This is a genomic window from Streptomyces sp. NPDC031445 (assembly GCF_055581365.1).
In genome coordinates, this window is sequence record NZ_JBVIJO010000001.1 from 57,059 (window position 1) to 172,401 (window position 115,343).

Annotated in this window: 91 protein-coding genes and 1 riboswitch (2 of these 92 running past the window's edge); of the genes, 65 read left to right on the plus strand and 26 right to left on the minus strand. The window is 72.2% G+C overall.

Annotation, left to right across the window (positions count from 1 at the left end; all coding sequences use genetic code 11):
* The 4 genes from dapF to hflX form a co-directional block, all read left to right on the plus strand.
* Positions 1-561, plus strand: partial view of a diaminopimelate epimerase gene (gene dapF / locus ACZ5DC_RS00260; RefSeq protein WP_468647824.1) — the 3' portion only. The gene continues 309 nt to the left of window position 1, outside the view; 561 of the gene's 870 nt are visible here — the last part of the coding sequence; its start codon lies off the left edge, out of view; the stop codon is at positions 559-561.
* A gap of 186 nt (positions 562-747) precedes the next feature.
* Positions 748-3,174: a RelA/SpoT family protein gene (locus tag ACZ5DC_RS00265; protein ID WP_468647826.1), complete on the plus strand. Its 2,427-nt coding sequence runs from the start codon at positions 748-750 to the stop codon at positions 3,172-3,174.
* A gap of 82 nt (positions 3,175-3,256) precedes the next feature.
* Complete coding sequence (locus ACZ5DC_RS00270; RefSeq protein WP_468647829.1) at positions 3,257-4,780, plus strand: M1 family metallopeptidase; 1,524 nt, start codon at positions 3,257-3,259, stop codon at positions 4,778-4,780.
* Between the two features lie 209 nt (positions 4,781-4,989).
* Entirely contained in the window at positions 4,990-6,480 is a 1,491-nt protein-coding gene (gene hflX / locus ACZ5DC_RS00275; RefSeq protein WP_366748379.1) for a GTPase HflX, read from the plus strand.
* A 64-nt stretch (positions 6,481-6,544) separates the two neighbouring features.
* Here hflX and ACZ5DC_RS00280 read toward each other — a convergent pair whose 3' ends face one another.
* Positions 6,545-7,756 carry a trypsin-like serine peptidase gene (locus tag ACZ5DC_RS00280; protein ID WP_468647831.1) on the minus strand — a complete coding sequence of 404 codons (1,212 nt, stop codon included), beginning with the start codon at positions 7,754-7,756 and terminating at the stop codon, positions 6,545-6,547.
* Positions 7,757-8,215: 459 nt separating this feature from the next.
* Here ACZ5DC_RS00280 and ACZ5DC_RS00285 point away from each other — a divergent pair, with 459 nt between their 5' ends.
* The 4 genes from ACZ5DC_RS00285 (at position 8,216) to ACZ5DC_RS00300 (ending at position 15,297) form a co-directional block, all read left to right on the plus strand.
* Positions 8,216-9,721, plus strand: a complete 1,506-nt coding sequence (locus ACZ5DC_RS00285; RefSeq protein WP_468647833.1) for a diaminobutyrate--2-oxoglutarate transaminase family protein — start codon at positions 8,216-8,218, stop codon at positions 9,719-9,721.
* Between the two features lie 217 nt (positions 9,722-9,938).
* Positions 9,939-12,059, plus strand: a complete 2,121-nt coding sequence (locus tag ACZ5DC_RS00290; protein ID WP_468647835.1) for an IucA/IucC family protein — start codon at positions 9,939-9,941, stop codon at positions 12,057-12,059.
* 106 nt (positions 12,060-12,165) lie between these two features.
* Positions 12,166-12,930, plus strand: a complete 765-nt coding sequence (locus tag ACZ5DC_RS00295; protein ID WP_468647837.1) for a GNAT family N-acetyltransferase — start codon at positions 12,166-12,168, stop codon at positions 12,928-12,930.
* Between the two features lie 375 nt (positions 12,931-13,305).
* The gene (locus ACZ5DC_RS00300) at positions 13,306-15,297 is read left to right on the plus strand and encodes an ATP-dependent DNA helicase (RefSeq protein WP_366748374.1); all 1,992 of its coding nucleotides are present in this window, start codon (positions 13,306-13,308) and stop codon (positions 15,295-15,297) included.
* Positions 15,298-15,538: 241 nt separating this feature from the next.
* On the opposite strand, the gene lexA is transcribed toward ACZ5DC_RS00300, so the two are convergent.
* Entirely contained in the window at positions 15,539-16,318 is a 780-nt protein-coding gene (gene lexA / locus ACZ5DC_RS00305) for a transcriptional repressor LexA (RefSeq protein WP_468647839.1), read from the minus strand.
* 563 nt (positions 16,319-16,881) lie between these two features.
* Between lexA and nrdR the strand changes: the two genes are divergently transcribed.
* The gene (gene nrdR, locus ACZ5DC_RS00310; RefSeq protein ID WP_468647841.1) at positions 16,882-17,433 is read left to right on the plus strand and encodes a transcriptional regulator NrdR; all 552 of its coding nucleotides are present in this window, start codon (positions 16,882-16,884) and stop codon (positions 17,431-17,433) included.
* A gap of 165 nt (positions 17,434-17,598) precedes the next feature.
* Positions 17,599-20,493 carry a vitamin B12-dependent ribonucleotide reductase gene (locus ACZ5DC_RS00315; RefSeq protein WP_468647843.1) on the plus strand — a complete coding sequence of 965 codons (2,895 nt, stop codon included), beginning with the start codon at positions 17,599-17,601 and terminating at the stop codon, positions 20,491-20,493.
* Between the two features lie 68 nt (positions 20,494-20,561).
* On the opposite strand, the gene ACZ5DC_RS00320 is transcribed toward ACZ5DC_RS00315, so the two are convergent.
* A complete protein-coding gene (locus ACZ5DC_RS00320) occupies positions 20,562-21,095 on the minus strand; it encodes a TerD family protein (protein ID WP_468647845.1) in 534 nt (177 codons plus the stop codon).
* 155 nt (positions 21,096-21,250) lie between these two features.
* Between ACZ5DC_RS00320 and ACZ5DC_RS00325 the strand changes: the two genes are divergently transcribed.
* The 3 genes from ACZ5DC_RS00325 to ACZ5DC_RS00335 all read left to right on the plus strand — a co-directional run bounded on the left by ACZ5DC_RS00325 (position 21,251) and on the right by ACZ5DC_RS00335 (position 23,571).
* Complete coding sequence (locus ACZ5DC_RS00325) at positions 21,251-21,856, plus strand: YdbC family protein (RefSeq protein ID WP_468647847.1); 606 nt, start codon at positions 21,251-21,253, stop codon at positions 21,854-21,856.
* A gap of 137 nt (positions 21,857-21,993) precedes the next feature.
* A complete protein-coding gene (locus ACZ5DC_RS00330) occupies positions 21,994-22,653 on the plus strand; it encodes a histidine phosphatase family protein (RefSeq protein WP_366748370.1) in 660 nt (219 codons plus the stop codon).
* Positions 22,654-22,665: 12 nt separating this feature from the next.
* On the plus strand, positions 22,666-23,571 hold the full coding sequence (locus ACZ5DC_RS00335) for an ADP-ribosylglycohydrolase family protein (RefSeq protein WP_468647850.1): 906 nt from the start codon (positions 22,666-22,668) through the stop codon (positions 23,569-23,571).
* Positions 23,572-23,937: 366 nt separating this feature from the next.
* On the opposite strand, the gene ACZ5DC_RS00340 is transcribed toward ACZ5DC_RS00335, so the two are convergent.
* Entirely contained in the window at positions 23,938-25,488 is a 1,551-nt protein-coding gene (locus ACZ5DC_RS00340; RefSeq protein WP_468649875.1) for an MFS transporter, read from the minus strand.
* A gap of 185 nt (positions 25,489-25,673) precedes the next feature.
* On the opposite strand from ACZ5DC_RS00340, the gene ACZ5DC_RS00345 reads away from it, so the two are divergent.
* The 3 genes from ACZ5DC_RS00345 to ACZ5DC_RS00355 all read left to right on the plus strand — a co-directional run bounded on the left by ACZ5DC_RS00345 (position 25,674) and on the right by ACZ5DC_RS00355 (position 27,781).
* Positions 25,674-26,288, plus strand: a complete 615-nt coding sequence (locus tag ACZ5DC_RS00345) for a TetR/AcrR family transcriptional regulator (RefSeq protein ID WP_468647852.1) — start codon at positions 25,674-25,676, stop codon at positions 26,286-26,288.
* A 90-nt stretch (positions 26,289-26,378) separates the two neighbouring features.
* On the plus strand, positions 26,379-27,080 hold the full coding sequence (locus tag ACZ5DC_RS00350) for a ribonuclease HII (protein WP_468647854.1): 702 nt from the start codon (positions 26,379-26,381) through the stop codon (positions 27,078-27,080).
* A gap of 68 nt (positions 27,081-27,148) precedes the next feature.
* Positions 27,149-27,781 (plus strand): hypothetical protein, encoded by a 633-nt coding sequence (locus ACZ5DC_RS00355; protein ID WP_468647856.1) that lies wholly within the window; start codon positions 27,149-27,151, stop codon positions 27,779-27,781.
* A 532-nt stretch (positions 27,782-28,313) separates the two neighbouring features.
* On the opposite strand, the gene ACZ5DC_RS00360 is transcribed toward ACZ5DC_RS00355, so the two are convergent.
* Positions 28,314-28,934, minus strand: coding sequence for a hypothetical protein (locus ACZ5DC_RS00360; protein ID WP_366748364.1), 621 nt, complete (start codon positions 28,932-28,934; stop codon positions 28,314-28,316).
* Between the two features lie 393 nt (positions 28,935-29,327).
* Positions 29,328-31,493 (minus strand): RecQ family ATP-dependent DNA helicase, encoded by a 2,166-nt coding sequence (locus ACZ5DC_RS00365; RefSeq protein WP_468647858.1) that lies wholly within the window; start codon positions 31,491-31,493, stop codon positions 29,328-29,330.
* 143 nt (positions 31,494-31,636) lie between these two features.
* Between ACZ5DC_RS00365 and ACZ5DC_RS00370 the strand changes: the two genes are divergently transcribed.
* The 7 genes from ACZ5DC_RS00370 to ACZ5DC_RS00400 all read left to right on the plus strand — a co-directional run bounded on the left by ACZ5DC_RS00370 (position 31,637) and on the right by ACZ5DC_RS00400 (position 43,795).
* Positions 31,637-33,199, plus strand: coding sequence for a DUF4192 domain-containing protein (locus tag ACZ5DC_RS00370; protein WP_468647860.1), 1,563 nt, complete (start codon positions 31,637-31,639; stop codon positions 33,197-33,199).
* Between the two features lie 860 nt (positions 33,200-34,059).
* On the plus strand, positions 34,060-35,973 hold the full coding sequence (locus ACZ5DC_RS00375; RefSeq protein ID WP_468649877.1) for a glycogen debranching N-terminal domain-containing protein: 1,914 nt from the start codon (positions 34,060-34,062) through the stop codon (positions 35,971-35,973).
* A 151-nt stretch (positions 35,974-36,124) separates the two neighbouring features.
* Positions 36,125-36,883, plus strand: a complete 759-nt coding sequence (locus tag ACZ5DC_RS00380) for an NUDIX hydrolase (RefSeq protein WP_014675471.1) — start codon at positions 36,125-36,127, stop codon at positions 36,881-36,883.
* Between the two features lie 162 nt (positions 36,884-37,045).
* Positions 37,046-39,793 carry an ABC transporter ATP-binding protein gene (locus ACZ5DC_RS00385; RefSeq protein ID WP_468647863.1) on the plus strand — a complete coding sequence of 916 codons (2,748 nt, stop codon included), beginning with the start codon at positions 37,046-37,048 and terminating at the stop codon, positions 39,791-39,793.
* Between the two features lie 162 nt (positions 39,794-39,955).
* Positions 39,956-40,843 (plus strand): FadR/GntR family transcriptional regulator, encoded by an 888-nt coding sequence (locus ACZ5DC_RS00390; RefSeq protein WP_366748359.1) that lies wholly within the window; start codon positions 39,956-39,958, stop codon positions 40,841-40,843.
* Positions 40,844-41,277: 434 nt separating this feature from the next.
* Positions 41,278-42,819 (plus strand): RNA polymerase sigma factor, encoded by a 1,542-nt coding sequence (locus tag ACZ5DC_RS00395; RefSeq protein ID WP_468647865.1) that lies wholly within the window; start codon positions 41,278-41,280, stop codon positions 42,817-42,819.
* A 121-nt stretch (positions 42,820-42,940) separates the two neighbouring features.
* The gene (locus ACZ5DC_RS00400; protein WP_468647867.1) at positions 42,941-43,795 is read left to right on the plus strand and encodes a serine protease; all 855 of its coding nucleotides are present in this window, start codon (positions 42,941-42,943) and stop codon (positions 43,793-43,795) included.
* Between the two features lie 99 nt (positions 43,796-43,894).
* Here ACZ5DC_RS00400 and ACZ5DC_RS00405 read toward each other — a convergent pair whose 3' ends face one another.
* Positions 43,895-44,125 (minus strand): DUF7455 domain-containing protein, encoded by a 231-nt coding sequence (locus ACZ5DC_RS00405; RefSeq protein ID WP_366748356.1) that lies wholly within the window; start codon positions 44,123-44,125, stop codon positions 43,895-43,897.
* 442 nt (positions 44,126-44,567) lie between these two features.
* On the opposite strand from ACZ5DC_RS00405, the gene ACZ5DC_RS00410 reads away from it, so the two are divergent.
* From ACZ5DC_RS00410 to ACZ5DC_RS00435, 6 genes are all read left to right on the plus strand, one after another.
* Entirely contained in the window at positions 44,568-46,691 is a 2,124-nt protein-coding gene (locus tag ACZ5DC_RS00410) for a DNA gyrase/topoisomerase IV subunit B (RefSeq protein ID WP_366748355.1), read from the plus strand.
* A 315-nt stretch (positions 46,692-47,006) separates the two neighbouring features.
* Positions 47,007-47,588, plus strand: a complete 582-nt coding sequence (locus ACZ5DC_RS00415; protein ID WP_468647870.1) for a DUF1453 domain-containing protein — start codon at positions 47,007-47,009, stop codon at positions 47,586-47,588.
* Positions 47,585-48,736, plus strand: a complete 1,152-nt coding sequence (locus ACZ5DC_RS00420) for a sensor histidine kinase (RefSeq protein ID WP_468647871.1) — start codon at positions 47,585-47,587, stop codon at positions 48,734-48,736. Before ACZ5DC_RS00415 ends, ACZ5DC_RS00420 begins: the two co-directional genes overlap by 4 nt.
* Entirely contained in the window at positions 48,733-49,422 is a 690-nt protein-coding gene (locus tag ACZ5DC_RS00425; RefSeq protein WP_468647873.1) for a response regulator transcription factor, read from the plus strand. Before ACZ5DC_RS00420 ends, ACZ5DC_RS00425 begins: the two co-directional genes overlap by 4 nt.
* Positions 49,423-49,584: 162 nt before the next feature.
* Positions 49,585-50,037, plus strand: coding sequence for a DUF485 domain-containing protein (locus ACZ5DC_RS00430; RefSeq protein WP_468649879.1), 453 nt, complete (start codon positions 49,585-49,587; stop codon positions 50,035-50,037).
* A complete protein-coding gene (locus ACZ5DC_RS00435; protein WP_468647875.1) occupies positions 50,034-51,626 on the plus strand; it encodes a solute symporter family protein in 1,593 nt (530 codons plus the stop codon). The genes ACZ5DC_RS00430 and ACZ5DC_RS00435 overlap by 4 nt, the downstream gene beginning before the upstream one ends.
* A 16-nt stretch (positions 51,627-51,642) precedes the next feature.
* Here ACZ5DC_RS00435 and ACZ5DC_RS00440 read toward each other — a convergent pair whose 3' ends face one another.
* Positions 51,643-52,335 carry a response regulator gene (locus ACZ5DC_RS00440; protein WP_468647877.1) on the minus strand — a complete coding sequence of 231 codons (693 nt, stop codon included), beginning with the start codon at positions 52,333-52,335 and terminating at the stop codon, positions 51,643-51,645.
* Positions 52,336-52,494: 159 nt separating this feature from the next.
* Between ACZ5DC_RS00440 and ACZ5DC_RS00445 the strand changes: the two genes are divergently transcribed.
* From ACZ5DC_RS00445 to ACZ5DC_RS00455, 3 genes are all read left to right on the plus strand, one after another.
* On the plus strand, positions 52,495-53,310 hold the full coding sequence (locus ACZ5DC_RS00445) for an ABC transporter ATP-binding protein (RefSeq protein ID WP_468647879.1): 816 nt from the start codon (positions 52,495-52,497) through the stop codon (positions 53,308-53,310).
* Positions 53,300-54,163 carry an ABC transporter permease gene (locus ACZ5DC_RS00450; protein WP_468647881.1) on the plus strand — a complete coding sequence of 288 codons (864 nt, stop codon included), beginning with the start codon at positions 53,300-53,302 and terminating at the stop codon, positions 54,161-54,163. Before ACZ5DC_RS00445 ends, ACZ5DC_RS00450 begins: the two co-directional genes overlap by 11 nt.
* Before the next feature lie 61 nt (positions 54,164-54,224).
* Positions 54,225-55,283 carry an ABC transporter substrate-binding protein gene (locus ACZ5DC_RS00455; protein WP_468647883.1) on the plus strand — a complete coding sequence of 353 codons (1,059 nt, stop codon included), beginning with the start codon at positions 54,225-54,227 and terminating at the stop codon, positions 55,281-55,283.
* Between the two features lie 26 nt (positions 55,284-55,309).
* Here ACZ5DC_RS00455 and ACZ5DC_RS00460 read toward each other — a convergent pair whose 3' ends face one another.
* The 4 genes from ACZ5DC_RS00460 to ACZ5DC_RS00475 form a co-directional block, all read right to left on the minus strand.
* Positions 55,310-55,990, minus strand: coding sequence for a response regulator (locus ACZ5DC_RS00460; RefSeq protein WP_468647885.1), 681 nt, complete (start codon positions 55,988-55,990; stop codon positions 55,310-55,312).
* Positions 55,987-57,666 carry an ATP-binding protein gene (locus ACZ5DC_RS00465; protein WP_468647887.1) on the minus strand — a complete coding sequence of 560 codons (1,680 nt, stop codon included), beginning with the start codon at positions 57,664-57,666 and terminating at the stop codon, positions 55,987-55,989. The genes ACZ5DC_RS00460 and ACZ5DC_RS00465 overlap by 4 nt, the downstream gene beginning before the upstream one ends.
* Positions 57,667-57,764: 98 nt before the next feature.
* A complete protein-coding gene (locus ACZ5DC_RS00470; RefSeq protein WP_468647889.1) occupies positions 57,765-58,706 on the minus strand; it encodes a sucrase ferredoxin in 942 nt (313 codons plus the stop codon).
* A 53-nt stretch (positions 58,707-58,759) separates the two neighbouring features.
* Entirely contained in the window at positions 58,760-60,016 is a 1,257-nt protein-coding gene (locus tag ACZ5DC_RS00475) for a citrate/2-methylcitrate synthase (protein ID WP_468647891.1), read from the minus strand.
* A 121-nt stretch (positions 60,017-60,137) separates the two neighbouring features.
* Between ACZ5DC_RS00475 and ACZ5DC_RS00480 the strand changes: the two genes are divergently transcribed.
* Positions 60,138-61,334 carry a citrate synthase gene (locus ACZ5DC_RS00480; RefSeq protein ID WP_468647893.1) on the plus strand — a complete coding sequence of 399 codons (1,197 nt, stop codon included), beginning with the start codon at positions 60,138-60,140 and terminating at the stop codon, positions 61,332-61,334.
* A 169-nt stretch (positions 61,335-61,503) separates the two neighbouring features.
* Positions 61,504-62,613: a CobW family GTP-binding protein gene (locus ACZ5DC_RS00485; RefSeq protein ID WP_468647895.1), complete on the plus strand. Its 1,110-nt coding sequence runs from the start codon at positions 61,504-61,506 to the stop codon at positions 62,611-62,613.
* 51 nt (positions 62,614-62,664) lie between these two features.
* On the opposite strand, the gene ACZ5DC_RS00490 is transcribed toward ACZ5DC_RS00485, so the two are convergent.
* The gene (locus ACZ5DC_RS00490; RefSeq protein ID WP_468647897.1) at positions 62,665-65,124 is read right to left on the minus strand and encodes a DNA gyrase/topoisomerase IV subunit A; all 2,460 of its coding nucleotides are present in this window, start codon (positions 65,122-65,124) and stop codon (positions 62,665-62,667) included.
* A gap of 259 nt (positions 65,125-65,383) precedes the next feature.
* Here ACZ5DC_RS00490 and ACZ5DC_RS00495 point away from each other — a divergent pair, with 259 nt between their 5' ends.
* The 4 genes from ACZ5DC_RS00495 to ACZ5DC_RS00510 all read left to right on the plus strand — a co-directional run bounded on the left by ACZ5DC_RS00495 (position 65,384) and on the right by ACZ5DC_RS00510 (position 70,219).
* Positions 65,384-66,787 (plus strand): M16 family metallopeptidase, encoded by a 1,404-nt coding sequence (locus tag ACZ5DC_RS00495; protein ID WP_468647899.1) that lies wholly within the window; start codon positions 65,384-65,386, stop codon positions 66,785-66,787.
* Positions 66,784-68,172 (plus strand): M16 family metallopeptidase, encoded by a 1,389-nt coding sequence (locus tag ACZ5DC_RS00500; protein ID WP_468647901.1) that lies wholly within the window; start codon positions 66,784-66,786, stop codon positions 68,170-68,172. Before ACZ5DC_RS00495 ends, ACZ5DC_RS00500 begins: the two co-directional genes overlap by 4 nt.
* A 234-nt stretch (positions 68,173-68,406) precedes the next feature.
* Positions 68,407-68,567, plus strand: a riboswitch (cyclic di-AMP (ydaO/yuaA leader).
* A 12-nt stretch (positions 68,568-68,579) separates the two neighbouring features.
* Positions 68,580-69,335 carry a M23 family metallopeptidase gene (locus ACZ5DC_RS00505; RefSeq protein ID WP_468647903.1) on the plus strand — a complete coding sequence of 252 codons (756 nt, stop codon included), beginning with the start codon at positions 68,580-68,582 and terminating at the stop codon, positions 69,333-69,335.
* A 197-nt stretch (positions 69,336-69,532) separates the two neighbouring features.
* Positions 69,533-70,219, plus strand: coding sequence for a GntR family transcriptional regulator (locus ACZ5DC_RS00510; RefSeq protein WP_468647905.1), 687 nt, complete (start codon positions 69,533-69,535; stop codon positions 70,217-70,219).
* Between the two features lie 207 nt (positions 70,220-70,426).
* Here the strand turns inward: ACZ5DC_RS00510 and ACZ5DC_RS00515 are convergent, their stop codons facing one another.
* Complete coding sequence (locus ACZ5DC_RS00515; RefSeq protein WP_030342958.1) at positions 70,427-70,708, minus strand: HPr family phosphocarrier protein; 282 nt, start codon at positions 70,706-70,708, stop codon at positions 70,427-70,429.
* Between the two features lie 176 nt (positions 70,709-70,884).
* Here ACZ5DC_RS00515 and ACZ5DC_RS00520 point away from each other — a divergent pair, with 176 nt between their 5' ends.
* From ACZ5DC_RS00520 to ACZ5DC_RS00535, 4 genes are all read left to right on the plus strand, one after another.
* Positions 70,885-73,695, plus strand: a complete 2,811-nt coding sequence (locus tag ACZ5DC_RS00520; protein ID WP_468647907.1) for a bifunctional acetate--CoA ligase family protein/GNAT family N-acetyltransferase — start codon at positions 70,885-70,887, stop codon at positions 73,693-73,695.
* A gap of 258 nt (positions 73,696-73,953) precedes the next feature.
* A complete protein-coding gene (locus ACZ5DC_RS00525) occupies positions 73,954-74,550 on the plus strand; it encodes a DUF5998 family protein (RefSeq protein ID WP_014675503.1) in 597 nt (198 codons plus the stop codon).
* Positions 74,550-75,746: an alkaline phosphatase family protein gene (locus ACZ5DC_RS00530; protein WP_468647910.1), complete on the plus strand. Its 1,197-nt coding sequence runs from the start codon at positions 74,550-74,552 to the stop codon at positions 75,744-75,746. The genes ACZ5DC_RS00525 and ACZ5DC_RS00530 overlap by 1 nt, the downstream gene beginning before the upstream one ends.
* A 52-nt stretch (positions 75,747-75,798) precedes the next feature.
* Positions 75,799-76,458, plus strand: coding sequence for a thymidine kinase (locus tag ACZ5DC_RS00535; RefSeq protein ID WP_468647912.1), 660 nt, complete (start codon positions 75,799-75,801; stop codon positions 76,456-76,458).
* Between the two features lie 4 nt (positions 76,459-76,462).
* Here the strand turns inward: ACZ5DC_RS00535 and ACZ5DC_RS00540 are convergent, their stop codons facing one another.
* Positions 76,463-77,254 (minus strand): VOC family protein, encoded by a 792-nt coding sequence (locus tag ACZ5DC_RS00540; RefSeq protein WP_468647914.1) that lies wholly within the window; start codon positions 77,252-77,254, stop codon positions 76,463-76,465.
* 318 nt (positions 77,255-77,572) lie between these two features.
* On the opposite strand from ACZ5DC_RS00540, the gene ACZ5DC_RS00545 reads away from it, so the two are divergent.
* The gene (locus tag ACZ5DC_RS00545; RefSeq protein ID WP_468647916.1) at positions 77,573-78,421 is read left to right on the plus strand and encodes a sulfurtransferase; all 849 of its coding nucleotides are present in this window, start codon (positions 77,573-77,575) and stop codon (positions 78,419-78,421) included.
* Positions 78,422-78,480: 59 nt separating this feature from the next.
* Here the strand turns inward: ACZ5DC_RS00545 and sepH are convergent, their stop codons facing one another.
* From sepH to ACZ5DC_RS00565, 4 genes are all read right to left on the minus strand, one after another.
* Positions 78,481-79,521 carry a septation protein SepH gene (sepH, locus tag ACZ5DC_RS00550; RefSeq protein ID WP_468647918.1) on the minus strand — a complete coding sequence of 347 codons (1,041 nt, stop codon included), beginning with the start codon at positions 79,519-79,521 and terminating at the stop codon, positions 78,481-78,483.
* A gap of 814 nt (positions 79,522-80,335) precedes the next feature.
* A complete protein-coding gene (locus tag ACZ5DC_RS00555; protein ID WP_468647920.1) occupies positions 80,336-80,719 on the minus strand; it encodes a hypothetical protein in 384 nt (127 codons plus the stop codon).
* A gap of 5 nt (positions 80,720-80,724) precedes the next feature.
* Entirely contained in the window at positions 80,725-82,044 is a 1,320-nt protein-coding gene (locus ACZ5DC_RS00560; RefSeq protein ID WP_468647922.1) for a D-arabinono-1,4-lactone oxidase, read from the minus strand.
* The gene (locus ACZ5DC_RS00565) at positions 82,004-83,242 is read right to left on the minus strand and encodes an MFS transporter (RefSeq protein ID WP_468647924.1); all 1,239 of its coding nucleotides are present in this window, start codon (positions 83,240-83,242) and stop codon (positions 82,004-82,006) included. The genes ACZ5DC_RS00560 and ACZ5DC_RS00565 overlap by 41 nt, the downstream gene beginning before the upstream one ends.
* A gap of 172 nt (positions 83,243-83,414) precedes the next feature.
* Here ACZ5DC_RS00565 and ACZ5DC_RS00570 point away from each other — a divergent pair, with 172 nt between their 5' ends.
* Together ACZ5DC_RS00570 and ACZ5DC_RS00575 are read left to right on the plus strand one after the other, a co-directional pair.
* Positions 83,415-84,542: a ferrochelatase gene (locus tag ACZ5DC_RS00570; protein ID WP_468647926.1), complete on the plus strand. Its 1,128-nt coding sequence runs from the start codon at positions 83,415-83,417 to the stop codon at positions 84,540-84,542.
* A gap of 8 nt (positions 84,543-84,550) precedes the next feature.
* The gene (locus tag ACZ5DC_RS00575; protein ID WP_468647928.1) at positions 84,551-85,366 is read left to right on the plus strand and encodes an inositol monophosphatase family protein; all 816 of its coding nucleotides are present in this window, start codon (positions 84,551-84,553) and stop codon (positions 85,364-85,366) included.
* Positions 85,367-85,459: 93 nt separating this feature from the next.
* Here ACZ5DC_RS00575 and ACZ5DC_RS00580 read toward each other — a convergent pair whose 3' ends face one another.
* Positions 85,460-85,633, minus strand: coding sequence for a hypothetical protein (locus ACZ5DC_RS00580; protein WP_171152145.1), 174 nt, complete (start codon positions 85,631-85,633; stop codon positions 85,460-85,462).
* 425 nt (positions 85,634-86,058) lie between these two features.
* Between ACZ5DC_RS00580 and ACZ5DC_RS00585 the strand changes: the two genes are divergently transcribed.
* The 4 genes from ACZ5DC_RS00585 to ACZ5DC_RS00600 all read left to right on the plus strand — a co-directional run bounded on the left by ACZ5DC_RS00585 (position 86,059) and on the right by ACZ5DC_RS00600 (position 89,592).
* Positions 86,059-86,712, plus strand: coding sequence for a response regulator transcription factor (locus tag ACZ5DC_RS00585; RefSeq protein ID WP_130438183.1), 654 nt, complete (start codon positions 86,059-86,061; stop codon positions 86,710-86,712).
* A gap of 5 nt (positions 86,713-86,717) precedes the next feature.
* On the plus strand, positions 86,718-87,974 hold the full coding sequence (locus ACZ5DC_RS00590; protein ID WP_468647931.1) for a sensor histidine kinase: 1,257 nt from the start codon (positions 86,718-86,720) through the stop codon (positions 87,972-87,974).
* A 393-nt stretch (positions 87,975-88,367) separates the two neighbouring features.
* Positions 88,368-88,664, plus strand: a complete 297-nt coding sequence (locus ACZ5DC_RS00595) for a DUF4193 domain-containing protein (RefSeq protein ID WP_171152140.1) — start codon at positions 88,368-88,370, stop codon at positions 88,662-88,664.
* A 13-nt stretch (positions 88,665-88,677) separates the two neighbouring features.
* A complete protein-coding gene (locus ACZ5DC_RS00600; RefSeq protein ID WP_468647933.1) occupies positions 88,678-89,592 on the plus strand; it encodes a hypothetical protein in 915 nt (304 codons plus the stop codon).
* 66 nt (positions 89,593-89,658) lie between these two features.
* On the opposite strand, the gene ACZ5DC_RS00605 is transcribed toward ACZ5DC_RS00600, so the two are convergent.
* On the minus strand, positions 89,659-90,123 hold the full coding sequence (locus ACZ5DC_RS00605; RefSeq protein ID WP_468647935.1) for a DUF3093 domain-containing protein: 465 nt from the start codon (positions 90,121-90,123) through the stop codon (positions 89,659-89,661).
* Positions 90,124-90,235: 112 nt separating this feature from the next.
* Here ACZ5DC_RS00605 and ACZ5DC_RS00610 point away from each other — a divergent pair, with 112 nt between their 5' ends.
* The 8 genes from ACZ5DC_RS00610 (at position 90,236) to ACZ5DC_RS00645 (ending at position 97,651) form a co-directional block, all read left to right on the plus strand.
* A complete protein-coding gene (locus ACZ5DC_RS00610) occupies positions 90,236-90,820 on the plus strand; it encodes a PaaI family thioesterase (protein ID WP_468647937.1) in 585 nt (194 codons plus the stop codon).
* A complete protein-coding gene (gene dut / locus ACZ5DC_RS00615; RefSeq protein ID WP_189814050.1) occupies positions 90,817-91,368 on the plus strand; it encodes a dUTP diphosphatase in 552 nt (183 codons plus the stop codon). Before ACZ5DC_RS00610 ends, dut begins: the two co-directional genes overlap by 4 nt.
* Before the next feature lies 1 nt (position 91,369).
* On the plus strand, positions 91,370-92,131 hold the full coding sequence (locus ACZ5DC_RS00620) for a DUF3710 domain-containing protein (protein WP_366763642.1): 762 nt from the start codon (positions 91,370-91,372) through the stop codon (positions 92,129-92,131).
* Positions 92,132-92,318: 187 nt separating this feature from the next.
* Positions 92,319-93,014 carry an ABC transporter ATP-binding protein gene (locus ACZ5DC_RS00625; protein WP_468647940.1) on the plus strand — a complete coding sequence of 232 codons (696 nt, stop codon included), beginning with the start codon at positions 92,319-92,321 and terminating at the stop codon, positions 93,012-93,014.
* Positions 93,015-93,148: 134 nt separating this feature from the next.
* Positions 93,149-95,707, plus strand: coding sequence for an ATP-binding protein (locus tag ACZ5DC_RS00630; RefSeq protein WP_468647942.1), 2,559 nt, complete (start codon positions 93,149-93,151; stop codon positions 95,705-95,707).
* Positions 95,701-96,420 carry a response regulator gene (locus ACZ5DC_RS00635; RefSeq protein ID WP_468647944.1) on the plus strand — a complete coding sequence of 240 codons (720 nt, stop codon included), beginning with the start codon at positions 95,701-95,703 and terminating at the stop codon, positions 96,418-96,420. The genes ACZ5DC_RS00630 and ACZ5DC_RS00635 overlap by 7 nt, the downstream gene beginning before the upstream one ends.
* A gap of 79 nt (positions 96,421-96,499) precedes the next feature.
* Positions 96,500-96,898 carry an OB-fold nucleic acid binding domain-containing protein gene (locus ACZ5DC_RS00640; RefSeq protein ID WP_468647946.1) on the plus strand — a complete coding sequence of 133 codons (399 nt, stop codon included), beginning with the start codon at positions 96,500-96,502 and terminating at the stop codon, positions 96,896-96,898.
* 3 nt (positions 96,899-96,901) lie between these two features.
* Positions 96,902-97,651, plus strand: a complete 750-nt coding sequence (locus tag ACZ5DC_RS00645; RefSeq protein WP_468647948.1) for a DUF3159 domain-containing protein — start codon at positions 96,902-96,904, stop codon at positions 97,649-97,651.
* Between the two features lie 102 nt (positions 97,652-97,753).
* Here the strand turns inward: ACZ5DC_RS00645 and ACZ5DC_RS00650 are convergent, their stop codons facing one another.
* On the minus strand, positions 97,754-98,422 hold the full coding sequence (locus ACZ5DC_RS00650) for a potassium channel family protein (protein ID WP_014675525.1): 669 nt from the start codon (positions 98,420-98,422) through the stop codon (positions 97,754-97,756).
* Entirely contained in the window at positions 98,422-99,093 is a 672-nt protein-coding gene (locus tag ACZ5DC_RS00655; protein WP_196943819.1) for a potassium channel family protein, read from the minus strand. The genes ACZ5DC_RS00650 and ACZ5DC_RS00655 overlap by 1 nt, the downstream gene beginning before the upstream one ends.
* Positions 99,094-99,467: 374 nt before the next feature.
* Between ACZ5DC_RS00655 and ACZ5DC_RS00660 the strand changes: the two genes are divergently transcribed.
* Positions 99,468-101,516 carry an APC family permease gene (locus ACZ5DC_RS00660; RefSeq protein ID WP_468647951.1) on the plus strand — a complete coding sequence of 683 codons (2,049 nt, stop codon included), beginning with the start codon at positions 99,468-99,470 and terminating at the stop codon, positions 101,514-101,516.
* A gap of 273 nt (positions 101,517-101,789) precedes the next feature.
* Positions 101,790-103,118, plus strand: a complete 1,329-nt coding sequence (locus ACZ5DC_RS00665; protein ID WP_468647953.1) for a class I SAM-dependent RNA methyltransferase — start codon at positions 101,790-101,792, stop codon at positions 103,116-103,118.
* Between the two features lie 137 nt (positions 103,119-103,255).
* On the opposite strand, the gene ACZ5DC_RS00670 is transcribed toward ACZ5DC_RS00665, so the two are convergent.
* Entirely contained in the window at positions 103,256-104,206 is a 951-nt protein-coding gene (locus ACZ5DC_RS00670) for a hypothetical protein (protein ID WP_468647955.1), read from the minus strand.
* 102 nt (positions 104,207-104,308) lie between these two features.
* Positions 104,309-104,695 (minus strand): hypothetical protein, encoded by a 387-nt coding sequence (locus ACZ5DC_RS00675; RefSeq protein WP_468647957.1) that lies wholly within the window; start codon positions 104,693-104,695, stop codon positions 104,309-104,311.
* Between the two features lie 323 nt (positions 104,696-105,018).
* Between ACZ5DC_RS00675 and ACZ5DC_RS00680 the strand changes: the two genes are divergently transcribed.
* The 5 genes from ACZ5DC_RS00680 to ACZ5DC_RS00700 all read left to right on the plus strand — a co-directional run bounded on the left by ACZ5DC_RS00680 (position 105,019) and on the right by ACZ5DC_RS00700 (position 113,572).
* Positions 105,019-109,254: an FtsK/SpoIIIE domain-containing protein gene (locus ACZ5DC_RS00680; RefSeq protein ID WP_468647959.1), complete on the plus strand. Its 4,236-nt coding sequence runs from the start codon at positions 105,019-105,021 to the stop codon at positions 109,252-109,254.
* A gap of 279 nt (positions 109,255-109,533) precedes the next feature.
* A complete protein-coding gene (locus ACZ5DC_RS00685; RefSeq protein ID WP_468647960.1) occupies positions 109,534-109,809 on the plus strand; it encodes a hypothetical protein in 276 nt (91 codons plus the stop codon).
* An 18-nt stretch (positions 109,810-109,827) separates the two neighbouring features.
* The gene (locus ACZ5DC_RS00690) at positions 109,828-111,384 is read left to right on the plus strand and encodes a hypothetical protein (protein ID WP_468647961.1); all 1,557 of its coding nucleotides are present in this window, start codon (positions 109,828-109,830) and stop codon (positions 111,382-111,384) included.
* A gap of 162 nt (positions 111,385-111,546) precedes the next feature.
* Positions 111,547-111,825 (plus strand): pyrophosphorylase, encoded by a 279-nt coding sequence (locus ACZ5DC_RS00695; RefSeq protein ID WP_097251953.1) that lies wholly within the window; start codon positions 111,547-111,549, stop codon positions 111,823-111,825.
* Between the two features lie 28 nt (positions 111,826-111,853).
* Complete coding sequence (locus ACZ5DC_RS00700; protein WP_468647962.1) at positions 111,854-113,572, plus strand: protein kinase domain-containing protein; 1,719 nt, start codon at positions 111,854-111,856, stop codon at positions 113,570-113,572.
* Between the two features lie 39 nt (positions 113,573-113,611).
* Here ACZ5DC_RS00700 and ACZ5DC_RS00705 read toward each other — a convergent pair whose 3' ends face one another.
* Positions 113,612-114,727: an AraC family transcriptional regulator gene (locus ACZ5DC_RS00705; protein ID WP_468647964.1), complete on the minus strand. Its 1,116-nt coding sequence runs from the start codon at positions 114,725-114,727 to the stop codon at positions 113,612-113,614.
* Between the two features lie 325 nt (positions 114,728-115,052).
* Between ACZ5DC_RS00705 and ACZ5DC_RS00710 the strand changes: the two genes are divergently transcribed.
* Positions 115,053-115,343, plus strand: the start of a protein-coding gene (locus ACZ5DC_RS00710) for a helix-turn-helix domain-containing protein (RefSeq protein ID WP_468647966.1). The gene runs 648 nt beyond the window's last position; 291 of the gene's 939 nt are visible here — the first part of the coding sequence; its start codon is at positions 115,053-115,055; its stop codon lies off the right edge, out of view.

The following is a 115,343-nucleotide window of genomic DNA, read 5'->3' on the forward strand; positions in this document are numbered from 1 at the left end:
GAAGGGGACCTCGCCATCGCCACGCGCGCGGGCGTGAAGACCGTCCACATCGCGAAGGACGGCGACATCACCGTGGGCATGGGCCGCGCCCGCCTCCCCGAGGGAGACGTCACGGTCAGCGTCGGTGAGCGCAGCTGGCCCGCGCGCAACGTGAACATGGGCAACCCGCACGCGGTGGCCTTCGTGGCCGACCTGGCGCACGCCGGCGACCTGTACACCGCACCACCGGTCAGCCCTGCGGCCGCCTACCCGGACGGCGTGAACGTCGAGTTCGTCGTCGACCGCGGCCCCCGCCACGTCGCCATGCGCGTGCACGAGCGCGGCTCCGGCGAGACCCGCTCGTGCGGCACGGGCGCGTGCGCCGTCGCCGTGGCCGCCGCCCGGCGGGACGGCACCGACCCGGCCGTCACCGGCACCCCGGCGACGTACACCGTCGACGTGCCCGGGGGCCGCCTCGTCATCACCGAGCGGCCGGACGGCGAGATCGAGATGACCGGCCCCGCCGTGATCGTCGCCGAAGGCGAGATCGACGCCGAGTGGCTGGCTCACGCGTTCGGCTGACCCGCGACCCTAAACCTCGATTGCATCGCTCGAAGGGGTGATCCGTTTCACGCTCGGCGAGAGGCGGTCTGTCGCACGTGGTGGGCTCGGTAGCATCAAGCACCGGCACGGACGGGGGAACGTCGCCATCCCTGAGCCGCGTACGCCCTGGGGCCCCGTCCGCCGGTCCACGAGCCGGAGGTGCCCATGAGTGCGGAGGCCACGAATCCTGCGACCGCTGGCCCGGTAGCGCCCACAGCGCCACAAGCGCTCACAGCGTCCGTGGCGCCCGCGGCGGCGCGCAGGAAGTCCCGGCCCCGGATCGATCTGCGCCGACTGGGCCGGGCCGCGCTGCTCGGCCCCGCGGCCCGCGGCAAACTGCCCGACGCGATCAGCCATGTCGTGGAGGCGCACCGCGCCCACCATCCCGACGCCGATCTCGAACCCCTGCGCCGCGCCTACGTCCTGGCGGAGTCCTCGCACCGCGGCCAGATGCGCAAGAGCGGTGAGCCGTACATCACGCACCCGCTCGCCGTGACCCTGATCCTGGCCGAACTCGGCGCCGAGACCACCACGTTGACCGCGTCCCTGCTCCACGACACGGTCGAGGACACCGAGGTGACACTGGATCAGGTGCGGGAGCAGTTCGGGGAGGAGGTGCGTTACCTGGTCGACGGCGTCACGAAACTGGAGAAGGTCGACTACGGAGCCGCCGCCGAGCCGGAGACCTTCCGCAAGATGCTCGTCGCCACCGGCAACGACGTGCGCGTGATGTCGATCAAACTCGCCGACCGCCTGCACAACATGCGCACCCTCGGCGTGATGCGTCCCGAGAAGCAGGAGCGGATCGCCAAGGTCACCCGTGACGTCCTCATCCCGCTCGCCGAACGCCTCGGCGTACAGGCCCTGAAGACCGAGCTGGAGGACCTGGTCTTCGCCATCCTCCACCCCGGGGAGTACGAGCACACCAGGGAACTCATCGCGGAGAACGCCGCCCGCCCCGGCGACCCCCTCGCCGAGGTCGCCGACGAGGTGCGCGGGGTGCTGCGCGAGTCCGGCATCCCGGCCGAAGTCCTCATCCGCCCCCGGCACTTCGTCTCCGTCCACCGCGTGGCCCGCAAACGCGGACAGCTGCGCGGCGCCGACTTCGGCCGCCTGCTGGTGCTGGTGAACGAGGACGCGGACTGTTACGGCGTCCTCGGCGAACTCCACACGTGCATGACGCCGGTGGTGTCGGAGTTCAAGGACTTCATCGCCGTACCGAAGTTCAACCTCTACCAGTCCCTGCACACCGCCGTCGCCCGCCCCGACGGCCAGATGGTCGAAGTCCTCATCCGCACCCACCAGATGCACAAGGTGGCGGAGGCCGGTGTGGTGGCCCTCGGCAACCCGTACGCACCCGCCGCCGACCCTTCCGCGTCCGGCACCGCCCCGGCCGGCGTCCCGTCCTTCGGTGCCTCGGCCGACGGTGAGCGCGCCGATCCCACCCGCCCCGGCTGGCTCTCCCGCCTCCTCGACTGGCAGCAGGCCGCCCCCGACCCCGACACCTTCTGGTCCACCCTGCGCGAGGACCTCGCCCAGGACCGCGAGATCACCGTCTTCCGCCCCGACGGCGGCGCGCTCGGCCTGCCCGAGGGCGCCACCTGCGTGGACGCCGCCTACGCGCAGTACGGCGAGGACGCGCACGCCTGCATCGGCGCCCGCGTCAACGGCCGGCTGGCCACCCTCAGCACGGTCCTGCGCGACGGCGACACGGTCCAGCTCCTGATGGGCCAGGACCCGGCCTCCGAACCCTCCCGCGAGTGGCTGGAGCACGCGCACACCCCGGCCGCCCGCATCGCCATCCAGCGCTGGCTGGCGACCCACCCCGCCGCCGGCACCGACCCGGCGGAGCCGGCCGGTCCGAACGAGCCGGGGGGCACCCGCGCCGAGACCACCCCCGCACCCGGCACGGCGCCGCCCCGGGCGGGGGAGACCTCTTCGACCGGCCCCGCAGCCGCCACGGGCCGCCCGGCTGCCACCGCAGGCCCCTCCTCGGCCCGCCCTGCAGACCCCTCCGCGGCCCACCGCGCCGAGCCGTCCGGCACCCGCGCCGCGGAACCCTCCGCCCGCCGCCCCGCAGCGGCTCCGGGGACCACGCCGGCGCGCCCCGGCGACGGTGCCCCCGCCCCGCGCTTGCGGCGCGCCGACGTCCTCGCGGACCGGCCCGGTGCCGCGGCACGGCTCGCCGGGTGCTGCACACCCGTACCGCCCGACGAGATCACCGGGTTCACGGTGCGCGGGGGAGTGGTGACCGTGCACCGCGTGGAGTGCGCGGCGGTGGCGCACATGAAGAGCCGAGGGCGCGCGGAGATCGGCGTGCGCTGGGGGGACACCGCCGAGTGCCGGGTCACCCTGGTCGCTGAATCGTTCGGCCGCCCCCATCTCCTCGCCGACCTCACCGAGGCGATCGCCTCGCAGGACGTCGAGATCGTCTCCGCCACCGTCGAACCGCCCACCCAGCAGCAGGTGCGCCACACCTACACCCTCCAGTTGCCCGACGCGGCCCACCTGCCGGCCCTGATGCGCGCCATGCGGGACGTACCGGGGGTGTACGACGTGCGCAGGGCCCAGCACCAGCCGCGGGCGTCCTGACGACGGCGTCGGGCCCACCCGTTCGGGTGGGCCGGTCGCGCGTCGTCACCGTCGGGCGGGCGGCCACTGGTAGCGGTGGTCCATGCCGCTCACCCCCCGCTCCCGGCCCCGGACCGCCCTCACCCGGACCACACCCAAGGCCTCCCGGCACCGGAAGACGGCCCTGCTCGCCTCCGCCGTCTCCGTCTGCCTCCTGGCCGCCGCGGCGCCGCCCGAGCCGCTCGGCGTCGGCGACCGGCTCTTCCCCTACCTCGGCAACCCGGGCTACGACGTCGCCTCGTACGACCTGTCCCTCACCTACCCCGGCACCAACGACAAGCCGCTCCAGGCCGTCACCACCATCGACGCCTGGACCACCGCCGACCTGGAGCGCCTCAATCTGGACTTCGCGCACGGCACCGTGCGGTCGGTCGAGGTCGACGGCCGTCCCGCGGACTTCACCAGCGCGGGCGAGGACCTGGTCGTCACCCCGGAGCACCCCCTGGCCGAGGGCGGCCGGACCCGGATCACCGTGCGCCACACCAGCGACCCCGTCTACGGCAAGGACCAGCAGGGCGGCTGGGTGCGCACCTCCGACGGCCTCGCCATGGCGAACCAGGCCGACGCCGCCCACCTGGTGTTCCCGTGCAACGACCACCCGTCCGACAAGGCGATGTTCACCTTCCGGATCACCGCTCCGAACGGCTACACCGCCGTCGCCAACGGCCTGCCCGCCGGCGCCGACCGGGTCGGCAACACCACCACCTGGACCTACCGCACCCAGCACCCCATGGCCACCGAGCTCGCCCAGGTCTCGATCGGCCGCTCGGCCGTGCCGCGCCGCGAAGGCCCCCACGGCCTGCCCGTGCGTGACGTCGTACCCGCGAGCGACCGCAAGGCACTCGAACCGTGGCTCGCGAAGACGCCCGACCAGATCGCCTGGATGGAGAGCAAGGTCGGCCGCTACCCCTTCGAGACCTACGGCCTGCTCATGGCCCGGGCCTCCACGGGCTTCGAACTGGAGACACAGACCCTCTCGCTCTTCGAGAAGGACCTGTTCACCGAGCCCGCCTACCCCAAGTGGTACATCGAGTCGATCATGGTGCACGAGCTGTCCCACCAGTGGTTCGGGGACAGCGTCACCCCCCGCACCTGGTCCGACGTCTGGCTGAACGAGGGCCACGCCACCTGGTACGAGGCGCTGTACGCCGAGGAGACGGCGAACCGGCCGATGGAGGAGCGGATGAAGGCCGCCTACGGCGCCTCCGACCGCTGGCGCGAGGCCGGCGGCCCGCCCGCCCGGCCCAAGCCGCCCGCCCCGGGCCAGAAGATCAGCATTTTCCGGCCCAGCATCTACGACGGCGCAGCCCTCGCCCTCTACGCCCTGCGCCAGGAGATCGGCCGGCCGGCCTTCGAGCGGCTGGAGCGGATCTGGGTCCGTGAGCACCAGGACGCCACCGCCACCACCGCCGACTTCGTCCGGCTGGCCTCGGCCATCGCCGGCCGCGACCTGAGCGGCTTCTTCGAGGCCTGGCTCTACGGCGAGAAGACTCCGCCGATGCCCGGCCACCCGGACTGGAAGCAGACGGCGTCGGCCGAGCCCACCCCGCCGCGTGCCCGGCGGTGACCCGGTCACGCCCGGCGATAACCCGATGACGAGACGTGCCGTACCGTGCGACCATCTAGAGGTTGGCGCGCACGGGAGACGGGAATCCTCCGGGGTACCCGTGCGTTGTACACACCGAGCGGCACGGGTGACCGTCCGCCGTACGGAGGCCGTCACGCCGACGCCGAGACGGCACTCCCACCGACGTATCTCATCGACGTAAGGATCCAATGACCTCCTCTTCTTCCCCTTCCCAGGACACCAAGCGCCTCGCGCACGCCTACCCCGAGGGTCTTCGGGCCGATGCCCTGATGGAAGAGGACGTCGCCTGGAGCCACGAGATCGACGGCGATCGGGACGGCGACCAGTTCGACCGCTCCGAGCGCGCGGCCCTGCGCCGCGTGGTGGGCCTGTCCACCGAGCTGGAGGACGTCACCGAGGTCGAGTACCGCCAGCTCCGCCTGGAGCGGGTCGTACTCGTCGGCGTGTGGACCACCGGCACGGCGCAGGACGCCGACAACTCCCTCGCGGAGCTGGCCGCCCTCGCGGAGACCGCGGGCGCGCTCGTGCTCGACGGCGTGATCCAGCGCCGCGACAAGCCCGACGCGGCCACCTACATCGGCTCCGGCAAGGCCGCCGAGCTGCGTGACGTCGTCATCGAAACGGGCGCGGACACCGTCATCTGCGACGGTGAGCTGAGCCCCGGCCAGCTGATCCAGCTGGAGGACGTCGTCAAGGTCAAGGTCATCGACCGTACGGCCCTGATCCTGGACATCTTCGCCCAGCACGCCAAGTCCCGCGAGGGCAAGGCGCAGGTCGCGCTCGCGCAGATGCAGTACATGCTGCCGCGGCTGCGCGGCTGGGGTCAGTCGCTGTCCCGGCAGATGGGTGGCGGTCGCGGCGGTCTCGCCACGCGCGGCCCCGGTGAGACCAAGATCGAGACGGACCGGCGCCGGATCCGCGAGAAGATGGCCAAGATGCGCCGGGAGATCGCGGACATGAAGACCGGCCGCGAGATCAAGCGCCAGGAGCGCCGGCGGAACAAGGTGCCGTCGGTCGCCATCGCGGGCTACACCAACGCCGGCAAGTCCTCCCTGCTCAACCGCCTCACGGGCGCCGGCGTCCTGGTCGAGAACGCCCTGTTCGCGACCCTGGACCCGACCGTCCGCCGGGCGGAGACCCCGAGCGGCCGGCTCTACACCCTGGCGGACACCGTCGGCTTCGTCCGGCACCTGCCGCACCACCTGGTCGAGGCGTTCCGCTCCACCATGGAGGAGGTCGGCGACTCCGACCTGATCCTGCACGTGGTGGACGGCTCGCACCCGAACCCGGAGGAGCAGCTCGCCGCCGTACGCGAGGTGATCCGGGACGTCGGCGCCACCGACGTGCCCGAGATCGTCGTGGTCAACAAGGCGGACGCGGCCGACCCGCTGGTCCTCCAGCGGCTGCTGCGGGTCGAGAAGCGCTCGATCGCCGTCTCGGCGCGCACCGGCCAGGGCATCGAGGAACTGCTCGGCCTCATCGACGACGAGCTGCCCCGCCCCTCGGTCGAGATCGAGGCGCTCGTGCCGTACACCCACGGCAAGCTGGTCGCCCGCGCCCACACCGAGGGCGAGGTGATCTCCGAGGAGCACACCGCGGAGGGCACCCTGCTCAAGGTCCGGGTGCACGAGGAGCTGGCGGCGGACCTCGCGCCGTACGTCCCGGTCTCCGCGGCCTGACCCAGCCCGTCACGAGGGCCCGCCACCCCCAGGGTGACGGGCCCTCGTCATGCCCGGCGCCAGATCACCGCCCGGCGAACTGCTTGCTCACCGACTCGTACACGCTCTTGGCCACCTCACCCAGCCGGGGACCGGCCAGCCAGCCGGAACGCACCGGGCCGATGGACGTGTTGGACACCAGCTCGGGCTTGCCGTCCGCGCCCGTCTCCACCCAGCCGCCACCGGAGGCGCCACCGGTCATCGTGCAGCCGATCCGGTACATCGTCGGGTCGGACTGCTCGATGGAGAGCCGGCCCGGCTTGTCCTGGCACTGGTACAGCAGCTGACCGTCGTACGGCGCCGCCGCCGGGTAGCCGGACGCCGTGATGCTCCGCACCTGGGACACGGCCGGCGCGTCGAAGTCCACCGGCAGAGCCCCGCCGACGGTCTCCTCCAGCGACTTGCCGCCGCTGCCCTGCTCGGGCGTCACATGGATGACGGCGAAGTCGTACGACGCGCCGTCACCACCCGTCTCGCCCCCCTTGCTGATCCACTGCTGCGAGGTCTTCGCCGCGTCGGCCCACCACACGCCGTACGGCGCGATCTCGGAGCGGCTGGCGCCCTCCAGCTGGGCCGCCGACCTGCCCTGGTCGTTGTACGACGGCACGAAGGCGAGGTTGCGGTACCAGCCGCCCTTCTTGCCTGCGTGCACACAGTGACCCGCCGTCCAGACGAGGTTGGACTTGCCCGGGTGCGCCGGGTCCGTCACCACCGTCGCGGAACAGACCATGGTGCCCCCGGGGGCGTCGAACAGCAGCTTGCCCGAGGTGGCCGCACTGGTGTGGTACGGCGGTGTGACCGTACGTGCCCGCACCGGCTGCGGCGTCGGGTCCGTCACGCCCTGGTCACCGGAGATGTCGTTGTCGTCGACGCCCCGGTCCGGGTCGTCGGCGCCGCGCATCCGGTCCGGGTTCCACAGGCCCTTGATGATCGGGTTGACGAAGTCGTTGGCCTCGCGCAGCCAGTCGTCCCGGTTCCAGTTCTTCCAGGCGCCGTGCTTCCACTTGTCGATGTCGATCCCGTGTTCCTTGAGCCTCTGCTTCAGGTCGTCCGGAATCGTGATCTTGCCGTCGCGGCTGCTCGCCGCGGACGGCTTGCCGTCGGCGTTGTCCTCGCCGCCGCAGGCGGTGGCGGTCAGCGCCAGCACCGACGCGAGCGCGACCGCCGTCAGCGAGGTGGGGGTCCGGCGACCCCCCCTGCCTCGCCGAGCGGTGAACGACGGCCGTATGGATCGCATGTTCTTGACTCCCCTTGCTGTGAAAGGAATTCGGCGCTTCGGCCCCGACACCGGCGGCGAACTCACGGAAGGTTCATGCCGGTCTCACGACCTTCTGGGAACGGCATCACACACTATGCCGTCGCCGTGGGGGAGTTCCGACGGGAGGGCAACGGTTCCGTCACAGGCCGCCTGAACAGGGCACGCGCGTCGGCCGGTCCGAGGGCCGCCTCGTCGGCCCGGTGATCGGCGCCGCTCGTCCATGGTGATCCGCGCCGGCTCATCGGCTGTCACCGACTCCCGGAGTGCCGGATGGGCCCGGTCCCGTGCCGTCCCGCCAAGGATCTCCCGGCGAGCCCGTAACCGCCCGATCGGTGCGCTGTTGTAGCCGGTGGGGCCTGCTGCCAGTGTCCGGTCCCCGAGGATCAACTCGTCATCGAGCAGCGGGGAGGACAACGCGCCGTGGCCGTTACGGAGTCGATGGCTGGAGGCACGTCCGGGGAAGCGCGGGCCGCGCACGAGGGAATCCTCAGACGCCAGTCGGCGCGTGAGTCCTCGGCGCGCACCTATGCCCGGGCCCTGCCCATCGTGCCCGTCCGGGCCCGAGGACTCACCATCGAGGGCGCCGACGGCCGCCGCTACCTGGACTGTCTCTCCGGCGCCGGCACCCTCGCCCTCGGCCACAACCACCCGGTCGTGCTGGAAGCCATCCGCCGGGTCCTCGACTCCGGCGCACCCCTCTCCGTCCTCGATCTCGCGACCCCCGTCAAGGACGCCTTCGTCACCGAGCTGTTCCGCACACTCCCGCCCGGCCTCGCCGGCCGCTCGCGGGTCCAGTTCTGCGGGCCGGCCGGCACCGACGCCGTCGAGGCCGCCCTCAAACTGGTCAGGACCGCGACCGGCCGCACCGGCATCCTCGCCTTCACCGGCGCCTACCACGGCATGACCGCCGGCGCCCTGGCCGTCTCCGGGGGAGCCCCCGACGTCCGGGTGACCCGCCTGCCCTACCCGCAGGACTACCGCTGCCCCTTCGGCACCGGCGGCCCGCACGGCGCCGAACTCGCCGCCCGCTGGACCGAGTCCCTCCTCGACGACCCCAAGTCCGGCGTCCCGCTGCCGGCCGGGATGATCCTCGAACCGGTCCAGGGCGAAGGCGGAGTGATCCCCGCGCCGGACGACTGGCTGCGCCGCATGCGCCGGCTCACCGAGGACCGGTCCATCCCGCTGATCGCCGACGAGATCCAGACCGGAGTCGGCCGCACGGGCGCCTTCTGGGCCGTCGACCACAGCGGCGTCACCCCCGACGTCATGGTCCTGTCGAAGGCCATCGGCGGCAGCCTCCCACTGGCCGTGATCGTCTACCGCGACGACCTCGACGTCTGGCGACCCGGTGCCCACGCCGGCACCTTCCGCGGTAACCAGCTCGCCATGGCCGCGGGCACCGCCACCCTCGCCCACGTCCGCGAGAACGCCCTCGCCGAACGCGCGGCCGCCCTCGGCTCCCGCATGCTGCGCCAACTCGCCGAACTGACCCACACGTTCCCCTGCGTGGGAGACGTCCGAGGGCGAGGACTCATGATCGGGGTCGAACTGGTCAATCCGGAGGCCGACCACATCGCTTCTCGTCCGGTGCCGCTCGCCGGTGACACCGGTGACGTCGCCGGCCTCGATGGTGGAGGCATGGGCGGCATGGACGGTCTCAGCGGCGCGGCCGTCCGGCCGGAGCCCACCCGCACGCCGCCCCCGGCCGCCCCCGAGCTCGCCGCCGCCGTGCAGCGGGAGTGCCTCCAGCGCGGACTGATCGTCGAACTCGGCGGCCGGCACGCGTCCGTGGTCCGGCTGCTTCCGCCGCTCACGATCAGCGACGAACAGGCGACGGCCGTACTCGACCGGCTGACCGACGCGGTGGCCGCGGTCGCCCGTCACCACGAAACCCATGGCCCACACCAGCAACGCCAAGCCCGCCCGGCCCAGCACACGGGCTGACCACCAGCCGTGCCGGAGGCCCCAGGCTCCAGCCTGCGGGCACACACCGCTTCCCATCCCCGTTCAGCCCCCTTTCCGGGCATCGAGGCCGACGTCCACCGCCGACCGCAACCACTCGGCCATCCCGCCCCACCGACCACCGGCCCCGGACGAATGGCGCCCCGAGCGGTCGGCGGAACGAGCCCGCACCCCCTCACTCCAGCCCCAGAGGAGCGTCATGAACGCCACCCCCACCCCCGACGACCAGGGAGGCACCGGCGCCCCGTCCTCCGCCGCACCGCTCACCGAGTCGGTCCCGCAGCAGAAGAAGCGGGAGACCGATCCCGTCGGGAGGACAGCTCCGGAGGCCGGTGCGCCTGAGGGCCCCCACCCCCTGGAGGCTCCCGATCCGCCGGAGGCTCCCGATCCGCCGGAGTCTCCCGACCCGCCGGAGGCTCCCGACCCGCTGGAGGCTCCCGACCCGCTGGAGGACCCTGATCCGCTGGAGGACCCCGATCCCCACGCCGCGGCCCAGGCCGCCGCCGTCGAGAACCTCCTGCGGTGCTGGGCCCGCGAGACCGGCCTGACCGCTCCCACGGCGGGCAGCCTCCGCATCCCGCTGCCGGCCAGCGGCGCCACCCTGATCGCACCGGTCCACCACTGGTCCCCGACGGGCTGGCACCGCTTCGGCCTCCCGCGCCTGGCCGGTGCGTCCGACGCGGCGCCACCCGTCGACGCCGTCACTCTCGCGGCCCTCCTCGCGAGGGAACCCGCCCCCGAGCCGGCCGACACCACCACCTCCTCGCCGCGCACCTCCTCCGACTCCGCTGACGGCCCCGGCTCCGACGGCCCCGGCCCGCGCCCCGACACCGGCGCCGGTGATCGAGCCGACGGCCCGGACCTCGTGGCCAGAGTCGCCGACTCCGTCCGCCGTACCGCGACCTTCATCCGGCACCGCCGGGAACACCCCGCCGACACCCCCGACCGCTTCCTCGCCGCCGAGCAGGCCCTCCTGCTCGGGCACCCACTGCATCCGACCCCGAAGAGCCGGGAGGGCCTCACCGAAGCGGAAGCCGAGCGGTACTCACCGGAGCTGCGTGGTTCCTTCCCCCTGCACTGGCTGGCCGTCGCCCCCTCCCTCCTCGCGGCCGACTCCGCCTGGACCGAGCGCGGCCGTCCCGTGGCCGCCGGCCACCTACTCCGCCGCCTCGCCGGCACCGCACTGCCGCTGCCCGACGGTCACACCGCCCTGCCACTGCACCCCTGGCAGGCCCGCGAGGTCCGGCACCGCGCGCCCGTCGCCGCGCTGCTCGACTCCGGGCTCCTCCGTGACCTCGGCCCCCTGGGCGCCCCCTGGGCTCCCACCTCCTCCGTACGCACCGTGCACCGATCCGGTGCCCCCGCGATGCTCAAGCTCTCGCTCGCCCTGCGCATCACCAACTCCCGCCGGGAGAACCTGCGCAAGGAACTCCACCGCGGAGTCGAGGTGCACCGGCTCCTGCGCACCGGTCTCGCCCGCGAGTGGCACACCGCCCACCCCGGCTTCGACATCGTCCGCGACCCGGCCTGGCTCGCCGTGGACGGCCCAGACGGCCTGCCCCTGCCCGGACTCGACGTGGTGATCCGGCACAACCCGTTCACCCCGGCCGACGACGTCGGCTGTGTCGCCGGGCTCGTCGCCCCCCGCCCGTTCCCCGAGCCGCCCGCCGGCACCGCGCCGCACCACCCCGCTCGGCCGATGCGGTCCCGGCTGGCCCGAGTCGTCGCAGGTCTCGCCGCGCGCACCGGCCGACCGGTCGGCGCCGTCGCCGCCGAGTGGTTCCTGCGCTACCTGGAGGAGGTCGTCCGGCCCGTCCTCTGGCTGGACGGCGAGGCCGGCATCGCGCTCGAAGCGCACCAGCAGAACACGCTGGTCCTGCTGGACGGCGACGGCTGGCCCACCGGCGGCCGTTACCGCGACAACCAGGGGTACTACTTCCGCGAGTCCCGGCGAGCCGAACTGACCGCCCGGCTGCCCGGCATCGGCGTACACAGCGACACCTTCGTTCCGGACGAGGTCGCCGACGAGCGCTTCGCCTACTACCTCACCGTCAACAACGTCCTCGGTCTGATCGGTGCCTTCGGCTCCCAGCACCTCGCCGACGAACGGCTGCTGCTCGCGGCCTTCCGCCGCTTCCTCACCGGCCTTTCCTCAGGGCCCGCCCCGCTGCGCACCACCCTGCCCGGCCGCCTCCTCGACTCACCCGTCCTGCGCTGCAAGGCCAACCTGCTGACCCGGCTGCACGGTCTCGACGAACTCGTCGGCCCGGTCGACACCCAGTCCGTCTACGTCACCATCGCCAACCCCCTTCACGCATGAGCGAAGTACCTCTGCGCACCACCTGAGCGGACCGCCCTCAGCCAGCCGCGCACCCTCCCCCCGCCCGAGGGACATGACCCACCACGTCTCCTGAGAGGAGCGCACCGTGCCTCCCACCGACGCCGGCTCCGGAACCGGCCCGGCCCAACCGGACAGCACCACTCGCCGCGCGGCCACCGAAGGGCCCCGGAACTCCCTCTTCGGACAACTCACCGTCGAGGACGAGGACCCGGACAGCGAGGACACGCTGGAGCTGTGCCTGCCCGCGGAGTTCGCCGCCCTCCGCGCCGGGGCGACGGCCGGTCTTCTGGGCCGACCGGCCACGTGGGGCTCGGTGGTGACCCCGGTCGGCTCCTTCCGGCTGACGCCCGTACGTCTCGATCAGGACCTCTCGCTCGTCCACCGCTGGATGAACGACCCCGCCGTCGCCGAGTTCTGGGAGCTGGCCGGGCCCCGGACCCGGACGGAGGACCACCTGAGGGCGCAGCTCCACGGCGACGGGCGCAGTGTGCCGTGCCTCGGCGTACTCGACGGCACCCCGATGAGCTACTGGGAGATCTACCGTGCCGACCTGGATCCGCTGGCCCGTCACTACCCGGCCCGTCCGCACGACACCGGGATCCACCTCCTCGTCGGTGACGCCGCCGACCGGGGACGAGGGCTGGGCTCCGTCCTGCTCCGAGCCGTGGCCGACCTGATCCTCGACCGGCGTCCCACGTGCGCACGTGTCGTGGCGGAACCCGATCTTCGCAACACCCCCTCCATCGCCGCGTTCCTGAGCGCGGGCTTCCAGTTCGCGGCGGAGGCCGACCTGCCCGGCAAGCGGGCCGCCCTCATGATCCGGGACCGAGTCCTGCGCGAGGTCCTGTAGCGCCACGTGACCGGGCGCTCACACATAGATACGAATGGGGATTCCGCGGTGTTCCCGCGTCCCGGAAAAAGTTCCTGGACGATTCACCCGAGCCGGCACCGCCGCGACCCCCTGCCGGCCACCGGCCCGCACCTGCCCAGCCCGGCCGGCAGGTCGCGACCACCGCTGACCCACGGCGTAGCGCCGGCCGGTACGCCGGCCACGCAGCGCGCGTCGGCGACCGCGCCAGCCCCCTCCGACGCACAGTCCCCGAACCCAGTCCCACCCGACCGCCACCACAACCCCAGCCCACCCAGGAGCCCCGCCCGTGAGTCCTCCCCCTGCCCCCGTAACGACCCCCCGTTTGTCAGTGCAGGGTCGTAGGGTGGTCAGGCTATGACGAAGCCCTCCCTCCCCGAACTCCTGCACGCCGCCGTCGCCGCCGTCGGCGGTGCGGAGCGCCCCGGCCAGGTGACCATGGCCGAAGCGGTCGCCGAGGCGATCGACGACGGATCCCACCTGCTGGTCCAGGCCGGCACCGGCACCGGAAAGTCGCTCGGCTATCTCGTGCCCGCGCTCGCGCACGGAGAACGGGTGGTGGTCGCGACGGCCACGCTCGCCCTGCAGCGCCAGCTCGTCGAGCGGGATCTGCCGCGCACCGTCGACGCCCTGCACCCGCTGCTGCGCCGACGCCCGGAGTTCGCGATGCTCAAGGGCAGGTCGAACTACCTGTGTCTGCACCGCTTGCACGAGGGCATGCCGCAGGACGAGGAGGAGGGGCTCTTCGACCAGTTCGAGGCCGCGGCGCCCACCAGCAAGCTGGGCCAGGACCTGCTGAGACTGCGGGACTGGGCCGACGAGACGGAGAACGGCGACCGGGACGATCTCACCCCGGGCGTCTCGGACCGTGCCTGGACCCAGGTCTCGGTGTCGTCGCGCGAGTGCCTGGGCGCGTCCAAGTGCGCGTACGGCGCCGAGTGCTTCGCGGAGATGGCCCGAGAGCGTGCCAAGCTCGCCGAGGTCGTGGTCACGAATCACGCGCTCCTGGCCATCGACGCCATCGAGGGCGCCCCGGTGCTGCCCCAGCACGAGGTGCTGATCGTGGACGAGGCGCATGAACTCGTCTCCCGCGTCACGGGCGTCGCCACCGGCGAACTCACGCCCGGGCAGGTCAACCGCGCGGTGCGTCGTGCCGCCAAGCTGGTCAACGAGAAGGCCGCCGATCAGCTCCAGACCGCCGCCGAGGGCTTCGAGCGGCTCATGGAACTCGCGCTGCCGGGCCGCCTGGAGGAGATCCCGGAGGACCTCGGCTATGCCCTGATGGCGCTGCGGGACGCGGCCCGTACGGTGATCTCCGCGATCGGCGCGACGCGCGACAAGTCCGTCCAGGACGAGGACGCCGTCCGCAAGCAGGCGCTGGCCTCGGTGGAGACGGTTCACGACGTGGCGGAGCGGGTGGTGAACGGCTCGGAGTGGGACGTCGTCTGGTACGAGCGGCACGACCGCTTCGGCGCGTCCCTCCGGGTCGCCCCCATGTCGGTCTCGGGTCTGCTCAGGGAGAAGCTGTTCGCCGACAGGACCGTGGTCCTCACCTCGGCGACGCTCAAGCTGGGCGGTGACTTCAACGGCGTCGGCGCCTCTTTGGGGCTCGGCCCGGAAGGGGCGGAGGGCGAGGACCTGCCGAAGTGGAAGGGCATCGACGTCGGCTCGCCCTTCGACTACCGCAGGCAGGGCATCCTCTACGTCGCCAAGCACCTGGCGCGCCCCGCGCGCGACGGCGAGCGCTCCGACATGCTGGACGAGCTGACCGAGCTGATCCAGGCGGCCGGCGGGCGCACCCTCGGCCTCTTCTCGTCCATGCGGGCCGCTCAGCTCGCCGCGGAGGAGCTGCGTTCCCGGATCCCGGAGTTCCCGATCCTGCTGCAGGGCGAGGAGACGCTCGGTGAACTGATCAAGAACTTCGCGGCCGACCCGAAGACGTGTCTCTTCGGCACGCTGTCGCTGTGGCAGGGCGTCGACGTCCCGGGCCCGAGCTGCCAGCTGGTCGTCATGGACAAGATCCCGTTCCCGCGGCCCGACGATCCGCTGATGAGCGCGCGCCAGAAGGCGGTGGAGGAGGCCGGAGGCAACGGTTTCATGGCGGTGGCCGCGACCCACGCGGCTCTGCTCATGGCACAGGGCGCCGGCCGTCTCGTCCGGGCGTCCGGCGACCGGGGGGTGGTCGCCGTACTGGACCAGCGGCTGGCCACCGCGCGCTACGGCGGCTATCTGAAGGCGTCCCTGCCGGACTTCTGGTACACCACGGACCGCAACCAGGTCCGCAAGTCGCTCGCGGCGATCGACGCGGTGGCCAAGCAGGCGGAGGCGGAGCCGGCGGCGGCGAAGTGATCGCGGGGTGGCCCGCCGGCGTCGGCCGGGCCACCCCGCGGATGCGCTCGGGTTCCATGGCCGCCCAGGAACACAGGGCTGCCGGACACGGCCAGGGCCGTTGACCGATCTGCGCCGGACACACGCAGGGCCTCGGGCAGACATGCGCCGGGCACCGGACACAGGCAGGGCCCCGGAACCGGCGCAGGGGTTCCGGGGCCCGGTCAGGGGGCGGGCGGGGCTTACCCGCCCGCCGCGGCCGTCACACGCGCCGCAGTACCGCGACGACCTTGCCGAGGATGGTCGCGTCGTCGCCGGGGATCGGCTCGTAGGCCGCGTTGTGCGGGAGGAGCCATACGTGGCCGTCCTCGCGCTTGAAGCGCTTGACGGTGGCTTCGCCGTCGAGCATGGCGGCGACGATGTCGCCGTTCTCGGCGACCGGCTGGCGGCGGACGGTGACCCAGTCGCCGTCGCAGATCGCGGCCTCGATCATCGAGTCGCCGACGACCTTGAGGACGAACAGTTCGCCGTCGCCGACGAGCTGGCGGGGGAGGGGGAAGACGTCCTCGACGGACTCCTCCGCGAGGATCGGGCCACCGGCGGCGATGCGGCCGACCAGCGGGACGTACGACGCGGCGGGCTTGCCTGCGGTGTCCGTGGGCTGCACGGTGACGGCCTGGTCGGATCCGCGCACCTCGTACGCGCGCGGGCGGTGCGGGTCGCGGCGCAGGAAGCCCTTGCGCTCCAGCGCCATGAGCTGGTGGGCGACCGAGGACGTGCTGGAGAGGCCGACGGCCTGGCCGATTTCCCGCATCGACGGCGGGTAACCGCGCCGCTGTACGGAGTCCCTGATGACCTCGATCACCCGGCGCTGCCGGTCGGTGAGGCCGGAGCTGTCGGCCCGGATGCCTGGAGGTCGGCCCGGCAGGGAGCGCTTGGGTCCCTCGGCATTCGTGGCTTCGTTCATCGCGTGTACCGGCTCGACTCGGCCCAGGGAGCGGTCCTGGGCGGTGATGGTGGCACTGTCTGCGGTGGTGGTCACGTCGGCCCCTCTCGATGGTCTCCCTGCTGGACAACGGTAGTTGCTTTCGAAAGGTTGCGCCAAACACACGTTCGAGTGAAAAAGTGCGTTTCGCCTGACGTGATCGCGTGCCTGGGTGTATCGCTAACGCAACGCTTGGCGGACAAAAGCACCCATTGTTGTACTCTTCACCGCCGGGGTGCGGCGGCCTCGTGGGCCGGGCCCCAGTCTGCCATCCGGAATCCCGAGGTCCGGGAGCCGGGGGTCTTTCTGCGCGGGAGTGCCACGCCTCCTCCCTGTGGCGCCCACCGTATCCCCGCAAGCGTCGCGGGAACACTGCCCGCCGCCCGCGTGTCCCCGCCGGTCGCCGGCGGCGCTCGGGGCCGCCCTTCCGGCGCGACACGCGTGTCTGCCTCACTGTATGGGCCAATCCCTACATCTAGTGGTTGGATGGCTACCGCAGCCCAGAAGTTGTGGTCCCCCGGGTCCAAGACGCCTCGGCGATCGCCTATGCTTAGGGCTGCTTCGCGGGGCCTGTGGGTCCTGTGAGGCCGACGAGTCTGCTGTGAGGAGGGTTGGAGAACATGCACTGCCCCTTCTGCAGGCATCCCGACAGCCGTGTGGTCGACAGCCGTACGACCGACGACGGCACGTCCATCCGCAGGCGCCGCCAGTGCCCCGACTGCTCCCGTCGTTTCACGACCGTGGAGACGTGCTCGCTCATGGTGGTGAAGCGGTCCGGAGTCACCGAGCCCTTCAGTCGCACCAAGATCATCAATGGTGTGCGCAAGGCGTGCCAGGGACGGCCTGTCACCGAGGACGCGCTCGCCCAGCTCGGCCAGCGGGTCGAGGAGGCGGTGCGTGCGACCGGCAGCGCCGAGCTGACCACCCACGACGTGGGCCTGGCCATACTCGGCCCGTTGCAGGAGCTCGACCTCGTCGCCTATCTGCGGTTCGCCTCCGTCTACCGGGCGTTCGACTCGCTCGACGACTTCGAGGCCGCCATCGCGGAGCTGAGGGAGGCGACGGGAGGCCCCGCCGCGGACGGGGAAGACGCGGGAGCGGGGAGCCAGGAAGACGATCGCGGGCCCGGCGGGACCACTCAGGTCCCCGTGCCCGCGCGCGCCGCCGACTGACCGGAGGGCCGGAAACCGGGAGGAGACCCGGCTTCCGGCCGGGAGGCGGCGAACGAAGACCTGTTGCGGGCGGCAGCTGAGGGTGCCCGCGACGCACGACAGAAACACGTGCCCATCGGAACAAATGGGCACTTCAGGGCGTTTTTGCCCGTACAGGGAGGCGGCATGACAGAGACGGCGAGCGGTCCGGCACGAGGTTCCCGGGCCAAGGGCATCAAGGCCACCAAGGGACTGCGTATCGAGCGCATTCACACCACCCCCGGAGTGCACCCGTACGACGAGGTGTCGTGGGAGCGCCGTGACGTCGTCATGACCAACTGGCGCGACGGCTCGGTCAACTTCGAGCAGCGTGGCGTCGAGTTCCCCGACTTCTGGTCGGTGAACGCGGTCAACATCGTCACCAGCAAGTACTTCCGGGGAGCCGTCGGCACCCCGCAGCGCGAGACCAGCCTCAAGCAGCTGATCGACCGCATCGTGAAGACGTACCGGAAGGCCGGCGAGGACTACAAGTACTTCGCCTCGCCCGCCGACGCCGAGATCTTCGAGCACGAGCTGGCGTACGCCCTCCTGCACCAGATCTTCAGCTTCAACAGTCCCGTCTGGTTCAACGTCGGCACCCCGCAGCCCCAGCAGGTCTCCGCCTGCTTCATCCTGTCCGTCGACGACTCCATGGAGTCGATCCTCGACTGGTACAAGGAAGAGGGCATGATCTTCAAGGGCGGCTCCGGTGCCGGCCTGAACCTCTCCCGCATCCGCTCCTCCAAGGAGCTGCTCTCCTCCGGCGGCAACGCCTCCGGCCCGGTCTCCTTCATGCGCGGCGCCGACGCCTCCGCCGGCACCATCAAGTCCGGCGGTGCCACCCGCCGCGCCGCCAAGATGGTCGTGCTCGACGTCGACCACCCCGACATCGAGGACTTCATCGAGACCAAGGTCAAGGAGGAGGAGAAGATCCGCGTCCTGCGCGACGCGGGCTTCGACATGGACCTGGGCGGCGACGACATCACGTCCGTCCAGTACCAGAACGCCAACAACTCGGTCCGCGTGAACGACGAGTTCATGCAGGCGGTCGAGAACGGCGGCAAGTTCGGCCTGCGCGCCCGTATGACCGGTGAGGTCATCGAAGAGGTCGAGGCCAAGGCCCTGTTCCGCAAGATCGCCGAGGCCGCCTGGGCCTGCGCCGACCCGGGCATCCAGTACGACGACACCATCAACAACTGGCACACCTGCCCCGAGTCCGGCCGGATCACCGCGTCGAACCCGTGCAGCGAGTACATGCACCTGGACAACACGTCCTGCAACCTGGCCTCGCTGAACCTGATGAAGTTCCTGAAGGACGACGGCAAGGGCCACCAGTCCTTCGAGACCGAGCGCTTCCAGAAGGTCGTCGAGCTGGTCATCACCGCGATGGACATCTCGATCTGCTTCGCGGACTTCCCGACCCAGAAGATCGGCGAGAACACACGCGCGTTCCGCCAGCTCGGCATCGGCTACGCCAACCTCGGCGCCCTGCTGATGGCGACCGGCCACGCCTACGACTCCGACGGCGGCCGCGCCCTGGCCGGCGCCATCACCTCCCTGATGACGGGTACGGCCTACCGCCGCTCCGCCGAGCTGGCCGCGGTCGTCGGCACCTACGACGGCTACGCCCGCAACGCCGACGCCCACAACCGCGTCATGAAGCAGCACGCCGACGCCAACGGCACGGCCGGCCGCATGGACGACCTGGACACCCCGGTGTGGGCCGCCGCCACGGAGGCCTGGCAGGACGTCCTGCGTCTGGGCGAGAAGAACGGCTTCCGTAACTCCCAGGCGTCCGTCCTCGCGCCGACCGGCACCATCGGTCTCGCGATGTCCTGCGACACCACCGGTGTCGAGCCCGACCTGGCGCTGGTGAAGTTCAAGAAGCTGGTCGGCGGCGGCTCGATGCAGATCGTCAACGGCACCGTCCCGCAGGCCCTGCGCCGCCTGGGCTACCAGGAGGAGCAGATCGAGGCGATCGTCGCCCACATCGCCGAGCACGGCAACGTGATCGACGCCCCCGGCCTCAAGCACGAGCACTACGAGGTGTTCGACTGCGCCATGGGCGAGCGCGCCATCTCCCCGATGGGCCACGTCCGCATGATGGCCGCGATCCAGCCGTGGATCTCCGGCGCCATCTCCAAGACGGTCAACATGCCGGAGACGGCGACCGTCGAGGAGGTCGAGGAGATCTACTTCGAGGCCTGGAAGCTGGGCGTCAAGGCGCTCGCGATCTACCGCGACAACTGCAAGGTCGGCCAGCCGCTCTCCGCGAAGACCAAGGAGAAGGAGAAGGCCGAGGTCACCGAGAAGGCCGAGGAGACCATCCGGGCCGCGGTCGAGAAGGTCGTCGAGTACCGCCCGGTCCGCAAGCGCCTCCCGAAGGGGCGTCCCGGCATCACCACGTCCTTCACCGTCGGCGGCGCCGAGGGCTACATGACCGCCAACTCCTACCCGGACGACGGTCTCGGCGAGGTCTTCCTGAAGATGTCGAAGCAGGGCTCCACCCTCGCGGGCATGATGGACGCCTTCTCCATCGCCGTCTCCGTCGGTCTGCAGTACGGCGTGCCGCTGGAGACGTACGTCTCGAAGTTCACCAACATGCGCTTCGAGCCGGCCGGCATGACGGACGACCCGGACGTGCGGATGGCGCAGTCGATCGTCGACTACATCTTCCGTCGCCTGGCGCTGGACTTCCTGCCCTTCGAGACCCGCTCCGCGCTCGGCATCCACTCCGCCGAGGAGCGTCAGCGGCACCTGGAGACCGGTTCCTACGAGCAGTCCATCGACGACGACGAGGTCGACGTCGAGGGCCTGGCCCAGTCGGCCCCGCGCGCCCAGGAGCTGAAGGCGGTCGCCACGCCCAAGGCCGAGGCGGCCAAGCCCGCGCCGCGGCAGGCGCACACCAGCGCGGAGCTGGTGGAGATGCAGCTGGGCATCCAGGCCGACGCCCCGCTGTGCTTCTCCTGCGGTACGAAGATGCAGCGGGCCGGTTCCTGCTACATCTGCGAGGGCTGCGGCTCGACCAGCGGCTGCAGCTGATGACACGCCGTTCCTGAAGTAAGGGGCGCCGGCCCGGGCCGGCGCCCCTTACGCGTTAGGGTCGGCCCTCAGGACGACCGAGTCCTTCCCATGACCCGGGTGAAGTCGGCCGGGTCCTCGTCGAAGCCCCGTACACCGGGACGGAACGTCCACTCCTGCGTGTCGTCCCGGACGAACTCGGCGATCGTGGCGGCCGTCGACCCGAGGGCCGACGCGAATCCGTCCTCGGCGAGCACGGTGTACCCCTTACGGATGCGTATGGCGGGATTCAGCACCTGGGCGAACGTCTTGTGCCCGGGCCGCTGCTGGATGACGACACCCACCACCACGCGCGCGTAGTGGTCGCTGAGGCGGTCCAGCTCCAGCGTCATGACCTCGTCCCAGCCGAACCCCTTGCCGTCCGTGCTGTCGCGGTTGAGGAGGATCGTGCCGTCCGGCGAGCGGCTGTCGAAGTGCACCAGATAGGCGGGATCCCCGTACGGGGCGTCCGACAGGAACGTCGCGGCGACGATGTCGAGATCCGTCGGCGGCTGACCCGCGGGACTGGGGTCCCACTTGAGCGCGACCTCGACCTTGCGGATTCCCTTGCTGAAGCCGGTCACCAGGCCTTCCCTTCCCCCTGTGGCTCGCTCGACCCCAACTCCCCATCGGCCGGGGTTCCTTGCCGTCCATCGTCCCACGCGCGCGGGGGCGCGTGCGCAGGTGATCTCCGCCGGAGCGTGACCGGCGCCACGCCCGGTGGCCTTACGATGGCGCGGTGCTGGTCAAGTGGATTCGCTGCACCGTGGTGGACCGCCGGGGGTTCGAGCGGGGACAGCGAAAATGGGCGGGGCTTCCGGGGGAGCCGGGATTTCGGGGACAGGGCGGGGGCTGGAGCCGGCAGCGGGCGGGCGTGGCGCACATCTTCACCTTCTGGGAGAGCCGTGCCTTCTACGACTCCTTCATGGCCCGCTCCCACGACCGCCTGGCCGCCGCCCAGTCCGGCACGTTCAAGGACGCGCAGGTGAAGTTGTTCGAGTACCGCTTCGATGTGAAGACGGGCTTCGAACCGCGGTTCACCGACGCCGATCTGATCCGCGTGGCCCTGTGCCGGGTCCACGAGGAGCGCGTGGAGCACTTCACACTCATGCAGGAGAAGGTCTGGAATCCGGCGATGGCGGGTTCGCCCGGCATGATCCGCGGCATGTTCGCGGAGGCTCCCGAGCAGGAGTTCATGATCCTGTCGATGTGGCGATCGGCGGCCGAGCACGGGAAGTACCGCACGGAGCGTGTGGAACGCCTCGCCCTGCGTGCGCAGACCGAGGCGGACATCGCGGCGCTCTCCGGTGACATCGTGGACCTGGAGCCGTCCTGGACGGTCTGACCCGTCGGTACGGCGGACCAACGGGCTCCCGGGGCCGGCGTGCGGGGGAGCGGCTCCGGAGGCGGCACGGGTGTGACATACGCCGTACAGGCCCGTTTGAGTGCTCGACTCTCCGGAGTCCGAATTAGGGTTTTGGCATGGCACGACCACGGCGCATCGTCCTTGTCCGGCACGGCGAGTCCACGGGCAACGTCGACGACTCCGTGTACGAGCGCGAGCCCGACCACGCCCTCGCGCTGACCGAGCGGGGCTGGAGGCAGGCCGAGGAAACCGGCAAGCGGCTCCGCGAGGTCTTCGGCCGGGAGCGCGTGAGCGTGTACGTCTCCCCCTACCGCCGCACCCACGAGACGCTGCGCGCCTTCCACCTCGACCCCGACCTCATACGCGTCCGGGAGGAACCCAGACTGCGCGAGCAGGACTGGGGCAACTGGCAGGACCGCGACGACGTCCGCTTGCAGAAGGCCTACCGCGACGCGTACGGCCACTTCTTCTTCCGGTTCCCGCAGGGCGAGTCCGGCGCCGACGTGTACGACCGGGTCGGCGGCTTCCTGGAGAGCCTCTTCCGCAGCTTCGAGGCCCCCGACCACCCGCCGAACGTCCTCCTGGTGACGCACGGGCTGGCGATGCGGCTGTTCTGCATGCGCTGGTTCCACTGGACGGTCGCGGAGTTCGAGTCGCTGTCCAACCCCGGGAACGCCGAGATGCGGATGCTCGTTCTGGGAGAGGACGGCAAGTACACGCTCGACCGGCCCTTCGAGCGCTGGCGGAAACCGCTGCCGTACTGGGTGAACGGATAGGGTGGCAGGGCGATGACCGCTGACTCCTCTTCCTCCGTACGCCTGGAACGCGCCCTGGCGAGCTTGCGGGGACTGGCCGTGGGAGACGCGCTGGGCTCCCAGTTCTTCGTTCCCGTGAACCACCCCCTGCTGAAGCGCCGCGAGCTGCCCGCAGGCCCCTGGCAGTGGACGGACGACACCGAGATGGCCTGCTCGGTGGTCGCCGTTCTCGCCACCCACCACCGCATCGACCAGGACGCGCTCGCCCGCTCCTTCGCCGAGCACCACGACTTCGACCGTGGCTACGGCCCCGCGGTCAACCGGCTGCTGCGCCTCGTCCGGGAGGGCGAGGACTGGCGCCGGCTGGCCGCCGGGCTCTTCAACGGCCAGGGGTCGTGGGGCAACGGCGCGGCGATGCGGATCGCGCCTCTGGGCGCGTGGTACGCGGACGACCCCGAGCAGGCGACCCACCAGGCGGAGATCTCCGCCTACACCACGCACCAGCACCGGGAGGCCGTGGTCGGAGCCATGGCCGTGGCCGCGGCGGCAGCCATGGTGGGCTCGCCCGACGGCCCGCCCGCCCCGGAGGCACTGCTCGACGGCGTCATCGCACTCGTCCCCAAGAGCGCGGTCGGCCAGGGTCTGCGCCGCGCCCGCGACATGCTCGACTACGCCGACGCCGCCACCGTCGCCGCCGTCCTGGGCTGCGGGCGCCGCACGACGGCCCATGACACCGTTCCCTTCGCCCTGTGGTCCGCCGCGCGTTCCCTCGGTGACTACGCCTCGGCGTTCTGGACGACCGCGCAGGTCGGCGGGGACGTCGACACGACCTGCGCGATCGTGGGAGGCGTGCTGGCCGCGGGCAAGGCCGGGGCGCCGCCCGCGGAGTGGGCGCGGCACACCGAGGAACTGCCGGACTGGGTTCCCGCCGGAGGCTGACGGCTCCGCCCGGCGCCGACGGCCTGGCGGCCCTCGCCGGTTTCGTGACCGCTTTCGGAAACTCTGCGTGCGCACCGGGAACTGTGCGTGACCGCCGTCCGTTCTCCCGGTATCCGCCGTCCGCCGTCCGCCTCGTTCGTGGCCGGTTCGGCGGATGCCGTGACCGGGACGACGAGGGACGGAGGGTGGGAGATGGCGTTCGCCGTGCCGGTGCCGGTGCCTAAGGTGGCGCAGGCCCTGTCCTGCCTGGTCCTCGGCTTGTGCGGGGTGCTGGTGGCCGTGATGCGGCCGACCGGATCTTCGCGTCCGCCGTCGGTCCCCTGGCGACGATCCGGTCGGCCGCGGCACCGCGCGGCCCGGCCCGGATCAGCCGAGGTGCGGTCCCGCCGTCCCCGCGAGGGAGTCGAGGTCGCTCTTGCGGACCCTGAGCACCAGCCAAGCGGTGAGGAAGGCAAGCACGGCCATCGCCGCGGCCGGTATGAAGGCCGTGGAGATGCCGTGGGCGAGCACGTCGTGCCCCCAGGGCGCGGGCAGTCGGTGCGTCTTGGCAAACTCAGCCTTCTGCTCCGGCGAGGCGTCGGCGAGGAACTTCGGCAGTTGCTTCTCCGCCTCGTCGGTGCTGGCCGATCCGAAGACGGTCGTCAGGATGGACAGCCCGAGCGAACCGCCGACCTGCTGCATGGCGTTGAGGAGCCCGGAAGCCGCTCCCGCCTCGTGCGGGGCGACACCCGACACGGCGGTGACGGTGGCCGTCACGAAGTTCAGACCCATGCCGAAGCCGAACACCAGCATGGGGCCCAGCACCCCGCCCACGTACGTGCTCTCGGGCCGGATGAACGTCTGCCAGACCAGCCCGACGACCACCAACGCGGAACCGCCCATCATGAACGGCTTGGGGCCGAGCACCGGCAGGAGGCGCTGGGACAGGCCCGCCCCGACGGCGATCGCGGCGGTCACGGGAAGGAAAGCGAGGCCGGCCCTGATGGCGCTGTAGCCGAGCACGTTCTGCACGAACAGCACGATGTAGAAGAACATGCCGAACATCGCCGCGGCCAGGCTCAGCATGATCACGTACGTGCCCCAGCGGTTCCGGTCGGCGAACATCCTGAGCGGGGTGATCGGCTCCTTCGCCCGCATCTCGGTGAAGACGAAGGCGAACAGGAGGACCACGGCCGCGCCGAAGGAGCCCAGGGTGAGGCCGTCCCGCCAGCCGTTCTCGGCGGCACGTATGAACCCGTACACCAGCGACGCCATGCCGACCGTGGAGGTCAGCGCACCGGTGAGGTCGAAGCGTCCGGGGTGCCGCTCGGGCTCGTTGATGTACAGCGGTGCGAGCGAGGCGATCAGTACACCGATGGGCACGTTGACGAACAGCACCCACCGCCAGTCGAGCCAGTCGGTGAGCATGCCGCCCGCGAGCAGGCCGATGGCGCCACCGCCCGCGGAGACGGCGGCGAAGACTCCGAAGGCCCGGTTGCGTTCCGGGCCTTCGGGGAACGTCGTGGTGATCAACGCCAGCGACGTGGGCGAAGCGATCGCACCACCCACGCCCTGCAGGGCCCGTGCGGCCAGCAACTGCCAGGGTTCCTGGGACAGGCCTCCCAGCAGCGACGCGAAGGTGAACAGCAGGATGCCGGCCATGAACACCCTGCGGCGGCCGAGGATGTCGCCGGCTCGTGCGCCGAGCAGGAGCAGACCGCCGAACGTGAGCGTGTAGGCGCTGACCACCCACGTCAGGTCGGTGGTGCTGAACTTGAGGGCCTCTTGAATGTGCGGGAGTGCGATATTCACAATCGTCGCGTCGAGTACCACCATGAGTTGGCAAGTCGCGATGACGGTGAGTGCGATGCCGGGATGCCCCTCCCGGCGGGCCACGCCCGGTTTCTGATCGTCCTTGAGCAGCTGAGAGGTCGTCACCATGGGTCCCTCATAAAGACTCTAGTGAACGCTCGCGTTCACTTTCGAGTCCACGGTAGTGAGTCCTCGACAGTGAACGCAAGCGTTCACTCAATCGGGCGTCGCGTCCCGCGTCCCCCTGTTGCTGCGGCACGGCGCCCCTCCCCCCGGAACCCCCGCTTCCCTTGCATGTTGGAGAAACTCAGATGGTTACCTCGCGCTGGACGGCCGCCCCTGACCGGACGGCTTCCCCTCGTCGGCGCGGTGCGGTGCTGGAGCGAGCGATCCTGGACGCCACGTTGGAGCAGCTCAGCACGGTCGGCTGGAAGGGGCTGACCATGGAGGGCGTCGCGGCCGGCGCCCAGACCGGCAAGGCCGCGGTCTACCGTCGCTGGCCCTCCAAGGAGGATCTGGTGGCCGACGCCCTGGTGTCCGGACTGCCCCGGGTCGAGAAGGCCCCGGACCTCGGAAGCGTGCGCGAGGACCTGCTCACCCTGTGCCGGCAGGTGCGGCGGATCATGTACTCGCGGCCAGGGGTCGCACTGCGTTCGGTGATTCACGAGTGCGACCATGTGCAGGTGGAGCGCTTCGAGCGAGTGATCGTCGGCACCGTGGTCGAGCCGACCGTCAACCTGCTTCGAGAGGTCATCACCCGCGGAATAGAGCGAGGAGAAGTCCGCTCGGACGCGGCCAACGGGTACGTCTTCGACGCCATCCCGGCCATGATGATGTACCGGTCGAAGATGTGCGCCAGTGAATGGAGCGACCAGGATCTGGAAGAGATGATCGACCAGTTGATGCTCCCGCTGCTGCGGCCCTAAGAGACCTGACCCGCCGCGTCCGCACTCCCGGTGCCGGCCGGAAGACCGGGGTGTCGCAAGGCGATCCCGGCGGCGTACGCTAAGGGCGCCATGCCGTACGAACCACCTACTCACACCGTCGAGCGCTCCCTGCGCGCCACGACCGGAGCGAAGGTCATTGCCGGTGTCGACGAGGTGGGGCGCGGCGCCTGGGCCGGGCCCGTCACCGTCTGCGCGGCGATCACCGGACTCCGCCGCCCGCCCGAGGGGCTGACCGACTCCAAGCTGCTGACGGTCAAGCGCCGTACGGAACTCGCTCCGATCCTGCAGTCATGGGTGACGGCGTACGCACTGGGGCATGCTTCCCCGGAGGAGATCGACGACCTGGGGATGACGGCCGCGCTGCGGCTCGCCGCGGTCCGCGCTCTGGACGCGCTGCCGGTCCGCCCCGACGCCGTGATCCTCGACGGGAAGCACGACTACCTCGGCGACCCCTGGCAGGTGCGCACGGTGATCAAGGGCGATCAGTCGTGTGTGGCCGTCGCGGCGGCGTCGGTGATCGCCAAGGTTCAGCGCGACAAAATGATGGCCGAACTGGGTAGCGACCATGCAGACTTCGGATTCGCGGACAACGCCGGGTATCCGTCGCCCGTGCACAAGGCCGCACTGGAGGAGTGGGGGCCCACCCCGCACCACCGATTGTCGTGGGCGTATCTTGATGCGTTGCCCCAGTGGCGGCACCTCAAGAAGGTCCGCAGCTGGGCGGACGGAAGCGTTCCGGAAATCGAGGGTCAGCTCGTTCTCGATTTCTGACGGTTCCGATCGCACTGATGTGCCACCCGGTCATCCGCGCCGCACCAACGTTTGATAAATATCAGCTCATGCCTCTCATTCCCGAGGAGCCTCAGATTCACGAGAGTGCCCAGGGTCCCCGCGCCACGCCGGCCAGCGGCCGCACCGCGCCGACCCCCCGCCCCGTACCCGGCCCCCGTCCCGCGGCTCCGTCCCGCCCCGGTCGTCCCGGCCCTCTGCGGCCCACGCCGCCGGTGCAGCGCACGCCGCGTGACGTGGCTCCGGCCAAGCCTGGCCCCTCCGGCCCGGCCGCTCCCACCGCCACCGCGGCGAGCCCGCAGATCCAGCTGATCCCGGCTTCGGCCGAGGGCGCGCTCGACGCCGCCGAGGAGGCCGTGGACCTGCTCCTGGACTCGGGCCGCGCCCCCGGCGACGTGCTACTGATCACCACGGGTGCCCAGCACCCGTGGGCCGAGCACGAGCTGTCCTTCGGCGAGACGTCCTACTGGGCGCAGCATGACGCCGGTGACGACGTCTTCTACGCCGATGCCGCCGTCGCCTCCCGCGCCGCCACCCGCCCGGTGGTCGTCGTGGCCGTCAACGGAGGACCCGCCTCCGCCGCTGCCACCGCCCTCCCGCTGGCCCACTCCCGGGCCGGTGCCCTGCTGATCGTCTGCGGGGACCCGCAGCAGATCAACACGCTGCTGGGCGCCGGCGTCTGAGCCGCGTCCGGCACCCCGGGCCACCGGGGTGCCGAGGGGGCCGCTCCGGCGGAATCCGCACGGTGCGGCTTTTGGCGTGCACGCGTACGGGCGGCGACAGCCTTCGGAAGAGGCGTGCCGCACGGGCGCCCGGTGCCTGGGCCGAGGCCGGGGCGACCGCGCCGGGTTGCTCTCGGAGTTCGTCCTGCCAGAGTGGATCTTGCGTGTCCGGACCAGCTCGTGAGCCCGCGTGTGTCCTCGCTGCCCCTCGCGAGGACGACGGTTCGGCTCGGGCACCAGGGTTCGGTCCGGGCATCACGACGCGGCTCGGGCATCGCGCGCTGGTGCCGACTACCGGTTGGTCACGTTCGGTCGGCCACGCGTTCGTGCCCTCCGGCTGGCCGTCGGTTCGTGCGGCCCGGTCGCTCCCGACGTGCGGGCGGCCCGGTCGGTCGCGGCGATCGGGCACTCCGGCCGTCGTACCGGCCGTGGCGTTCATGGCCCCGGTCGGCGGCACGAACCGTCATGCCGCCGGCGGCACCACCAGGCCGGCTCAGCGAGCCGCAGCCCGGCGCAGCACCTCGGAGACCGGGCCACCGGTGCGCGGTACGAGCGGCGGAGCCTCCGCCGTGGCGAAGGGCTCGGGAGCCGAGTGCGCGTTGGGCCGGCGTCCGCCGCGCCCCTCACCGAGCACCTGCCAGCCGTCATGCGTCAGCGTGATGTACGCCCCGCAGCGCAGCCCGTGCAGCGTGCAGGCATCGCGCAGTCCCCACATCCACGCGCCGTCCTCCTCGGTCCAACGCGCGTCGCCCTCGCGGCAGTAGAGCAGGACAGCCGTGCGCACCGGGGTGCGGCGGCGGAGGTCGTGCGGAATCACCCGGCGCAGTTGGGCCAGCAGCGTGTTGCGGAACATCCAGCCGTCGGCGGCAGCCGGACGGCGCGTGAACGAGGCGCTGGCCCGCAGCCGTTCGTCCGGGTCGAGAACCGCCACGATCGCCGTGAGCGGCTTCGGGTGATGGCGGGTGTGCAGTCCGCTGACGACCTCACGGGGGTTGCGCAGCAGGGGGATTCCGGCAGCGGCCCATTCGGCCGGCTCGAGCAGGCGACTGGCGGAAGCGGCGGACGTGGACGTCGACAACGAGGCCGCCGAGGACGAGGCGAATCCGAAGGTCACGTTCCTCCCTTCGGCTACGCGCCCATACTGCGGGCGAGGTCGGATTCGGGGGAGCGCGCACCGCAGCGGAGCCCAACCGGATCACGGACGAGCCGTGCGGGGAGCGGACCTCAATTCTTCCTGTCGAACTTGGCTGCGGCAACGAGCAATTGGCACCGCCGACTGTTATCTGGTGGTGCGTGGCTTATATCCCTACCCAAAGGTTCGGCTGACGACGCCTGAGGTGCCCGATCACCGCCTGCCGGGTCACCGTGCGTAGCTGCGCGGTCATCCCGGAGCCGCGCAGCCCTGTGGCCACACGCAGCTCAGCCCGGCCAGGCGAGGACGGGCGGCGGCACGCCGGTCATCCTCGGAGCACCCTTGAGCGGCAAGGAGCGGTCCACGGCACGTCTGTCAGCCCTGCACGGCGAGGACCAGCGGCAGCACTCCGCGCGCCCCGGACTTCCGCAGCAGGCGTGTCGCGACAGCGAGCGTCCAGCCCGTCTCCGTGAAGTCGTCCACCAGCAGCACGGGACCATTCGCCTCGGCGAGCGCCGACGCCAGCTCGGGCGGCACCGTCAACGCGCCGTCGAGCATCTTCAGCCGCTGCGCGCTGTTGCTGCGTGGCGAGCGGGGAGCGTCCCCGGCGTACTCCACCGAGCCGAGCAGGGGCAGTCTGCCGACTTCGGCGATCCGGGCGCCCAGGGACTGGATCAGCCGGGGCCGGCTGCGCGAGGCCACGGTGACGACGCCCACCGGCCGGGGCGGGGCGTCGGACGCGCCGGAGGCCCAGCCGCCGGGACCCCGGGCCCAGTCGGCAAGGACGTCCACCACGGCTCGCGCCACGTCGTCGGGCACGGCGGCGTCCGGCGTCTGGGGCGCGAGCAGCGGACGCAGGCGGTTGCCCCAGCCGATGTCCGACAGGCGCCCCAGCGCGCGCCCGGGCGAGGCCTGCTCCCCGGCCGGGATGCGTCCCTTGAGGTCGATGCCGATGGCCGGCAGGCCGGTCGGCCACATGCGACGGGGCTCCACTTCCACTCCGGCGCGGCCCAGGTCGCTCCGCGCGGCGTCGAGGGCCGCCGGGGACAGACCGGAGGTGAAGCGCGGTCCGGCGCAGTTGTCGCAGCGGCCGCAGGGTTTGGCGCCCTCGTCGTCCAGCTGGCGCTGCAGGAACTCCATCCGGCACCCGGTGGTGGTCGCGTACTCGCGCATCGCCTGCTGTTCGGCCGCGCGCTGCCGGGCCACCCACGCGTAACGGTCGGAGTCGTAGGACCACGGCTGCCCGGTCGCGATCCAGCCGCCCTTGACGCGGCGCACCGCTCCGTCCACGTCGAGGACCTTCAGCATGGTCTCCAGGCGTGAACGCCGCAGCTCCACGAGCGGTTCCAGGGCGGGCAGCGACAGGGGCCCGTCGGCCCGGGCCAGGACGTCCAGGGTGCGCCGGACCAGATCCTCGGAGGGGAAGGCCAGCGAGGCGAAGTACTGCCAGATCGCCTCGTCCTCCTTGCCGGGCAGCAGCAGCACCTCCGCGTGGTCGACACCACGGCCGGCCCTGCCGACCTGCTGGTAATAGGCGATGGGGGAGGAGGGCGAGCCGAGATGGACCACGAAGCCGAGATCCGGTTTGTCGAAGCCCATGCCGAGCGCGGAGGTGGCGACCAGGGCCTTCACACGGTTGGCGAGCAGGTCGTCCTCGGCCTGCTGACGTTCGGCGTTCTCCGTCTTGCCCGTGTACGAGGCGACGGCGTGCCCGCGCTGCCGCAGGAAGGCGGTGACCTCCTCGGCGGCGGCCACGGTCAGCGTGTACACGATGCCGGAGCCCGGCAGGTCGTCGAGATGGTCGGCGAGCCAGGCCATCCGGTGCGCGGCGTCCGGGAGCCGCAGCACGCCGAGGCTCAGACTCTCCCGGTCCAGCGGCCCGCGCAGGACCAGCGCGTCGGAAGCGCCCCCCGTACCGAGCTGCTCGGCGACGTCCGCTGTCACTCGCGCGTTGGCCGTGGCGGTGGTGGCCAGTACGGGAACCCCGGGCGGGAGGTCGGCGAGCATGGTGCGCAGCCGGCGGTAGTCGGGACGGAAATCATGGCCCCAGTCGGAGATGCAGTGGGCCTCGTCCACGACGAGCAGGCCGGTGGCCGCGGACAGCTTGGGCAGGACCTGGTCCCGGAAGTCCGGGTTGTTCAGCCGCTCCGGCGAGACGAGCAACACGTCGACGTCGCCCGCCGCGATCTCGGCCTGGACGGCGTCCCACTCCTCGGTGTTGGCGGAGTTGATGGTCCGGGCGTGGATACCGGCCCGGCCGGCCGCGTCCACCTGGTTCCGCATGAGCGCGAGCAGCGGGGAGACGATCACCGTGGGCCCGCTTCCTGCGGCCCGCAGCAGCGAGGTCGCCACGAAGTACACCGCGGACTTGCCCCATCCCGTGCGCTGCACGACCAGGGCCCGGCGCCGGTCCGCGACCAGTGCCTCGATCGCCCGCCACTGGTCCTCGCGCAGCCGGGCCGTGCCCGTGGCGTCCCCGACGAGCCGGGCGAGGACGGCGTCCGCCCGTGCCCGGAGTTCCGCGTTGCTCGTGTGCTCCATGCGTCCCATACAACAGGACGGGACCGACAAACGGGCGGGCACGGGCCGAGGCTGTGGACAACGCGGCACCGCGTTGTCGTGTCCCTGATTCGACTTATCCACAGGCTCAACCGGAATCTCGAGATCCGCGAGATCGTCGCCGCATGACGAATCACAGCGAAGCCACCGGATCCTTCGAAAGCGACGACATCCCGGCACAGGAGCCGCCGACCGGACCGGCCGACCACGCCACGCAGGTCACGCTGCGTACCCCGGCCGAGCTGGCCGACGCCCTGCCCTACCTCCTCGGCTACCGCCCGGAGGACAGCATGGTGCTCGTCGCCCTGCACGACCACGCGGGCCGCCGCGGCAGGTTCGGCGGCCGGGCCCGGCTCGGCATCCCCGCGGCCGAGGAGGACTGGGAGGCCGCCGCCCGGCAACTGGCCCGCGGTCTGGTCACCGGCAGCGAGCGGCGCGGCTCCCGGCCCGAGCGGATGGTGGCCTACGTCTGCCAGGAACCGGGTCCGGGAGAGTCCGGCCGGGACGTCAAACGACGGCTGGAGAGGCTGGCCCACCTGATGCGGACCGAATGCGGCAACCTCGACGTGCCGGTCATCGAGGCCCTGTGCATCTCCGACGGCCGTTTCTGGTCGTACTGCTGCCCGGTCGAGGGCTGCTGCCCCGAGGACGGCTCGCCGATGGGCCTCCCCGGCACGTCGGTACTCGCCGCGGCGGCCACCTACGCCGGCATCCAGGTGCGCGGCACCCTGCGGGAACTGCGCGCCAGGTTGCAGCCGTGGGAGACCGGCGCGGCGCTGGAACAGGAGATCGCCCTGGACGCCGCCGGCATGAGCCTGGTGCCCCGCATCCTGGACGAGACGGCCCGTCAGGAGGTGGCCGAGGAAACCCTGGACCTTGCCGAGCGGATCATTCGCCGCTACGGCACCGCGGCCCCGGTCTCCGGCACCCATCCGGCGGACGCGCGCGACGACAACCTCCTCGCGGACGACGAGGCGGCCACCCTGATCCTCGGGCTCCAGGACCGTACGACCCGCGACAGGGCCGCAGCCTGGATGGAAGGGGCCGAGGCCGGGCCGGCGCTCCGGCTCTGGCGCGCCCTGGCCCGCCGCTGCGTGGGGCCCTACGGCGAGCACGCCGCCGCACCGCTGACCCTCGCGGGCTGGGTCGCCTGGTCCATGGGAGATGAACTGGAGGCGCGGGAAGCGCTGGCCATGGCCCTGGCCGCCGATCCCGACTACCTCTTCGCCCGCCTGCTGCACCAGGCCTGCAACGAAGGTCTCGACCCGGAGGCGGTCCGCCGCTGCCTGCGCGCGGACGGCGCACGGCGCACAACGGCGGGGACCACGGAACGAACGGACCCGGCACCCCAGACCGCTCTCACCGACCCCCCGCAGGCCCCGGCCCCGGCACCCGCCCCCGGCATCCAGGCGGACGACCGGAGCACCGAGCCCGGCTCCCGGACGGGCAGGCAACGACGGCGCCGGGTGCGCAGCGCGGACGGCGACGACGGCCGTCAGACGGCGCACGCGAAGGGAGGCCGACGCAGGCCGGCCGACACCCGCCCCCGGGCGTCCGCCACCGAGTCCTCCGGGCCCGGCACCCGCGGCCCGGTCAGCACGCGCACGCGTGGGGCGGATCCAGGCGACGCCACGACCGGTGGCGCCCGGTCGGACACCGGGCGTCCGCAGCCAGAGGAGAACGGATGAGCGCCGGCGAGTGTCAGGCGCCGCCCCGCACAGGAACGACCCCCGAGCCACCGGGCCTGAGTGGAGGCACCTCCGGACACGCCGGGCGCGCACAGTCGGCGAGGCGCCCAGGCCGATCGGCACCGGGTGCCCTGACGGTCGCCCTCCGCTGGCCGGTCGTGCCACCGCCGGGTGTCCGGGTGACCGGCTCTCGCTGGCCGGTCGTGCCACCGCCGCGTGTCCGGATGCCTGCCTCTCGCCGACCGGTCCCGCCATCACCGGGTGCTCGGACGCCCACCCTCCGCCAGCTGGTCATGCCACTCCCGGGCGCCCAGCCGTTCACTCCTAGCCGACCGGTCCAGCCGCCAACCCCGGGCCGACAGGTCCCCCCACCACCAAGCGGCCTGACACCCGCCCTCCGCCACCCCGCCAGGCCACCATCGGTCGGCTTCACGGGGGCGAGCCGTGACCCGGAGGAGTCCGCTGCCGTTCACCTGGGTGGCGGAAAGCCTCGACGGGCCCAGCCGCCGTACCTCCCCTGTCCTCCGGGGCGGCCCACCGGCCGCCCAGCACGCCCGAGGCACACCGAGCGCAGAAGAAGCCAGCCCATGCACCAGCAGCCGACTCCGCCCTCCGCCGCCGGCGAACGTCCGCCCCGGAGCAGGTCCGAGCCGTTGACGGACGTCACAGGCCCCACACCGAAGGCAGCCGGGTTTCGACCGACCTCACGTGCGGACGCCCGTCCCTTCGCCCCGGCCACCCAGGGCAGCCCCCTGCCGGCCGTCATGGCCCGGTCCCGGGGACCCGCCGCGGCCGCGCCGCCCCGCACACCTCCGGTCAGCCGCCCGGTGCCGGAGTTGCCGCCCACGCACACCGCCCTGATGTGCGTGGCCCTGCCCGGCCTCGCCGTCTCCGGTGAGTCGGGACAGTTGGCCGGACGGGGACTGGACGGGTTCTACCGGGGCGGCAGGCGGCTGCTGTCCCGGTGCCAGGTCCGCGTGGCCGGACGTGAACCGCTGCCGGTGCGGGCCTGGATGACCGGAGCCGACGGCGCCCGCTTCGTGGGGACGCTGCGCACTGCCGCGGCCGCCGGCCCCGACCCCGACGTCGTCGTGGAACGGACCCGCCATGCCGACGGAACCGAACGGATCACCTTGCGCAGCGCGGCCCCGCGTCCGCTGCGCCTGCCCGTCGAGGTCGCCCTCGGCACCGACCTGGCGGACCTCGCCGCCATCGCCGCCGGGACGGCCGGCCCCGAACTCCCGGCCAGTGTCCACGACTCGGGTCTGCGCTGGGCCAAGGACGACGCCGCCGCCTGCGTCACCCCGGACCCGCCGCCCGCCGACGCCCTGGCATCGGCCGGACTGCTGCGCTGGGAGCTGGAACTCGCACCGGGCGGGACGGCGACCGTGGAACTGCGGGTACGGCCCGAGGGCACCGGCCCCCTGCGGGCCGCGGGACACGCCGCCGGCCCTCTTGCCCCCGCCCGGGCGACCGGCGACGACCACCGAGTGGGCCCGCTGCTGCACTCGGCCGTCGCCGATCTGCGGGCACTGCTCCTGCGGGATCCCGCGCACCCCGCCGACACCTACCTCGCGGCGGGCGCCCCCTGGCGCTGCGGAATGGCCCCGGCCGAAGCGCTCACCGCCGCCCGCATGGCGCTGCCCCTGGGTACCCGGCTCGCCGCGGGCACCCTGCGCGCCCTGGCCCGTACCCAGCTCAAGGGTCCGGGCCCGCGGACCGGCATGATCCCCGGTCCCCGTCGCGACGCCGGCCCGCATCTCCCACCGAGTTGCACCGGAACGGAGGCCACACTGCTCTTCCCCGTCCTGCTGGCCGAGGCCCGCCGCTGGGGGCTGCCCGATCAGGAGACACGGCACCTGCTCCCTGCGGCCGAGCGCTGCCTGACCTGGCTGCGGACCACCGTGCGCGACGGCACGTACCTCCGCGACCCCCATCCCGCCGGACCGGCCCGCTGTGAGACCCAGGCCCATGCGCACCGTGCCGCCCTGCTCGGTGCCGACCTTCTCGACGCCTACGGCAGACCGGGCGCCACGGAATTGTGCCAGTGGGCCCGGACGCTGCGGTCGGCCTTCCGGGCCGACTTCTGGCTGGAGGACCGCGGCGGCGGACGTCCGGCCATGGCCCTGACAGCGGATGGCCGGCCCGTGCCCCACCTGGCCGCCACCACCGTCCACCTCCTCGACACCGGACTGCTCGGCGGCGGCATACTGGCCCCGGGCCTGCTCGACAAGGTGCACACCGCACACCTCGCCCGGCTGCTCGGTGCCCCCGCCATGGACGCGGGCTGGGGACTGCGCGGCCTCGGCGCCAAGGAGGCGGGCCACAATCCGTTCGGTCACCGGACCGGAGCCGTGCGCGTCCAGGAGACGGCACTCGCGGTCGCCGGGCTCGCGGCGGCCGGATATGAGAAGGAAGCGGCCGGACTGCTGAACGGGCTGCTGGACGCGGCGGAACACTTCGGTCACCGCCTGCCCGAGATGTTCGCCGGCGAACAGCGCTCCGCCGGCACCGCGCCCCTTCCGCACCCCGCCGCCTGCCGTCCGGCCGCCACCGCAGCGGCCTCCGTGGTCCTGCTGCTCACCGCTCTCGCCGGCATCCGACCCGACGCCCCCGCCCGCACGGTGACCCTGCGCCCCGTCCGCTCCGCCCCGCTCGGCGAAGTCGGACTCCACGGCCTCCGCGTCGCGGGGGCCCCTTTCGCCGTACGGATCAGCCGCCTGGGGCTGGCCATGGTGGAGGAGGCGGCGGACGGCCTGCAACTGGGAGCGTGACACCGGTGAACTGGCCGTGACCTCGTACGACAGCGCTGCTTGGACGGACGGAGAAGCGGTTCGGCGCCCCGTACGGGAGAGAAGCGGAATCACCCCCCGTTCGACTGGCGAAGGGAGTGTTTATCGTCAGGCAGACGACTATGATCGCGGCATGCCCTACGACCCGTCAGCCTTTCCGCCCTTCGCCGTCACCGTGGATCTGGTCGTGCTGACCGTGCGTCGCCATTCCCTGTGCGCGCTGGCGGTACGCAGGGGCGAGCCCCCGTTCCAGGGGCGCTGGGCGCTGCCCGGCGGCTTCGTACGGGCCGACGAGGATCTGTCCCAGGCGGCGGCCCGCGAGCTGGCCGAGGAGACCGGGCTGTGCGCCCACGATCCCTCGGTCCCGGCCCAGGACAACGGAGCCCACCTGGAGCAGCTCGCCACCTACGGTGATCCCAAGCGGGACCCGCGCATGCGTGTGGTCAGCGTCGCGCACCTCGCGCTCGCGCCCGACCTGCCCGCGCCACGCGCCGGCGGCGACGCCAGCAACGCGCGCTGGGCCCCGGTCGAGGAACTGCTCCAGCAGGGCGGCTACGGCCGCGACGGTGAACCTGTGGCACCGCTCGCCTTCGACCACGCGCAGATCCTCGCCGACGGAGTGGAACGCGCCCGCTCCAAGATCGAGTACTCGTCGCTGGCCACCGCCTTCTGCCCGCCCGAGTTCACCGTCGGAGAGCTGCGCCGGGTGTACGAGGCGGTGTGGGGTGTGGCCCTCGACCCGCGCAACTTCCACCGCAAGGTCACCGGAACACCCGGGTTCCTCGTCCCCACCGGGGGTACGACCACGCGCCAGGGCGGCAGGCCGGCCCAGCTCTTCCGAGCCGGCGGTGCCACGTTGCTCAACCCGCCGATGCTGCGCCCCGAGGTGTGAGACCACAGGGCGCGGTCCCGGCTGGACGCCCGGCGCACCGGGCTGCCGTACCGGGCCCGGATCCATCGAACGGCGGACAAGATCGGGCCTAGACCACACGGCATGTTTCCGCAAGTCCGCTTATACCGGGAAAACCGGACATGTAGCGCTATCTTGCTGCAGGTGATCCAGGCCTTCGGACTGACCAGCAACCCCCGCAAGGCGCATCCGCCCGCTGTCGACGACGTTTCCTTCGAAGCGCGCGCCGGGCATGTCACCGCGCTCCTCGGGGCCGCCGGTGCGGGAAAGACGACGGCGCTCAGACTCATGCTTGAGCTCCAACCCGGGCGCGGCATCACGTACTTCAGGGGGCGGCCCCTGCACTGCATCGCGCATCCGTCACAGGAAGTCGGCGTACTCCTCGGCGACGTGCCGGGTCACCCGTCCCGCACGGTCCGCGGCCATCTGCGCATGCTGTGCGCGGCGGCGGGAGTTCCCGCGCGGCGAGCCGACGAAGTCCTCGAAGCGGTCGGTCTCGTCAGCCTACGCGAGGAGCGCCTCGGCACGCTGTCGCGCGGCATGGACCGCAGACTCGGCCTGGCCTGTGCCCTGCTGCCCGACCCGCACACGCTCGTCCTGGACGAACCCGCCGACGGTCTCCCTACCCGTGAGGCCCAATGGCTGCACAGCATGCTGCGGGCCCACGCCGCCCAGGGCGGCACGGTGCTCTTCACCACGGCCGACACCAAGGAGGCCGCGCGGAGCGCCGACCGGGTCGTCACGCTCGACGCCGGGAAAGTCGTCGCGGACCAGGAGGGAAGGGCGTTCGCCCGCACCCGGCTACGCCCCCGCGTGGCCGTCCGCAGCCCCCACGCCGTACGCCTCGCGGCGCTGCTCACCAAAGAAGCACGCACCACTCGCCGCTCCGTCGAGGTCGTGCGCGAGGGAGGCAACCGCCTGTCCGTGTACGGCACCACGACCGCCGACGTCGGTGAGATCGCGTTCCGCCATGGCATCCTCGTCCACCAACTGGCCGACGAGGTGGGCGACATGGGGCCGGGAGCCGGTGCCGAGGGCGATGCGGGGGTGTGCTCCACCGAGCCCCTCCCGGTGGTCCCGGACTCGGCGCCGGCAGACCGGGAGACCCGGCAGGACCACGGCCCGGCGGAATCGCGCCCGGCGGCACCCGGCACCCCGTCCGAGGAACCGGGGCAGGCCTGGGCGGGCCCTTCGTGGGCGCGTCGCCGGCGTACCGTGTCGGGCTGCCCGGCGCCGGAGTCCGCCCGGCACTCCCCGCCGGAACCCGGCTCCGCCGCGCTCGGCGACGCACCGCAGGGCGCGAGCGGCGCCGCGGACGAGCCGTCGACGACGCCGGAACGCGCGAGGCCGGTGCCCGAGGAGACCGCGGCCCCCGCCCTCCACGCCGCGGACTCGTGCCGCATGCGCCCGCCGGGGGAGTCACGCGCCTCGATGACCGGTGCGGCGGCCAAATCCCGCGCGAAGACCCCCGACCGGTCCGCGCCCGGGCCGGACGCCGCCGCGCCGGGGCACTCCTCGGTCGACACGACCGTCGCCGGGCAGCCTTCGGAGCATCCCGAGCACACCCTCGACTCCTCCGCACCTGAGCCCGAGCGGGCCGCGGGCGGCTTCTCCCCGACGGGCGAAGACCGATCGGCGCCCGGGCTCGCGACGCGGGAACGCGGGCGGACCGCCGGCAGTGAGCGCACCGCGCCGGGCCACGATCGTGGCCAAGACCGCGCGGCGGAGGGCTCGCTGATCGTCCCCGGGGCTACGACGCACGCCGCGCCGGCGGCCGGTACAACCGTCGAGGATGGCCACGGCCACCGCGAAGCCACCGCGTCCTGCGAGACGAAGACGGCCGGCGCCGACGCCGGTGCTGCGCCCGCGAGGGCCACCGGCGGCCGGTCCGCAGACCCGGCGCCCACCCCGGACTCCGGCCCCGGCGGAGTCGCCACGGCTTCCGAACCGCAGCCGGGAAGCACCCGCACACCCACAGCCATCCTCGCCGGCACCCGTACCCTCCTGCCCGGGGCCAGGAATCCGGGCGCCCGGAAGCAGGCCGGCCGCACCGTCCGGCCCGACAGTGCGCGTCCCGTCCCCGCCCCGTCCCCTCTGCCACCCCCCATCACCGTCCGCCCCGCCCGCAGCCCCCTGCGCCCCCTGCGCTACGAGATCCGGCGCGCCGGCGGAATCGGCACCGGTTTCCTCGTCTGCGGTGCCGTACTGGTGGTGTCCGCGCTCACCGCCGTACTCCTGGCGCGGCTCGGTCACACCCCGCAGGCGCGGCTGTTCGCGGCGTGGCCGCGGGAGCTGCCGCTGCCGCCCGCGGCGCTCGCGGCGGGGCTGCTCGGCGCGCTGGCCTACGGGGACGAGTTCCGCCACCCCGCCCTGGCGGCGGACCGCGGCACCGTCCCCCGCCGACTGGGGCTGCTCACCGCGAAACTGCTCGTCTCCGGAGCCACCGCGGTGCTGCTCGCCTTCCTCACCGTGGGCTGCGACGCCGAAGCGCTCTACATCGTCTACGGACGGGAACTGGCACGAGTTCCCGCGGACTGGCTTTCGCTGACCGCGAGTTGGTTCGGGCTGGTCGTCGGTTGCGCCTGGGCCGGCGTACTGGCGGCCGGGGTGTTCCGGTCCACGACGGCCGGACTGGCCGCCGTCCTCGCCGTGCCCGTCCTCGTCGTGCCCCTCGTGCACGAAGCGCTGCGGGGTCCGGCCGTACGGATGGCGGCAGGCTTCCCGGTGCGGATGCGCGAGGTCTTCCTGCTGCAGTGGCCCTTCGGCGGAGAGCGGTACCTGGCCGCGGCCGCGCGGGTCCTCGCCCAACCCGTCGGGGGCGCGCTGGCGTTGTCGCTGGCGGCACTCCTCTGCGCGTACCTCTTCACCGCGCTGCGCACCCGGTTCCGATGACAACTGTCCGTACGCTTCCGTTCTCGGTGTGTGCACAACTCCCCGAAGTGAGCCCATTTCTTTTCGATAAGGCGTCAATTGCGACGCCGTGAGCGATCACCCTTTCGTGTGCTTTTCACCAAAGACCTCAAGGGAGTTGAAAACGGAGCCGACAAAGGATCCGTGAGTACCCTTGCGCACACCATGATGACCGCCGCCCGCTCCGCAGACTCAGGTCTGGCCGGCCCGGGCGAACTCGACCGCTACCCCTACGCCGAGGCCCCGGTGACCGACCGCGTCGGCGTGCCTGCCTGGGACGGCGGGGACCCCGAGCTGGGCCGTGTCGGCAGGCGGGGCTCGGGCAGCCGCGGACGCGGACTGCACGGCCAACTCGTCCAGCAGCTGGGACAGATGATCGTCTCCGGCGACCTGGGCGCCGACCGCCCGCTGGTGCCGGAGGAGATCGGCCAGCGCTTCGAGGTCTCCCGCACCGTCGTCCGCGAGTCCCTCCGGGTCCTGGAGGCCAAGGGCCTGGTCAGCGCCCGCCCCAACGTCGGCACGCGCGTGCGTCCCGTCAGCGACTGGAACCTTCTCGACCCGGACATCATCGAGTGGCGGGCCTTCGGGCCTCAGCGCGACGACCAGCGCCGGGAACTGAGCGAGCTGCGGTGGACGATCGAGCCGCTCGCCGCCCGTCTCGCTGCCGGGCACGGGCGCGAGGAGGTGCAGCAGCGCCTCTGCGACATGGTGGAGATCATGAGCCACGCGCTGGCCCAGGGCGACGCGCTCACCTACTCGCGCGCCGACACGGAGTTCCACACGCTGCTGATCCAGATCGCGGGCAACCGCATGCTGGAGCACCTGTCCGGCATCGTCTCGGCGGCGCTCCAGGTCTCCGGCGGCCCGGTCACCGGCTGCGACCGGCCGAACGAGGCGTCCCTCGCGCAGCACGCGCGGATCGTGGACGCGCTCGGCACCGGCGACGGTACGGCGGCGGAGAGCGCCATGCGCCAGCTCCTCACCGTCCACCCCGAAGTGGAGCGCGTGGTTCCCGCCCCGCGCGAGCACTGACCTCGCGAGGAACGCGGTGCGGTCGCCGGTGTGCGGCGCTCTCGTGGTACTCGTGGCGGAACCAGGCCCGGGTACCGGCCGCCGCCGGACCCCGCCGGACCACCCGAGGTCCGGCCGGGTCCGGCGGTGACGGGAAGCCCTGGTCGTGGGTGCGGCCGGTCAAAGGTCAGGGGAGATTCCTTTTGTACGTGTCTGATCGCCTTTGACCGCTTACGGGGTGTGACTCGGGCCACGCAGATTGGGCGTAACGCTCGTGGAGACAGCGCGATGACCTAAGAGGTGACAGTCGCGGAGGGAATGCGGACGCCGAACCAGGCGCTGTGAATCCTCCCGGCTCCCGCCCGCGCCGTCGGCCCATCCCCAGGCCGGTGGTCGGCTCCTGTCCTCAGTGGACGGCGCCGGAAGCCGTTTTCCAACGTTCCGAGAGGTTGTTCGTGTCGGCCAGCACATCCCGTACGCTCCCGCCGGAGATCGCCGAGTCCGTCTCTGTCATGGCGCTCATTGAGCGGGGAAAGGCTGAGGGGCAGATCGCCGGCGACGATGTGCGTCGGGCCTTCGAAGCTGACCAGATTCCGGCCACTCAGTGGAAGAACGTACTGCGCAGCCTCAACCAGATCCTTGAGGAAGAGGGTGTGACGCTGATGGTCAGTGCCGCAGAGCCCAAGCGCACCCGCAAGAGCGTCGCAGCGAAGAGCCCCGCCAAGCGCACCGCCACCAAGACGGTCGCGGCGAAGACGGTGACCACCCGCAAGGCCACCGCGACCACGGCCGGGCCCGCGGCGCCCGTCGCTCCGGCCGCAGCCGATTCCGCCGATGAGGCCGCACCCGCCAAGAAGGCCGCCGCCAAGAAGGTGACCGCCAAGAAGACGGTCGCGAAGAAGGCCGTCGCCAAGAAGACGGCCGCCAAGAAGACCACGGCCAAGAAGGACGACGTCGAGCTTCTCGAGGAAGAGGTCCTCGAGGACACCAAGGTCGCCGACGAGCCCGAGGGTGCCGAGAGCGCCGGCTTCGTCCTGTCCGACGAGGACGAGGACGACGCGCCCGCGCAGCAGGTCGCCGCGGCCGGTGCCACCGCGGACCCGGTCAAGGACTACCTGAAGCAGATCGGCAAGGTCCCCCTGCTCAACGCCGAGCAGGAAGTCGAGCTGGCCAAGCGCATCGAGGCCGGCCTGTTCGCCGAGGACAAGCTGGCGAACGCCGACAAGCTCGCCCCGAAGCTCAAGCGCGAGCTGGAGATCATCGCTGAGGACGGCCGCCGCGCCAAGAACCACCTCCTGGAGGCCAACCTCCGTCTGGTGGTCTCCCTGGCCAAGCGTTACACCGGCCGCGGCATGCTCTTCCTGGACCTCATCCAGGAGGGCAACCTCGGTCTGATCCGCGCGGTCGAGAAGTTCGACTACACCAAGGGCTACAAGTTCTCCACGTACGCCACCTGGTGGATCCGGCAGGCGATCACCCGCGCCATGGCCGACCAGGCCCGTACCATCCGCATCCCGGTGCACATGGTCGAGGTCATCAACAAGCTCGCGCGCGTGCAGCGCCAGATGCTCCAGGACCTGGGCCGCGAGCCCACCCCGGAGGAGCTGGCCAAGGAACTCGACATGACCCCGGAGAAGGTCATCGAGGTCCAGAAGTACGGCCGTGAGCCCATCTCGCTGCACACCCCGCTGGGCGAGGACGGCGACAGCGAGTTCGGTGACCTCATCGAGGACTCCGAGGCCGTCGTCCCGGCCGACGCGGTCAGCTTCACGCTCCTGCAGGAGCAGCTGCACTCCGTCCTGGACACCCTGTCCGAGCGCGAGGCTGGCGTCGTCTCCATGCGCTTCGGTCTCACCGACGGTCAGCCGAAGACCCTCGACGAGATCGGCAAGGTGTACGGCGTGACGCGTGAGCGCATCCGCCAGATCGAGTCCAAGACCATGTCGAAGCTGCGCCACCCGTCGCGTTCCCAGGTGCTGCGCGACTACCTCGACTAGGTCGCGGTCGTACGACGGCGAAGGCCCGGTTCCCCTCGCGGGAGCCGGGCCTTCGTGCTGCGCGCTCGCATGGGGTGCATGACTCTGAGTGTCCCAGCAGGACCCAGAGTGAGGAGCATGCATGCGCCGTTCCGTTGTCCGGGCACTGGTCCGGCCGCTGGCCCTGGCGGCCACCGTGGCCGCGATACCCCTGATGAGCGCGGCTCCCGCCGGCGCCGACAGCGTAGTGGTCGGGGGGTTCCCGATCGACGTCTCCCAGGCTCCGTGGACGGTGGCGCTGGCCAGCCGTGACCGGTTCGGGGGTACCCGGGCGGGCCAGTTCTGCGGCGCTGTGGCCGTCGGGCGCACCACCGTGGTCACCGCGGCCCACTGTCTGTCCGAGGAGGCCCTCGGGTCACCGCCGAACCGGCTGCGCGACCTGAAGGTCATCGCGGGCCGTACCGACCTGCTGTCGCGGCAGGGCGACGAGATCGCCGTACGGGAGATCCGGCTCAATCCCGCGTACGACGCCAGGACCCATTCCGGGGACTTCGCGGTCCTCGGGCTCGCCGGACCGCTGCCGCGGAGCGCGGTCGTCGCCATGGCGGGCACGGACGACCCGGCCTACGCTCCGGGCACGCAGGCCCTGGTGTCCGGCTGGGGGGACACGACCGGCGCGGGGGCCTACCCGCACCGGCTCCACGCCGCGCGCGTGCGCGTACTGCCCGACGAGATGTGCGCCCGCGCGTTCCCGGGCGGCCCAGACGGCTCCTACCGGGCCGCGACCATGCTCTGCGCCGGTGAGCCCGCCGGAGGCCCCGACGCCTGCCAGGGGGACAGCGGCGGCCCTCTGGTGGCCCGGGGACGGCTGATCGGCCTCGTGTCATGGGGGAGCGGCTGCGGACGGCCGGGGTTTCCCGGCGTCTACACGCGCGTCTCCGAGATCGTACGAGCGCTGCGGCCGGCCGACGGGTCCCCGCCGTCCGGGCGCTCGTGAGCGCGCGTCGACGGGCATGAGCACGGGCGGCCGCTCCTGGTGAGGAGCGGCCGCCCGTTCACCGGCCTGTGCCGGGGCTGGCTCGTCGTGGTGCGAGATTCAGCGCTCTTCCTCAGAAGGAGTGTTCGGAACGGAGGTCAGCCGCTCCGTCTCGTCCTGTATCTCAGCGGCGATCTTCTTGAGTTCCGGCTCGAACTTGCGCCCGTGGTGGGCGCAGAAGAGCAGTTCTCCGCCGCTGAGCAGGACGACGCGCAGGTATGCCTGGGCGCCGCAGCGGTCGCAGCGATCGGCGGCCGTCAACGGGCTCGCGGGGGTCAGAACAGTAGTCACGTCGCCTCTTCTCTAGCTCGACGAGCTGTCGTACCAGGGTCAACATCCAACCAGCCCGTAAACGTTCCCGCTCGTGGCTTTTCCTCGAAAAAATCTTTCCGGGGCGGCTGTCTGCTGCCGGTTGGCGGCGAATGTGCCGTAGTGCGTCTCTTGTATGCGTACGGGTTCGCGCTGTCTTGCTGTCTCGGTCCTCCCGGCCGGGTTGCCGGTTGTTCATGAGGACGTGCCCGGAGCCTAAATGGTTCATGCCTCGAAGGGAACGTGATGTGTGCTTCACTCCTGCGAGGGATCGAACAGGTATGCGAGTCTGGACTAGTGTGAGTTGACCGACGAGGGTGGCGTTACACCAGCTCTACCAGGGCTCGGTACCCTCTGTGCGGCGACCGAAGCCGCCCCCTTACCCAAAAGGGGGCCACCTGAAATTCAGCGAGGAGCGAACCGCGTGACCGCCGATACGTCCGTGCCGTCCACAGCGCTGCTGGCAGGAGCAGACCGGGACGGTTCCAACTACACCGCGCGGCACCTGCTCGTCCTCGAGGGTCTTGAGGCCGTGCGGAAGCGCCCCGGCATGTACATCGGCTCGACCGACAGCCGCGGTCTGATGCACTGCCTGTGGGAGATCATCGACAACTCCGTGGACGAGGCCCTCGGTGGCTACTGCGACCACATTGAGGTGATCCTCCACGACGACGGTTCCGTCGAGGTGCGCGACAACGGCCGCGGCATCCCCGTGGACGTGGAACCGAAGACCGGCCTGTCCGGCGTCGAGGTCGTCATGACGAAGCTGCACGCCGGCGGCAAGTTCGGGGGCGGCTCCTACGCGGCCTCCGGCGGTCTGCACGGCGTCGGTGCCTCCGTGGTCAACGCCCTCTCGGCCCGCCTCGACGTCGAGGTGGACCGCGGCGGCCACACGCACGCCATCAGCTTCCGGCGCGGCGTGCCGGGAGCCTTCGCCGCCGAGGGTGCCGACGCGAAGTTCGAGGCCAAGAGCGGTCTGCGCAAGGCCAAGAAGATCCCCAAGACACGCACCGGCACGCGCGTGCGTTACTGGGCCGACCGGCAGATCTTCCTCAAGGACGCCAAGCTGTCCCTGGAGAACCTGCACCAGCGTGCCCGGCAGACCGCCTTCCTGGTGCCCGGCCTGACCATCGTCGTCCGTGACGAGTTCGGCCTCGGCGAGGGCGGCAGCAAGGGCGAGGAGTCGTTCCGCTTCGACGGCGGTATCAGCGAGTTCTGCGAGTACCTGGCCAACGACAAGGCGATCTGCGACGTCCTCCGCTTCTCGGGCAGGGGCACCTTCAAGGAGACCGTCCCGGTTCTGGACGACCACGGTCAGATGACCCCCACCGAGGTCACCCGTGAGCTGGGCGTCGACGTCGCGCTGCGCTGGGGCACGGGCTACGACGCGACCGTCAGGTCGTTCGTCAACATCATCGCCACCCCCAAGGGCGGCACCCACGTCGCCGGGTTCGAACAGGCCCTCACCCAGACGCTGAACGACGTGCTGCGCGCCAAGAAGCTGCTGCGCGTGGCCGAGGACAACATCGTCAAGGACGACGCCCTGGAGGGCCTCACCGCCGTCGTCACCGTCCGGCTCGCCGAGCCGCAGTTCGAGGGGCAGACCAAGGAGGTCCTCGGCACCTCGGCGGCCCGCCGCATCGTGAACAGCGTGATCAGCAAGGAACTGAAGGCGTTCCTCACGGCCACCAAGCGCGACGCCGCCGCCCAGGCCCGGGTGGTCATGGAGAAGGTGGTCGCGGCCGCCCGCACCCGGGTCGCGGCCCGCCAGCACAAGGACGCCCAGCGCCGGAAGACGGCCCTGGAGTCCTCCTCCCTGCCGGCCAAGCTCGCCGACTGCCGCAGCGACGACGTCGACCGCAGCGAGCTGTTCATCGTCGAGGGTGACTCCGCGCTCGGCACGGCCAAGCTGGCGCGGAACTCCGAGTTCCAGGCCCTGCTGCCGATCCGCGGCAAGATCCTCAACGTGCAGCGGTCGTCGGTCACCGACATGCTCAAGAACGCCGAGTGCGGTGCGATCATCCAGGTCATAGGAGCGGGCTCGGGCCGCACCTTCGACATCGACCAGGCCCGCTACGGCAAGATCATCATGATGACCGACGCCGATGTGGACGGTTCGCACATCCGCTGCCTGCTGCTCACGCTGTTCCAGCGCTACATGCGGCCCATGGTCGAGGCCGGCCGGGTCTTCGCCGCCGTGCCGCCGCTGCACCGCATCGAGCTGATCCAGCCGAAGAAGGGGCAGGAGAAGTACGTCTACACGTACTCCGACCGCGAGCTGCGCGACAAGCTCATGGAGTTCCAGAGCAAGGGCATCCGGTACAAGGACTCCATCCAGCGCTACAAGGGCCTGGGCGAGATGGACGCGGACCAGCTGGCCGAGACCACGATGGACCCGCGCCACCGCACCCTGCGCCGCATCAACCTCTCCGACCTGGAGGCCGCCGAACAGGTCTTCGACCTGCTGATGGGCAACGACGTCGCACCCCGCAAGGAGTTCATCTCCAGCTCGGCGGCGACGCTGGACCGGTCACGCATCGACGCGTAGCCGCTGCGCTGGGCTTCGGCGGACGGGGCAGGGGCTCGGCCGACGGGGGGCGTCTCCCGGGGGTGAGGGCTTCTTCGGGGGTGGGGCGTTCGGTGTGTTGCGGGCGGTCCCGATCACCGACGCTCACTCCCGCCCACCCCTGACAGCCCCCCGTCCGCCCCCAAGGTCTCTCCACCCGTGGGTGGAGGCGGGCCGGTTCCGGGTTCCACCCGTGATCCACCCCGGCTCCGATCCCCTGGCCTGCGGACTTCCGTAGCTTCGAAGGCGTCGGCAGCACTCGCTTCCGGCACCGCCCTCTCGCTCACGGAGGTCCAGATGCCCGGGCTCGTCAACATGCTGGTGATCGTCGCCGTGGTCGCCCTAGTGATCGAGCGGCAGTTCCGCGCCCGGCCCGTCGGCACGGACCGGCGCTGGTGGCTGCTGCCCGTGATCCTCGCCGTCGTCTCATTGCGCGAGCCCGGCGTCCTCGATGCCCACCACCGGGCCGAATCCGCCGCACTGCTCGTGGTGGAGCTGTCCATCGGCCTGGTCACCGGCATCGGCTGGGGCTGGACCACCCGTATCTGGACGGCGCCGGACGGTGTCGTGTGGACCAGGAGCAGCAAGGCGAGCGGCGCCGTATGGATCGTGGGCATAGCCCTGCGCGCCGGGGTCTTCGCCCTCGGCTCCGCTCTCGGCGTGCACCAGGACAGCTCCGCGCTGATGCTCGGCCTCGCCGGCACCCTGCTGGTCCGCGGCGCAATCCTGGCCTGGCGGGCGCAGTCCCTCGGCGCCCCGAGCCACCCCGCCCCGAGCCACCCCGCCCCGAGCCGTCCCGCTCCGATCCGTTCCGCTCCGAGCCGTCCGGCTCCGGCGTACGGTGACGACGAGCGGCCGGCGTGGAAGGAGCGCGTGTGACGGAGAACGCTTGGACACGCTGGCCGTCACGAGAGGCGCTCGGCCGCTCGGGAACGACCCGTCCCCGGCGCATGCTCGCGTGGGCCGTCCGACTGCTCGTGCTGGCCGTGCTCCTGTGGGGCGTCTTCAGCCAGAGGCACGTCGGGCTAGGGGAAGCACTCGCGGCAGCGGCGGCGATCCTCCTCGCCGGCCTCGTCTCCTGGGCCTTCTTCCGGACCACCTACGCGCACCGGCTGGTGCCCTCCCTCGCGCTCATGGGCGTGCTCCTGGTCATCGCGGTCGCAGCGGAGGCCACGGGATTCACCGGACCGGCCCTCGTGATCTGGTGCGGCTGTGGAGTCGGCGCGCTGGAGCGGCTGCCGCTGGGGGCCGCGGTCCCGGTCGCGTCGGTGGCGCTGGCCTCGTACTCCGCGTTCACCAACGACGTCTGGCTGACCACGGCCGCCACCGTGGCCGGCATGGCCCTCGCCGGGTACGTGCTGCGGCTGGACGCGGAAGCCCGCGGCAGTGCGCAGCGGCTCCTCGCCCAGGAGCGCGCCGCCCGCGCGGCCGAGGCAGAGTCCGCGGCACTGGCCGAGCGTGCCCGCATCGCACGGGAGATCCACGACGTGCTGGCGCACAGCCTTTCCGCCCAGCTCGTGCACCTGGAGGCGGCGCGGCTGCTGATCGAGAGCGGCGCGGATCGCGAGCGGATCCTGGAGCGGGTGGTGGCCGCCCGGGGCATGGCCCGCGACGGCCTCGCCGAGACCCGCCAGGCGCTGTCCGCGCTGCGGGGCGAGCTGAGCCCGCTGGAGGACTTCCTGGCCGAACTCGTCAGCACGGCAGAAGGTGCCCAGGTCACCGTCACAGGTGAACGCAGACCCCTGCCGGCCGAGGCGTCCCAGGCCGTGCGGCGCGCTGCCCAGGAAGCCCTGACGAACGTCCGCAAGCACGCGCGGGGCGCCAGGGTGGCCGTGCGGCTCGACTACGGCGAGCGCGAAGTGACGCTGGACGTCCGGGACTCGGGCGGCGAAGCGGGCGAACTGAACGGTTCCGGGGGCGGGTACGGTCTGCTGGGCATGCGTGAGCGCGCCGAACTGCTCGGCGGTTCGCTGGACGCGGGACCGGGTGAGGAGGGGTTCGTGGTGACGCTGAAGGTGCCCGTATGACGCGGACGGAAGGGGAGCGGAAGCCCGCGCGGGTGGTGGTGGCCGACGATCAGACCGTGGTCCGCGAAGGCATCGTGATGCTGCTCGGGCTGCTGCCCGGGGTGGAGGTCGTCGGGGCGGCGGGAGACGGGGAGGAGGCGGTGCGACTGGTCGGGGAACTGGCCCCGGACGTCGTGCTGATGGACCTCAGGATGCCCCGCTGCGACGGCGTGGAGGCCACCCGGCGGATCCGGGAGCAGTACCCGGGCACGCAGGTCGTGGTGCTCACCACCTACGCGGACGACGACTCGCTGTTCCCCGCGCTCAAGGCCGGTGCCCGGGGTTACCTGACCAAGGACGCGGGCGGGGACGAGATCGTCCGTGCCGTGCACAGTGTGCTCTCGGGGGACGCGGGGCTGTCGCCGAGTGTCCAGCGGCGGTTGCTGGAGAGACTGTCGCAGGCCGAGCCCGTGCCGGTGCCCGCGGCAGATGAGGCGCCCGACGGGCTGACCGCACGCGAGACCGAGGTCCTGGTGCTGATCGGCGAAGGGCTCACCAATCAGGAGATCGCCCGCCGGCTGCACGTGTCGACCGCGACCGTGAAGACCCACATCAACAACCTGTTCGCCAAGACGGGGCTCAGGGACCGGGCGCAGGCCGTGCGGTACGCCTACAGCAAGGGGCTGGTGCGACCACCGACCGGGTGAATCACCTGATGGGGTGAAGAGCCGGAGGAAGAAGAGTCAGGGATCTATCCGTTCTGTCCATCCTTGGGCATGCAGTCAAGCAACGGTCGTCCCCGCGGAGTCGGGGACGGTCCCGAGAGATCGGCCGGGAACCAGGAGGACGACGGCGCGTCCTCCCGTGACGTGGCGTACGAGGACCCATGGCATGGCACATCGGCCTCGGGCTGGGGCGAGCTGGACGGTGCGGGCATGCCGGCGCCTGCCGTGCCGCCCGCGCGCGCTGAGCCCGGCGCGGCGGCGCGTGCCCGCGACGTGTACGTCGAGGTGCAGCACAGCGAGGCTTTCCAGGAGGTGCGCGGCAGGTACCGGCGGTTCGTGGCGCCGGGGGTCACGGCCTTCCTGGCGTGGTACGTGGCCTATGTGGTGGCCGCGACGACCGCGCCGGGACTCATGGCGCGGCCGGTGGTGGGGGCGGTGAACGTGGGGATGCTCGCGGGGCTCGGGCAGTTCGTCACCACGTTCGTGTTCACCTGGGCGTATGCGCGGCACGCGCGGCTGCGCCGGGACCGGGCCGCGCTGGAGTTGCGCTGGGACACCCAGGAACTGGCCCGCGGAGCGCAGGGAGGGAACCCGTGACCGGTGATCATCAGACGCTGGCGCTGCTGCTGTTCAGCGGGTTCGTGGCGGTCACTCTCGCGATCACGACGTGGGTGAGCCGCAGGCGGCACGGTTCGGCGGAGGAGTTCTACGCGGGCGGGCGGCTGTTCTCCCCGATGGAGAATGGTTTTGCCATCGCGGGGGACTACATGTCGGCGGCCTCCTTCCTGGGGATCAGCGGGCTCATCGCGCTGTACGGGTACGACGGGCTGCTGTACGGGGTGGGGTTCCTCGTGGCATGGCTGGTCGTGCTGTTCCTGGTGGCCGAACTGGTGCGCAACTGCGGGCGGTTCACGCTGGCCGACGTGGTGGCCGCCCGGATGAGCGAGCGGCCGGTGCGGATCGCCGCGGGAACGTCCTCGGTCACGGTGTCCGTGCTGTACCTGGTGGCGCAGATGGTCGGCGCGGGCAGTCTGGTGGCGTTGCTGCTGGGGCGGACCAGCGGCGCGGCCCAGGCATGGACGGTCATCGGTGTCGGCGCGCTCATGGTGATCTACGTGTCGTTGGGAGGGATGCGGGCCACCACCTGGATCCAGATCGTGAAGGCGGTCCTGCTGCTGAGCGGGACGGTCGTGCTGACCGTCCTGGTCCTGCTGCGCTTCCACGGCGACGTCGACCGGCTGCTGCTCACGGCGGCGGAGCGCAGCGGCCGGGGCAGGGCGTTCCTGGCGCCCGGGCTGAAGTACGGCGGGGACTGGAACTCCCGGTTGGACTTCATCAGCCTGGGGCTCGCCCTGGTGCTGGGCACGGCCGGGCTGCCGCACATCCTTTCCCGCTTCTACACCGTGCCGACCGCGCGGGCCGCCCGCCGCTCGGTGGTGTGGTCCATCGGCCTGATCGGCGGCTTCTACCTGATGACGATCGTCCTCGGCTTCGGGGCGGCGGCGGTGGTCGGGCCGCAGGCCGTACGCGGATCCAACGCGGCCGGGAACACGGCGGTGCCCCTCCTCGCCCTCGACCTGGGCGGCGGAGCGGGCTCGACCGGGGGCACCGTGCTGTTCGCGGTGGTCGCCGCCGTGGCCTTCGCCACGATCCTCGCGGTGGTCGCGGGCATCACGCTCGCCTCCTCCGCCTCGGTGGCCCACGACCTGTACGCGTCACTGCGCCGCCCGAGCGGCACGCCCCGCAGCGAGGTGGCCGTGGCCCGGTGCGCGGCGGTCGGCATCGGCGCCGTGGCGATCGGACTCGGCCTGCTGGCCCGCGATCTCAATGTCGCCTTCCTCGTCGGCCTCGCGTTCGCGGTCGCCGCCTCGGCGAACCTGCCGGTCCTGCTCTACTCGCTGTTCTGGCGCGGCTTCACCACGCGGGGCGCGGTGTGGGCGGTGTACGGCGGGCTGCTCCCGGCGATCGGGCTGGTGCTGCTCTCCCCGGTGGTGTCCGGCAGCCCGGACTCCCTGTTCCCCGGCGTCGACTTCCAGTACTTCCCGCTGGAGAACCCGGGCATCGTCTCCATCCCGCTCGGCTTCCTCGCCGGCTGGCTGGGCACGGTGACCTCGGACGAGGTCCCGGACGAGGCCAAGTACGCCGAGACGGAGGTGCGTTCGCTGACCGGGGCGGGAGCCGTGTAGCCGGGCCGTGGGCGGCTCAGGGCGCCACCCAGGCGTACCGGTGTTCCGGGCGCCCGGTGTCGCCGTACTTCAGCGAGAGGCGCAGACGGCCCGCCTGTTCGAGGTGGCGGAGGTAGCGCTGGGCGGTGGAGCGGCTCAGGCCCGTGCGGGCGGCCACCTCGTGGGCCGAGAGCGGCTGGTCGGCGCGGTGCAGGACACCGCAGATGAGATCCGTGGTGGGCTCGGAGTGGCCGGTCGGCAGGCCGGGTGCGGAAGGGGCGGGGGCGGTGCGCAGGGCGCCGAAGATCCGGTCGACCTGTTCCTGGCCCGTCAGGCCCCGCCCGCCCACCCGGTCGACGGTGCGGCGCAGGGCGGCGTAGGAGTCCAGGCGGGTGCGCAGCGCGGCGAAGGTGAAGGGCTTGACCAGATAGTGCAGGGCGCCCAGGCGCATCGCCTGCTGGACGGTCGTCACATCGCTCGCCGCCGTGATCATGATGACGTCGGTGCCATGGCCCTGCTCGCGCATGCGGTGCACGAGTTCGAGGCCGGTCTGGTCCGGCAGATAGTGGTCGAGCAGCACCAGGTCGATGGGACCGCGTTCCACCGCGGCCAGGGCCTGGGCGGCACTGTGCGCGCGGGCGGCCACCCGGAAGCCGGGAACCTTCCCCACGTACTTGGCGTTGATCTCAGCGACACGGAAGTCGTCGTCGACCACCAGGACGTCAATCATCAGGCCTCTCCTTACAAGGCCGGCGAGCGTTAAGCCCGTGTTTCGGCTCCGCAGTTGTAGCGCGAGCAAAAAGAGCACAACAGGTGCTTGCGAGCAAAAGAACGGCTTGTGCTCACAAGACTCCTGCTGGGCCCGGGGCCACACCTACCGTCCCGGCCCATGAGCGCACACACCAGCCCCGCCATCGAGCTGCGGGGCGCGAGCAAGACCTTCAGAACCCCGTCCGGGGGACTGCACACGGCGGTGCGCGGCCTGGACCTCACCGTGGAGCGCGGCGAGTTCGTGGCCGTCGTAGGACCGACCGGATGCGGCAAGTCCACGACGCTGACCCTGGTCAGCGGCCTGGAGGAGCCCACGGAGGGCGATGTGCTGGTGGCCGGGGAACCGGTCGACGGCGTCGGCGACAAGGTCGGTTTCGTCTTCCAGCAGGACGCCACCTTCCCCTGGCGGACCGTGCTGTCGAACGTCATGGCCGGCCCGCGGTTCCGGGGCGTGCCCAAGGCGGAGGCCAAGCAGAGGGCCCGCGACTGGCTGGCCCGGGTCGGGCTCGCCGCCTTCGAGGACCGCTATCCGCACCAGCTCTCCGGTGGTCAGCGCAAGCGGGTCGCCCTGGCGGCCACGTTCGTCAACGACCCCGAGATCCTGCTGATGGACGAGCCGTTCTCGGCGCTCGACGTGCAGACCCGCGCGCTGATGTCGGACGAGCTGCTGGAACTGTGGGAAGGCACCGGCGCCTCCGTCGTCTTCGTCACCCACGACCTGGAGGAGTCCATCGCGCTGGCCGACAAGGTCGTCGTGATGACCGCCGGGCCCGCGACCGTGAAGCAGGTCTTCGACATCGACCTGCCCCGCCCGCGCAAGGTCGAGTCGGTGCGGCTGGAGCCGCGGTTCATCGAGATCTACCGCGAGATCTGGGAGTCCCTCGGCGAAGAGGTCCGCATCACCCGCGAGAGGGGTGCCGCCCATGTCGCCTGAGGTCCTCAGCACCCCGGTCGTGGACACCGTCAAGACACCCGATCGCGCACGGACCCGCGCCGAAGCCGCACGCCGGCGCAGGCTCCTCGTCAACGTCGTGCGTGTGGTGCTCCTGGTGGCCGTCCTCGGACTGTGGGAGGTGTTGTCCCGCGCCAAGGTCATCGACCCGTTCAACTTCTCGATGCCCTCGAAGATCTGGGACCAGATCTGGACCTGGGTGACCCACGGGACGGCGCTCGGCTCCCTGGGCGAGCAGATCTGGTACACGCTGTACGAGGCACTGCTCGGCTGGATCATCGGCGTGGTCGCCGGTGTGCTGCTCGGCATCGCGCTCGGGCGGATCAGATTGCTCGCCGAGGTTCTTGGTCCTTACATCAAGGTGCTCAACTCGATCCCCAGGATCGTGCTGGCGCCCATCTTCCTGATCTGGTTCGGCCTCGGACCGTCCTCCAAGGTGGCATCCGCCGTGGTGCTCGTCTTCTTCCCGGTGTTCTTCAACGCCTTCCAGGGCGCCCGCGAAGTGGACCGCAACCTGGTGGCCAACGCCCGCATCCTGGGCGCGAGCGACCGCAGGGTGACCCTCCAGGTGGTCATCCCGTCGGCCACCTCCTGGATCTTCACCAGCCTGCACGTCAGCTTCGGCTTCGCGCTCATCGGCGCCATCGTCGGCGAGTACATCGGCGCCACCAAGGGCATCGGACTGCTCGTCTCGCAGTCGCAGAACACCTTCAACGCCGCCGGCGTGTACGCCGCGATGGTCATCCTCGCCGTCGTCGCCCTCGTCGCCGAGGGGCTGCTGACCTTCGCCGAGCGCCGCATCTTCCGCTGGAAGCCCACCGGTTCCGACAGCTGACCGGCTTCCCCGCCACCCCCCGCCCCTCCCGCACCGCCCACTCACAAGGACGTGAACCCGCATGCGCAAGACCGCCAGACACGCCTCCCTGGCAGCCGCCGGACTGCTCGCCCTCTCCTCGCTCACCGCCTGCGCCAACGACGCGGCAAGCTCAACGGCCGACACCGGCAGCGGCGGGGGCGGCGGAAAGGGGGAGAGCGTCAAGATCATGGTCGGCGGCCTGGACAAGGTCATCTACCTGCCCGCGATGCTCACCCAGCGCCTCGGCTACTTCCAGGCGGAGGGCCTGAACGTCCAGCTCCTCAGCGAGCCCGCCGGGGTACAGGCCGAGACCGCGCTCGTCTCCGGCCAGGTACAGGGGGCGGTCGGGTTCTACGACCACACCCTGGACCTCCAGGTGAAGGGCAAGTCGGTGGAGTCGGTCGTGCAGTTCTCGCACGCGCCCGGCGAGGTCGAGGTCGTCTCGAACAAGGCCGCCGGCGACCTCGCCTCGCCCAAGGACTTCAAGGGCCGCAAACTGGGCGTGACCGGGCTCGGTTCCTCGACCGACTTCCTCACCAAGTACCTGGCGGTCAAGAACGGAGTGAACGTCAGCGACTTCACTCCGGTCGCTGTGGGGGCCGGACCCACGTTCATCGCGGCGCTCCAGAAGGGCGCGATCGACGGCGGCATGACCACCGACCCGACCGTCGCGACGATCCTGGACAAGAAGGCCGGGAAGATCCTCATCGACATGCGCACCCCAGAGGGTTCGCAGGAGGCGCTGGGCGGGCCGTACCCCTCGTCAAGTCTGTACATGCAGACGGACTGGGTGAACGGACACAAGGAGACCGTCCAGAAGCTGGCCAACGCATTCGTCAAGACGCTCAAGTGGATGTCCACGCACAGCGCCGACGAGATCGCCGCCAAGATGCCCGCCGACTACTCCCAGGGCAACAAGGCGCTGTACGCGCAGGGCATCAAGAGCACCCTGCCGATGTTCACCGACGACGGCGTGATGCCCCAGGACGGTCCCGAGACCGTCGAGAAGGTCCTCAAGGCGTTCAACCCCAACATCAAGAACGCGAAGGTCGACTTGAGCAAGACGTACACGACGGAGTTCGTCAACGCGGTCAAGTGACCGCTGCCGCGTCGATGTGAACGCGCTCAGGCGCGGGTCGCCCACACGTAACGGTGTTCCGGGCGGCCCGCGTCGCCGTACTTCAGGGTCAGCCGCGCCCGGCCCGTGCGCTCCAGGAGCTTCAGGTACCGCTGGGCGGTCTGCCGGCTCACCCCCGTCCGCTCGGCGATCTCCTGGGCGGACAGGGGGTGTTCCGCGTTCAGCAGCGCTTGGCGCACCAGCTCGGCCGTCGTGGGGGAGTGCCCCTTGGGCAGCCCGGGCTCCGACGAGGCCGACAGGGCGCCGAAGATGCGGTCCACCTCCGCCTGCTCGGCCTCGCCGCCGCCGTCCAGGGTGCGCCGCAGCTCGGCGTACGCCTCCAGCTTCGCCCGCAGACCGGCGAAGGCGAACGGCTTCACGAGGTACTGCAGCGCGCCCTGCCGCATGGCGGCCTGCACGGTCGACACGTCCCGCGCGGCCGTCACCATGATCACGTCGGTCTGGTGGCCGCGCCTGCGCATCTCCTGGACGACCGACAGGCCCGTGTCGTCGGGCAGGTAGTGGTCCATCAGGACGAGATCCAGCCGGGGCAGCGCCTCGACCTGGCGCAGCGCCTCCGCCGCGTTGTGCGCCTCGCCGGCGACGCGGAAGCCGGGCACCTTCTCCACGTAGGCGGCGTTGACCCGGGCCACGCGGGTGTCGTCGTCCACGACCAGGACCTCGATCATCGGGCTTCCTCCTCGGCGGCGGCAGCGGTCCCGACGGACCCCCCGGGCAGCGCCGGTTCCAGGTCCGGCTCGGTCAGCGCCTCCGGCAGGACCACGGTGAACTCGGCGCCACCGCCGGCCGCCGCGCCCACGGCCGCGCTCCCGCCCTGCCGTTCGGCGAGCCGGCGCACCAGGGAGAGCCCGATGCCCCGCTTGCCGTGCGCGGGCGGCTTCTTGGTGGACCAGCCCTCCGTGAAGACCAGCTCCCGCTGGTCCTCGGGGACACCGGGACCCGTGTCGCACACCCGGAGGACGACCGTCCGGCCCTCCGCGCGCAACTCGACCTCCACGCGCGCGTGCGGTGTGCCCGCGACCGCGTCGAGGGCGTTGTCCACGAGGTTGCCCACCACCGTGACCAGCCCCCGGGGATCGATCAACCGGTCCGGGAGGCGGGTGCGCTCCGACACCCACAGGGCGACCCCGCGCTCGGCCGCCACGGTCGCCTTGCCCACCAGCAGCGCCGCCAGCAGCGGGTCCTGGATCTTCTCCGTGACCTGCTCGGCGGTGGCCCGGTGGTCCCCGACCACCTCGCCGACGAACTCCACGGCGTCGTCGTACATCTCCAGCTCCAGCAGCCCCAGCAGGGTGTGCATGCGGTTGGCGTGTTCGTGGTCCTGGGCGCGCAGGGCGTCGATCAGCCCGCGCGTGGAGTCGAGTTCGCGCCCCAGCTGTTCCAGTTCGGTGCGGTCGCGCAGGGTCGCCACCGCGCCGCCGTCGTCGGTGGGCATGCGGTTGGCGACCAGGACGCGATGGCCGCGCACGGTGAGCAGATCGGTGCCGGTCACCCGGCCGGTCAGCACGTCCGTCGTGCGGCCCGCGCCGAGCGCCGCGTCCGGGGTGCGCCCGACGGCCTCGTCGCCGATGCCCAGCAGCCGCCGTGCCTCGTCGTTCAGCAGGCGGATACGGCCGCCCCGGTCGAGCGCGACCACACCCTCCCGGATGCCGTGCAGCATCGCCTCGCGCTCCGCGAGCAGCGCCGAGATGTCGGAGAAGGCCAGGTCCCGGGTCTGGCGCTGCACCCGGCGCGAGATCAGCCAGGCGGCCAGCGCGCCGACCGCGAGCGCACCGCCGGCGTACGCGAACAGGCCCGGGATCGCGCTGATCAGTCGGCCCCGCACGCTGTCGTAGGCGATGCCGACGGAGACCGCGCCGACGATGCGGTGGTCGGCGTCGTACAGCGGCACCTTGCCGCGCGCCGAACGTCCCAGGGTGCCCCTGTCGATCTCCATGACCTCCTGGCCGTCCAGGGCGTCGGTGGGGTCGGTGGAGACGCGCCGGCCGATCTGCGAGGCGGTGGGGTGCGACCAGCGCACCCAGTTCCGGTCCAGCACCACGATGTACTCGGCGTGCGTCGCCCGCCGGATCCGCTCGGCCTCCTCCTGCACGGGGCCGTTCCTGGTCGGCGGGGTGGTCAGCACGCCTTCGGCGATGTGCGGGTCCTGGGCCGTGGTCTCGGCGATGGCCAGCGCGCGGCGCATCGCCTCCTGGTCCAGCTGCTTGCTCAGCGGGGCGAGGAAGAGCCCGGTCGCGAGCACCGCGACCCCCGCGGCGATCGCCACCTGCATCAGCAGCACCTGGGAGAACATCCGCCGTGGCAGACCGAGGCGCAGCCGGCGGGCGGGGGAGGCGGGGCTCATACCCAAGACGGTACGTGGGGCTGCCGGACGCGCCCCAGCGGGTGTGGTGTGGATCTCTTGATCCATGTGTTGATCAGGGGGGCGACACCTGTGCCCGGTCAGCTCGCCAGCGCCGTCGGCCGCAGCTCGCGCACCTCGACCACGTCCATCCGCGCGGGCGTACCGAGCACCGCCGCGCCACAGCTCTCCGGGCGGGGCGGCAGCGACGTCCCCCGCGCCACGCCGACCCGCCACCGGCGGCCGTCGGCGTGCCGGACGGTGACGGCCCAGCCGGAATCGGTGCCGTCGGACCGTACGACGCTGAGCACGCCCGCCCGGTACTCGCCCGCGGCGGACCGCACGGCCAGCTCCGCCGCCTGGCCCGGCCGGTCCCACGCCGAGCACCCCCGGCACCCCTCCACGACCACACGTCCCTCCTGGACGCCGCGCAGGGCCTCCTTGACGGTGTGCGCCTCCGCGCGGCCGTAGGCGTAGCCGTACGGCAGGACCAGCACCGTGGGAGCGAAGCGATGACCACCCAGATGGGTGACCTCCCAGACCCCGCGCACCCCGGAGGCGACCAGCTCCGTGGCGAGCGGACGGCCCAGCAGGGCGCAACAGCGGTCGCGCTTGCCGTTGGTGCACACGAGCGCCAGCGGATCACCCCGGTGCGGCCGTCCGCCGAGCACCGTGCCGAAGGAACGGTGGTCGCCCGCTCCGAGACCGGCGAAGTCGAGGTCGAGCAGCCGCCGCGGATCGCGCGTGGCCGCGCCGTGCAGCCACACGCGCCCGGGAACGGTGTGCGCGGCGTACACCTGCCGGATCGGGGGCGTACCCGGGTCGGCGTGGCGCCCGGGGCGCCGGATGAGAGCGATCCGCACGCCGGTCCCGCCGGCGGCGGCCTCCAGCGCCCGGCCCAGGGCGGGGTCCAGGTGACTGGACGTGAGCGCCTTGGCACCCCAGGGGCCGGGCTGTTCCAGCAGCAGCCACGTCGTCGCCGTCGCCGCCGTACCGGACAGCGGTTCCTCGAAACTCCGGGAGGCGGTCGCACACCTACTCACAGAGGTGAGCCTAACCTGACTTTCCCCGGGGCGACTTCCGGCCCGTCCGTGTCCTACTCCGGCAGGGGCTGTGGCGGACGCGGACCGACGTAGTGTCCACTGGGCCGCATGCGCAGCGGACGCTCGCCGTACTCCTCCAGGGCGTGGGCGATCCAGCCCGCGGTCCGCGCGACGGCGAAGATCGTCTCACCGGCCGTCGCCGGCATGCCGCTGGACACGGTGAACACCGCCAGGGCCAGGTCCACGTTGGCGTGCAGCGGGGTGTGCCGGGCGGTCGTCGCGACGATGTCACGGGCCGCGAGCAGCGCGGACTTCGCGCGCGGGACCTGCTCCAGGAGGTCGAACAGCACCCGCGCGCGGGGGTCCTCACCGGGGTACAGCCGGTGGCCGAGACCGGGCACGCGGCGGCCCGCGCGCAACTCGTCGGCGATCACCGGGACCGCCGTCCCCTGGTCGAGCACGTCCAGGAGCATCCGGTGGGCCAGGCCGCTGGCGGCGCCGTGCAGCGGCCCCTCCAGCACGCCGAGCCCGGCCGAGACGGCCGCGTACGCGTGCGCGCGGGCCGAGGCGGCGACCCGCACCGCCAGTGTGGACGCGGCCAGGTCGTGGTCGGCGAGCAGCGCGAGCGCGGTGTCCAGGACGCGCAGGGAGTCCTCGTCGGTCGGGTGGCCGGTCAGCCGCCCCCACAGCCGCTGTGCCAGTGCCCCGCCGTCCCTGTGGTCGGCCCGGACCGGCGGGAGCGCGGCGACGAGGGTCGGGATCAGGACCCGCGCCGTGTTCAGCACGGCGTCCTCGGACAGGTCGAAGCGCAGCGGGTCCTCGGCCGCCGCGGCGATCGCGGCGACCCGCAGCCGGTCGGCCGGGGAGGCGTGCTCGGACAGGGCGTCCACCGCGCGGCGGGCGACCTCGACGGTGGGCCCGGGTGCGGAGAACGCCGCCCCGGGGGTCAGCCGGCCGGTCCACAGCCACTCCGCGACCTCCTCGTAGGAGTGGCGGGTGGCCAGGTCGACGGCGTCCACGCCCCGGTAGAAGTACCGCTCCTGCTCGATGAGGGTGATCCGGGTGCGGACGGACAGGTCGCCGCCGGACCCCGGGGTCCCGGCCGCCTCGCGCCGGTTGCGGCGGGCGAGGGCCTCCACCTCCCCGGCCTCGAACGTGCTGGACCGGCCGCCGGGTTCGCGTCTGCTGCTGAGCAGGCCGCGGCTCACGTACGCGTAGACCGTCTCGGGCTTCACGCCGAGCAGTTCGGCGGTCTCCTTGGTGCTCAGCCGGCGCCCGGGACGGTGGGGAGCGGTGTCGTGATCGCGCATGGGGTCACCGTAGTGGCAGCACATATGTTGATGCACTTACATTGATTTAATCAATATTGACAGTGCAGACGTCAAGCATGGACAGTCGATCAAGTATCGGGGGACCCCAAGGAGGAGATCCATGGCTGTCAACGCGTCCACTCCACCGCTCGGCGCCACTGCGCTCGGCGGCGCCCCGCTCATCGACGCCCCGCGCGGCCTCGCCGGCGTCGTCGTCGCCGAGACCGAGATCGGCGACGTCCGGGGCCGGGAGGGCTTCTACCACTACCGGCAGTACTCGGCCGTCGACCTCGCGCGCACCCGGAGCTTCGAGGACGTCTGGCACCTGCTGGTCCACGGCACCCTGCCGGACGCCCGGCGCGGTGCCGCCTTCACCGCGCAGACCGCCGCCCTGCGGCGCCTGCCCGAGGACGTCCGCGCGGCCCTCCCGGCCATCGCCGCGGCCGGGCGGCGCTCCGGACCGCTGGCCGGACTGCGTACGGCGCTGTCCCTGCTGGGCGCGGCCCAGGGCTTCCAGCCGGTGTACGACACCGACGCCGACCGGCGCCGCGCCGACACCGTGGCCGCCTGCGCGGCCGTACCCACCCTGCTCGCGGCGCTCTACCGGCTCGGCCGCGGCCTCGACCCGGTCGAGCCGCGCGAGGACCTCTCGTACGCGGCCAACTACCTGTACATGGTGACGGGTTCGGAACCGGAGCCGCACCGGGCGCGGGCGATCGAGCACTACCTGATCTCAACCATTGATCACGGATTCAACGCGTCAACCTTCACCGCACGCGTCATCGCCTCCACGGGCGCCGATGTGGCGGCCTGCCTGACCGGTGCCGTCGGCGCCCTGTCCGGGCCGCTGCACGGAGGCGCGCCCAGCCGGGCCCTGGAGACCCTCGACGCGATCGGCACGCCCGACCGGATCGACGCCTGGATCCGCGAGAGGGTGCTCGCCGGCGAACGGATCATGGGCTTCGGGCACGCCGTCTACCGCACGGAGGACCCGCGGTCCCGGATGCTGCGCGAGATCGCCCTCGGCTTCGGCGGCCCCCGGGCGCGGTTCGCGGTGGAGGTCGAGCGCCGCGTGGAAGCGATCCTCGCCGAGCTGAAGCCCGGCCGCGAACTCCACACGAACGTCGAGTTCTACGCCGGTGTGGTCATGGAACTGTGCGGCCTGCCCCGCGAGATGTTCACCCCCACCTTCGCGGCGGCACGGGTCGTGGGCTGGAGCGCCAACATCCTGGAACAGGCCGCCGACTCGAAGATCATCCGTCCGGTGGCGCGGTACGTGGGCCCGGAGCCGGAGGCCGCGGTGCCCACCACCGGGTGAGCGCGGCGTTGCGGTGCCGCTCGCCTCGCCGCCCCCGCCCGCTGTGGCCCCCGCGCCGGCGTCCGAGAGCCTCGGGCTCCCGGCCCGCTCGTATCCTTGACGCAGTCCACGCCCGTCCGCGCATCGGGCCGCGAACCGGTGCGCTCTGGTACGTCAGAGAGGTCGCCCGTTGGGGAACAGCCTGGCTCGCGGGGGCAGTCCGCAGCAGATCCCGGTCGTCGTGCTCGCCGGTTTCCTGGGATCCGGGAAGACCACGCTCCTCAATCATCTGCTGCACCGCAGCGGAGGCAGCCGCATCGGGGCCGTCGTCAACGACTTCGGGGCGATCGAGATCGACGCGATGGCCGTGGCCGGCGCCCTGGGCGACTCGACCGTCTCCCTCGGCAACGGCTGCCTGTGCTGTGCCGTCGACGCGAGCGAACTCGACCTCTACCTCGACCGGCTCGCCGCGCCCGGCACCGGGATCGACGTGATCGTCATCGAGGCCAGCGGGCTGGCCGAGCCCCGGGAACTCGTGCGCATGGTGCTCGCCAGCGAGCACCCGGGCATCGTGTACGGCGGCCTCGTCGAGGTCGTCGACGCCGCCGAGTTCGGCGAGACGCGGGCGAAGCACCCCGAGATCGACCGGCACCTGGCGCTCGCCGACCTGGTCGTCGTCAACAAGCTCGACCGCACGGACGACGCCGAGCGGACGCTGGGTGCCGTCCGCGCGCTCACCGACCGCGCCGCGGTCGTCCCCGCCACCTACGGCCGGATCGATCCCGAGCTCCTCTTCGACTGCCGGCCGGGCGAGGAGCGCCTCGGGCAGCTGTCCTTCGACGACCTGCACGACCACGACGCCGACGGCCACGGATCCGACGGCCACGAAGGCGACGAGCACGCCGGGCATCTGCACACCGGCTACGACAGCCTGTCCTTCACCTCCGACGTGCCCCTGGAGCCCCGTCGGCTCATGCGGTTCCTGGACAGCCGGCCCGAGGGGCTGTACCGGATCAAGGGCTACGTCGACTTCGGGCCGTACGACCCGCTCAACCGCTACGCCGTGCACGCCGTCGGCCGGTTCCTGCGCTTCTACCCGGAGCCCTGGGCGCCCCGCGAGGACCGCCTCACCCAGCTGGTGCTGATCGGCGCCGGCATCGACGCGGACACCCTCGGCAAGGAACTGGAGGCGTGCAGGGACGACGCCCCGCACGCCGACGAACACGGCATGTGGGGCGTCCTGCGCTACGTGCGGGGCCCGGACGAAGCGGACGCCGACGTGGAGGACCCGCCCGCCTAGAGTCAGCGGGGGCCCGGCCGGGCGAGCCCCCCGGGCCCGCCCGGAGCCCGGCTACAGCACCGGGCCCGCCACCACCGCCACCGTCTTCGCCAGCGACATGCCCGAGCCGTCGCGGCGCGGGTCCGGCTCCGGCAGGTCCGCCGGGGTGCCGTTCTTCTGCGCCGCGAGCGCGGGCACCGGGCCCGCCCAGGCCAGCGACAGGCAGTCCTCGCCCTTCAGGAACCGCTGACAGCGCACGCCGCCCGTCGCCCGGCCCTTGCGCGGGTACTGGTCGAACGGGGTGAGCTTGGCGGTCGTCTGCACCGAGTCGTCCAGCGTGCCGCGCGAGCCCGCGACCGTGAACACCACCGCGTCCACGGCCGGGTCGACCGCGGTGAAGGAGATCACCTTCGCGCCCTCGGCGAGCTTGATGCCCGCCATGCCGCCCGCCGGCCGGCCCTGCGGGCGGACGATGGGGGCCTGGAAGCGCAGCAGCTGGGCGTCGTCCGTGATGAACACCAGGTCCTCCTCGCCGGTGCGCAGCTCCACCGCGCCGACGATCCGGTCGCCCTCCTTCAGCGTGATGACCTCCAACTCGTCCTTGTTGGACGGGTAGTCGGGCACCACGCGCTTGACGACGCCCTGCTCGGTGCCGAGCGCCAGACCCGGGGACGATTCGTCCAGCGTGGTCAGGCAGACCACCGTCTCGTCGTCCTCCAGGGAGACGAACTCCGCCAGCGGGGCACCTCCGGAGAGGTTCGGCGCGGTCGTCGGCTCGGGCAGCTGCGGCAGGTCGACCACGTTGATCCGCAGCAGCCGGCCCGCCGAGGTCACCGCGCCGATCACCCCGCGCGCGGTCGCCGGCACCGCCGAGACGATCACGTCGTGCTTGACGCGCTTGGCGCCCGCCGTCCCGGGGAACGGCTCGTCGGTCGCCGTACGGGCCAGCAGTCCCGTCGAGGACAGCAGCACCCGGCACGGGTCGTCGGCCACCTGGAGCGGGACGGTGGCCGCCGGGGCGCCCGCGGACTCCAGCAGGACCGTGCGCCGGTCGGTGCCGAACTTCTTCGCGACGGAGGCCAGTTCGGCCGAGACCAGCTTGCGCAGCTCCGCGTCCGACTCCAGGATCCGGGTCAGCTCCTCGATCTCCGCGGTGAGCTTGTCCTTCTCCGCCTCCAGCTCGATCCGGTCGTACTTGGTGAGGCGGCGCAGCGGCGTGTCGAGGATGTACTGCGTCTGCACCTCGCTCAGCGAGAAGCGCTCGATCAGGCGCTCCTTGGCCTGCGCGGAGTTCTCGCTGGACCGGATGATCCGGATGACCTCGTCGATGTCGACCAGCGCGGTCAGCAGGCCCTCGACCAGGTGCAGCCGGTCGCGCTTCTTGCCGCGGCGGAACTCGCTGCGGCGCCGGACCACGTCGAAGCGGTGGTCCAGATAGACCTCCAGCAGCTCCTTCAGGCCCAGGGTGAGCGGCTGGCCGTCGACCAGGGCGACGTTGTTGATGCCGAAGGACTCCTCCATCGGGGTCAGCTTGTACAGCTGCTCCAGGATCGCCTCGGGCACGAAGCCGTTCTTGATCTCGATGACCAGGCGCAGGCCGTGCTCGCGGTCGGTGAGGTCCTTGACGTCGGCGATGCCCTGGACCTTCTTCGCGTTGACCAGGTCCTTGATCTTCGCGATGACCTTCTCGGGGCCGACCGTGAACGGCAGCTCGGTGACCACCAGGCCCTTGCGGCGGGCGGTGACCGGCTCGACCGAGACCGTCGCGCGCATCTTGAAGGTGCCACGGCCGGTCGCGTACGCGTCCCGGATGCCGTCCAGGCCGACGATCCGGCCGCCGGTGGGCAGGTCCGGGCCCGGGACGTGCTTCATCAGCGCGTCCAGGTCCGCGTTGGGGTTGCGGATCAGGTGGCGGGCGGCGGCGATGACCTCGCGCAGGTTGTGCGGCGGCATGTTCGTCGCCATGCCGACCGCGATGCCCGAGGAGCCGTTGACCAGCAGGTTCGGGAAGGCGGCGGGCAGCGCCACCGGCTCCTGCTCCTGGCCGTCGTAGTTCGGCGCGAAGTCGACCGTGTCCTCGTCGATCGACTCGGTCATCAGGCTCGTCGCCTCGGCCATCCGGCACTCGGTGTACCGCATGGCGGCCGGCGGGTCGTCGTTGCCCAGCGAGCCGAAGTTGCCGTGGCCGTCGACCAGCGGCACGCGCATGGAGAAGGGCTGAGCCATGCGCACCAGGGCGTCGTAGATCGACGCGTCGCCGTGCGGGTGCAGCTTGCCCATGACCTCGCCGACGACACGGGCGCACTTCACGTAGCCGCGCTCGGGGCGCAGGCCCATCTCGTTCATCTGGTACACGATCCGGCGGTGCACCGGCTTCAGGCCGTCACGGGCGTCCGGCAGGGCGCGCGAGTAGATGACCGAGTACGCGTACTCCAGGTAGGAGCCACGCATCTCGTCCACGACGTCGATGTCGAGGATCCTCTCCTCGAACGAATCGTCGGGCGGCGGGGTCTTCGTGCTGCGGCGGGCCATCGCTGCCGGCTCCTTGCTGAAAGGATGGACGGAACTGACGCCGACCATTGTGGACCGAGGCAGTGACAACCCGTGCCACGACCCGGTTCAGCGGGCTGCGCCGGGAGCCGGGAGCGGGTCCCGGGCGGGTCCCGGGATCCGCTGTGGGCGTACGCCCCGCGGGAACTTCGCCGAGGCCCCGCACGCTTTGCATACAGTGGCAGGAACGGCAGGAAAACCGCGGTTTCCATCAACCGCCTCCGCTCGCGAAGGGACGTACATGCCCATGGGTCACACGACCACAGCCGAGGCAGGCTCCGGGGGCCTGACAGCGACCGAGCACCGCCTGGCCAACGGTCTGCGCGTGGTGCTCTCCGAGGACCACCTGACCCCGGTGGCGGCGGTCTGCCTCTGGTACGACGTCGGCTCCCGCCACGAAGTCAAGGGGCGTACCGGCCTGGCTCACCTCTTCGAGCACCTGATGTTCCAGGGCTCGGCGCAGGTCAAGGGCAACGGCCACTTCGAGCTGGTGCAGGGCGCCGGCGGCTCGCTGAACGGCACCACCAGCTTCGAGCGGACCAACTACTTCGAGACCATGCCCGCCCACCAGCTGGAGCTGGCGCTCTGGCTGGAGGCCGACCGCATGGGCTCGCTGCTGGCCGCCCTGGACGACGAGTCCATGGAGAACCAGCGGGACGTCGTCAAGAACGAGCGCCGCCAGCGCTACGACAACGTCCCGTACGGCACCGCCTTCGAGAAGCTGACCGCGCTCTCCTACCCGGAGGGCCACCCGTACCACCACACGCCGATCGGCTCGATGGCGGACCTGGACGCGGCCACCCTGGAGGACGCCCGCCAGTTCTTCCGCACCTACTACGCGCCGAACAACGCGGTGCTCTCCGTGGTCGGCGACATCGACCCCCAGCAGACCCTCGCCTGGATCGAGAAGTACTTCGGCTCGATCCCGTCCCACGACGGCAAGCCCGCCCCCCGCGACGGCTCCCTGCCGGACGTCATCGGCGAGCAGAAGCGCGAGGTCGTCGTGGAGGAGGTCCCGGCGCGCGCCCTGATGGCCGCCTACCGGCTCCCGCACGACGGCACGCGCGCGTGCGACGCGGCCGACGTCGCCCTGACCATCCTGGGCGGCGGCGAGTCCTCCCGCCTGTACAACCGGCTGGTGCGCCGGGACCGCACGGCCGTCGCGGCCGGCTTCGGTCTGCTGCGCCTGGCCGGCGCCCCCTCCATGGGCTGGCTGGACGTGAAGACCTCCGGTGACGTCGAGGTGCCGGTCATCGAGACCGCCATCGACGAGGAGCTGGCCCGGTTCGCCGCGGAGGGCCCCACGCCCGAGGAGATGGAGCGCGCCCAGGCCCAGCTGGAGCGCGAGTGGCTGGACCGGCTCGGCACGGTCGCCGGCCGCGCCGACGAACTGTGCCGGTACGCGGTCCTGTTCGGCGACCCGCAGCTCGCCCTGACCGCCGTCCGGCGCGTCCTGGAGGTGACCCCGCAGGAGGTCCAGGAGGTCGCCGAGGCCCGCCTGCGGCCCGACAACCGCGCGGTCCTCGTCTACGAGCCGAAGTCCCCGCAGGACGCCCCGGACGCCGGGGTCCCCGAGGACCCGGAGCAGGAAGCGACCGTCGAGGCGGGCCGCGACGAGACCGAGAACGAGGAGACGGCCAAGTGACCGAGCTCGCCACCATGGACTTCCACCCCCAGCCGCGGCCCGGCGAGGCCAAGCCGTGGGCGTTCCCGGCGCCCGAGCGCGGCACGCTGGACAACGGCCTGACCGTGCTGCGCTGCCACCGCCCGGGCCAGCAGGTCGTCGCCGTCGAGGTGCTGCTGGACGCGCCCCTGGACGCCGAGCCGGCCGGCCTGGACGGCGTCGCCACGATCATGGCGCGGGCCTTCTCCGAGGGCACCGACAAGCACTCCGCCGAGGAGTTCGCCGCCGAGCTGGAGCGCGCGGGCGCCACCCTCGACGCGCACGCCGACCACCCCGGCGTCCGGCTGAGCCTGGAGGTGCCGGCCTCCCGCCTGGCCAAGGGCCTCGGCCTGCTCGCCGACGCCCTGCGCGCGCCCGCCTTCGCCGCGAGCGAGGTCGAGCGGCTGGTCCGCAACCGCCTGGACGAGATCCCGCACGAGCTGGCCAACCCCTCCCGCCGGGCCGCCAAGGAACTCTCCAAGGAGCTGTTCCCGGCGACCTCGCGCATGTCCCGTCCGCGCCAGGGCACCGAGGAGACGGTCGAGAAGATCGACGAGGCGGCCGTACGCGCCTTCTACGACCGCCATGTGCGGCCCGCCACGGCCACCGTGGTCGTCGTCGGCGACCTGACCGGCGCCGACCTGGACGCGCTGCTCGACGACACCCTGGGCGCGTGGACCGGTACCCCGGGCGAGCCCCGGCCGGTGCCGCCGGTGACGGCCGACGACACCGGGCGCGTGGTCATCGTGGACCGGCCCGGCGCGGTCCAGACCCAGCTGCTCATCGGCCGGATCGGGCCCGACCGGCACGACCGGGTGTGGCCCGCCCAGGTGCTCGGCACGTACTGCCTCGGCGGCACCCTCACCTCCCGCCTGGACCGCGTCCTGCGCGAGGAGAAGGGCTACACCTACGGCGTGCGCGCCTTCGGGCAGGTCATGCGGTCCGCGCCGGACGGCACGGGCGCGGCGATGCTCGCCATCAGCGGCTCCGTGGACACCCCCAACACCGGCCCGGCGCTGGACGACCTGTGGAAGGTGCTGCGCACGGTCGCGGCGGACGGCCTGACCGACGCCGAGCGGGACGTCGCCGTGCAGAACCTGGTCGGTGTGGCGCCGCTGAAGTACGAGACCGCGGCGGCCGTCGCGAGCACGCTGGCCGACCAGGTCGAGCAGCACCTGCCCGACGACTTCCAGGCGACGCTGTACCAGCAGTTGGCGGCCACGGGCACGGTGGAGGCCACCGCGGCCGTCGTGAACGCCTTCCCGGTGGACCGCCTGGTGACCGTCCTCGTCGGTGACGCGTCGCAGATCAAGGCGCCGGTGGAGGCGCTGGGCATCGGTGAAGTGACCGTGGTGGCGGCCGAGTAGGCGGCACCGCGGCGGCCGGACGACGGCACGCGCGCGTGGGGCCCTGGTGACCTACGGGTCGTCAGGGCCCCACGTGGTTCCACTCCCTTGCTCAGATGCCCGTTTTGGGGCGGAGGTTGCCTGTCTGCCCTGTGGGATGCGCTACAAAAAGCGGGATGCGTTTGAGGACTGACAGCATGCTTGCGTAGCTTCGTCCGGGCTGTTCGTCAGGCAGTGCGCCGCACCCGCGGCACCGGACAGTCATCGCCGAGTCCCCGTACGGCGCGAGCCAGGGGAGCCGGGGACCCACCGTCCCTGGGGTGAATCGGGCGTCCGCGCGAGTGCGAGGGGGCCCGTAGGAGACCTTCCTGCTCCGAACCCGTCAGCTAACCCGGTAGGCGAGAGGGAAGGAAAGGACCAGCCACTTCATGGCGTTCATGTGCGCCACCGGGAAGCACCGCAAGCCCGGCCGGGTCAAGCGGACCACCGCCCAGGCGGCCGGCGTCGCGGCCCTCACCACCACCGGTGTGATCGGCACCCTCGCCGCCTCCCCGGCGCACGCCGCCGGGAACACCGCGGAGCAGACCGGCCTCACCCCGGTCGTCGCCGTGTCCGAGGGCGTCGCCGACGAGATCGACGCGCAGGCCGCCGCGCAGCAGCAGGCCGCCGAGCAGAAGGCGGCCGAGGCGGCCGCGGTGAAGGCGGCGGCCGAGCGGGCGCAGAAGATCCGCGCCGAGAAGGTCCGGGCCGCCCGTGAGGCCGAGCGCAAGCGGCTGAACACCTTCGTCGCCCCGATCGCGCACTCCTACGTCTCCACCGCCTACCAGGCGAGCAGCTCCCTGTGGAGCTCCGGTGCGCACACCGGGATCGACTTCCACGCGGCCGGCGGCACGGCCGTCCACGCGGTGGGCTCCGGCACGGTCGTCTCCGCGGGCTGGGGCGGCGCGTACGGCAACCAGGTCGTGATCCGCATGGCCGACGGCATGTACACCCAGTACGGCCACCTGTCGTCCATCGGCGTCGTGGTGGGCCAGAAGGTCGTCCCGGGCCAGCAGATCGGCCTGTCCGGGGCCACGGGCCACGTCACCGGCCCGCACCTGCACTTCGAGGCGCGCACGACCCCCGAGTACGGCTCGGACGTGGACCCCGTCGCCTACCTCCGCAAGCACGGCGTGAACGTCTGACACCGACCGCACGGCTGTCCGAGGCCCCGGCTCACCGAGCCGGGGCTTTCGCTGTTTTTCCCGGTGTCCGCCGGACCGCTGTCCAAAAAATAGCCATGAATTAGGGTCCGCCGTCGGAAATTCCGGCTCATTGGAATAGAGTCACGGAACACGCGTCAATCGTCGACGTTTCACCGGGATGAAGGCGGAGGTCGGTCATGCGTATTCCGGCGCACTCGGTGTGCACGGCCATCCGGGACGACATCGTCGCGGGGGTCCACGAGCGCGGCAGCCGCCTCACCGAGGAAGTCCTGGCCCGCCGCTACGGCGTCTCGCGCGTCCCCGTGCGCGAGGCCCTGCGCACCCTGGAGGCCGAGGGCTTCGTGGTGACGCGCCGGCACGCGGGCGCGTGCGTGGCCGAGCCGACCGAGCAGGAGGCCGCCGACCTGCTGGAGATGCGGACGCTGCTGGAGCCGCTGGGCGCCGCCCGGGCCGCCCAGCGGCGCACGGAGGCCCATCTGAAGGTGCTGCGCGGGCTGGTCCGGCTGGGCCAGGAGCGGGCCCGCAGGGGCGGCAACGAGGACCTGCGCTCGCTGGGCGGCTGGTTCCACGAGACGCTCGCCCAGTCCTCCGGCAGTGCCTCGCTGACCTCGGTGCTCACCCAGCTGCGGCACAAGATCGCGTGGATGTACACGGTGGAGGCGCCGGTCAGCCCGGTCGAGTCCTGGACGGAGCACGCTGCCATCGTGGACGCGGTGGCCCGCGGCGACGCCGAGCGCGCGCGGGCGCTCACGACGCTGCACGCCGAGCGCGCGACGGGCGCGCACCGGCTGCGGTTCTCTTTCGCCGTGGAGCGCGTGAGGACTTCGCAACCTGCCGTAAACATGTCGGGCCCGCGGCATTAACAAGCGCACCGTATACAAAGGGAGGCTGTTTTCGGGCCGGGTAATTCCTGCTGCCCGAATTCGTCGTGCGGGAAATTCCCGGAAGTCCGCCGGCCGGCGCGGCGGGCGGTGAATCGACGGCGCATCGGGCCGCGTGCGTCCGGGATACGGCGAAGCCGCGCCGCCCCGGAGGGCGAACGCGGCTCCGGCGTTCTGTGCGGTGCTCGCTCAGACGGTCTCGGGCAGCTCTTCCAGGCCCTCGGAGACCAGCTTGGCCAGACGGTCCAGGGCGGCGTCGGCGCCCTCGGCGTCGGAGGCGAGGACGATCTCCTCGCCACCCTGGGCGCCCAGGCCCAGGACGGCCAGCATGGAGGCCGCGTTGACGGGGTTGCCCCCGGCCTTGGCGATCGTCACCGGGACGCCTGTGGCCGTGGCGGCTCGGACGAAGATGGAGGCGGGGCGGGCGTGGAGGCCCTCGGCCCAGCCGACGTTGACGCGGCGCTCAGCCATGTGTTGCTGCCCTTCGGTGTTCAGGTTGTCTAGACCAGTTTCCCATACCGTGAAGCGCGTCCGGAGCGGACGTCCGTCCCCTCCGGTGTGGCACCGGACCGCGGCCTCGGTCCGGCGTCCCGTCCTCCACAGACTGCCTCGCGCCGTTGTCGGACGCGAGCCGTACTCTGGGGCCCATGCAGACCTCGGCGGACCGGCAGGACCGGCACCAGTACCCCGCCCACTGGGAGGCGGACGTGGTGCTGCGCGACGGTGGCACCGCGCGCATCAGGCCCATCACCGTTGATGACGCCGACCGCCTGGTCAGTTTCTACGAGCAGGTCTCGGACGAGTCGAAGTACTACCGCTTCTTCGCGCCGTACCCGCGGCTCTCCGCCAAGGACGTCCACCGCTTCACGCACCACGACTTTGTGGACCGGGTGGGACTCGCGGCCACCATCGGCGGCGAGTTCATCGCCACCGTACGCTATGACCGCATCGGCACCGACGGCATGCCCGCGTCCGCGCCCGCCGACGAGGCCGAGGTCGCCTTCCTGGTACAGGACGCCCACCAGGGCCGCGGGGTCGCCTCCGCCCTGCTGGAGCACATCGGGGCCGTCGCGCGCGAGCGGGGCATCCGCCGCTTCGCCGCCGAGGTGCTGCCCGCCAACACCAAGATGATCAAGGTGTTCACGGACGCGGGCTACACCCAGAAGCGCAGCTTCGAGGACGGCGTCGTCCGCCTGGAGTTCGACCTCGAACCCACCGACCGCTCCCTCGCCGTGCAGCGCGCGCGGGAGCAGCGCGCCGAGGCCCGTTCCGTACGGCGGCTCCTCGCGCCCGGCTCCGTCGCCGTCGTCGGCGTCGGCCGCGCCCCCGGCGGGGTGGGCCGCGGCGTCCTCGGCAACCTCCGCGACGCCGGCTACCCCGGCCGCCTGCACGCCGTGAACAAGGCATTCCCGGACGACCTCAAGGAGGTCGACGGGGTGCCCGCGCACCGCTCGGTGCGGGACATCGACGGTCCGGTCGACCTGGCCGTCGTCGCCGTGCCGGCCGCGCACGTGCCCGCCGTCGTCGCCGAGTGCGGGGAGCACGGCGTCCAGGGGCTCGTCGTGCTCTCCGCCGGCTACGCCGAGAGCGGGCCCGAGGGGCGCGAGCGGCAACGGGCCCTCGTGCGGGCCGCGCGCGCGTACGGCATGCGGATCATCGGCCCGAACGCCTTCGGCGTCATCAACACCGCCCCGGACGTCCGGCTGAACGCCTCGCTCGCCCCCGAGATGCCCCGCCCCGGCCCCATCGGACTGTTCGCCCAGTCCGGTGCCATCGGCATCGCCCTGCTCTCCCGGCTGCACCGGCGCGGCGGAGGGGTCACCGGCGTCACCGGTGTTTCCACCTTCGTGTCCGCCGGCAACCGCGCGGACGTCTCCGGCAACGACGTCCTCCAGTACTGGTACGACGACCCCGAGACCGACGTCGTCCTCATGTACCTGGAGTCGATCGGCAACCCCCGCAAGTTCACCCGCCTCGCCCGGCGGACGGCGGCGGCCAAACCGCTCGTGGTGGTGCAGGGGACCGGCACGGCACCCCAAGGGCACGCGGTACGGGCCACCCGGCTGCCGTACGAGACCGTCTCCGCGCTCCTCCGGCAGGCCGGCGTGATCCGGGTCGACACGATCACCGAGCTGGTCGACGCGGGCCTGCTGCTCGCGCGGCAGCCGCTGCCCGCCGGACCGCGCGTGGCCATCCTCGGCAACTCCGAGTCGCTGGGCGTGCTGACCTACGACCGGTGCCTCGCCGAGGGACTGCGGCCCGCGCGGCCGGTCGACCTGACGACCGGGGCGACGGCGGAGGACTTCCACCGGGCGCTCGCCGCCGCGCTGTCCGACGGCACGAACGACGCCGTCGTCGTCACGGCGATCCCCGCGATAGGGGAGAGCTCGCCCGGGGACGCCGAACTGGCGCAGGCGCTGCGGTCGGCCGCGGCGGCGGTGCCGGGCAAGCCGGTGCTCGTGGTGCACGTGGAGCTGGGGGGACTGGCGGAAGCGCTGTCGGCGGCGGCGAGCACCGCACCGGGAGCCGTGGAGAAGGCGCCCGGCACCGAGGGGGCGGCGGCCCCCGCCCCGCTCACCACCCCGCCCGAGGGCACCCACCTCATCCCCGCCTACCCCGCCGCCGAACGGGCCGTCCGCGCCCTCGCCGAAGCCGTGAAGTACGCGCAGTGGCGGCGGGAGGCGGCCGATCCCGGGAAGGTGCCGGAGTACGACGACATCGACGAGAAGGGGGCCGCCAGGCTGATCGGCGAGCTTCTCGCGCGCGGGCAGGGGCTCACCATCTCCGACGCGGAGACCTGTGAGCTGCTCGCCAAGTACGGCATACCCGTGCGCCGGGCCCTGCCCGCGCTCACCCCGGGCGCCGCCGTCGAGGCCGCCCGCGCGCTCGGCTACCCGGTCGCCCTCAAGGCCACCGCCCCGCACCTCAGGCACCGCGCCGACCTGGGCGGTGTCCGCCTCGACCTCGCGGACGAGGAGCAACTGCTGCGGGCGTACGCCGAATTGACCGAGCTGTTCGGGCAGCCGGAGGAACTGCGGCCGGTGGTGCAGGGCATGGCGCCGCGCGGCGTCGACACGGTCGTACGGGCCGTGATCGACCCGGCGGCCGGCGCCGTGCTGTCCTTCGGCCTCGCCGGGGCCGCCTCGCAGCTGCTCGGCGACATGGCCCACCGGCTCGTCCCCGTCACCGACCGGGAGGCGACCTCGCTGGTGCGCTCGATCCGGACGGCACCCCTGCTGTTCGGCTGGCGCGGCTCCACCCCGGTGGACACCCCGGCCCTGGAGGAACTGCTGCTGCGGGTGTCGCGGCTGGTCGACGACCACCCGGAGGTGGTCGCGGTCACCTTGGAGCCGGTCGTCGTCGCCCCCCACGGCGCCAGCGTGCTCGGCGCCACCGTACGGCTCGCGCCGCCGCCCGCCCGAGACGACCTCGGCCCGCGCACCCTGCCGGCCTACTGAGCGGGGCGGGGGCCGCATGGACACCGCCGCAGCCGGTGGGACGGGGACCGGCGCCCGCGCACGCGGGGTGGCCGCGCCCGCCCGCCGGACACGGCGGACGGCACAGGAACGCCGTGGGCCGGGAGGCCGTGTCCTGCCCGGTGGCCGGCGAAGGGCTGGGGTTCCGGCCGGGGCCCGTGCCGCCGCCCCCGCGCGCCGACGTACAGGCCGGCACCGGTCCGTGCGACTGGCCCGGACCCCCCTTGCCCACGGATTAGGATGGACGCCATGGCCAAGACCAGTACGACGACCCAGGGGCTGCGCGCGGCGATCGAGCGCAGCGGCTACTACCCGGCCCTCGTGGCCGAGGCGGTGGAGGCCGCAGTGGGCGGCGAGCCCATCCGGTCGTACCTGGTCCACCAGGAGACCACGTTCGACCAGAACGAGGTGCGCCGGCACGTCACCGTGCTGGTCCTGACCGGCAACCGCTTCATCGTCAGCCACACCGACGAGCAGGCCGCCGACAGCACCTCCCCGACGCCGTACGCCACCACCTCCACCGAGTCCGTGAAGCTCGACCGGATCTCCTCGGTCGTGGTCAGCCGGGTCGTCGCGAACCCCGAGCAGTACACGCCGGGCACCCTGCCCCGCGAGGTCGTGCTGACCATCGGCTGGGGCGCGGTCAGCCGCATCGACCTGGAGCCCGCCGCCTGCGGCGACCCCAACTGCGACGCCGACCACGGCTACACGGGCAGCTCCACGGCGGACGACCTCAGCCTGCGCGTCAGCGAGGCCGGGGACGGCCCGGAGACGGTGCGCCAGGCGCTCGCCTTCGCGCAGGCCATCTCGGAGGCGACCGCGGACGTCACACGCTGATGTCCCAGCTCTCCGCCTGGGACCACCCGGAACCCCTCGCCCTCGACACCGCGCCGCTGCCCGAGTACGGCAGCGGCTCCCTCGCCGACCTGCTGCCCACCCTGGCCGCCGGCATGGGCGTGCCCGGCCTGACCGCCACGATCGGGGAACTGACCCCCGCCGACCGGGTCTGCGTCTTCCTGGTCGACGGCCTCGGCTGGGAGCAGCTGAAGGCCCATCCGGACGAGGCCCCGTTCCTGACCTCCCTGCTCGGCAGCTCACGCGGCGGCACCGGCCGCCCGCTCACCGCCGGCTACCCGGCGACCACCGCGACCTCCCTCGCCTCCGTCGGCACCGGCCTGCCGCCCGGCGCCCACGGCCTGCCCGGCTACGCCGTGCGCAACCCGGACACCGGCGCGCTGATGAACCAGCTCCGCTGGCAGCCGTACACCGAACCGCACGCCTGGCAGCCGTACCCCACCGTCTTCGAGCTCGCCCACCAGGCCGGGGTGCACGCCGCCCAGGTGTCCTCGCCCGCCTTCCAGCACACCCCGCTCACCAAGGTGGCGCTCAGCGGCGGCAGCTTCCACGGACGGCTCACCGGCGAGGAGCGCATGGACCTCGCGGCCGGGCAACTGGCCGCCGCGGACCGCGCGCTGGTGTACACGTACTACGCCGAACTGGACGGCTCCGGACACCGCTACGGCATCGCCTCCGACACCTGGCGCGGCCAGCTGATGTACGTCGACCGGCTCGTCCAGCGCCTCGCGGAGCAACTGCCGCCGCGCAGCGCCCTCTACGTCACCGCCGACCACGGCATGGTCGACATCCCGTTCGACGAGCGGCACCGCATCGACTTCGACGAGGACTGGGAACTGCGCGCCGGGGTCGCCCTGCTGGGCGGCGAGGGCCGCGCCCGGCACGTGTACGCGGTGCCGGGCGCCGAGAACGACGTGCTGACGGTGTGGCGCGAGGTGCTCGGGGAGCAGTTCTGGGTGGCCTCGCGGGACGAGGCCGTCGCGGCCGGCTGGTTCGGACGGCCCGGCGAGTGCGACGAGCGCGTGTACCCGCGGATCGGGGACGTGGTCGCCGCCGCGCACGACGACGTCCTGATCATCGCGTCCGAACGGGAGCCCAAGGAGTCGGTGCTGGTCGGCAACCACGGCTCGATGACCCCTGCCGAGCAGCTGGTCCCGCTGCTCGAAGTACGCTCCTGAACCGTCCCCGCCCCCCGTCTTCCGCGACTCGCCGAAAGGTGCTCAACTCCTCATGCCCGAGCTGGTGTTCTTCTCCGGAACGATGGACTGCGGGAAGTCGACGCTGGCTCTGCAGATCGAGCACAACCGCTCCGCGCGCGGCCTGGCCGGCATGATCTTCACCCGGGACGACCGCGCCGGCGAGGGCAAGCTGTCCTCCCGGCTGGGCCTGGTCACGGACGCGGTGGAGGTCGAGGACCGCCAGGACCTGTACGCCTATCTGGTGGACCACCTCTCGCGCGGCGGCCGGGCCGACTACGTGATCGCGGACGAGGCGCAGTTCCTCGCCCCCGAGCAGATCGACCAGCTCGCGCGCGTGGTGGACGATCTCGGCCTGGACGTCTTCGCCTTCGGCATCACCACCGACTTCCGCTCCAAGCTGTTCCCCGGCTCCCAGCGGCTGGTGGAGCTGGCCGACCGGATCGAGGTGCTCCAGGTGGAGGCGTTGTGCTGGTGCGGCGCCCGCGCCACGCACAACGCCCGCACGATAGACGGCGAGATGGTGGTCGAGGGCGCCCAGGTGGTCGTCGGCGACGTCAACCAGTCGGCGGGCCAGGTCGGATACGAGGTGCTGTGCCGGCGCCACCACCGGCGCCGGATGACCGCGGCGACGGCCCGCGCGGCGGCCCTGTCCCCGGACGTGCTGCCCGTGGCGTCCTCCGGAGCCCCCTGACCGCTCAGCGCGGCTCCTGGACCACCGAGAACTCGGCGCCCTCCGGGTCCGCCACCGTCGCCAGCCGCCCGTGCGGGCCGTCGTGGGCCGGCTTGAGGATCCGGCCGCCCAGGCCGGTGACCTGCCGAAGCGTTTCGGCGAGGTCGGCCACCTCGAAGTACGTCCGCCAGTACGGCCCCCGGTCCCGGGGCAGCGCGTGGCCCACGCCGTGCAGCCCCGCCACCGGACGGCCGTCGAGGCGCAGGGTCAGGTAGTCGAAGTCGGCGGAGACCACCGGCTCCTCCTCGTAGCCGAACACGCTCCGGTAGAACTTGGCGACGCTCTCCGTCTCCAGGGTGACCAGTTCGTTCCAGACGGGTGTGCCGGGGACGCCGGTGACCGGCGTGCCGAGGTGCACGGAGCCTTGCCAGATCCCGAACACCGCGCCGGAGGGGTCGGAGGCGATGGCCATCCGTCCGGCCTCGGCGGCGTCCAGCGGCCCGACGGCCAGCGTGCCGCCGCACAGCCGCACGGTGTCCGCGGTGCGGTCCACGTCGTCCGAGGCGAAGTACGGCGTCCAGGCGACCGGCAGCCGGCGGTCCGGCGGCAACTGGCCCATGCCGGCGACCTCGCGCCCGTCCAGCAACGCCCGCACATAGGGCCCGGGCTGCTGCGGGCCCGGCAGGAACTCCCAGCCGAACAGCTCACCGTAGAACTCCTCGGTGGCGTCCAGCGCGTGCACCATCAGGCTCACCCAGCAGGGTGTGCCGGGCACGCGCCGCGCGTGCGGACCGGCCGGCTCCCGTGCCTCGGTCATCGATCACTCTCTCCCCGGCCCCTCGTGGTGGCCGTGTCGCTTCCGCTCCCCGGAAGGGTGTCCGCGCTGGTGGCGCGTACGCCCGTGCCGGCGACCGCGCCCGTTGGGGTGCCGCGGGGCCGTACCGCGCCGCTCGGCCGTACCTCCGGAAGGATGCCCGGTCTGCCGTCTTTCGCCGTTTCTTGACGATGGCCGACGGGTGTCCGTCGGCAGTACAGCACGTGCACGATCACCTACGTGCTGTGATCGAGGCTGTCCGGCCGAGCAGAGTAGCGGGAGCTGGACGCCGCGGCCACCCCTGGCGTAAGGATGGACGCCATGACAGCCATCATCACCGCATCCGAACTCGCACACGAGCTGACCGCCGGCGACCCGCCGGTGCTGCTGGACGTGCGCTGGCAGCTGAGCACGGCGAAGGCGGGCGCGCCGTCCTTCGACGGGCGGGCCGAGTACGCGGCCGGTCACCTCCCCGGCGCGGTCTTCGTCGACCTGGACCGCGAGCTGGCCGCCGCGCCCGGCGCGCACGGCCGGCACCCGCTGCCCGATCTCGCGGAGTTCGGTGCCGCGATGCGCCGCGCGGGCGTGTCGGCGGGCCGGCCGGTCGTGGTGTACGACGGCGGCCAGGGCTGGGCCGCCGCGCGCGCGTGGTGGCTGCTGCGCTGGACGGGTCACCCGGACGTGCGGGTGCTCGACGGAGGGTTGCCGTCCTGGGAGGGCGAGCTGTCCACCGCGGTGCCGGCCCCTGCGGAGGGCGACTTCGAGCCGGTGCCGGGCGTGCCGGGGCTGCTGGACGCGGACGGCGCCGCGGCCCTCGCCCGTACGGGTGTGCTGCTGGACGCGCGCGCGGGGGAGCGGTACCGCGGTGAGGTCGAGCCGATCGACCGGGTCGGCGGGCACATCCCGGGCGCGGTGTCGGCGCCGACTTCGGAGAACGTGGGCCCGGACGGCCGTTTCCTGCCCGCGGCGGAGCTGAGGGACCGCTTCAAGGCCCTGGGGGTGTCCGAGGACACCGAGGTGGGCGTGTACTGCGGTTCGGGAGTCTCCGCCGCCCACGAGGTCCTCGCGCTGGCGGTGGCGGGCATTCCGGCGGCCCTGTACGTCGGTTCCTGGTCCGAGTGGTCCGCGGACCCGTCCCGGCCGGTGGCGGTGGGGGCGGACCCGCAGTAGCCGGACAGCCGGAAGAGGGGGCACGCGCGCGTGCCCCCTCTTTTGTCGGCGGGACCGTCCTACTCCTGCTTTTTGCGGCGCGTGCCGAACACGATCTCGTCCCAGCTCGGGACGGCGGCGCGGCGGCCGGGGCGGACGCCGTCGGCCTCGGCCTGCCGGTCGGTCGCGCCGATGAGCCGGTCGCGGTGGCTGCCGACGGAGCGCGGCATCAGGACGTCCGCGTAGGCGGAGCCGGCGGACGCGGCCGGTGCCGGCGGCTCCTCGGCGGCGGGCTCCTCCTCGGCGTCCTCCGAGGGCTCCGACGGGCGTTCCGGGACCACCAGGTCCCCCCGGAAGCTCGGCACGGCCTCCAGCAGGCTGGTCAGCGAGTCGCGTTCGCCCGTGCTCTCCTCGGCCGGCTCAGGCGACTGCGCGGGCAGGCTGGGCCGTTCCCGGTCGCTGCGGTCGAGAGCGCGGTCCATGGTGCGCTCGCGCGGCAGCCGGGCGATCCTCGGGACGAACGGGAAGCTCGGCTCCGGCACGGCGAGGTCGTCGGACTCGCCGATCAGCGACCGCGCCTCGTCGTCGACGGCCTGGACGAGCCGCCGGGGCGGGTCGTACGTCCAGCTCGCCGAGTGCGGTTCACCCGCGACCCGGTAGACGAGGAGCACTTCCCAGGTGCCGTCGTCGCGGCGCCAGGAGTCCCACTGCACGGTGTCCTTCTCGGCGCCGCGCAGCAGCAGCCGCTCCTGCACGGCCTCGCCGAGCAGCGGGCCGGAGTTCTCGCCGGGGCGGCGGACCGGGGTCTTGCGGGCCCGCTCGGCCATGAAGGCGCGTTCGGCCAGCACCGGCCCCTCGAAGCGCCGAACCCGGTCGACGGGGATGCCGGCGAGCTGCGCGACCTCTTCCGCCGTGGCACCGGCCCGTATCCGCGCCTGGATGTCGCGCGGCCGCAGATGGCTCTCGACCTCGATCTCGATCTGGCCGAGGCGGGGCCGGTCGCCGCGGACGGCGGCGCGCAGCCGTTCGTCGATCGGAAGCGTGTACTCCGTAGAGTCGGCAGCCTTCAGCACCAGCCGTGTGCCGTCATTCGAGACGGCCACGACACGCAGTTCGGGCATGGGGACCTCCCGGGTGGTGCCTGCCGACGTCACGTGCGTCGCTGCTTCCGCTAGTCGAGTGTGGCCTGCCCGGGTGCAGCCTGCCACAACCTTGCCGAGTTGCCCGGCGTGTCGGGCACGGGCCCTGGACCGCCGTTATGGCACGGTTACCTGTTCGCAACGCTAAGTGACCAACCGCGTCACCCTGTGCAACTAGCCCCCTCCCGGCGATCCTGCAAGGCCGCGGGCACCCTGACGGGAGACCGGACCCAGGGCTCGCAACAGTACTCCATTCGGACCACGTGCGTGGATTGGCGCGCCGCCCAACTTCTGGCAAGGGGTGCGACTTGGCCGTCCGCAAGCGGTTTTGTGGATCATGAACGTGGCGAACTTCACGCAATCGCCAGAAACGGAACTAATGGTTTCGTTCGTACGTCCCTTTCTCGTGCGGTCGGCCGGCCAATGTCGGCAACTGCGGCAAGTGCTCCAAGAGGTGCGGGAAAGGCAGGCAAGTTCCGGGTATGCGTGAGACGCCCGATACGGGTCGGAAGCGGATCGACCTGAACGTCCCCCAGGTCGCGGGCAGCGCCCTCGCGGCGGTGGTGGCGGCCAAACTGGCCTCGTACTTCGGGGTGTACGGCACGATCCTCGGCGCCGGCGTCGTCAGCATCGTCGCCACCTGCGGCGGATCGGTCTTCCAGCACTTCTTCAAGCGGACCGGGGAGCAGCTCAGGGAGAAGACCGCGGTGGCGGCGCGGCCGCCGGAGGACCGGGGAGCGCGGGCACCTGGGAGGCGGACGTCCCTGCCGCCGGGCGAGTTCTCCGAGGGCACCGTCTACCGCGCGCGGGCCACGGGCCGCCGCCGGCCGCTGGCCGCCGCCGCCCTGGTCTTCGGGGTCACGCTGGCCGGCATCACGGCGTACGAGCTGGTCTCGGGGAACAGCTTCAGCGGCGGTACGGGCACGACGGTCAGCGACGCGGTCACCGGCCGGGGCTCCTCCGGCGCCGCGTCCGGCCGGACGCCGGCCCCTTCGCGCACCACCTCCCCGGAGCGCACGCCCTCCACCGGCGACGGCACGGGCCACGGCGCGTCCCCGGCGCCCGGCGGCTCACCCAGCGGCCGGCCGACCGGGCAGCCGGACGCCGGGCGGAGCGGGGAACCGGGCGGCGGCCCGGCGACTCCGGTCCCCACGCCCAGTGCCCCCAGCGCGTCCGCCACGACGCCTACGCCCCCAGAACCCTCCGCAGATAGTCGTTCTGGAACAGCCTCTCCGGGTCCAGACGGTCCCGCAGCGCCGTGAACTCGCCGAAGCGCGGGTACACCCGGGAGAAGTACTCCGCGTCCCGCGTGTGCACCTTGCCCCAGTGCGGGCGCCCCTCGTGCGCGGTGAAGATCCGCTCGGCGGCCGTGAAGTACGCCTGGTACGGCGTGCCCCGGAACATGTGGACGGCGATGTAGGCGCTGTCCCGGCCGGAGGCGGTGGACAGGGCGATGTCGTCGGCCGGCGCGGTGCGCACCTCGACCGGGAAACTGACGCGCAGCCCGGAGCGGTCCACCATGGCCTTCAGTTCGCGCAGCGTCTCCACCAGGGCCGCGCGCGGGACGGCGTACTCCATCTCCACGAAGCGCACCCGGCGCGGTGAGGTGTAGACCCGGTACGGGATGTCCGTGTACGTCCGCGCGGACAGGGCCCTGCTGGAGACCTGCGCGATCGCCGGAACGGTCGCCGGGACCGCGCGGCCGACCCACTGGGCCACCTGGAAGACGCCGTTGGAGAGGAACTCGTCCTCGAACCAGCCCGCGAGCCGGCCCACCGGCTGCTCGGGGCCCGCGCTGCGGTTGTTCCGCTTGGTGTTGGTGTTGCCGGTGTGCGGGAACCAGTAGAACTCGAAGTGTTCGTTCTCGGCCCACAGCTGGTCGAACTCGGCGAGGACCCGCTCGAAGGACATGGGTTCCTCGCGCGCGGTGAGCAGGAAGAGCGGCTCCACGGCGAAGGTGATCGCGCTGACGACGCCCAGGGCGCCGAGGCCGATGCGGGCCGCCGCGAAGACCTCCGGGTTCTCCTTCTCGGAACACGTGAGCACCGAGCCGTCGGCCGTGACCAGTTCCAGGGCCTTGATCTGGGCGGCGATGGAGCCCGACGTGCGGCCGGTGCCGTGGGTGCCCGTGCTGGTGGCCCCCGACACGGTCTGCTCCATGATGTCGCCCATGTTGGTGAGCGAGAGGCCCTCGCGCGCCAGGGCGGCGTTGAGTCTCTTGAGCGGGGTGCCCGCCTCCACCGTGACCGTCATGGACGCCCGGTCGATGGTGCGTATACCGGTCAACAGTTGAGGGCGTATCAACACACCGTCGGTCGCGGCGATCGAGGTGAAGGAGTGCCCGGTGCCGACCGCCTTCACCTTCAGGCCGTCTTCCCGGGCCCGGAGCACCGCACCGGCCAGCTCCTCCACGGAGGCCGGCGCGACCTGCCGGGCGGGCCGGGCGGAGACAGTGCCGCCCCAGTTACGCCAGGTGCCGTTCTTCCCGCTCGCTGTGCTGCTCAACGGTGCCTCCCCGACCCGCGGCCGGCCTGCGCAGCCGGCGGTACCCGAGGAAACCGACCGCGACCGCGACGGCCCCGGACACGGCCGGCACCCCGTACCCGGCCCGTGCCCCGGCCGCGTCGATCACCCAGCCGGCCACGGAGGAGCCGGCCGCGATGCCGACGGCGAGGCCGGTGCTCACCCAGGTCATGCCCTCGGTGAGCTGCGCGCGCGGTACGTGCTCTTCGATGAGGGACATCGTCGTGATCATCGTCGGTGCGATGGACAGCCCCGCCACGAACAGCGCCACGGCCAGAAGCGGCAGGTTTCCGACCAGTAGGAGGGGGATCATACTCACGGCCATCGCCGCCACGCCCAGCAACCAGCGTCGCTCGGCCGCACCGCTCAGGCGCAGCAGTCCGAAGACCACGCCGGCGACGCACGAACCGGCCGCGTACAGCGCCAGGACCAGGCTCGCGGCGCCCTTGTGGCCGCGCTCGTCGGCGAAGGCGACGGTGACCACGTCCACGGCTCCGAAGATCGCGCCGGTCGCCGCGAACGTCGCCACCAGCACCTGGAGCCCCGGCGCGCGCAGGGCGCTGCCGCCGCCCCGCCGCTCGCGCGGATGCGGTTCCGGCTCGGTGGCGCGCTGGGAGGTCAGCCACAGCACGCCGGCCAGCAGGAAGCAGGCGGCGAGCAGCGGGCCCGCCTCCGGGAACCAGGCCGTGGACAGGCCGATGGAGAGGATCGGCCCGAAGATGAAGCACACCTCGTCGACGACCGACTCGAACGAGTAGGCGGTGTGCAGCTTCGGGGTGCCCCGGTACAGCGCGGCCCAGCGGGCCCGGATCATCGCGCCCAGGCTCGGCACCGAGCCGATCCCGGCCGCGCAGACGAACAGTACCCAGTCCGGCCACCGGAAGTGGGCGGCGAGCAGCAGCCCGGCCGCCGCGAGCAGGGCCACCAGGGTCGCGGGGCGCAGCACCCGGCGCTGCCCGTGCCGGTCCACCAGCCGGGAGATCTGCGGGCCGATCGCCGCGGCGGACAACGCGACGGTGGCCGACAGGGCGCCCGCCAGGCCGTAGCGCCCGGTGAGCTGGGAGACCATCGTGACGACGCCGATGCCCATCATCGACAACGGCATCCGCCCGATGAATCCCGCGGCGGAGAAGGCCTTGGTGCCGGGCTCGGCGAACAAGGCTCTGTAGGGGCTGGGCACGTGGTCTCCGAAGCGGATCAGTAAGGCGCGAATGCGGCTCATACAGCTTACGAGTTAGGGCAACCTAATCGCACCCGATATGACCGGTGGACAAATAGCACCGAATCGACCGGTAGCCGACTCTTCGCCCCGCTGTTTCCCCGCTGTCGGCGCCTGGTGGGAGGATCGACCCATGCCAGACGCGCTCGATCCCACCCCGTACGACGCCCTGCTCCTGCTCTCCTTCGGCGGCCCCGAAGGCCCGGACGACGTGGTCCCGTTCCTGGAGAACGTCACGCGCGGGCGCGGTATCCCCAAGGAACGTCTCAAGGAGGTCGGGCAGCACTACTTCCTGTTCGGCGGGGTCAGCCCCATCAACGCCCAGAACCGCGCCCTGCTGGACGCCCTGCGCAAGGACTTCGCCGACCACGGCCTGGACCTGCCGGTCTACTGGGGCAACCGCAACTGGGCGCCGTACCTGACGGACACCCTGCGCGAGATGGCCGCCGACGGCCGTCGCCGCATCCTGGTCCTCGCCACCAGCGCCTACGCCTCCTACTCGGGCTGCCGCCAGTACCGGGAGAACCTCGCCGACGCGCTGGCCGCCCTGGAGGCCGAGGGCACGGAGCTGCCGAGGATCGACAAGCTGCGGCACTACTTCAACCACCCCGGCTTCGTCGAACCCATGATCGACGGTGTGCTGCGCTCCCTCGCCGACCTCCCCGAGGACGTCCGGGCGGGTGCCCACATCGCCTTCACCACCCACTCCATCCCGACCTCCGCCGCCGACACCTCCGGCCCCGTCGAGGCCCACGGCGAGGGCGGCGCCTACGTCGAGCAGCACCTGGACGTGGCCCGGCTGATCGCCGACGCCGTCCGCGAGCGCACCGGCGCCGACCACCCCTGGCGGCTCGTCTACCAGTCCCGCTCCGGCGCCCCGCACATCCCCTGGCTGGAGCCGGACATCTGCGACCACCTGGAGGAGCGGCACGCCGCCGGTGTCCCGGCCGTCGTCATGGCCCCCATCGGCTTCGTCTCCGATCACATGGAGGTCCTCTACGACCTCGACACCGAGGCGACGGCCAAGGCCGCGGAGCTGGGCCTGCCGGTGCGCCGCTCGGCCACCGTGGGCGCCGACCCGCGGTTCGCCGCCGCCGTCCGCGAGCTGATCGTGGAGCGCGCCGCCGTGGAACGCGGCCAGGAGACCGCCCCCTGCGCCCTGGGCGCGCTCGGCCCCAGCCACCACGTCTGCCCGGTCGGCTGCTGCCCGGCCCGCGCCCCGCGCCCCGCCGCCGCGGGCGCCGACAGCCCCTACGCGTGAGGAGACCCGTGACCGACGCCCTGCACCGGGACCTGCTCGAACTGGCCCAGGAGGCCGCCCGCCGCGCCGGAGCGCTGCTGCGCGACGGCCGCCCCGCCGACCTGGCCGTGGCGAAGACCAAGTCCAGCCCCATCGACGTCGTCACCGAGATGGACATCGCGGCGGAGAAGCTGATCACCGATCTGATCTCCGGGCAGCGCCCCGACGACGGCTTCCTCGGCGAGGAGGGAGCCTCCGTCGAGGGCACGAGCGGCATCCGCTGGGTGATCGACCCGCTGGACGGCACCGTCAACTACCTGTACGGCCTGCCGACCTGGGCGGTGTCCATCGCCGCCGAGCAGGACGGCGAGACCGTCGCTGGGGTCGTCGCCGCTCCGATGCGCGGCGAGACGTACCACGCGGTGCGCGGCGGCGGCGCGTGGGCCACGGGCGCGTGGCAGGGCGAGCGGGCGCTCGCCTGCCGGCCCGCGCCCCCGCTGGACCAGGCCCTGGTCTCCACCGGCTTCAACTACGTCACCGAGGTCCGCGCCCACCAGGCCGGGATCGCCGCCCGGCTGATCCCCCTCCTGCGGGACATCCGGCGCGGCGGTTCGGCGGCGATCGACCTGTGCGACGTGGCCTGCGGCCGGCTCGACGGGTACTACGAGCGGGGGCTCAACGCGTGGGACTTCGCGGCGGGCGACCTGATCGCCCGGGAGGCCGGTGCGCTGACCGGTGGACGGCCCGGTGAGCGGCCGTCGCGGGATCTGACCGTGGCCGGGTCGCCGGGCGTCTTCGAGCCCCTCCAGCGGCTGCTGGAGGACTTCGGCGCCTGGCACGACTGACCCGGGGCCGAGCGGGCACACGGTCGAGCGGGCACACGAAGGGACCCCGGCGCTGGATTCGCCGGGGTCCCCTCGCGTGCCCTGCCGGGCCGTTCAGACGCGTGACGCGCCGACCTCCACACCGTGTTCGGCGGCGAGGCGTCGCAGGTCTTCGAGCTCTGCCTGCTCCACCTCGGCGAGGAAGTCGTCGCCCTCGTCACGAGCCCGAGACAGGTCGGACTCGGTCGCCCTTATGCGCTGCAGAAGTCCTGCGGTGAAAGCGTCCATGCTGCGCCCCCTCGTCCAGGGTCGTGGGTCGGTGGCACGGGGGTGTGCCGTTCAGAAGGGGCGATCACGTCTCTCGCGGGTGCCCAGCGCTGCCCGGGCTGGGCGGCGACGGTGCCGGACATCCGCGCCCGCTCTGCGAAGCGGAGGCCGAAGTACCGCATGGTGCTGCGGCACATGCAGAGCGTGATCGCGGGGTGTAAAGCCGTCCTCCCCCCACTCCCCTCTGGAGAAACCTCAACCTGAGGAGAAAATCTCGTATTCCCGCCCCGCACCTCCGTTCCCGGGGTCCGGTCCAGCGGTCCGGACACCGCCTTACAGCCGACTTATGGCCGAAAAGGGCAGGATGGGGGTCACATCCACGGACACCCCTGCCCGCACGCGCCCGCGGCGCGTCCTCGCGGGTGGACACAGGAAGGACAAGCGACGTGCGCGTACTCGTCGTCGAGGACGAGCAGCTGCTCGCCGATGCGGTGGCCACCGGACTGCGCCGGGAGGCCATGGCCGTCGACGTCGTGTACGACGGTGCGGCCGCCCTGGAACGCATCGGCGTCAACGACTACGACGTGGTCGTCCTCGACCGCGACCTCCCGCTCGTTCACGGCGACGACGTCTGCCGCAAGATCGTCGAGCTGGGCATGGCCACGCGCGTGCTCATGCTCACCGCCTCCGGCGACGTCAGCGACCGCGTCGAGGGCCTGGAGATCGGCGCCGACGACTACCTGCCCAAGCCGTTCGCGTTCAGCGAGCTGATCGCGCGCGTCCGTGCCCTCGGCCGCCGGACCAGCGTGCCGCTGCCGCCGGTCCTGGAGCGCGCCGGCATCAAGCTCGACCCCAACCGCCGGGAGGTCTTCCGCGACGGCAAGGAGGTCCAGCTCGCGCCCAAGGAGTTCGCGGTGCTGGAGGTGCTGATGCGCAGCGAGGGCGCGGTCGTCTCGGCGGAACAGCTGCTGGAGAAGGCCTGGGACGAGAACACCGACCCGTTCACCAACGTGGTGCGCGTGACGGTGATGACCCTGCGCCGCAAGCTGGGCGAGCCGCCCGTCATCGTCACCGTCCCCGGCTCCGGCTACCGGATCTGATCCCCGTGGCCACGACACCCGCACCGCCCCAGGCGCCCCCGAAGCCCACCTGGGACCCCAGAAGGCCGCAGCCGCCCTTCCCGTGGCTGCGCCCCACCATCCGCATACGGCTGACACTGCTCTACGGCGGCATGTTCCTGATCGCCGGCATCCTGCTGCTGTCGATCATCTATCTGCTGGCCGCACAGGCGATCAGCACCGGCAACCAGCCGCTGTTCAAGATCGTCAGCGGTTCGGCGATCAAGGTCACCAGCGACAACTGCCCCGCGGTCACCGCGATCAACTCCGGGCCGGTGCCGCTGTCGGACTTCAACGACGCCATCGCCCACTGCGTGGACCAGCAGCGCCAGGCGGCCCTGGACAACCTGCTCAGCCGCTCCCTGCTGGCGCTCCTGGGCCTCGCCGTGATCGCCTTCGCGTTCGGGTACGCGATGGCGGGCCGTGTGCTCTCCCCGCTCGGCCGGATCACCCGTACCGCCCGCCAGGTCGCCGGCTCGGACCTCTCCCGCCGGATCGAGCTGGACGGCCCGGACGACGAGCTGAAGGAGCTGGCCGACACCTTCGACGACATGCTGGAGCGGCTGGAGCGGGCCTTCACCGCCCAGCAGCGCTTCGTCGGCAACGCCTCGCACGAACTGCGCACCCCGCTCGCGATCAACCGCACGCTCCTCGAAGTGCACCTGTCGGACCCGAACGCGCCGGTGGAACTCCAGCAGCTCGGCAAGACCCTGCTCGCCACCAACGAGCGCAGCGAACAGCTGGTCGAGGGGCTGCTGCTGCTCGCCCGCAGTGACAACCAGATCGTCGAGCGCAAACCGGTCGACCTGGCCGAGGTCGCCACGCAGGCCGTCGACCAGGTGCACGCCGAGGCCGATGCCAAGGGCGTGAAGATCCGCGGCGAGCGCAAGCCCGCCGTGGTCCAGGGCAACGGCGTGCTGCTGGAACGGATCGCGCTGAACCTCGTCCAGAACGCCGTGCGGTACAACGTGCCGGAGGACGGCTGGGTCGAGGTGGACACGGAGATCGAGCACGGGCAGGCCGTGCTGACCGTCACGAACACCGGGCCGGTCGTGCCGGCGTACGAGATCGACAACCTCTTCGAGCCCTTCCGGCGGTTGCGTACCGAGCGGACGGGCAGTGACAAGGGGGTGGGTCTCGGCCTGTCCATCGCACGGTCCGTGGCCCGTGCGCACGGCGGTCACATCCTGGCCCGGCCACGGGAGGGCGGTGGTCTGGTGATGCGCGTCACGCTGCCCCTGTGATCAGGCACGACACACGCGGGGGATGTTCGCTCCGCGCGGAAATTTCTGACCGTCGTCCATGGTTCTTCCTGTGTGATCGATCACATGGGCGGATTTCCGGCCATGTACGCACAGTGATCATGACAGAAGGTGGAAAGCCGGGAAAGTCCGGGTTTTCAGGGCTCTTGATCACGGGAAGTACACGGTGAGGCGCCTTTGAGGTGCGGCATTCGAACCGTGTACGGTCCTCACCGCCATCCAAGCCGATCACTCTTGAGGGGTCGGGTTGGGTGTCGATTGAGTAACAGACCTTGATGTGAGGCAAAATCTCCGCCTCAGGTCGGGCACAAGTCCGGCCTCTCACGCGTTACGTGCGCTGGAGACACCGCAGACACCCAGAGGGGGAGAGCGACTATGGCAACCGATTACGACACTCCACGCAAGACCGACGACGACGTCGACTCGGACAGCCTTGAAGAGCTGAAGGCCCGGCGGAACGACAAGTCCACCTCGGCGGTGGACGTCGACGAGTTCGAGGCCGCCGAGGGCCTCGAACTGCCCGGCGCCGACCTCTCGAACGAGGAGCTGGCCGTCCGGGTGCTGCCGAAGCAGCAGGACGAGTTCACCTGCTCCAGCTGCTTCCTGGTGCACCACCGCAGCCAGCTGGCCAGGGAGAAGAACGGCCAGCCGATCTGCCGCGACTGCGACTGAGGACGGGTCGGCCGTGTCTGGCTCGACCCCTCCCCGGAAGCGCCGCTTCTCCCTGCGGAAAGCGGACCAAGGGCCGATCGGCGGCCCGCACGGCGCGCGTGACGGCGAGCGGGGCTCACCCCTGGCGGGAGCCCCGCTCGAACCGGAAGCCGGCCGGGAGGACTCGCCCGCGCCGGCGCAGCACCCCGCACCCGTCGCCCGGCGGCGGGCGGCGGTCGTCCGCGACAAGGCCCGGGACATGGCCCGGGAAGGCGCCCGCAAGGGCGGCAGCCGGGCTCGCGCGGGCCTGGCGTACCTCGCGGACCGGATCATCGAGATCGCCCCGCGCATCCCCGTACGCGACCTCGCGACCCTGCGCGGGCAGTTCCCCGGCCTCGGACCCGAGGAGCTGGCCGACAAACTGGTGGCGGGCGCGGCGGCCGGCACCTCGACGGTCGGAGCCGGGATCGGGGCCGCGGCCATGCTGCCGGTGCCGCCGGCCATGCCGACCGAACTGGCCGCGGAGATCACCGGGGTCGCCGCGATCGAGCTGAAGCTCATCGCCGAACTCCACGAGGTCTACGGCGTACGCCCGCCCGGGAACCTCAAGACCCGCTCCGCCGCGTATCTGTCCTCCTGGTCGGGGGAACGCGGCATCGACGTGCTGAAGCCGTCGACGTACGACACGGCCATGGGCGGCCATATGAAGCGCCGCATGCGCCAGCAGATCATGAAGCGGATGGTCCGCGACCTGCCCAACCTGATGCCGTTCATGGTCGGCGCCGCGGTCGGGGCGGTCATGAACCGCCGGGACACCAGGAGACTGGCGGCCCGCATCCAGGCCGACCTGCGCAAGATCCAGGTGCCCTGGGACGAACTGCCGGAACTGCCGCCGCTGGAGAAGCCGGTGGAACCGCTGGACCTGCGCGACCTGCCCGACGGACCCTAGGGCCTGTCCCCGGCGCCGGAGCCCGCTCCTGTCCGGCCCGGTCCGGGCTGATCCAAACGAAAGACCCTAGGCGTGCGCCGTGCGCGCCGCCGCGATCGCCGCGGCCAGCTTCTCCGGCTCCCGCGTCGACAGGTACAGGTACGGCGTCGGGTCCTCAGGGTCCGTGACCTCCACGCGCAGCGCCGTCGGGATGTAGGCGCGCAGCAGCAGGAACGCCCGGGTGTCGGCCTTGTACGTCCGCCAGGCGCGGGCCTCCTCCGCGTCCATGATCTGTGCCTCGCCCAGCGCCGCCACCGGGATCTTCGCCTCGCCCGCGATCAGCGAGTCCCCCACGACCCGGATGCGCGGGGAGCCGTAGGCGCTGGCCACCACCGCCGCCGCGGCCGTGCCGCCGACCAGTCCGCCGAGCAGCGGCAGCGTGCCGAAGGGCAGCAGTATCAGGGCGAACGAGACGCCCACCAGGAAGCTGATCAGCCACCACGAGCGGGGGGCGGTGAGGCGTTCTTCGTACGGGGTGGCGGAGAGCTGCATGCAGCCAAGCTTGGCACCGGATCCGCACAGCGCCGGAGCCGGGGCGTTCGGCGCGGGGCGCTGTCGTGCGGGGCGGTGGCGGGTGACGGGCGGCCGGGTAAGGTCTGCGGCTGTGAGTGGTAGTTCCGCAGCTCTTCAGCCCCCTGCCGACGCGGTGAAACCGGTACGGCACCCCGACGCGCCCGCGCCCGGGGAACTCCTCGGCGCCCACTACGAACACTGTTTCGGGTGCGGTCCCGGACAGCCGCACGGACTGCACCTGGAGGCCCGGGCCGGCGAGGGAGTCTCGCTGACCGCCGAGTTCACCGTGCAGCCCGCCCACCAGGGCGCCCCGGGCCTCGCGCACGGCGGAGTGCTCGCCACGGCCCTGGACGAGACCCTCGGCTCGCTGAACTGGCTGCTGCGCACCATCGCCGTCACCGGACGGCTGGAGACCGACTTCGTGCGGCCCGTGCCCGTCGGCACCACGCTGTACCTGGAGGCCGAGGTCACCGCCGTCGCCGGGCGGAAGATCTACTGCACGGCCACCGGGCGCCTCGGCGGCCCCGGCGGAGCACTCGCCGTGCGCGCCGACGCCCTCTTCATCGAGGTCAAGGTCGACCACTTCATCGACCACGGCCGCGAGGAGGAGATCCGGGCCGCGATGAACGACCCGGACCAGATCCGGCGCACCCGCGCCTTCGAGGTGAACCCGTGAGCCGAGACCCGCTGAACGTCCTGATCCGGCGCGTCGACGCGGACGTACCGCTTCCGGCGTACGAGCACCCCGGGGACGCCGGGGCCGATCTGCGCACCACCGAGGCGTGCGAGCTGGCGCCCGGAGAACGGGCCGTCCTGCCCACGGGTGTGTCGATCGCCCTGCCCGAGGGGTACGCGGCCTTCGTGCATCCGCGTTCCGGTCTCGCCGCCCGCTGCGGTGTCGCCCTCGTGAATGCCCCGGGGACGGTTGATGCCGGGTACCGTGGGGAGATCAAGGTGATCGTGGTGAATCTCGACCCGCGCGAGAGCGTGCGGTTCGAGCGCTTCGACCGGATTGCCCAACTGGTCGTCCAGCAGGTCGAGAGGGTCCGCTTCCAGGAGGTCGCGGAACTTCCCGGCTCCGCGCGGGCCGAAGGGGGCTTCGGGTCCACCGGTGGCCATGCCGCGGTGGGCGGCGAGAGCGGCACAAGCGGTCAGGCCGCCGAGGGCGGTCCGACGGGTGGGAATCGATACGCTTCGGTCGTATCCGACCGGGAAGGACAGTGACGTGTTCGGACGTCGCAAGAAGAAGGGTGCCGCCGAGGACGCGGCCGGCGAGGCCGAGCAGGTCGTCGACAGCGTCGACACCGAGGCGGACGAGGTGGAGGCCGAGCGCGAGCGCGTCCGGCTGGAGCCCGGGCCCAGGCCCGACGGGCCGTGGGACAGCAGCGAGGTGCGCGACCCGGCCGAGGGCCGCGTGGACCTCGGCGGTCTGTTCGTACCGGGCGTCGACGGCATGGAGCTGCGGGTCGAGGTCGCCGGGGACGCCATCGTCGCCGCGACCGTCGTGCTGCGCGACAGCGCCGTCCAGCTCCAGGCGTTCGCCGCGCCCAAGCGCGAGGGCATCTGGGGCGAGGTCCGCGAAGAGATCGCGTCCGGCATCACCCAGCAGGGTGGCATCGTCGACGAGGTCGAGGGCCCGCTCGGGTGGGAGCTGCGCGCCCAGGTTCCGGTGCAGCTGCCCGACGGCACCGGCGGCTTCCAGGTCGTCCGGTTCGTCGGCGTGGACGGCCCGCGGTGGTTCCTGCGCGGGGTGATCTCCGGCCAGGGCGCGGTGCAGCCGCAGGCGGCCGGGCTGCTGGAGCAGATCTTCCGGGACACCGTCGTGGTCCGCGGCGAGGGCCCGATGGCCCCGCGCGACCCGATCGTCCTCAAGCTGCCCAACGACGCGCAGATGGTTCCCGAGGGGGTCCAGCAGGAGGAGGGCTCGCGGTTCTCCGGGGGGATGGGGCAGTTGCAGCGGGGCCCCGAGATCACCGAGGTCCGCTGACGGCTTCGGCAGCGATACACGGGCCGTGCCCCTCGGGGGTGCGGCCCGCTTTGTGCGCGGTCGCGCCGTCGGGGTGCCTGGCCGTGACCGGCGCGGGTCCGCCGTGGTCGCTCGCGCGGGTCCCCGCGCCCCTTCCGGGGCGCCGTCCCCTCCGGTGATACTGGCGGCCGGTCGATGGGGGAGGGGCATGAGCGGTCAGGTCGTCACCGAGACCATGGTGCGGGTCGAGGGCGTGCACAAGTCGTACGGCGCGGGGGCCGCCGCCGTGCACGCGTTGCGCGGGGTGTCCTTCGAGGTGCCCCGCGGGGAACTCGTGGCCCTCAAGGGGCGGTCGGGGTCCGGAAAGACCACCTTGCTGAACATCGTCGGCGGGCTGGACACGCCCGACCGCGGCCGGGTGGAGGTCGAGGGGCGGGACCTCGCCCGGCTCGGCGAGAGCGAGCTGCTGCGGCTGCGGCGGGACCGGGTCGGGTTCGTGTTCCAGTCCTTCGGGCTCATCCCGATCCTGAGCGCCGCCGAGAACGTCGGCGTGCCGCTGCGGCTGCGCCGGGCCGACCCGCGCGAGCGCGAGGAGCGGGTCGGACTGCTGCTCTCCCTGGTGGGGCTCGCCGGGCACGCGGCCCAGCGGCCCGGTGAGCTGTCCGGCGGCCAGCAGCAGCGGGTCGCCATCGCCCGCGCCCTCGCCAACCGGCCCGCCCTGCTCATCGCGGACGAGCCCACCGGCCAGCTCGACGCCGAGACCGGGCACGCCGTCATGGAGCTGCTGCGGACCGTCGTCCGCAACGAGAGGGTCACGGCGCTGGTCGCCACGCACGACGCGACCCTGCTGGACCTGGCCGACCGGGTGCTGGAACTGCGCGACGGGGAGATAACCGAGCACTGAGCCGCGCCGCCCGGCGGGGCCATCAGGGTTGCGTCAAAGTTGCGGGCCGCTCCCGCTCCCCGTCCCGTTCGCCGTGGTCGTGGGCCGTAGGGTCGACGCTGCGTAAGCGACAGGCACGGGAAGACAATGGGGCCATGGCACGCGGCAAGCTTCGGATCTACCTCGGTGCGGCACCGGGCGTGGGCAAGACCTACGCGATGCTCGCCGAGGCGCACCGCCGGGTCGAGCGGGGCACCGACTGCGTGGTCGCGCTCGTGGAGAGCCACGGCCGGCCGCGCACCGAGGTGATGCTGCACGGCCTGGAGCAGGTGCCGCGCAGACGGCTGGAGTACCGGGATGCCGTCTTCGGCGAGATGGACGTCGAGGCCGTGCTGCGCCGGGCGCCCGCCGTCGCCCTCGTGGACGAGCTGGCCCACACCAACGTCCCCGGCTCCCGCAACGCCAAGCGCTGGCAGGACGTGGAGGAACTGCTGGCCGCCGGCATCGACGTGGTCTCCACCGTCAACATCCAGCACCTGGAGTCACTCGGCGACGTGGTCGAGTCGATCACCGGGGTGCGGCAGCGGGAGACCGTCCCGGACGAGGTCGTACGGCGGGCCGACGACATCGAGCTGGTCGACATGTCCCCGCAGGCCCTGCGCCGCCGCATGGCCCACGGCAACATCTACCAGCCGGACAAGGTCGACGCGGCCCTGTCCAACTACTTCCGCCCCGGCAACCTCACCGCCCTGCGCGAGCTGGCGCTGCTGTGGGTGGCCGACCGGGTCGACGCGTACCTGAACGCCTACCGCAGCGAGCACCGGGTCTCGGCGATATGGGGCTCCCGGGAGCGCATCGTGGTGGGCCTGACCGGCGGTCCCGAGGGCCGCACCCTGATCCGCCGGGCCACCCGGCTCGCCGAGAAGGGCGCCGGCGGCGAGGTCATGGCCGTCTACATCGCGCGCAGCGACGGGCTGTCCTCGGCCTCCCCGAAGGAACTGGCCGTCCAGCGCACCCTGGTCGAGGACCTCGGCGGAACGTTCCACCAGGTGGTCGGCGACGACGTCCCGGCCGCCCTGCTCGACTTCGCGCGCGGGGTGAACGCCACCCAGATCGTGCTCGGCTCCTCCCGCCGCAAGGCCTGGCAGTACGTCTTCGGGCCCGGCGTCGGCGCCACGGTCGCCCGGGACTCGGGCCCCGACCTGGACGTGCACATCGTCACCCACGAAGAGGTCGCCAAGGGGCGGGGACTGCCCGTGGCCCGGGGCGGCCGGCTCGGGCGGGGTCGGATCATCTGGGGCTGGGCGGTCGGCCTGGCCGGTCCCGCGATCCTCGCGGTGCTGCTGAACACCGTCGACCTCGGCCTCGCCAACGACATGCTGCTGTTCCTGGCCGTCACCGTCGCGGCGGCCCTGCTCGGCGGCCTGCTGCCCGCGCTGGCCTCGGCGGCCTTCGGCTCGCTGCTGCTGAACTACTTCTACACCCCGCCGCTGCACCGGCTGACCGTCGCCGACCCCAAGAACATCGTCGCCATCGCGATCTTCTTCGGGGTGGGGATGGCGGTCGCCTCGGTGGTCGACCTCGCCGCCCGGCGCACCCACCAGGCCGCCCGGCTGCGCGCCGAGTCCGAGATCCTCTCCTTCCTCGCGGGGAACGTGCTGCGGGGCGAGACAAGCCTGGAGGAGCTGCTGGAACGGGTCCGCGAGACCTTCGCCATGGAGTCGGCCGCCCTGCTGGAACGCGCGAGCGACGTGGCGCCCTGGACCTGCGCGGGCCGCGCCGGCTTCGGGCCGCCGCTGGAGCGCCCCGAGGACGCCGACGTCGACGTGCCCGTCGGCGACCACATGGCACTGGCGCTCACCGGCCGGGTGCTGCCCGCGGCGGACCGCCGGGTGCTTGCCGCGTTCGCCGCCCAGGCCGCCGTCGTGCTCGACCGCAGGCGCCTGAAGGAGGAGGCCGAACAGGCCCGCACGCTCGCCGAGGGCAACCGCATCCGCACCGCCCTGCTGGCCGCCGTCAGCCACGACCTGCGCACCCCGCTGGCCGGCATCAAGGCCGCCGTGTCCTCCCTGCGCTCCGACGACGTCGCCTGGTCCGAGGAGGACCAGGCGGAGCTGCTGGAGGGCATCGAGGAGGGCGCCGACCGGCTCGACCACCTCGTGGGCAACCTCCTGGACATGTCCCGCCTCCAGACGGGCACGGTCACCCCGCTGATCCGCGAGATCGACGTCGACGAGGTCGTACCGATGGCCCTGGGCGGCGTACCCGAGGACAGCGTGGACCTCGACGTGCCCGAGACGCTGCCCATGGTCGCCGTCGACCCCGGGCTGCTGGAGCGGTCGGTGGCCAACCTGGTGGAGAACGCCGTCAAGTACAGCCCGCCCGGACGGCCCGTGCTGGTGGCCGCGAGCGCCATCGCCGACCGGGTGGAGGTGCGCGTGGTGGACCGCGGCCCGGGCGTCCCGGACGAGGCCAAGGACCGCATCTTCGAGCCCTTCCAGCGGTACGGTGACGCCCCGCGCGGTGCCGGCGTGGGACTCGGTCTCGCGGTCGCCCGGGGCTTCGCCGAGGCCATGGGCGGCACCCTCACCGCCGAGGACACGCCGGGCGGCGGGCTCACCATGGTGCTGAGCCTGCGCGCGGCAGGATCGCGCCCCGAGCCGCTCCCCGCCGGGGAGTCCCGTACCGAACCGGAAAGGCAGGCCACATGGTGAGCCCGGCTGGGGGGAGCCCCCAGACCCCCGTGAGGGTGCTCGTGGTCGACGACGAGCCGCAGATCGTGCGCGCCCTCGTGATCAACCTCAAGGCGCGCAAGTACGAGGTCGACGCGGCCGCCGACGGCAGGACCGCGCTCGAACTCGCCGCCTCCCGCCACCCCGACGTGGTCGTCCTGGACCTGGGGCTGCCCGACATGGACGGCGTCGAGGTGATCAGGGGGCTGCGCGGCTGGACCCGGGTGCCGATCCTGGTGCTGTCCGCCCGCCACTCCTCCGACGAGAAGGTTCAGGCGCTGGACGCGGGCGCCGACGACTACGTGACCAAGCCGTTCGGCATGGACGAGCTGCTGGCCCGGCTGCGGGCCGCCGTCCGCCGGGCCGAGCCGGCCGGGCCGGGCGAGGACGACGTGACGACCGTGGAGACCGAGGGCTTCACCGTCGACCTCGCCGCCAAGAAGGTCAACCGGGGCGGCAGGGACGTGCGGCTCACCCCGACCGAGTGGCACCTGCTGGAGGTGCTGGTCCGCAACACCGGCCGGCTGGTCAGCCAGAAACAGCTGCTCCAGGAGGTGTGGGGGCCGTCGTACGGGACCGAGAGCAACTACCTGCGGGTGTACATGGCCCAGCTGCGCCGGAAGCTGGAGTCGGATCCGTCGCACCCGAAGCACTTCATCACCGAGCCGGGGATGGGCTACCGGTTCGAGACGTGAGCCGCTCCGCGGGAAGGAGGCGCGCTGCGGACGTGAGCTGCGCTACGGCCGTGTCGGCGCACCCCGGTACGCTTCAGGTATGACTGCTGTTCCTCGTTCGGAAAAGCCGGCCGGCCGGTTCCGGCGCATGCTCGACCGGCTCTCCTCGTCGCAGGAGGACCTGGAGTCCGAGGAGCTGCGCGAGGACGCGGAGACGGCCGGGTGCACCAGGATCGGCGACTGTCACGACCGGCAGATCGTCACCGTAACTGGTACCTTGCGCACGGTCACCCTGCGCCCGCGTGCCGGAGTCCCGGCCCTGGAGGCCGAGCTGTTCGACGGCACCGCCGCGCTGGACGTGGTGTGGCTCGGCAGGCGCTCCATCGTGGGGATAGAACCGGGGCGCAAGCTGATCGCATCGGGCCGGATCTCGATGAGCCGGGGCCGCCGGGTGCTGTTCAACCCGAAATACGAACTGCGACCCCTCGGACGGGAGTAGCCGGTGACGTCCCTCGACAAGCCGACCCAAGACACCGACCAGACTCAGCCCGACGCCCGCGCGGTGACCGAGGCGGCGCTGTTCGAGGCCTTCGGCGGGGTCCGCGGCATGGTCGAGACGGTCCTGCCGGGCCTGCTCTTCGTCGCGATCTTCACGGTCAACAAGAACCTGCACATGGCGGCGATCGCCGCGCTGGCCCTGTCGCTTATCCTGGTCGTCGTCCGGCTGGCGATGAAGGACACCGTCAAGCACGCCTTCAGCGGTGTCTTCGGCGTGGCCTTCGGCGTCGTGTTCGCGATGTTCACCGGCAACGCCAAGGACTTCTACCTCCCCGGCATGCTCTACACGCTGGGCCTGGCGCTGGCGTACATCATCACGACGCTGGCCGGTGTGCCCCTGATCGGCCTCATCCTCGGCCCGGTCTTCAAGGAGAACCTCTCCTGGCGCACCCGCAACCCCGGCCGCAAGAAGGCGTACGCCAAGGCCAGCTGGGCCTGGGGCCTGATCCTGCTCGCCAAGTGCGCGATCCTCTTCCCGCTGTACTGGTGGGCCGACACCGCGCAGCTCGGCTGGGTCCTGGTCATCCTCAAGATCCCGCCGTTCCTGCTGGCGGTGTGGCTGACCTGGGTCTTCCTCGCCAAGGCGCCCGCGCCGATCGACGTGTTCGCGGAGATGGAGGCGGAGGAGAAGGCGGCCGAGGAGAGGAAGGCCGCCGCCGAGGCGGCCGGCGGCCGGCACCGCCGGGAGGACTGAGCGGGCCGCGGAGGGGCCGGGCGGACCCCGCCGGGAGCCTCAGCGGATCCACGACGACGAGGGGCGCCCCTGGCAACAGGGGCGCCCCTCGTCGTCGTGCGGTCAGTCCTCGCGCCGCACCGACAGCAGGTCCTCCAACTGCTCCTCCCGGGCCTGCGCGGCCACGAAGAGGAGTTCGTCGCCCGGCTCCAGGGAGTCCTCCTTGGAGGGCGTCAGCACGCGGGTGCCGCGGATGATCGTGACCAGGGAGGTGTCCTCCGGCCACTGCACGTCCCCGACCTGGGTGCCGGCCAGCGCCGACTCCTCCGGCAGGGTCAGCTCGACCAGGTTGGCGTCACCGTGGCTGAAGCGGAGCAGCCGGACCAGGTCGCCGACGCTCACGGCCTCCTCGACCAGGGCGGACATCAGGCGCGGGGTGGACACGGCGACGTCGACGCCCCAGGCCTCGTTGAACAGCCACTCGTTCTTCGGGTTGTTCACGCGGGCCACGACGCGCGGAACGCCGTACTCCGTCTTGGCGAGCAGCGAGACGACCAGGTTCACCTTGTCGTCGCCGGTCGCGGCGATCACGACGTTGCAGCGCTGCAGCGCCGCCTCGTCCAGGGAGGTGATCTCGCAGGCGTCGGCGAGCAGCCACTCCGCCTGCGGGACGCGCTCGACCGAGATGGCGGTCGGCGCCTTGTCGATCAGCAGGACCTCGTGGCCGTTCTCCAGCAGCTCGCCCGCGATCGAGCGGCCGACGGCGCCGGCCCCGGCAATGGCGACCCTCATCAGTGACCGCCCTCCTCTTCCGGGCCACCGGCGAACGCCGCCTCGACCTTGTCCACGTCGTCCGTCCGCATCATCACGTGCACGAGGTCGCCCTCCTGCAGCACCGTCTGCGAGGTGGGCAGGATCGCCTCGCCCAGGCGGGTCAGGAACGCCACCCGGACGCCCGTCTCCTCCTGCAGCCTGCTGATCTTGTGACCGACCCACTTCGGGGAGGCGTGCACCTCGGCCAGCTGCACCCCGCCGGTGGGATCGCGCCACAGCGGCTCGGCCCCGGAAGGCAGCAGCCGGCGCAGCATCTGGTCGGCGGTCCAGCGGACCGTGGCCACGGTGGGGATGCCCAGACGCTGGTAGACCTCGGCACGGCGGGGGTCGTAGATCCGGGCGGCCACGTTCTCCACGCCGAACATCTCGCGTGCCACGCGCGCGGAGATGATGTTGGAGTTGTCGCCGCTGGAGACGGCGGCGAAGGCGCCGGCCTCCTCGATGCCCGCCTCGCGCAGGGTGTCCTGGTCGAAGCCGACCCCGGTGACCCGGCGGCCCCCGAACCCCGGGCCCAGCCGACGGAAGGCGGTGGGGTCCTGGTCGATCACGGCGACCGTGTGTCCCTGTTGCTCCAGGGTCTGGGCAAGAGCGGAACCCACTCTTCCACAGCCCATGATGACGATGTGCACGACCGTCCTTCCGGTGTCCAAAAGCTACTGCTCAGCATCAGGGTCTCAGACCGACGCCCAAAGCTACACACGGGCGCCACGCGGCGGGCACCCCTGTGCCGCGGGCGGTGGCGGGAGCCGTCGGCGAGTGATGCTGCGCACGCTGCACAAGGTCAGGATTCCGAGGCCGCCGAGGGCGAGCAGCGCCCCGATCAGCTCCGCGGTCGCGGGCATGGAACCTCCGAAGTGCGATGACAGGCGGGGTTTGCCATCTAGGCACGGCGGGCACACGAAGCACGGATTCCGTAGTTCCGTTCGCCCCCGATTTCACTCGTGAGGCAGATCCAGCACGCCGGGTGGGCGGGTGCCAGTTCGAAGGCTTACGATCCTCTCTCGTGTCCAAACTGACCGACGTGCCCAAACGGATCCTGATCGGGCGCGCATTGCGCAGTGACCGGCTGGGCGAAACGCTCCTGCCGAAGCGCATCGCACTCCCCGTCTTCGCTTCCGACCCGCTGTCCTCCGTCGCCTACGCGCCGGGGGAGGTCCTGCTGGTCCTGTCCATCGCGGGCGTGTCGGCGTACCACTTCAGCCCCTGGATCGCCGTCGCGGTCGTGGTGCTGATGTTCACCGTGGTCGCCTCCTACCGGCAGAACGTGCACGCCTATCCGAGCGGCGGCGGCGACTACGAGGTCGCGACCACGAACCTGGGCCCCAAGGCCGGCCTCACCGTGGCCAGCGCCCTGCTCGTGGACTACGTTCTGACCGTCGCCGTCTCCATCTCCTCCGGCATCGAGAACCTCGGCTCCGCGATCCCCTTCGTGGTCGAGCACAAGGTCTTCTGCGCGGCCGCCGTGATCGTGCTGCTGACGCTCATGAACCTGCGGGGCGTGAAGGAGTCGGGCAAGCTCTTCGCGATCCCGACCTACGTGTTCGTCGGCGGTGTCTTCATCATGATCGCGTGGGGCGCCTTCCGCGGTCTGATCCTCGGGGACACCATGCGGGCGCCGACCGCCGCCTACCACATCAAGGCCGAGCACCAGGGCCTCGCGGGCTTCGCGCTCGTCTTCCTGCTGCTGCGCGCCTTCTCCTCCGGCTGTGCCGCCCTCACCGGCGTCGAGGCCATCTCCAACGGCGTCCCGGCCTTCCGCAAGCCCAAGTCCAAGAACGCGGCCAACACGCTCGCCCTGATGGGTCTGCTGGCCGTCACCATGTTCTGCGGCATCATCGCGCTCGCCATGACCACCAAGGTCCGCATGGCCGAACGGCCGGCCACCGACCTGCTGCACAACGGCGTCCCGCTCGGCCCCGGCTACGTCCAGAACCCGGTGATCTCCCAGGTCGCCGAGGCGGTCTTCGGCAAGGGCAGCTTCCTGTTCGTCCTCCTCGCCGCCGCCACCGCGCTCGTGCTGTTCCTGGCCGCCAACACGGCGTACAACGGCTTCCCGCTGCTCGGCTCGATCCTCGCCCAGGACCGCTACCTGCCGCGCCAGCTCCACACCCGCGGCGACCGGCTCGCCTTCTCCAACGGCATCGTGCTGCTCGCGGGCACGGCGATGCTGCTCGTCTTCATCTACGGCGCCGACTCCACCCGCCTGATCCAGCTCTACATCGTCGGCGTGTTCGTCTCCTTCACGCTCAGCCAGACCGGCATGGTCCGGCACTGGAACCGCCACCTCCGGGTCGAGAAGGACCCGGCCAAGCGCAGCCACATGGTCCGCTCCCGGGCGATCAACGCGTTCGGCGCCTTCTTCACCGGCCTGGTGCTCGTCGTCGTGCTGGTCACCAAGTTCACGCACGGCGCCTGGGTGGCCCTGCTCGGCATGTGCATCTTCTACGCGACGATGACCGCGATCCGGAAGCACTACGACCGGGTCGCCGAGGAGATCGCCGCGCCCGAGGGCCCGGCCGACGACATGGTCCGCCCGTCGCGCGTGCACTCGGTGGTGCTGATCTCGAAGATCCACCGTCCGACGCTGCGCGCCCTGGCCTACGCCAAGCTGATGCGCTCGGACACCCTGGAGGCGCTGACCGTCAACGTCGACCCGGCCGAGACCAAGGCGCTGCGCGAGGAGTGGGAGCGGCGCGGGATCGACGTACCGCTCAAGGTCCTGGACTCGCCGTACCGCGAGATCACGCGGCCGATCATCGAGTACGTCAAGGGCCTGCGCAAGGAGTCCCCGCGCGACGCGGTCTCCGTGATCATCCCCGAGTACGTGGTCGGCCACTGGTACGAGCACCTGCTGCACAACCAGAGCGCGCTGCGGCTCAAGGGCCGTCTGCTGTTCACGCCGGGCGTCATGGTGACCTCGGTGCCGTACCAGCTGCAGTCCTCGGAGGCGGCCAAGCTGCGGGCCCGCAGGCGCCAGGAGTGGAACGCACCGGGCGCGGTCCGGCGTGGCCCGGCGGTGGAGCGGCCGAAGGAGCCGTCGGCCAGGGACTGAGCCACCCCGGGAACCGGGACAGGGCTCGGCGCGGGTCTGGCCGGCGTCGGGGGTGCCTTCGGTGCGGTCCGGGGTGGCGTCGGCGGAGCCCTCGGGTGCGGTCCGGGGCGGCGTCGACGGAAGCCCTCGGATCCGGTCCGGGGTGGCGTCGGCGGAGCCCTTCGGGTGCGGTCCGGGGTGGGGCGGGGAGGCCGTAGACTGGTGGGCTGTTGTCGGGCCCGCCGGTGCGGGCCGCCCCCCATCCCCGATTTCCCGGTCTGGAGTCACCCCACCATGCAGGCAGAACCGACCAAGTCTCTGGTGGGCGAGGAGTACGAGGTCGAGATCGGCCCCGTCGCCCACGGCGGCCACTGCGTCGCCCGCACCTCCGAGGGACAGGTGCTGTTCGTCCGGCACGCGCTGCCCGGGGAGCGGGTGGTGGCGAGGGTGACCGAGGGGGAGGAAGGCGCCCGCTTCCTGCGCGCGGACGCGGTACGGGTCCTGGAGGCGTCCAAGGACCGCATCGAGGCCCCCTGCCCCTTCGCCGGCCCCGGCCGCTGCGGCGGCTGCGACTGGCAGCACGCCAAGCCGGGCGCCCAGCGCCGGCTGAAGGCCGACGTCATCGCCGAGCAGCTCCAGCGGCTCGCCGGCCTCACCCCCGAGGAGGCGGGCTGGGACGGCACCGTGGTCCCGGCCGAGGGCGACAAGCTGCCCGCCGGCCAGGTCCCGCAGTGGCGCACCCGCGTCCAGTACGCCGTCGACGCCGAGGGCCACGCCGGTCTGCGCCGGCACCGCTCGCACGAGGTCGAGCGCATCGACCACTGCATGATCGCGGCGGCGGGCGTGAGCGAGCTGGGCATCGAGAAGCGGGACTGGACCGGCATGGACACGGTCGAGGCCGTCGCGGCCACCGGCTCCCAAGACCGCCAGGTGATCCTCACCCCGCGCCCGGGCGCGCGCCTGCCGCTGGTCGAACTGGACCGGCCGGTGTCCGTCCTGCGGGTCGACGAGAAGTCCGGCGGAGTGCACCGCGTCCACGGCCGCCCCTTCGTCCGCGAACGCGCGGACGGCCGTACGCACCGGGTGGGCAACGGCGGCTTCTGGCAGGTCCACCCGAAGGCGGCGGACACGCTCGTCACCGCCGTCATGCAGGGCCTGCTGCCCCGCAAGGGCGAGACGGCCCTGGACCTGTACTGCGGCGTCGGCCTCTTCGCCGGCGCGCTCGCCGACCGTCTCGGCGAGCAGGGCGCGGTCCTCGGCATCGAGTCCGGCAAGCGGGCGGTCGAGGACGCGCGGCACAACCTGGCCGACTTCCCGCGGGTCCGCGTCGAGCAGGGCAAGGTCGAGTCGGTCCTGCCGCGCACCGGCATCACCGAGGTCGACCTGATCGTCCTCGACCCGCCCCGCGCCGGCGCCGGCCGCGACACGGTCGCCCACCTGTCGTCCCTCGGCGCCCGCCGCATCGCCTACGTCGCCTGCGATCCCGCTGCGCTGGCCCGGGACCTGGGGTACTTCCGGGAGGGCGGTTACCGGGTGCGGACGCTGCGGGCGTTCGATCTGTTTCCTATGACGCACCACGTGGAGTGCGTGGCGATCCTGGAGCCGGCCGCCAAGGCGGTCTGACCCGCGGTTGCCGGCGGGAGGCCCCGACCTGGTGCTTTCCGCCGGTGACGCGACGAAGGGGAGGGAGTGCGGTGCCCGACCCCCGCGAACGGTGCAAGGAACCGCTGACGGCCTGATCCCGCCGCTTCGACGGGTGCCTAGGGCTCGGCCGTCAAGGAGGAGGCGTTCCGCAGTCTTGCCCTGAGCAGTCCGTTGATCTCTTGCAGTACGCGACGCTGAGCCCTGATCACGGGCTGTTCGTAGACCGACATCAGGCTGTAGAGCGTTCCCGTGTAGTTCACCGCCCGCCGGCAGCGGTCGTCTGCCACGGCCGTGCGGATCTGCACGGCACTCGGGCGAGCGTCCGTGCCGGCGGTGCTCCACCGCGGGTCCCCCTGGGCCTGCTGGGGACTGTCGTAACGGAACCCCTTCTGCCCCATGCACCGGCTCCATTCGGCAACGGTCCGGCGGAACCGGGCGTCATGGGTGGCCTGGTCGTAGACCTGGGACTTGAAGAACCTGATGCCACGCTCGGGAACGATCGGGGGTGTGGCGGAGTCGAAACGGACGTGTGGTGCGCCCGCGTCGAGTCGCCGTTGCACAGCGCCGAAGCATCCGCCGGCGGGCACCGGCTTGCCGTGGAAGCCGGCGATCCGTCCCTCGAACACCGGGAGCAGGGCGGGCTGCACGATCAGGTCCCAGGAACCGTTCTTGGACACCGCGATCAGGTCGGCGGCCACCCCTGGGGGCCCCTGGTACCCGTACCGCGACACCTGCAGTGCGTCGAGCTGCCCCAGAAGAGGCATGTTCCGGGGGTAGGCCAGGGCGTGGGTGGCCGGCGTCCGCAGGGTGAGTCCGTAGTTCCTCATGCACTGCCTGAGGAAGCGGTTCTCGGCGTTCTGGATCTGCACATGCTGCTGGACGGACAGGTCGTAGGAGTCCAGGCGCAACCGCAGATCAGCGCCCGGAGCGGGGTGGGACACCGTGCGGAGCGGGGGTGTTCCCGCTGCGGCGCCGTCGGATGCCCGGGACGTGCCGGTGGTGCAACCGGTGGCCGTCGCCGCGGTGACGGCCGCCGTGATCAGCAGCGCCGCCAGAGCGCGCCTCATGAACGTCCCCTCCGGTTCCCCGTCGCGTCGCGGATCGCCCCAGGATGCCGATCCCGCCGTGAACCCCGCGGCACCAGTGGCCCGGCGCCACGGGAGCGCCGGTCATCCTCCCCAGTAGACGGCTGGTCCGTAGACATTGGGGTGTCCTTCGAGCTCCGCCTGGACCTTGTACGCCTGATAGTCGGGAACGCCCGGGGTGTAGGTTCCGCCCTCGGTCCGGGGATAGCAGGTGTACAGGGCCTTGTTCTTCCTGTAGCGCCAGTTCAGCGCGGGACCGAGTCCGGCGTTCCTCTCGTATGCCCATGCGTACCAATGAGGGCCGTAGTACCCCTGGTTCACCTGGAAGTGGCCGGCCCCGTGGTAAGCCCGGGTGCCCGGCACCATCTTGACGCCGTAGGCGACCGATGGGTCCTTGAGCCAGCTGCCGCACCAGTTGCCGCCGGCCGACGACGCGGTCGTGGGCGTGAGCCCCGCGACCACTGCGCCCAAGACCACGACCCCCGCCAGCCGAATCGCCGGCCGACCGGTCCTGATTCCACGTGACATGATCCGTTCCCCCTGTCCTTCCTGGCCTGCCCGACATCGTCCCGTCCGGCGGCGGGAGTGTCATTGACGCACAACGCACAGCGTTCCTGTCGTGAGGGCGGTCGGGGGACGACCGGCCGCCGGCTCGGGGCCACGCTGGTCCTGCCGGGGCACGGCGGTGCTGTTGCGTGCTCGGTCAACCGGTGTGCACGCGGTGCCGATGCCTTCCCCGGCGAGCCGAGGAAGGCTGGACGCCCGTCATCTGGACCGATGAGGAGAAGGGCGCGGTGCGGATCGTCTGTGTCGACGGTGGACGCGAGTGGGACGTGGAGGTGCGCTTCGGACGCCCGGACGCCACCCTCGTCGATCTGGCCGCGGCCGTGGGAATGCCGGGCCGTGTGCTCGCCGTGGACGGCCGGGTGATGCCGCCCGAGACGATGGTGAACGAGTCCGGTCTCGTGCACGGGTCGCGGGTTGCCGGCGGCCGTGGCCCTGTGGCCGGCGGACTGCGGAAGCCGGCGGTCGTCCTGCGGCTGGTGGGCGGTCTGGAGGCGGGCCGCAGCGTCCCGCTGGCGGTGGGCCGCACGGTCGTCGGGCGCGGAGCGGAAGCGGACGTCCGCGTGGTGGCCACGGGGGTTTCGCGGCTCCACGCCGCAGTCGACGTCCTGCCCGACGGCCGGGTCACCGTCACCGATCTCGGCTCGGCGAACGGCACGGACGTCGACGGCGCGCGAATCCGCGAGACGGTCCGCGTCCATGCCGACGACCTGGTGTCGCTCGGCGGCGAAGTGCTCCTCCGCGTCCTGCCCGCGGACCGGCTCGGCCCGGTGCAGCGGATCAACGCCGTCCGCGAGGCCGGGCCCGGTGGGACGCTGCCGTTCAACCGCCCGCCGCGGGGCGGGCGCCCGGGCGGCGCGGCGCCGATCGTGGTCCCCGCGCCGCCGGCTCGTACGCACAAGGCTCCCTTCAGCGTCGCGGCCTTGCTCGGCCCGCTGGCCATGGCCGCCGCGACCGTCGTGCTGACCGGTGACCCGCGCTACGCGGCCATCGCGGCGCTCACCCCGCTGATGTTCCTGGCCAACTTCGCCGAGGAACGTCTGCGCGGCAGGTCCGCGCTGCGCCGGGGCAGCCGTGAATACGCCGCCCGGCTGGCGGAGTTCGAGACGGCGGTGAGGCGCGCGCACACCGAAGAGGTACGGTCCCGCCGCGCGGCCCACCCCGACCCGGCCGAGGTGCTCCACCGGGCCACCGCCCCCGGGGCCACGCTGTGGGAACGGCGTCCGGCCGCGGACGACTTCCTCCACCTCGTGGCCGGGACGGCTGACCTGCCCTGGGAACCGCCGTTGGACCGGGGCTCCACCGAGCCGGCCCCGGAAGCCGCGGCCGTACTCGCGCGGCACCCCGTACTGCCGCAGGTGCCCGTGGTGGTGGGAGTCTCGGCGGGCGAGGCCGTGGGCCTGGAGGGCAACCGGAAGGCGTGCCTCGCCGTCGCCCGGTCCCTGCTGTGCCAGGCCGTGGTGGGCAGCGGGCCCGCGGACGTCACGGTCGCGCTCTTCACCGACGCCGACCGGCTCGCCGACTGGGACTGGACCAAGTGGCTGCCGCACGGAGCCGACGTACGGTCCGGGACGGCACGGCTGGTGGCGGTCGGTCCGGAGCAGGCCGACACGCTGGCCCAGCACCTGCTCGCCGCCGGGCCGCCCGCGCAGGCCGCGGCCGGCCGGCCGGCCGCAGGTCCGGTGCTGCTCGTGGTCGTGGACGGCGTCACCCTGCTGGAGGGCCGCCCCAACCGGCTCCGGGACCTGATCGCGGGCACCTCGGTGCGCTGCGGGGCGCTGGTGCTGACCACCCGTCTGCCCGCGCTGTGCACCCGCGTGGTCACCGTCTCGCCCGAGGGCATCGGGCAGGTCCATGACGTGGCCCTGGGCGCCACCGTGGAGCGGGTGCTGCTGGACGGCATGCCGCCGGCCGAAGCGCGGGACACCGCACGGGCGCTGGCCCGCTTCGAGGACCCGGAACTGCGGATCGACGGCGCCGGACTACCCGACCGGATCTCTCTGCTCCCCCTGCTGGACCTGGAGAGCGTGGACGGCGTCGCGGTGGCCGGCCACTGGAAGAAACGGGTGTCCGAGCTACGGGTCCGGGCGGTGCTGGGCGTCACCGAACGCGACCTGTTCACCATCGACCTCGACGACGACGGACCGCACGCGCTCATCGCCGGGACGACCGGTTCCGGCAAGAGCGAGCTGCTGCGCACGCTCATCGCGAGCATGGCGGTCGACGCCGACCCGGAGCACCTCACCTTCGCGCTGATCGACTACAAGGGCGGCGGCGCGCTGGACGAATGCGCCGCCCTGCCGCACACCGTCGGGCTGGTCACCGACCTCGACGAGCAGCTCAGCGAACGTGCCCTGCGCTGCCTGGAGGCCGAACTGCACCACCGCGAACGGCTGTTGCGCGAGACAGGCCTGAGCCACGTGCGCGACTACCAGCGGCTGCGGGACACCGGGCGGACCGGACTCGAGCCGATGCCGCGGCTGGCCGTGGTCATCGACGAGTTCGCCACGCTGGTCAAGGCGCTCCCGGACTTCGTGGACGCCCTCGTCGGCATCGCGCAGCGCGGCCGCAGCCTCGGCGTGCATCTGATCATGGCGACCCAGCGGCCCGCCGGCTCCGTCAGCGACGCGATCAAGAACAATGTCAAGCTCCGCATCGCGCTCCGCCTGGAGTCCACCGGCGACTCGCAGGACGTCGTCGACAATCCGGCCGCCGCGGCGATCGGCAGCCGGCAGTGGGGCCGCGCCTTCTACCGGCTCAGCGCCCGTGAAGTCGTACCGGTGCAGACCGCGCTGTCCACCGGTGTGACCCCCGCGACAGCCGTCACGGCCCCGGCGACCGCGGCACCCTTCCTGCTGGCCCTGCCAGCCGCCGAGCCGAGTGCGCCGGAAACCGGCGCGGCGACCGACCTGCAGCGCCTGGTCGCGGCCGCCGGGGAGGCGGCAGGGCTGGCCGGTTTCGCCGCGCCGCGCCGCCCCTGGCCCGACCCGCTGCCCGCCGTCGTACGCACCGCCGATCTGCCGCCCGTCGCGGAACGCGGTCTGCAGACAGAGGCCGCCGGCCTCCCCGCGTACGCCCTCGCCGATGACCCCGAGCGGCAGCGGCAGTACCCGGTCGGCTGGGACCCCGCGGCGGGGAACGTCCTGATCTACGGCAGCGGCGGCTCGGGGACGTCCACCGCCCTGGCTGCCCTCGCCCTGGCCGTCGCCGGCGCCCAGCCGCCCGAGCGGTGCCACGTCTTCGCCCTCGACATGGGCGCGGGCGACCTGGCGCCGCTGGCCGGCCTGCCGCACACCGGGGCCCACATCGGACCGGCCGAACGCGAGCGGCAGGTCCGCCTCATCCGGTTGCTGCGCCGGGAACTCGACGAACGCAAGACCCGCGGCGGCGCGGCGTCCGGCCACGGCGAGCCCGCCCCGGACTGGCTGGTGCTCCTGGACAACCTCGGGGCGTTGCTGTCGGACTTCGACAAGGACATCGCCGGGATGAACCTCATCGACGAACTGGCCCGGGTCTACGCGGACGGGCCGGCCGTCGGCATCCGCTTCGCCGTCACCGCCGACCGGTCCGGCGCGGTGCCGTCCCCGTGGGCGGCGCTGACCCAGCAGAAGCTGCTGATGCGCATGGCCGACCCCGGCGAGTACGGCTACTTCGACGTGCCGCGCGGCGCCGTCCCCGCCTACGTCCCCGGGCGCGCGCTGGTGGCCGCGACGCGCCAGGTGATCCAGATCGGCCTGCCCGCCGAGGACCTCGGCACCGCGGTGGCCGCCCGCGCCGCCCGGTGGCCCGGCGCCGTCACCACCGCGCCACGCGTCGGCCTGCTGCCCGCGGAGATCACCATCGAGGCCCTCGCGGCAGCGGCCTCGGTGGCCGCCGAGCCCTGGCACGTCCCGGTCGGAGTGGACGCGGACACCCTCGCAGGTGCGGCCCTGCGGCTGTACGAACAGGAGCACGCGCTGATCGCGGGGCCACAGCGGTCCGGCCGCTCCACCGCCCTGTGCACGATCGCACGCCAGGTGGCCGGCGCGGCGGACCCGCCGGCTGTGGTCGCGTTCGCCCCCCGCCGCTCGCCCTTGCGTGACCTGCCCTGCCTGACCACTCTCGTCACCGACTACAGCGGCCTCGAAGCGGCCCTGGTCCCGCACCCCGGCCCGGCCCTCCTCCTCGTCGACGACGCCGACACGGTCGAGGACGACCTCGGGGTCCTGGAGCGCTGGCTGTCCGCGGCCGGGCCCGGACACCACCTCGTCGCCGCCGGCCGTGCCGACGCGCTGCGCCGCACCTACGGCCACTGGACCCAGCACGCCCGCGACAGCCGCTGCGGCATCCTGCTCGCCCCGGACCACGACCTGGACGGCGACCTCCTCGGCGCCGCCCTGCCCCGGCACGACCGCCTGGCGGCCCTTCCGGGGCGGGGGTATCTGGTCACGGACGGGGTGGCGGGCGGGGTGCAGGTGGCGCGGTGACGATTGCGTGCGGGGCGTACGGGTGTGCGTGCGAGGTCAATGACGGCCGGGCCTGGCACCTGGAAGATGCTGCGATCAATGCACGGTCACCGACCTGCGCAGCAAGTCGGGTGGTCCAGCTGCACTGCGAGGTAGGAGGCCAGGCCGCCGCGGCACCATCGCCCGGCACAGCACCGTCGGTCCCACCGCGGCTGATCACACGCTCAGCGGGCGTGGACTCGTCCTCGGGCCGACATCACGAAAAACGTCACGACCGAATCGACCAAGGGGGGCGAACAGATGGCATCCGTTGAGGCCGAAGCGGCGGACTGGCTCGAACGTCAGCTGACCCAGCTGGTGGACAAGCTGGAGAAGCTGATCCACCTGCGCACGAAAAAGCGCCGTGTGCTGCTTGGCGACAAGCGCAGCGACAACTGGTCGGGCAGCAAAAGGAACGCTTTCGAGGCCGAGTTCCGCGGGCAGCAGAACGCACTCAGTGAGCTTAGGCTGGCGGCCATGTCCTTACGAGGCGCCGTTTACGACGCCCGGGAAAAGGCACTGAAGGACAACAACTAGCGCGAGGGTGCCCTCTCTATGGTGTCAGCGATTCCCGAGAACCTTATCGAGTATTCCGCAGCCTGTACGTGGGCGGCCCAGGACCTGCAGAACTGGATCAGCAGTGTGCTGCGACCTGCCCTGCTGGCATACCAGAACGCCGGCCATCCGTGCGTCGAACTGGACGCCGAGGTCGCGGCGGTGGTGTCCAGGGCGTACTACACGGACCGGGACGTCCGCACCGTCGCCATTGCGTTCCAGCAGACCCAGCACAGCGCGCTGGGCGGCCACCGGGTCGTCACCGCCGAGGAGTCGGACGTCATGGCGGCCTACAACCGTCTCCAGCAGCAGAACCAAACCAGGATGACGGCCGGCGCGGGACTCGCGACCAAGCTCATGGCGTTGCAGCCGCCCAGCGACGACAACCGGCTGGGATCGAGCCCCGAGGCGGCCAAGCCGATCCTGCAGGAGTTAGCCAAGCACGCCGACGATCCGTACTTTTGCGCCGGGTTCTACAACGCCCTCGACGCCCCCCACCTGGATACCGCACTCGCCGTCGGCGGCATCCCCGCCCTGGTCAGCGCCTACTCCAGTGGCGCCGTCAGCGCGCACACGACCCGACTGGTAGCTATGCGCCTGGCGGCACCGGCGGGCCATGGCGGCCCAGGGGCCCCGGGGTTTCCCTGGAGCCACATCAGCAGCGGGCAGAAGGCGCAGCTTCTGGACGCCTTAGCAGCCGATCCCTCGGCCTCGTACTTCCTGGCGAGGTCCCTGACGCCGGACGAGGTCCGCCAAATGTTCTACGGCGATCGTCAGTACAGCGCCAAGGTGATGACGATGCTGGCCGTCGGGATGAGGGGGGAGCACTCGCCGCAGGCCGCCCGGGACTTGATGCACAAGGTGTCGCTGGGCCTGTTTGGGGAGGGGGCGCCGACACTGACGAACAGTGAGTGGAAGCACGTGGCGGGTGCGATGAACAACTTCTATGCGTACGGCGTGTTGCACGGCGTTGCGCCGCCGACCGGGTTCTCCAGACGGGAGCTGGAGGAATGGCAGCGCATCACGGGAGCGAACACCGGTCAGGACGTCGCGTTGTTTCTGAAGGCACTCAACGCGGCGGGCCCGGACAACAAGTTGATCAAAAGCATGATCCAAGGCGGCTACGTGAACGTGGCCTTCATGGTGATCGAGCCGGAGGGTGTGGCGGCCACGGCGGCGCTGGGCGCCCTGCAGAGCGCCTACTCCGCGGTCGATCCAGGCATGAAGATGTTGCTGGACAAGGTCTTTCCGGCCGGTGGCCATCCCCGTGCTTACGAGGTGAACCGCAAGCTCGCGGCGGGCGCGTTCACGCATACCCTCGGGCTGCTGGGTGCGCAGAACCAGGTCCATGACCCTTGGGGCAAGATGGTCCACTTCACCGGCGACGCGGCGCACGACCAGAAGTACATCACACGCATCCTCGACCATCCGGACGACTACACCGTCGGCAACGACAAGGTCACCGTCAACGAATTGCTCGACGCATTCGGCCGCATGGAGCAGGACGAACCGCTGAAGGCCCTCGGTAACGACGATTACAAGCCGTCGTACGGCTGATCAGGTGGCGACTCGGTGAGGGCCAGGTCGGTTATTGACGCTGATCGCCGGTCCCGACTTGCACCGACCGTCAAGAGGCGTGCGCTGTGGATCAATGACGGTTATGGAGTCCGCAACAGACAATTCCTGGGCAAGTCGACAGGCTGCTACAAGGAGAACCGAATGGCGACCGTAAAGTCCACCGACCTGGCCCACCAGGAAGCTGGGAAAATGCTGAGCCTCATCACCAGTCAGCTCCCCGGTCTCATCGGGCAGCTCAACAGTCATGGGCAGACCTTGAGCGACCCGAACAACTGGGACGGTCCGCTGGCGCAGAGGTTCAGGGGCGAGGTGTGGCCGCAGGCCAAGGGGGACCTGGACAAGATGAGGGCCTCGCTGGAGCACCTGCAGCAGCAGGTCCAGAAGATCCTCACCAACATCTCGCACGCGGGCGGCGCGTAAGAGCCACGAGAAGGACCAGGGACGCCCCATGCCCGACACGAACCCCCCTGCCGCCGGAGCCGGCGGCCCGTTCGCGGCCGAGCTGTCCGCGGCCGACCTGGCGTTGCTCGGCGCCGAGGCGCTGCGCCGCTCCGACCCGCCGGACATCGGGCCCTACCGGGTGCTCGCCCGGCTGGGCCGCGGGGGGATGGGCCGGCTGTACCTCGGGCGGGAGTCCGGCACCGAGGGGGCGTACGGGTCCGGGTCGCTCGTCGCGGTGAAGGTGATCCGCTCGGAGTACGCCGAGGACGAGCGGTTCCGCCGTCGCTTCGAACGCGAGATCGAGGCCGTACGCCGGGTGCACGGGACGTACACCGCCGAGCTGCTCGACTCCGGTTACGACCGCGACGAACTGCTGTGGATGGCCACGGCCTACGTGCCCGGGCTCAGCCTGGGCGAGGCCGTCGAGCGGTACGGGCCGCTGCCCGCGCCGGTCGTGTGGAGGCTGGCGCACGAGATCGGGCAGGCGCTCACCGCGATCGCCGCCGTGGGCATCGTCCACCGCGACCTCAAACCGTCCAACGTCCTGCTGGGGCCGGACGGCGCACGCATCATCGACTTCGGGGTGGCGCACACCGCCGACGCCAGTTCGATCACCATGACCGGTCAGCAGCTGGGCACCCCGGCCTTCATGTCCCCGGAACAGGCGAACGGCCGCGACGTGCGCACGGCCTCGGACGTGTTCTCCCTCGGCTCGGTCCTCGCCGCCGCGGTCACGGGCTCGGCGCCCTTCGGCGAGGGCACCACCGGTGACGTCGTCCACCGGATCATCTACGCGCCGCCGGACGAGCAGGTGATCGCCGAGGCCGCCCGGCGCGACCCCGGTCTCGCCGAACTGATCGGCCGGTGCCTGGTCAAGGACCCGCGGCGGCGGCCGAGCCCGCAGGACGTCGTCGAGGCCACGCGGGGGCAGGCCACCGACGCGCAGTGGCCTGACGCGATCACCGAGACCGTCGCCGCACGGGCGGACTGGCGCGGAACCGCGGTGGCGGTGCCGCCCATGGACCAGCTGACGATCCTGCGCCGCACGAAGCCGGAGGAGCCGGCGAAGGAGGTGACCGGGCGACGCCGATGGCCGCTGGTGGCGGGCGCGGCGGCAGCGGTCGCGATCATGGGAGCGGCTGTCGCCCTGGGGGCCTCCGGAGGAGACACCGCCCGCCAGACCGCTGCGCCCACACCCGCGGGGTCACACGCCTCCTCCACCACGAACTCGCCGCACGCCGAACCGTCCTCCGCACGGCCGCGGCCGCGGCCCAGGACGGCGGTCACCGCGACCGTTACGGCTCCGGCGTCCCCGGGGAACCAGCCGCCCGGCGGCGTTCCCGACCCTGCCCGGCCGCAGCAGCCGTACGATCCCCCGCCGGCCACGCGGCCCCCCGCGCCCGCTCCGGCCACGGAACACGCCCCGCCACCCGCCACCCACGCCCCGGCTACGCAACACGCCCCGCCGCCGGCCACACCCGCCAAGCCCTGGAAGTCCTGCACGTACTACTCCGGCACCGCTCTCACCGTCTACGGCCAGAAGGGCTCCCGTGTGAAGGAAGTCCAGTGCATCCTCAAGGCCCGCGGCTACAACGTCGGCCCCAGCGGGGTGGACGGCGTCTTCGGCTACGACACGCTGACCGAGGTCAAGAAGTTCCAGAGCGGGCACCACCTCCAGGTCGACGGTGAGGTCGGCGTCAAGACCTGGGCCGCGCTCCGGTCGTGACCGGCGCGCCGCCCCGCGCAAGACCGGCCGGGTGCGCGGTCACGACCGCAGCCGCTGCCTGCGGTACGCACCGGGCGTGACCCCGTAGACCGACTTGAACGTCCGGTTGAACACGGCCGGGTCGCGGAAGCCCCAGCGCCTCGCGATCTCGCCCACGCCGCGCCGCGCCTCGGCCGGGTCGGACAGATCGGCCCGGCAGTGTTCCAGGCGGCGCTCGCGCAGGTAGGCGCCGACCGTGCGCCCGTCCCGCTGGAAGAGGTGGTGCAGGTAGCGCAGCGAGATGTGGTTGGCGGCGGCGATGGAGGCGAGTGACAGGTCGAAGTCGTGCAGGTGGTGCTCGATGTACGTCTTGATGCCGCGCAGCAGCAGGTCGGACGCGGGCGGGGCGGGCTGGGGGCAGGTGGGTAGCGGTTCGGCCGGGCACGGCTGTCGCCGGCCGCCCTGAAGCAGTGCGGTCTCGCTGTCGAGGAAGGCCGTCGCGAGGTTGACGGCGGCGGTGCCCAGCCAGGCGGTGTGCCGGTCCTCGGTGGATGGCACGTGCGTGGCCAGCCCGAGGACGAAGGACGCGAGGAGGGCCGCCGGGCCCGACCCGGTCGCCACGGGGCGCCCGGCCACGTTGCGCAGCGCGTCGCCGGGCAGCGGCAAGGCCGCTTCGGGCAGGTGAAGGACCAGCGCGCGGACCGGGCGGGAGCCGGCGGACGTGCCGGCGCGGAGCCGTAACGGCTCGGTGGCCTCCCACAACACCACGCTGCCGGACTCCAGCCGGACGAGCCGCCGGTCGCGGCCGAGGACCAGTGGCCCGCGGGGCGCGAAAACCAGGTGCCAGGTCAGGGGTGGGCCGCTGGTGTACCGGTCTGGCGTCCGCTGGACGGCCGGCGGGGCGGGCAGGTCGAGCAATGACAGCCGTACGGGCCCCACGTCGAGGTGGTCGCGGACCGCCGGGTCGGGCACGACCGTGCGTACCGGAACCTGAAGCCCGCCGGGCAAGGCGGCTGCCGGGGCGTCCGGGCGGTCGGCGACGGCACGGTACCGCCGCCCCGCGCCCGAGCCCGGCCTTCTCGTGGCAGGCGGCCTGCTGCGCCTGCCGGTGGTGGTCGACGTGGTGTTCGCGATCTCCGACTCGTCCGTACCGGGCGAGCTGCCGTGAGCCGTCATGCCGGAATTCCCTCGCAGCGTGCGTGAGTGGCGTGCTGCACCCGCGGCGGCCGGACCGGAAGTCCGCGTGGGCCGGGTGCTTCGTGCGGGCGTCGGATGCCGCCCGCACGGTCCCCCTCCCGGGGCGGCCGGGAAGGCCGGCCGGGGCCGTCACGCAGGTGCCTTCCCGAGTCTGGAGCGGGCGGACGGCTGGGACCAGAGCCACCCGCCAGTTGCCTCGATCCTGGGACGGGTCCCCCTCTGACCTGCGAAGATGCCCGATGGACGGAGTGCGGGACGGGACAGCTGTGGGATAGTGGGCGCTCCGGGGGAAGGGGGCGCCGTCGTGGGACGCTGGCAGCCGCTGCGGGGCGATCTGCCCGCCGAGGTGGCCCGGCTGGTGCGGGAGTTGCGCCAGTACGTGGACCGGTGCGAGATGAACACCATGACCGTCGCCGCCAAGACCGGTTACAGCCGCAGTTCCTGGCTGCGCTACCTCAACGGGCGGCGACTGCCCCCTTGGGCGGCGGTCGCCGAGCTGGGACGACTGGCGCAGGCCGATGCCGAGCCGCTGCGTGTGCTGTGGGAGTCGGCGGCCCACGCCTGGACAGGGGAACGCCCGGCCGACGGCACCGGC

Bases quoted from the DNA above. Each gene is read 5' to 3' on its own strand.
- ACZ5DC_RS00315 (WP_468647843.1), top strand. From the start codon at position 17,599: ATGACAGAGACGGCGAGCGGTCCGGCACGAGGTTCCCGGGCCAAGGGC.
- ACZ5DC_RS00370 (WP_468647860.1), top strand. From the start codon at position 31,637: ATGACGAATCACAGCGAAGCCACCGGATCCTTCGAAAGCGACGACATC.
- ACZ5DC_RS00570 (WP_468647926.1), top strand. From the start codon at position 83,415: ATGCCAGACGCGCTCGATCCCACCCCGTACGACGCCCTGCTCCTGCTC.
- ACZ5DC_RS00270 (WP_468647829.1), top strand. From the start codon at position 3,257: ATGCCGCTCACCCCCCGCTCCCGGCCCCGGACCGCCCTCACCCGGACC.
- ACZ5DC_RS00605 (WP_468647935.1), bottom strand. From the start codon at position 90,123: ATGCAGCTCTCCGCCACCCCGTACGAAGAACGCCTCACCGCCCCCCGC.
- ACZ5DC_RS00380 (WP_014675471.1), top strand. From the start codon at position 36,125: ATGCCCTACGACCCGTCAGCCTTTCCGCCCTTCGCCGTCACCGTGGAT.
- ACZ5DC_RS00530 (WP_468647910.1), top strand. From the start codon at position 74,550: ATGTCCCAGCTCTCCGCCTGGGACCACCCGGAACCCCTCGCCCTCGAC.
- ACZ5DC_RS00415 (WP_468647870.1), top strand. From the start codon at position 47,007: ATGCCCGGGCTCGTCAACATGCTGGTGATCGTCGCCGTGGTCGCCCTA.
- ACZ5DC_RS00580 (WP_171152145.1), bottom strand. From the start codon at position 85,633: ATGGACGCTTTCACCGCAGGACTTCTGCAGCGCATAAGGGCGACCGAG.
- ACZ5DC_RS00265 (WP_468647826.1), top strand. From the start codon at position 748: ATGAGTGCGGAGGCCACGAATCCTGCGACCGCTGGCCCGGTAGCGCCC.
- ACZ5DC_RS00650 (WP_014675525.1), bottom strand. From the start codon at position 98,422: ATGAGGGTCGCCATTGCCGGGGCCGGCGCCGTCGGCCGCTCGATCGCG.
- ACZ5DC_RS00595 (WP_171152140.1), top strand. From the start codon at position 88,368: ATGGCAACCGATTACGACACTCCACGCAAGACCGACGACGACGTCGAC.
- sepH (WP_468647918.1), bottom strand. From the start codon at position 79,521: ATGCCCGAACTGCGTGTCGTGGCCGTCTCGAATGACGGCACACGGCTG.
- ACZ5DC_RS00625 (WP_468647940.1), top strand. From the start codon at position 92,319: ATGAGCGGTCAGGTCGTCACCGAGACCATGGTGCGGGTCGAGGGCGTG.
- ACZ5DC_RS00400 (WP_468647867.1), top strand. From the start codon at position 42,941: ATGCGCCGTTCCGTTGTCCGGGCACTGGTCCGGCCGCTGGCCCTGGCG.
- ACZ5DC_RS00375 (WP_468649877.1), top strand. From the start codon at position 34,060: ATGTGCGTGGCCCTGCCCGGCCTCGCCGTCTCCGGTGAGTCGGGACAG.
- ACZ5DC_RS00335 (WP_468647850.1), top strand. From the start codon at position 22,666: ATGACCGCTGACTCCTCTTCCTCCGTACGCCTGGAACGCGCCCTGGCG.
- ACZ5DC_RS00670 (WP_468647955.1), bottom strand. From the start codon at position 104,206: ATGAGGCGCGCTCTGGCGGCGCTGCTGATCACGGCGGCCGTCACCGCG.
- ACZ5DC_RS00545 (WP_468647916.1), top strand. From the start codon at position 77,573: ATGACAGCCATCATCACCGCATCCGAACTCGCACACGAGCTGACCGCC.
- ACZ5DC_RS00535 (WP_468647912.1), top strand. From the start codon at position 75,799: ATGCCCGAGCTGGTGTTCTTCTCCGGAACGATGGACTGCGGGAAGTCG.
- ACZ5DC_RS00495 (WP_468647899.1), top strand. From the start codon at position 65,384: ATGCCCATGGGTCACACGACCACAGCCGAGGCAGGCTCCGGGGGCCTG.
- ACZ5DC_RS00515 (WP_030342958.1), bottom strand. From the start codon at position 70,708: ATGGCTGAGCGCCGCGTCAACGTCGGCTGGGCCGAGGGCCTCCACGCC.
- ACZ5DC_RS00685 (WP_468647960.1), top strand. From the start codon at position 109,534: ATGGCATCCGTTGAGGCCGAAGCGGCGGACTGGCTCGAACGTCAGCTG.
- ACZ5DC_RS00490 (WP_468647897.1), bottom strand. From the start codon at position 65,124: ATGGCCCGCCGCAGCACGAAGACCCCGCCGCCCGACGATTCGTTCGAG.
- ACZ5DC_RS00505 (WP_468647903.1), top strand. From the start codon at position 68,580: ATGGCGTTCATGTGCGCCACCGGGAAGCACCGCAAGCCCGGCCGGGTC.
- ACZ5DC_RS00290 (WP_468647835.1), top strand. From the start codon at position 9,939: ATGAACGCCACCCCCACCCCCGACGACCAGGGAGGCACCGGCGCCCCG.
- ACZ5DC_RS00450 (WP_468647881.1), top strand. From the start codon at position 53,300: ATGTCGCCTGAGGTCCTCAGCACCCCGGTCGTGGACACCGTCAAGACA.
- ACZ5DC_RS00475 (WP_468647891.1), bottom strand. From the start codon at position 60,016: ATGCGCGATCACGACACCGCTCCCCACCGTCCCGGGCGCCGGCTGAGC.
- ACZ5DC_RS00510 (WP_468647905.1), top strand. From the start codon at position 69,533: ATGCGTATTCCGGCGCACTCGGTGTGCACGGCCATCCGGGACGACATC.
- ACZ5DC_RS00695 (WP_097251953.1), top strand. From the start codon at position 111,547: ATGGCGACCGTAAAGTCCACCGACCTGGCCCACCAGGAAGCTGGGAAA.
- ACZ5DC_RS00635 (WP_468647944.1), top strand. From the start codon at position 95,701: ATGGTGAGCCCGGCTGGGGGGAGCCCCCAGACCCCCGTGAGGGTGCTC.
- ACZ5DC_RS00350 (WP_468647854.1), top strand. From the start codon at position 26,379: ATGCCGTACGAACCACCTACTCACACCGTCGAGCGCTCCCTGCGCGCC.
- ACZ5DC_RS00640 (WP_468647946.1), top strand. From the start codon at position 96,500: ATGACTGCTGTTCCTCGTTCGGAAAAGCCGGCCGGCCGGTTCCGGCGC.
- ACZ5DC_RS00445 (WP_468647879.1), top strand. From the start codon at position 52,495: ATGAGCGCACACACCAGCCCCGCCATCGAGCTGCGGGGCGCGAGCAAG.
- ACZ5DC_RS00480 (WP_468647893.1), top strand. From the start codon at position 60,138: ATGGCTGTCAACGCGTCCACTCCACCGCTCGGCGCCACTGCGCTCGGC.
- ACZ5DC_RS00465 (WP_468647887.1), bottom strand. From the start codon at position 57,666: ATGAGCCCCGCCTCCCCCGCCCGCCGGCTGCGCCTCGGTCTGCCACGG.
- ACZ5DC_RS00460 (WP_468647885.1), bottom strand. From the start codon at position 55,990: ATGATCGAGGTCCTGGTCGTGGACGACGACACCCGCGTGGCCCGGGTC.
- ACZ5DC_RS00690 (WP_468647961.1), top strand. From the start codon at position 109,828: ATGGTGTCAGCGATTCCCGAGAACCTTATCGAGTATTCCGCAGCCTGT.
- nrdR (WP_468647841.1), top strand. From the start codon at position 16,882: ATGCACTGCCCCTTCTGCAGGCATCCCGACAGCCGTGTGGTCGACAGC.
- ACZ5DC_RS00365 (WP_468647858.1), bottom strand. From the start codon at position 31,493: ATGGAGCACACGAGCAACGCGGAACTCCGGGCACGGGCGGACGCCGTC.
- ACZ5DC_RS00345 (WP_468647852.1), top strand. From the start codon at position 25,674: ATGGTTACCTCGCGCTGGACGGCCGCCCCTGACCGGACGGCTTCCCCT.
- hflX (WP_366748379.1), top strand. From the start codon at position 4,990: ATGACCTCCTCTTCTTCCCCTTCCCAGGACACCAAGCGCCTCGCGCAC.
- ACZ5DC_RS00300 (WP_366748374.1), top strand. From the start codon at position 13,306: ATGACGAAGCCCTCCCTCCCCGAACTCCTGCACGCCGCCGTCGCCGCC.
- ACZ5DC_RS00425 (WP_468647873.1), top strand. From the start codon at position 48,733: ATGACGCGGACGGAAGGGGAGCGGAAGCCCGCGCGGGTGGTGGTGGCC.
- ACZ5DC_RS00440 (WP_468647877.1), bottom strand. From the start codon at position 52,335: ATGATTGACGTCCTGGTGGTCGACGACGACTTCCGTGTCGCTGAGATC.
- ACZ5DC_RS00630 (WP_468647942.1), top strand. From the start codon at position 93,149: ATGGCACGCGGCAAGCTTCGGATCTACCTCGGTGCGGCACCGGGCGTG.
- ACZ5DC_RS00355 (WP_468647856.1), top strand. From the start codon at position 27,149: ATGCCTCTCATTCCCGAGGAGCCTCAGATTCACGAGAGTGCCCAGGGT.
- ACZ5DC_RS00665 (WP_468647953.1), top strand. From the start codon at position 101,790: ATGCAGGCAGAACCGACCAAGTCTCTGGTGGGCGAGGAGTACGAGGTC.
- ACZ5DC_RS00700 (WP_468647962.1), top strand. From the start codon at position 111,854: ATGCCCGACACGAACCCCCCTGCCGCCGGAGCCGGCGGCCCGTTCGCG.
- ACZ5DC_RS00520 (WP_468647907.1), top strand. From the start codon at position 70,885: ATGCAGACCTCGGCGGACCGGCAGGACCGGCACCAGTACCCCGCCCAC.
- ACZ5DC_RS00455 (WP_468647883.1), top strand. From the start codon at position 54,225: ATGCGCAAGACCGCCAGACACGCCTCCCTGGCAGCCGCCGGACTGCTC.
- ACZ5DC_RS00540 (WP_468647914.1), bottom strand. From the start codon at position 77,254: ATGACCGAGGCACGGGAGCCGGCCGGTCCGCACGCGCGGCGCGTGCCC.
- ACZ5DC_RS00330 (WP_366748370.1), top strand. From the start codon at position 21,994: ATGGCACGACCACGGCGCATCGTCCTTGTCCGGCACGGCGAGTCCACG.
- ACZ5DC_RS00705 (WP_468647964.1), bottom strand. From the start codon at position 114,727: ATGACGGCTCACGGCAGCTCGCCCGGTACGGACGAGTCGGAGATCGCG.
- ACZ5DC_RS00285 (WP_468647833.1), top strand. From the start codon at position 8,216: ATGGCTGGAGGCACGTCCGGGGAAGCGCGGGCCGCGCACGAGGGAATC.
- ACZ5DC_RS00525 (WP_014675503.1), top strand. From the start codon at position 73,954: ATGGACGCCATGGCCAAGACCAGTACGACGACCCAGGGGCTGCGCGCG.
- ACZ5DC_RS00280 (WP_468647831.1), bottom strand. From the start codon at position 7,756: ATGCGATCCATACGGCCGTCGTTCACCGCTCGGCGAGGCAGGGGGGGT.